The sequence below is a fragment of the Amycolatopsis sp. NBRC 101858 genome (assembly GCF_030269325.1).
Lineage (GTDB): Bacteria > Actinomycetota > Actinomycetes > Mycobacteriales > Pseudonocardiaceae > Amycolatopsis > Amycolatopsis ponsaeliensis.
Genome location: NZ_BSTD01000002.1, coordinates 114,350 through 229,318 on the forward strand (window position 1 = coordinate 114,350; position 114,969 = coordinate 229,318).

100 protein-coding genes (2 of these 100 only partly in view) are annotated in these 114,969 nt (G+C 72.1%); 55 read left to right on the forward strand and 45 right to left on the reverse strand.

All coding sequences use genetic code 11. From position 1 onward, the window contains the following. Positions 1 to 538: the 3' portion of an SDR family NAD(P)-dependent oxidoreductase gene (locus QSK39_RS13770; protein ID WP_285478115.1), read on the forward strand. It extends 263 nt beyond the left edge of the window; 538 of the gene's 801 nt are visible here — the last part of the coding sequence; its start codon lies beyond the left edge, outside the window; the stop codon is at positions 536 to 538. A 4-nt stretch (positions 539 to 542) separates the two neighbouring features. Here the strand turns inward: QSK39_RS13770 and QSK39_RS13775 are convergent, their stop codons facing one another. The 7 genes from QSK39_RS13775 to QSK39_RS13805 are packed head-to-tail and all read right to left on the reverse strand — an operon-like array spanning position 543 to position 7,137. Further along, the gene (locus tag QSK39_RS13775) at positions 543 to 1,235 is read right to left on the reverse strand and encodes an ABC transporter ATP-binding protein (protein WP_285478116.1); all 693 of its coding nucleotides are present in this window, start codon (positions 1,233 to 1,235) and stop codon (positions 543 to 545) included. After that, positions 1,232 to 2,932, reverse strand: coding sequence for a branched-chain amino acid ABC transporter ATP-binding protein/permease (locus QSK39_RS13780; protein ID WP_285478117.1), 1,701 nt, complete (start codon positions 2,930 to 2,932; stop codon positions 1,232 to 1,234). The genes QSK39_RS13775 and QSK39_RS13780 overlap by 4 nt, the downstream gene beginning before the upstream one ends. Next, positions 2,919 to 3,779 (reverse strand): branched-chain amino acid ABC transporter permease, encoded by an 861-nt coding sequence (locus tag QSK39_RS13785; protein WP_285478118.1) that lies wholly within the window; start codon positions 3,777 to 3,779, stop codon positions 2,919 to 2,921. The genes QSK39_RS13780 and QSK39_RS13785 overlap by 14 nt, the downstream gene beginning before the upstream one ends. Before the next feature lie 10 nt (positions 3,780 to 3,789). After that, complete coding sequence (locus tag QSK39_RS13790) at positions 3,790 to 4,959, reverse strand: ABC transporter substrate-binding protein (RefSeq protein ID WP_285478119.1); 1,170 nt, start codon at positions 4,957 to 4,959, stop codon at positions 3,790 to 3,792. After that, positions 4,956 to 5,351, reverse strand: coding sequence for a nuclear transport factor 2 family protein (locus QSK39_RS13795; protein ID WP_285478120.1), 396 nt, complete (start codon positions 5,349 to 5,351; stop codon positions 4,956 to 4,958). Before QSK39_RS13795 ends, QSK39_RS13790 begins: the two co-directional genes overlap by 4 nt. A gap of 10 nt (positions 5,352 to 5,361) precedes the next feature. Beyond that, a complete protein-coding gene (locus QSK39_RS13800; protein ID WP_285478121.1) occupies positions 5,362 to 6,123 on the reverse strand; it encodes a MoaF C-terminal domain-containing protein in 762 nt (253 codons plus the stop codon). 57 nt (positions 6,124 to 6,180) lie between these two features. Further along, positions 6,181 to 7,137, reverse strand: coding sequence for an AraC-like ligand-binding domain-containing protein (locus tag QSK39_RS13805; protein WP_502873274.1), 957 nt, complete (start codon positions 7,135 to 7,137; stop codon positions 6,181 to 6,183). Positions 7,138 to 7,507: 370 nt separating this feature from the next. On the opposite strand from QSK39_RS13805, the gene QSK39_RS13810 reads away from it, so the two are divergent. Further along, positions 7,508 to 9,721: an ATP-binding protein gene (locus QSK39_RS13810; protein ID WP_285478123.1), complete on the forward strand. Its 2,214-nt coding sequence runs from the start codon at positions 7,508 to 7,510 to the stop codon at positions 9,719 to 9,721. A gap of 319 nt (positions 9,722 to 10,040) precedes the next feature. Here QSK39_RS13810 and QSK39_RS13815 read toward each other — a convergent pair whose 3' ends face one another. The 3 genes from QSK39_RS13815 to QSK39_RS13825 are packed head-to-tail and all read right to left on the reverse strand — an operon-like array spanning position 10,041 to position 12,939. Continuing rightward, positions 10,041 to 10,757 carry a glycosyltransferase family 2 protein gene (locus tag QSK39_RS13815; RefSeq protein WP_285478124.1) on the reverse strand — a complete coding sequence of 239 codons (717 nt, stop codon included), beginning with the start codon at positions 10,755 to 10,757 and terminating at the stop codon, positions 10,041 to 10,043. Then, positions 10,754 to 11,995 (reverse strand): PIG-L family deacetylase, encoded by a 1,242-nt coding sequence (locus tag QSK39_RS13820; RefSeq protein ID WP_285478125.1) that lies wholly within the window; start codon positions 11,993 to 11,995, stop codon positions 10,754 to 10,756. Before QSK39_RS13820 ends, QSK39_RS13815 begins: the two co-directional genes overlap by 4 nt. Beyond that, a complete protein-coding gene (locus QSK39_RS13825) occupies positions 11,992 to 12,939 on the reverse strand; it encodes an acyl-CoA dehydrogenase family protein (protein ID WP_285478126.1) in 948 nt (315 codons plus the stop codon). The genes QSK39_RS13820 and QSK39_RS13825 overlap by 4 nt, the downstream gene beginning before the upstream one ends. Positions 12,940 to 13,368: 429 nt before the next feature. On the opposite strand from QSK39_RS13825, the gene QSK39_RS13830 reads away from it, so the two are divergent. Next, positions 13,369 to 17,916 (forward strand): hybrid sensor histidine kinase/response regulator, encoded by a 4,548-nt coding sequence (locus tag QSK39_RS13830; protein ID WP_285478127.1) that lies wholly within the window; start codon positions 13,369 to 13,371, stop codon positions 17,914 to 17,916. Next, positions 17,913 to 20,297: a SpoIIE family protein phosphatase gene (locus QSK39_RS13835; protein ID WP_285478128.1), complete on the forward strand. Its 2,385-nt coding sequence runs from the start codon at positions 17,913 to 17,915 to the stop codon at positions 20,295 to 20,297. Before QSK39_RS13830 ends, QSK39_RS13835 begins: the two co-directional genes overlap by 4 nt. Here the strand turns inward: QSK39_RS13835 and QSK39_RS13840 are convergent. After that, positions 20,281 to 21,183 (reverse strand): cobalamin-binding protein, encoded by a 903-nt coding sequence (locus QSK39_RS13840; protein ID WP_285478129.1) that lies wholly within the window; start codon positions 21,181 to 21,183, stop codon positions 20,281 to 20,283. The two genes, QSK39_RS13835 and QSK39_RS13840, sit on opposite strands and share 17 nt — an antisense overlap. A 51-nt stretch (positions 21,184 to 21,234) precedes the next feature. Here QSK39_RS13840 and QSK39_RS13845 point away from each other — a divergent pair, with 51 nt between their 5' ends. After that, positions 21,235 to 21,633 (forward strand): VOC family protein, encoded by a 399-nt coding sequence (locus QSK39_RS13845; RefSeq protein ID WP_285478130.1) that lies wholly within the window; start codon positions 21,235 to 21,237, stop codon positions 21,631 to 21,633. On the opposite strand, the gene QSK39_RS13850 is transcribed toward QSK39_RS13845, so the two are convergent. Both QSK39_RS13850 and QSK39_RS13855 read right to left on the reverse strand, forming a co-directional pair. Then, on the reverse strand, positions 21,623 to 22,720 hold the full coding sequence (locus QSK39_RS13850) for a calcium:cation antiporter (protein ID WP_285478131.1): 1,098 nt from the start codon (positions 22,718 to 22,720) through the stop codon (positions 21,623 to 21,625). The genes QSK39_RS13845 and QSK39_RS13850 overlap by 11 nt on opposite strands. 51 nt (positions 22,721 to 22,771) lie before the next feature. After that, positions 22,772 to 23,665 carry a LysR family transcriptional regulator gene (locus tag QSK39_RS13855; RefSeq protein ID WP_285478132.1) on the reverse strand — a complete coding sequence of 298 codons (894 nt, stop codon included), beginning with the start codon at positions 23,663 to 23,665 and terminating at the stop codon, positions 22,772 to 22,774. Between the two features lie 70 nt (positions 23,666 to 23,735). Between QSK39_RS13855 and QSK39_RS13860 the strand changes: the two genes are divergently transcribed. Continuing rightward, entirely contained in the window at positions 23,736 to 25,469 is a 1,734-nt protein-coding gene (locus QSK39_RS13860) for a pyruvate dehydrogenase (RefSeq protein ID WP_285478133.1), read from the forward strand. Between the two features lie 157 nt (positions 25,470 to 25,626). On the opposite strand, the gene mftB is transcribed toward QSK39_RS13860, so the two are convergent. The 3 genes from mftB to QSK39_RS13875 all read right to left on the reverse strand — a co-directional run bounded on the left by mftB (position 25,627) and on the right by QSK39_RS13875 (position 28,722). Then, entirely contained in the window at positions 25,627 to 25,890 is a 264-nt protein-coding gene (gene mftB / locus QSK39_RS13865) for a mycofactocin biosynthesis chaperone MftB (protein ID WP_285478134.1), read from the reverse strand. A gap of 21 nt (positions 25,891 to 25,911) precedes the next feature. Next, positions 25,912 to 27,024, reverse strand: coding sequence for an NDMA-dependent alcohol dehydrogenase (locus QSK39_RS13870; protein ID WP_285478135.1), 1,113 nt, complete (start codon positions 27,022 to 27,024; stop codon positions 25,912 to 25,914). A 93-nt stretch (positions 27,025 to 27,117) separates the two neighbouring features. Then, positions 27,118 to 28,722, reverse strand: coding sequence for a sigma-54-dependent Fis family transcriptional regulator (locus QSK39_RS13875; RefSeq protein ID WP_285478136.1), 1,605 nt, complete (start codon positions 28,720 to 28,722; stop codon positions 27,118 to 27,120). A gap of 215 nt (positions 28,723 to 28,937) precedes the next feature. Between QSK39_RS13875 and mdo the strand changes: the two genes are divergently transcribed. From mdo to mftM, 4 genes are read left to right on the forward strand one after another with little or no spacing between them, the layout of a single operon-like run. Continuing rightward, entirely contained in the window at positions 28,938 to 30,230 is a 1,293-nt protein-coding gene (mdo, locus tag QSK39_RS13880; protein WP_285478137.1) for an NDMA-dependent methanol dehydrogenase, read from the forward strand. 54 nt (positions 30,231 to 30,284) lie between these two features. Further along, positions 30,285 to 31,391: an AAA family ATPase gene (locus QSK39_RS13885; RefSeq protein ID WP_285478138.1), complete on the forward strand. Its 1,107-nt coding sequence runs from the start codon at positions 30,285 to 30,287 to the stop codon at positions 31,389 to 31,391. Next, on the forward strand, positions 31,391 to 32,872 hold the full coding sequence (locus QSK39_RS13890) for a VWA domain-containing protein (protein WP_285478139.1): 1,482 nt from the start codon (positions 31,391 to 31,393) through the stop codon (positions 32,870 to 32,872). The genes QSK39_RS13885 and QSK39_RS13890 overlap by 1 nt, the downstream gene beginning before the upstream one ends. Continuing rightward, positions 32,869 to 33,741, forward strand: a complete 873-nt coding sequence (gene mftM / locus QSK39_RS13895) for a mycofactocin oligosaccharide methyltransferase MftM (protein WP_285478140.1) — start codon at positions 32,869 to 32,871, stop codon at positions 33,739 to 33,741. The genes QSK39_RS13890 and mftM overlap by 4 nt, the downstream gene beginning before the upstream one ends. Positions 33,742 to 33,744: 3 nt before the next feature. Here mftM and QSK39_RS13900 read toward each other — a convergent pair whose 3' ends face one another. The 5 genes from QSK39_RS13900 to QSK39_RS13920 are packed head-to-tail and all read right to left on the reverse strand — an operon-like array spanning position 33,745 to position 38,308. After that, on the reverse strand, positions 33,745 to 34,227 hold the full coding sequence (locus QSK39_RS13900; RefSeq protein ID WP_285478141.1) for an NUDIX domain-containing protein: 483 nt from the start codon (positions 34,225 to 34,227) through the stop codon (positions 33,745 to 33,747). 14 nt (positions 34,228 to 34,241) lie between these two features. Beyond that, entirely contained in the window at positions 34,242 to 34,886 is a 645-nt protein-coding gene (locus QSK39_RS13905; RefSeq protein ID WP_285478142.1) for a MadR family response regulator transcription factor, read from the reverse strand. Beyond that, a complete protein-coding gene (locus QSK39_RS13910) occupies positions 34,879 to 36,132 on the reverse strand; it encodes a sensor histidine kinase (RefSeq protein WP_285478143.1) in 1,254 nt (417 codons plus the stop codon). The genes QSK39_RS13905 and QSK39_RS13910 overlap by 8 nt, the downstream gene beginning before the upstream one ends. Beyond that, positions 36,129 to 37,403, reverse strand: a complete 1,275-nt coding sequence (locus tag QSK39_RS13915) for an iron-containing alcohol dehydrogenase (protein ID WP_353051056.1) — start codon at positions 37,401 to 37,403, stop codon at positions 36,129 to 36,131. The genes QSK39_RS13910 and QSK39_RS13915 overlap by 4 nt, the downstream gene beginning before the upstream one ends. Positions 37,404 to 37,444: 41 nt before the next feature. Next, complete coding sequence (locus QSK39_RS13920; protein WP_285478144.1) at positions 37,445 to 38,308, reverse strand: urea carboxylase-associated family protein; 864 nt, start codon at positions 38,306 to 38,308, stop codon at positions 37,445 to 37,447. Positions 38,309 to 38,449: 141 nt separating this feature from the next. Here QSK39_RS13920 and QSK39_RS13925 point away from each other — a divergent pair, with 141 nt between their 5' ends. Beyond that, positions 38,450 to 39,841: a hypothetical protein gene (locus tag QSK39_RS13925; protein WP_285478145.1), complete on the forward strand. Its 1,392-nt coding sequence runs from the start codon at positions 38,450 to 38,452 to the stop codon at positions 39,839 to 39,841. An 82-nt stretch (positions 39,842 to 39,923) separates the two neighbouring features. Continuing rightward, complete coding sequence (locus QSK39_RS13930; RefSeq protein WP_285478146.1) at positions 39,924 to 40,592, forward strand: HNH endonuclease family protein; 669 nt, start codon at positions 39,924 to 39,926, stop codon at positions 40,590 to 40,592. On the opposite strand, the gene QSK39_RS13935 is transcribed toward QSK39_RS13930, so the two are convergent. Next, entirely contained in the window at positions 40,589 to 41,413 is an 825-nt protein-coding gene (locus tag QSK39_RS13935; protein ID WP_285478147.1) for a fructosamine kinase family protein, read from the reverse strand. The two genes, QSK39_RS13930 and QSK39_RS13935, sit on opposite strands and share 4 nt — an antisense overlap. Here QSK39_RS13935 and QSK39_RS13940 point away from each other — a divergent pair. Further along, entirely contained in the window at positions 41,412 to 41,792 is a 381-nt protein-coding gene (locus QSK39_RS13940; RefSeq protein ID WP_285478148.1) for an MmcQ/YjbR family DNA-binding protein, read from the forward strand. The two genes, QSK39_RS13935 and QSK39_RS13940, sit on opposite strands and share 2 nt — an antisense overlap. Here QSK39_RS13940 and QSK39_RS13945 read toward each other — a convergent pair. The 6 genes from QSK39_RS13945 to QSK39_RS13970 form a co-directional block, all read right to left on the reverse strand. Continuing rightward, positions 41,717 to 42,574, reverse strand: coding sequence for a GNAT family N-acetyltransferase (locus QSK39_RS13945; protein ID WP_285478149.1), 858 nt, complete (start codon positions 42,572 to 42,574; stop codon positions 41,717 to 41,719). The genes QSK39_RS13940 and QSK39_RS13945 overlap by 76 nt on opposite strands. 44 nt (positions 42,575 to 42,618) lie before the next feature. Beyond that, positions 42,619 to 44,691, reverse strand: coding sequence for a putative Ig domain-containing protein (locus QSK39_RS13950; protein WP_285479902.1), 2,073 nt, complete (start codon positions 44,689 to 44,691; stop codon positions 42,619 to 42,621). 108 nt (positions 44,692 to 44,799) lie between these two features. Next, positions 44,800 to 45,021 (reverse strand): hypothetical protein, encoded by a 222-nt coding sequence (locus tag QSK39_RS13955; RefSeq protein ID WP_285478150.1) that lies wholly within the window; start codon positions 45,019 to 45,021, stop codon positions 44,800 to 44,802. Positions 45,022 to 45,221: 200 nt separating this feature from the next. Beyond that, a complete protein-coding gene (locus tag QSK39_RS13960) occupies positions 45,222 to 46,793 on the reverse strand; it encodes an acyl-CoA synthetase (RefSeq protein ID WP_285478151.1) in 1,572 nt (523 codons plus the stop codon). Between the two features lie 38 nt (positions 46,794 to 46,831). Then, positions 46,832 to 47,335 (reverse strand): HAD domain-containing protein, encoded by a 504-nt coding sequence (locus QSK39_RS13965; RefSeq protein ID WP_285478152.1) that lies wholly within the window; start codon positions 47,333 to 47,335, stop codon positions 46,832 to 46,834. A 43-nt stretch (positions 47,336 to 47,378) separates the two neighbouring features. Continuing rightward, complete coding sequence (locus QSK39_RS13970) at positions 47,379 to 47,969, reverse strand: hypothetical protein (protein WP_285478153.1); 591 nt, start codon at positions 47,967 to 47,969, stop codon at positions 47,379 to 47,381. A 53-nt stretch (positions 47,970 to 48,022) separates the two neighbouring features. On the opposite strand from QSK39_RS13970, the gene QSK39_RS13975 reads away from it, so the two are divergent. Then, the gene (locus tag QSK39_RS13975; protein ID WP_285478154.1) at positions 48,023 to 48,388 is read left to right on the forward strand and encodes a DUF488 domain-containing protein; all 366 of its coding nucleotides are present in this window, start codon (positions 48,023 to 48,025) and stop codon (positions 48,386 to 48,388) included. A 182-nt stretch (positions 48,389 to 48,570) separates the two neighbouring features. On the opposite strand, the gene QSK39_RS13980 is transcribed toward QSK39_RS13975, so the two are convergent. Both QSK39_RS13980 and QSK39_RS13985 read right to left on the reverse strand, forming a co-directional pair. Then, positions 48,571 to 50,964: a glycoside hydrolase family 2 protein gene (locus tag QSK39_RS13980; protein WP_285478155.1), complete on the reverse strand. Its 2,394-nt coding sequence runs from the start codon at positions 50,962 to 50,964 to the stop codon at positions 48,571 to 48,573. A gap of 81 nt (positions 50,965 to 51,045) precedes the next feature. Further along, positions 51,046 to 52,080, reverse strand: coding sequence for a LacI family DNA-binding transcriptional regulator (locus QSK39_RS13985; RefSeq protein ID WP_285478156.1), 1,035 nt, complete (start codon positions 52,078 to 52,080; stop codon positions 51,046 to 51,048). A 150-nt stretch (positions 52,081 to 52,230) separates the two neighbouring features. Here QSK39_RS13985 and QSK39_RS13990 point away from each other — a divergent pair, with 150 nt between their 5' ends. The 10 genes from QSK39_RS13990 to QSK39_RS14035 all read left to right on the forward strand — a co-directional run bounded on the left by QSK39_RS13990 (position 52,231) and on the right by QSK39_RS14035 (position 64,240). Continuing rightward, the gene (locus QSK39_RS13990) at positions 52,231 to 53,748 is read left to right on the forward strand and encodes a sugar ABC transporter ATP-binding protein (protein ID WP_285478157.1); all 1,518 of its coding nucleotides are present in this window, start codon (positions 52,231 to 52,233) and stop codon (positions 53,746 to 53,748) included. After that, positions 53,745 to 54,785: an ABC transporter permease gene (locus tag QSK39_RS13995; RefSeq protein ID WP_285478158.1), complete on the forward strand. Its 1,041-nt coding sequence runs from the start codon at positions 53,745 to 53,747 to the stop codon at positions 54,783 to 54,785. Before QSK39_RS13990 ends, QSK39_RS13995 begins: the two co-directional genes overlap by 4 nt. Further along, positions 54,778 to 55,785 (forward strand): ABC transporter permease, encoded by a 1,008-nt coding sequence (locus QSK39_RS14000; RefSeq protein ID WP_285478159.1) that lies wholly within the window; start codon positions 54,778 to 54,780, stop codon positions 55,783 to 55,785. Before QSK39_RS13995 ends, QSK39_RS14000 begins: the two co-directional genes overlap by 8 nt. 5 nt (positions 55,786 to 55,790) lie before the next feature. After that, positions 55,791 to 56,852 carry a rhamnose ABC transporter substrate-binding protein gene (gene rhaS / locus QSK39_RS14005; protein WP_285478160.1) on the forward strand — a complete coding sequence of 354 codons (1,062 nt, stop codon included), beginning with the start codon at positions 55,791 to 55,793 and terminating at the stop codon, positions 56,850 to 56,852. A gap of 65 nt (positions 56,853 to 56,917) precedes the next feature. Beyond that, positions 56,918 to 57,262 carry an L-rhamnose mutarotase gene (locus QSK39_RS14010; protein WP_285478161.1) on the forward strand — a complete coding sequence of 115 codons (345 nt, stop codon included), beginning with the start codon at positions 56,918 to 56,920 and terminating at the stop codon, positions 57,260 to 57,262. Beyond that, complete coding sequence (gene rhaI, locus QSK39_RS14015) at positions 57,259 to 58,434, forward strand: L-rhamnose isomerase (RefSeq protein ID WP_285478162.1); 1,176 nt, start codon at positions 57,259 to 57,261, stop codon at positions 58,432 to 58,434. Before QSK39_RS14010 ends, rhaI begins: the two co-directional genes overlap by 4 nt. A 2-nt stretch (positions 58,435 to 58,436) precedes the next feature. Beyond that, positions 58,437 to 60,455, forward strand: a complete 2,019-nt coding sequence (locus tag QSK39_RS14020) for a bifunctional aldolase/short-chain dehydrogenase (protein WP_285478163.1) — start codon at positions 58,437 to 58,439, stop codon at positions 60,453 to 60,455. An 18-nt stretch (positions 60,456 to 60,473) separates the two neighbouring features. Continuing rightward, a complete protein-coding gene (locus QSK39_RS14025; protein WP_285478164.1) occupies positions 60,474 to 61,895 on the forward strand; it encodes an L-fucose/L-arabinose isomerase family protein in 1,422 nt (473 codons plus the stop codon). A 5-nt stretch (positions 61,896 to 61,900) separates the two neighbouring features. Then, positions 61,901 to 63,298 (forward strand): rhamnulokinase, encoded by a 1,398-nt coding sequence (locus QSK39_RS14030; RefSeq protein WP_285479903.1) that lies wholly within the window; start codon positions 61,901 to 61,903, stop codon positions 63,296 to 63,298. A gap of 183 nt (positions 63,299 to 63,481) precedes the next feature. Further along, positions 63,482 to 64,240 carry an NPP1 family protein gene (locus QSK39_RS14035; RefSeq protein ID WP_285478165.1) on the forward strand — a complete coding sequence of 253 codons (759 nt, stop codon included), beginning with the start codon at positions 63,482 to 63,484 and terminating at the stop codon, positions 64,238 to 64,240. 173 nt (positions 64,241 to 64,413) lie between these two features. On the opposite strand, the gene QSK39_RS14040 is transcribed toward QSK39_RS14035, so the two are convergent. From QSK39_RS14040 to QSK39_RS14050, 3 genes are read right to left on the reverse strand one after another with little or no spacing between them, the layout of a single operon-like run. After that, on the reverse strand, positions 64,414 to 65,022 hold the full coding sequence (locus QSK39_RS14040) for a response regulator transcription factor (RefSeq protein ID WP_285478166.1): 609 nt from the start codon (positions 65,020 to 65,022) through the stop codon (positions 64,414 to 64,416). Further along, positions 65,019 to 66,092 (reverse strand): sensor histidine kinase, encoded by a 1,074-nt coding sequence (locus QSK39_RS14045; RefSeq protein ID WP_285478167.1) that lies wholly within the window; start codon positions 66,090 to 66,092, stop codon positions 65,019 to 65,021. Before QSK39_RS14045 ends, QSK39_RS14040 begins: the two co-directional genes overlap by 4 nt. Before the next feature lie 10 nt (positions 66,093 to 66,102). Further along, the gene (locus tag QSK39_RS14050; protein ID WP_285478168.1) at positions 66,103 to 66,495 is read right to left on the reverse strand and encodes a hypothetical protein; all 393 of its coding nucleotides are present in this window, start codon (positions 66,493 to 66,495) and stop codon (positions 66,103 to 66,105) included. A 131-nt stretch (positions 66,496 to 66,626) separates the two neighbouring features. Between QSK39_RS14050 and QSK39_RS14055 the strand changes: the two genes are divergently transcribed. From QSK39_RS14055 to QSK39_RS14065, 3 genes are all read left to right on the forward strand, one after another. After that, complete coding sequence (locus tag QSK39_RS14055; RefSeq protein WP_285478169.1) at positions 66,627 to 67,670, forward strand: LacI family DNA-binding transcriptional regulator; 1,044 nt, start codon at positions 66,627 to 66,629, stop codon at positions 67,668 to 67,670. Between the two features lie 57 nt (positions 67,671 to 67,727). After that, positions 67,728 to 68,144 (forward strand): mycothiol transferase, encoded by a 417-nt coding sequence (locus QSK39_RS14060; RefSeq protein ID WP_285478170.1) that lies wholly within the window; start codon positions 67,728 to 67,730, stop codon positions 68,142 to 68,144. A gap of 128 nt (positions 68,145 to 68,272) precedes the next feature. Further along, on the forward strand, positions 68,273 to 71,485 hold the full coding sequence (locus QSK39_RS14065) for a TIM-barrel domain-containing protein (RefSeq protein ID WP_285478171.1): 3,213 nt from the start codon (positions 68,273 to 68,275) through the stop codon (positions 71,483 to 71,485). Between the two features lie 219 nt (positions 71,486 to 71,704). On the opposite strand, the gene QSK39_RS14070 is transcribed toward QSK39_RS14065, so the two are convergent. After that, positions 71,705 to 72,250: a DUF305 domain-containing protein gene (locus QSK39_RS14070; protein WP_285478172.1), complete on the reverse strand. Its 546-nt coding sequence runs from the start codon at positions 72,248 to 72,250 to the stop codon at positions 71,705 to 71,707. Then, complete coding sequence (locus tag QSK39_RS14075) at positions 72,247 to 73,179, reverse strand: DUF1996 domain-containing protein (protein WP_285478173.1); 933 nt, start codon at positions 73,177 to 73,179, stop codon at positions 72,247 to 72,249. The genes QSK39_RS14070 and QSK39_RS14075 overlap by 4 nt, the downstream gene beginning before the upstream one ends. Before the next feature lie 213 nt (positions 73,180 to 73,392). Here QSK39_RS14075 and QSK39_RS14080 point away from each other — a divergent pair, with 213 nt between their 5' ends. After that, positions 73,393 to 75,528, forward strand: coding sequence for a discoidin domain-containing protein (locus QSK39_RS14080; protein WP_285478174.1), 2,136 nt, complete (start codon positions 73,393 to 73,395; stop codon positions 75,526 to 75,528). 1 nt (position 75,529) lies between these two features. Here QSK39_RS14080 and QSK39_RS14085 read toward each other — a convergent pair whose 3' ends face one another. Further along, positions 75,530 to 75,868: a VOC family protein gene (locus QSK39_RS14085; protein WP_285478175.1), complete on the reverse strand. Its 339-nt coding sequence runs from the start codon at positions 75,866 to 75,868 to the stop codon at positions 75,530 to 75,532. Positions 75,869 to 75,941: 73 nt separating this feature from the next. On the opposite strand from QSK39_RS14085, the gene QSK39_RS14090 reads away from it, so the two are divergent. The 5 genes from QSK39_RS14090 to QSK39_RS14110 all read left to right on the forward strand — a co-directional run bounded on the left by QSK39_RS14090 (position 75,942) and on the right by QSK39_RS14110 (position 80,459). Then, on the forward strand, positions 75,942 to 76,784 hold the full coding sequence (locus tag QSK39_RS14090) for a helix-turn-helix domain-containing protein (RefSeq protein WP_285479904.1): 843 nt from the start codon (positions 75,942 to 75,944) through the stop codon (positions 76,782 to 76,784). Positions 76,785 to 77,051: 267 nt separating this feature from the next. Beyond that, positions 77,052 to 78,104, forward strand: a complete 1,053-nt coding sequence (locus QSK39_RS14095; RefSeq protein ID WP_285478176.1) for a hypothetical protein — start codon at positions 77,052 to 77,054, stop codon at positions 78,102 to 78,104. A 215-nt stretch (positions 78,105 to 78,319) separates the two neighbouring features. Further along, a complete protein-coding gene (locus tag QSK39_RS14100; protein WP_284749814.1) occupies positions 78,320 to 78,754 on the forward strand; it encodes an XRE family transcriptional regulator in 435 nt (144 codons plus the stop codon). A gap of 19 nt (positions 78,755 to 78,773) precedes the next feature. Beyond that, a complete protein-coding gene (locus QSK39_RS14105) occupies positions 78,774 to 79,361 on the forward strand; it encodes a hypothetical protein (protein ID WP_285478177.1) in 588 nt (195 codons plus the stop codon). Between the two features lie 9 nt (positions 79,362 to 79,370). Beyond that, on the forward strand, positions 79,371 to 80,459 hold the full coding sequence (locus tag QSK39_RS14110; protein WP_285478178.1) for a hypothetical protein: 1,089 nt from the start codon (positions 79,371 to 79,373) through the stop codon (positions 80,457 to 80,459). 243 nt (positions 80,460 to 80,702) lie between these two features. On the opposite strand, the gene QSK39_RS14115 is transcribed toward QSK39_RS14110, so the two are convergent. Both QSK39_RS14115 and QSK39_RS14120 read right to left on the reverse strand, forming a co-directional pair. Next, positions 80,703 to 81,215 (reverse strand): 2'-5' RNA ligase family protein, encoded by a 513-nt coding sequence (locus QSK39_RS14115; RefSeq protein WP_285478179.1) that lies wholly within the window; start codon positions 81,213 to 81,215, stop codon positions 80,703 to 80,705. A gap of 50 nt (positions 81,216 to 81,265) precedes the next feature. Next, entirely contained in the window at positions 81,266 to 81,685 is a 420-nt protein-coding gene (locus QSK39_RS14120; RefSeq protein WP_285478180.1) for a hypothetical protein, read from the reverse strand. Positions 81,686 to 81,840: 155 nt separating this feature from the next. On the opposite strand from QSK39_RS14120, the gene dinB reads away from it, so the two are divergent. Then, positions 81,841 to 83,031, forward strand: a complete 1,191-nt coding sequence (gene dinB, locus QSK39_RS14125) for a DNA polymerase IV (RefSeq protein WP_285478181.1) — start codon at positions 81,841 to 81,843, stop codon at positions 83,029 to 83,031. Between the two features lie 13 nt (positions 83,032 to 83,044). Here the strand turns inward: dinB and QSK39_RS14130 are convergent, their stop codons facing one another. After that, on the reverse strand, positions 83,045 to 83,944 hold the full coding sequence (locus QSK39_RS14130) for a class I SAM-dependent methyltransferase (protein ID WP_285478182.1): 900 nt from the start codon (positions 83,942 to 83,944) through the stop codon (positions 83,045 to 83,047). A 218-nt stretch (positions 83,945 to 84,162) separates the two neighbouring features. Here QSK39_RS14130 and QSK39_RS14135 point away from each other — a divergent pair, with 218 nt between their 5' ends. From QSK39_RS14135 to fdhD, 3 genes are all read left to right on the forward strand, one after another. Then, positions 84,163 to 84,573, forward strand: coding sequence for a histone-like nucleoid-structuring protein Lsr2 (locus QSK39_RS14135; protein WP_285478183.1), 411 nt, complete (start codon positions 84,163 to 84,165; stop codon positions 84,571 to 84,573). A 520-nt stretch (positions 84,574 to 85,093) separates the two neighbouring features. Continuing rightward, on the forward strand, positions 85,094 to 86,404 hold the full coding sequence (locus QSK39_RS14140; protein ID WP_285478184.1) for an MFS transporter: 1,311 nt from the start codon (positions 85,094 to 85,096) through the stop codon (positions 86,402 to 86,404). A 1-nt stretch (position 86,405) separates the two neighbouring features. Then, on the forward strand, positions 86,406 to 87,239 hold the full coding sequence (fdhD, locus tag QSK39_RS14145; RefSeq protein WP_285478185.1) for a formate dehydrogenase accessory sulfurtransferase FdhD: 834 nt from the start codon (positions 86,406 to 86,408) through the stop codon (positions 87,237 to 87,239). Here the strand turns inward: fdhD and QSK39_RS14150 are convergent. Genes QSK39_RS14150 through sucC form a run of 4 tightly spaced genes read right to left on the reverse strand, consistent with a single transcriptional unit; the run spans position 87,227 to position 90,509 of the window. Then, positions 87,227 to 88,054 (reverse strand): LysR family transcriptional regulator, encoded by an 828-nt coding sequence (locus QSK39_RS14150; protein ID WP_285478186.1) that lies wholly within the window; start codon positions 88,052 to 88,054, stop codon positions 87,227 to 87,229. The genes fdhD and QSK39_RS14150 overlap by 13 nt on opposite strands. Then, positions 88,054 to 88,479, reverse strand: coding sequence for a beta-class carbonic anhydrase (locus QSK39_RS14155; RefSeq protein WP_285478187.1), 426 nt, complete (start codon positions 88,477 to 88,479; stop codon positions 88,054 to 88,056). Before QSK39_RS14155 ends, QSK39_RS14150 begins: the two co-directional genes overlap by 1 nt. Further along, entirely contained in the window at positions 88,479 to 89,360 is an 882-nt protein-coding gene (sucD, locus tag QSK39_RS14160; RefSeq protein ID WP_285478188.1) for a succinate--CoA ligase subunit alpha, read from the reverse strand. The genes QSK39_RS14155 and sucD overlap by 1 nt, the downstream gene beginning before the upstream one ends. Before the next feature lie 3 nt (positions 89,361 to 89,363). After that, positions 89,364 to 90,509, reverse strand: coding sequence for an ADP-forming succinate--CoA ligase subunit beta (gene sucC / locus QSK39_RS14165; RefSeq protein WP_285478189.1), 1,146 nt, complete (start codon positions 90,507 to 90,509; stop codon positions 89,364 to 89,366). A 285-nt stretch (positions 90,510 to 90,794) separates the two neighbouring features. Here sucC and QSK39_RS14170 point away from each other — a divergent pair, with 285 nt between their 5' ends. The 4 genes from QSK39_RS14170 (at position 90,795) to QSK39_RS14185 (ending at position 97,395) form a co-directional block, all read left to right on the forward strand. After that, entirely contained in the window at positions 90,795 to 92,531 is a 1,737-nt protein-coding gene (locus tag QSK39_RS14170) for a thiamine pyrophosphate-binding protein (RefSeq protein WP_285478190.1), read from the forward strand. A gap of 11 nt (positions 92,532 to 92,542) precedes the next feature. Then, positions 92,543 to 93,772, forward strand: a complete 1,230-nt coding sequence (gene frc / locus QSK39_RS14175) for a formyl-CoA transferase (protein WP_285478191.1) — start codon at positions 92,543 to 92,545, stop codon at positions 93,770 to 93,772. Next, positions 93,773 to 95,899, forward strand: coding sequence for an acetate--CoA ligase family protein (locus tag QSK39_RS14180; protein WP_285478192.1), 2,127 nt, complete (start codon positions 93,773 to 93,775; stop codon positions 95,897 to 95,899). It begins immediately after the preceding gene. Between the two features lie 116 nt (positions 95,900 to 96,015). After that, positions 96,016 to 97,395 (forward strand): OFA family MFS transporter, encoded by a 1,380-nt coding sequence (locus QSK39_RS14185; RefSeq protein ID WP_353051057.1) that lies wholly within the window; start codon positions 96,016 to 96,018, stop codon positions 97,393 to 97,395. A 31-nt stretch (positions 97,396 to 97,426) separates the two neighbouring features. Here QSK39_RS14185 and QSK39_RS14190 read toward each other — a convergent pair whose 3' ends face one another. Further along, a complete protein-coding gene (locus QSK39_RS14190) occupies positions 97,427 to 98,164 on the reverse strand; it encodes a GntR family transcriptional regulator (protein WP_285478194.1) in 738 nt (245 codons plus the stop codon). Between the two features lie 184 nt (positions 98,165 to 98,348). Here QSK39_RS14190 and QSK39_RS14195 point away from each other — a divergent pair, with 184 nt between their 5' ends. Genes QSK39_RS14195 through QSK39_RS14210 form a run of 4 tightly spaced genes read left to right on the forward strand, consistent with a single transcriptional unit; the run spans position 98,349 to position 103,875 of the window. Beyond that, positions 98,349 to 99,344 carry a 2-dehydropantoate 2-reductase gene (locus QSK39_RS14195; protein WP_285478195.1) on the forward strand — a complete coding sequence of 332 codons (996 nt, stop codon included), beginning with the start codon at positions 98,349 to 98,351 and terminating at the stop codon, positions 99,342 to 99,344. Positions 99,345 to 99,357: 13 nt separating this feature from the next. Continuing rightward, a complete protein-coding gene (locus QSK39_RS14200; RefSeq protein ID WP_285478196.1) occupies positions 99,358 to 101,277 on the forward strand; it encodes a molybdopterin oxidoreductase family protein in 1,920 nt (639 codons plus the stop codon). Position 101,278: 1 nt separating this feature from the next. Continuing rightward, the gene (locus QSK39_RS14205; protein WP_285478197.1) at positions 101,279 to 103,021 is read left to right on the forward strand and encodes an NAD(P)H-dependent oxidoreductase subunit E; all 1,743 of its coding nucleotides are present in this window, start codon (positions 101,279 to 101,281) and stop codon (positions 103,019 to 103,021) included. Then, positions 103,018 to 103,875 (forward strand): 2Fe-2S iron-sulfur cluster-binding protein, encoded by an 858-nt coding sequence (locus tag QSK39_RS14210; RefSeq protein WP_285478198.1) that lies wholly within the window; start codon positions 103,018 to 103,020, stop codon positions 103,873 to 103,875. Before QSK39_RS14205 ends, QSK39_RS14210 begins: the two co-directional genes overlap by 4 nt. Here QSK39_RS14210 and QSK39_RS14215 read toward each other — a convergent pair. Further along, positions 103,872 to 104,480 (reverse strand): hypothetical protein, encoded by a 609-nt coding sequence (locus tag QSK39_RS14215; protein WP_285478199.1) that lies wholly within the window; start codon positions 104,478 to 104,480, stop codon positions 103,872 to 103,874. The genes QSK39_RS14210 and QSK39_RS14215 overlap by 4 nt on opposite strands. 140 nt (positions 104,481 to 104,620) lie before the next feature. Between QSK39_RS14215 and QSK39_RS14220 the strand changes: the two genes are divergently transcribed. The 10 genes from QSK39_RS14220 to QSK39_RS14265 all read left to right on the forward strand — a co-directional run. Beyond that, entirely contained in the window at positions 104,621 to 105,433 is an 813-nt protein-coding gene (locus QSK39_RS14220; RefSeq protein ID WP_285479905.1) for a hydroxypyruvate isomerase family protein, read from the forward strand. After that, complete coding sequence (locus tag QSK39_RS14225; protein WP_285478200.1) at positions 105,430 to 106,317, forward strand: 2-hydroxy-3-oxopropionate reductase; 888 nt, start codon at positions 105,430 to 105,432, stop codon at positions 106,315 to 106,317. Before QSK39_RS14220 ends, QSK39_RS14225 begins: the two co-directional genes overlap by 4 nt. Before the next feature lies 1 nt (position 106,318). Further along, positions 106,319 to 108,007 carry a glyoxylate carboligase gene (gene gcl / locus QSK39_RS14230; RefSeq protein WP_285478201.1) on the forward strand — a complete coding sequence of 563 codons (1,689 nt, stop codon included), beginning with the start codon at positions 106,319 to 106,321 and terminating at the stop codon, positions 108,005 to 108,007. Positions 108,008 to 108,202: 195 nt separating this feature from the next. After that, positions 108,203 to 109,072: an FAD binding domain-containing protein gene (locus QSK39_RS14235; protein ID WP_285478202.1), complete on the forward strand. Its 870-nt coding sequence runs from the start codon at positions 108,203 to 108,205 to the stop codon at positions 109,070 to 109,072. Beyond that, positions 109,063 to 109,533: a (2Fe-2S)-binding protein gene (locus tag QSK39_RS14240; RefSeq protein WP_285478203.1), complete on the forward strand. Its 471-nt coding sequence runs from the start codon at positions 109,063 to 109,065 to the stop codon at positions 109,531 to 109,533. Before QSK39_RS14235 ends, QSK39_RS14240 begins: the two co-directional genes overlap by 10 nt. Further along, positions 109,530 to 111,821 carry a xanthine dehydrogenase subunit D gene (gene pucD, locus QSK39_RS14245; protein WP_285478204.1) on the forward strand — a complete coding sequence of 764 codons (2,292 nt, stop codon included), beginning with the start codon at positions 109,530 to 109,532 and terminating at the stop codon, positions 111,819 to 111,821. Before QSK39_RS14240 ends, pucD begins: the two co-directional genes overlap by 4 nt. 1 nt (position 111,822) lies before the next feature. After that, a complete protein-coding gene (locus QSK39_RS14250; RefSeq protein WP_285478205.1) occupies positions 111,823 to 112,305 on the forward strand; it encodes a nucleoside deaminase in 483 nt (160 codons plus the stop codon). 108 nt (positions 112,306 to 112,413) lie between these two features. Further along, positions 112,414 to 113,859 carry an NCS2 family permease gene (locus tag QSK39_RS14255; RefSeq protein WP_285478206.1) on the forward strand — a complete coding sequence of 482 codons (1,446 nt, stop codon included), beginning with the start codon at positions 112,414 to 112,416 and terminating at the stop codon, positions 113,857 to 113,859. 8 nt (positions 113,860 to 113,867) lie between these two features. Continuing rightward, the gene (locus QSK39_RS14260) at positions 113,868 to 114,245 is read left to right on the forward strand and encodes an allophanate hydrolase-related protein (protein WP_285478207.1); all 378 of its coding nucleotides are present in this window, start codon (positions 113,868 to 113,870) and stop codon (positions 114,243 to 114,245) included. After that, on the forward strand, positions 114,242 to 114,969 hold the 5' portion of the coding sequence (locus QSK39_RS14265; RefSeq protein WP_285478208.1) for a glycerate kinase. The gene runs 379 nt beyond the window's last position; 728 of the gene's 1,107 nt are visible here — the first part of the coding sequence; its start codon is at positions 114,242 to 114,244; its stop codon lies beyond the right edge, outside the window. The genes QSK39_RS14260 and QSK39_RS14265 overlap by 4 nt, the downstream gene beginning before the upstream one ends.

Here is a 114,969-nt window from a genome sequence, read left to right on the forward strand (position 1 = left end):
CGGGTTCCAGTCGGTGGCCGACACCGGTGACGACGAGTGGGAGCTCGCGCTGCGCTCGAACCTTTCGAGCGCGTTCGTCCTGTGCCGGGCGGCGCTGCCGTCGCTGGTCGAGACGGGCGGGCAGATCGTCGTGGTGTCGTCGCTGGCCGGGCTGTTCGCCGGGCCGAACGTCGCCGGGTACACGGTGGCCAAGCACGCGCTGATCGGCCTGACCCGCTCGATCGCCCGCGACTTCGGGCCGCGCGGGGTGCGGGCGAACGCCGTCTGCCCCGGCTGGGTCCGCACGCCGATGGCGGACGGCGAGATGGACCAGTTCGCGGCGGCGGCCGGCTTCGAGGGCGGCCACGACGAGGGCTACCGCCGGGTGACGGCCGAGGTCCCGCTGCGCCGCCCGGCCGAGCCCGAGGAGATCGCCGCGGTGGTCCGGTTCCTGGGTTCGCCGGAGTCGTCCTACATCACCGGCGCGGTCCTGGTCGCCGACGGCGGCGCCCACTGCGTCGACCTCCCGACGCTGGCCTTCGAGCGCGCCGGCATGTGAGCCATCAGGCGCCCAGGTAGGCGGCGTGCAGCGTGGCGGGCGAGTCCAGCAACGTCTGCGCGTCGCCCGCGTACGTCACCCGGCCCGACGAAACCACCAGCGCCTCCTTCGCCACGCCCAGCGCCAGGTGCGTGAACTGCTCCACCAGCAGGATCGCCGCGCCCTCGGCCGCGAACCGCGTCACCACCGGCAGCAGCCGGGTGAACACCACCGGGGCCAGCCCCAGCGACATCTCGTCGATGAGCAGGAACGCCGGGCGCGCCGCGAACGCCCGGGCCAGCACGACCATCTGCTGCTCGCCCCCGGACAGCAGCGCCGCGGGGGAGTCGCGGCGCTTGTCCAGTTCGGGAAAGAGGGAAAGCACGTCGTCGAGCCGGGCCGGCGTGCGGGCGGTCAGGCGGAGGTTCTCCAGCACCGTCAACCCCGGGAACACCGCCCGGCCCTGCTCGATGTGCGCCAGCCCGAGCCGCGCCCGCGCCACCCGCGAATGCCGGGTGATGTCGACGTCGCCGACGTGGACGCGGCCCGCCGACGGGGCCACGACCCCCGACACGGCTTCCAGGAGGCTCGTCTTGCCGGCGCCGTTCGGCCCGACCAGTGCCGTGATCCGGCCGGGCTCGAGGGTGAACCCGACGTCCCGGATCACCGGGCCCGCGCCGCGCTTCACCGTCAGCCCGTCGACACGCAACGCCGTCACAGCAACTCCGTTTCACCCATGTACGCCTTGAGGACCGCCGGGTCGGCCAGCACGTCCGCCTGCGGGCCGCTCGCCAGCACCTCGCCGAAGTCGAGCACCGTCAGCCGGTCGCACACCGACCGCACCAGGTCGAGGTCGTGCTCGATGAGCAGCACCGACACCCCGAACCGCGCCGGTACCTGCCGCAGCCGCCGCCCGAACGCCACGTGCTCCTCGTGCGGCAGCCCGGCCGCCGGTTCGTCGAGCAGGAGCACCCGCGGCCGGGCCAGCAGGTGGCCGACGACCTCGACGAGCCGGCGCGCGCCGGCGTCCACCCGGGACAGCGGGGTCCGCGCCGGCGGGCAGCCGAAGAACTCCAGCGCGCCGGCGACCTCGGTGCCCGGCAGCCGCCGGCGGGCGACGAACCGGACGTACGCGCCGACCGTCAGCCCGGGTGGGACGCGGTCCTGCTGGAACGTCCGCCGCAGCCCGCGCCGGGCCCGGCGGGTGGGCGAGCCGGTCAGCGGGCGCCCGTCCAGCGTCACGGTCCCGGTCGCCCGCGGCAGGAAGCCGCTGACGACGTCGACCAAGGTGGACTTCCCGGCGCCGTTCGGCCCGATCACGCCGAGGATGCCGTGCTCGGGCACCACGACGTCCACTTCGGACAGTGCTTTGACGTGCCCGAAGTGGACACTCAGCCCGCGCACCTCCAGCACCGGCTCGCCCGGCGGCAGCGGCTCGACGTCCGCGATGTCCGAGAGGCCGACCCCGGCCGGTCCGCGGGACCGGCGCCGGTGGAAGAGGTCCCGGACGGCCGTGCCGAGGTTGCCGCGCCCGGCCAGGGCCTGGATGCCGAGCACGCCGAAGATCACGAACCCCCAGTCCTGCGGCACGCCCCAGCGTTTCAGCAGCTCCGGCACCGCGACCCAGAGCAGCGCGCCGAACACCGCCATGTCGATGAGGTGCGCGCCGGACATGACGGCCAGCACGTACAGCGCGAGGGACTGGATCGCGGTGAAGCTCGCCGGGAAGGCGAGGCCGACCTGGCCGGTGAGCAGGCCGCCGCTGACCCCGCCGAGCGCGGCGCTGACCGCGAACGCCGTGAGCTTCGACGTCCGCACGCCGGCGCCGACCGCGGCGGTGCCGCGCTCGGAGAACGCGACGAGGTGCCAGCTGCTGCCCCAGCGGCCGCGGCGCAGGGAGTGCACGAGCAGTCCGCAGGCGACCAGGACCAGTACCGCGAAGAAGAAGTACGACCGGTCGTCGGAGAACGCCTCCGGCCGCTCGACCGGGAGACCTTCCGTGGCGCCGGGGAACTGGATCTGCACCAGCGTGAGGTCGGCCGCCGCGGCGAGCCCGAGGGTGACGACGGCGAGCGTGATCCCGCGCAGCCGCAGCGCGGGCAGCCCGACGAGCACGCCGGCCACCGCGGCGGCCAGCCCGCCCAGGACGAGCCACGCGACGAACCCGCCGGGTACGCCGGCGACGTTGCACGCCGAGACGACGAACGCGCCGACCGCCCCGAACGTGAGCTGGCACAGCGAGACCATCCCGGCGGTGCCGGTCACGACACCGAGCCCGAGCAGGGCGATCGCCGCGACGACGGCGCTGACGCCGAGGTAGACGAAGTACCCGGCCAGCCCGACGCTCAGCCCGTACCCGACCGCGACCGCGGCGGCCGCGACGGCGAACGGGAGGAACCGCTCAGCGAGCCGCATCCCACACCTCCTTGCGCTGCGTCCACAGCAGCAGCGCCACGATGACCAGGAACGGGAGGAAGTACCGCAGCACCGACAGCCGGTCCGACTGCGCGACCGCGCCCTGCGCCATACCGAGCACCAGCCCGCCGGCCACGGCCAGGTCGAGGCGCCGGAAGCCGCCGAGCAGCGCGGCCGCGGCCGCCGGGACCACCAGCATCGCCAGCGACGTCGGGTCGTTCGACTGCGACGGCGCGACGATCGAGACCGCGAGCGTGGCGATCACCCCCGTCGCCGTCCAGACGCCGACCGCCAGCGGCCGGGCCGGGATGCCCAGCAGCTCCGCCGTCGTGGGCCGCTCGGACAGCGCGCGCAGCCGGACACCGAGCGTCGTGCGGGCCAGCACCACCCGGCAGCCCAGCGCGACCAGCACCGCCAGCGCGACGGTGACCACCGTGACCTGGCTGATCACCACGCCGCCGGCGGTGAACGCCGGCCCGGCCAGCAGTGGGTGGAACGGCTGCGGCTTGTTCCCGAACAGGATGAACGCCAGCGAGATCAGCAACAGCAGCACCGCGACGGTCACCGCCGAGCGCGTCCCGGTGTCCGCCTCGGCCAGCCAGGTCGACACGATCCAGCCGAGGACCGCGCTCAGCGCGCCTCCGAGCACGATCCCGGCCACTGTGGCCAGCCACTCCGGAAGTCCTGCGTGGACCGCCAGGAACACCGCGACGTAACAGCCGAACATCCCGGTGGCGGACTGCGCGAAGTTGACGACGCGAACCAGGCGCGACATCAGCGTCAGGCACACCGCGAGCACCGCGTAGAGGCCGCCGGCGGCGAGACCGGCCAGAGCGCCCTGCAGCATGGACGTCCTCCTAGGACTTCGGGATCCGCAGCCAGTCCTGCCCGGCCAGCTCCCACTTGTTCGTTCCGGTGGCGAGCTTGATCGGCCACCCGGCGATGTTGTCGTGGTGCGCCTGGGCGGGGCCGAACACGTACGGCGTGCCGACCATCGGGTCGCTGACCGGCTTCATCCCGCGCAGCGCCTTGGTCACCGACTCCCGCGTGATGTCACCCTGGATTCCCTTGAGGACACCGAGGAAGTACTTCGCCGCCAGGTAACCGCCCTGGCTGAACGACGTCAGCGGGATCTTGTTCTTCGTCATCAGGTCACGCCAGTCCTTCGTCTGCGGGCTGCCGGCGTCGGTGAACGGGTAGAACTCGGCCGGCACGTACACACCGGCGCCGGCGTTCGAGATCGCCTTCGCGTAGTTCTCGCTGTAGACGCTGGTCAGCAGCAGCCACGTGACGTCGTTCCAGCCCTGCGCCTGCGCGGCCTTGAGCTGCCCGATCGAGTCGGGCTCCACCGGGTTGACGGTGATCGCCTTGCAGCCCGCGGCGCGTGCCTTGACGATGTAGGACGTGTAGTCCGAGCCGCCGTAGGGCACGGTCGCGTCGAGGTACTTGAGCTTCTTGCCGGTGATCTTCGTCCACTCGTCGATCGCGGCCTGGTACGCGGGGAGCGTGTTGCCCGCGATCTCCAGCAGTGCGCAGATGTCGTTCAGCTTCAGCGTTTCCGAGCCGTAGAGCAGGGTGAGCGTCATGTCGTGGAACGGCCCGACGTTGACCGGCGCGATGTTCGGGCTGGAGAAGCACGCCGGGTCGACGCCGATGCCCTGCACGGACAGGATCTTCTGCTGCTCGTAGTACTTCGCGTTGATCTCGCACTCGATCAGGCTCGACGAACCGACCAGCGCGACGGCGTCGTCACCGCCGACCACTTCGCGCGCGGCCGCCGCGGCCGCCGACGGGTCGCCCTTGTCGTCGATCGCCTTGTACTCGATCTTGCGGCCGTTGACGCCGCCGGTGGCGTTGGCCGCGTCGAACACGGCCTTGGCGGCCTGCGAAGCCTCCGGGAAGGTCGCCGCGCCGCTGAGCGCGTTCACCGAACCGACGACGATCGGGCCGTCCGCGCCGGCACCGGACCCGGCACAGCCCGCGACGAGGAGGGCGGCGGCCGCCAGGACGGGAAGGATCTTTCTCATGACTGCTCCCGGGTCGCGGCCACGACGGGCGCGGAGTCGACGATCTGCTCGAACGAGATGACTTCGCCGCCGTCGAAGCGCCACAGGTGCGCGACGCGGGCGGTGAACGACCGGCCGGTCCGGCGGTGGGTGCCGGTGTAGGTGCCGACGCCGACGACGGTGTCCCCGGCGTCGAGGAGGTCGGCGAGGGTGAAGCGGTAGCCGTCCCAGTCGCGTCCGATCGGCTCGAAGACGTGGCGCCGGACTTCGTCGGGGCCGGTGTAGGTGCCGGCGTAGGGGAAGCCCGCGGCTTCCGTCCACGTCGTCCCCGGGCCGAGCGGGGCGAGCATGCCGGGCAGGTCGCCGCGGTCGCTGGCGGCGTAGTGCGCGCGGATCACGTCCACAGTGGACACAGTGGCTCCTTCAGACGGGCTGGGCGTCGGGATAGCCGACCGAGCCCAGCGGGTAGATGTGCCCGCCGGCGCGGGAGTGCTCGGAGCGGCCGTCGCCGGTCAGGCCGAGGAAGACACCGGTGGTGCGCAGCGCGTAGCCGAGGTCGTGCAGCCACACGCTCGCCACGGCGATCCGGAACTCCCGGAAGCAGAACAGGTAGAGGCCGTCGGCGAACTTCCACACCGTCGAGAGGTCCATGTCGCCGTGGCCGCGCTGGACGCCTTCGAGGCACTGCCACGCGTAGCGCTCCGACGAGAGGTAGACGTGCTCGTAGAGGTGCTCGGGGCTGTAGCGGTAGAGATTGCGCTTGCCGATGAGGTCGCGTGACGGCCCGGGCGCGACGCCGGAGGGCGGGCCGCCGTCGGTGACCCCGGACTGGAAGCTCTGCGAGACGCGGGGAACGACGTCTTCCGCGCCGATCACCGAGCGGACGGCGAGCGCGCGGTGGGACGTCGTCGAGTACACGACGGTCAGCGCTTCGCCGTCGATGCTGGTGAGCGGCAGGTTCACGAAGAAGACGTCGTCGCGCACGGCGACGGCGTCGTACGGGTCCTCGACGCCGTTGCAGACGACGTGCTCGGCGTCTTTGAAGTGCAGGGAAAGGACTTCGCCGTCATCGAGGGTGATCGTGACGTCCCGGCCGGTGAGGTCGGCGTCCGGCAGGCGGTAGGTGGCGATCCCGGCGGCGAACTCGTCGTAGGTGCGCCAGCCGTCGGTGGGGGCTTCGGGCATGGCCTCATCGTCGGGCGGGGCGGGCGGCCCGGCGAGCGGTCACGCGCTGCGGGGCAACTACCGGTCGCTGACGGTCAACTCCCGGCGCAGCTCGCTCGGCGCCCGGCCGAACGCGCTCTTGAACACCCGGCTGAAGTGCGCGGCGTCGACGAACCCCCAGCGCGCGGCGATGGCCGCGACCGGGCGGCCGGCGTGGACGGGGTCGAGCAGGTCGCGGCGGCAGTGTTCGAGCCGGCGCGTGCGGATCCACCCGGCGACGGTGGTGCCCTGCTCCTGGAAGAGGCCGTGCAGGTGCCGCGTCGAGATGAAGTGCTCGGCGGCGATCCGCGCCGGGCCGAGGTCGGCCGAGGAGAGGTTCGCGTCGATGTGCGCGCGGATCCGGCGCATCAGCTCGTGGTGCGGGTCTTCGTTCGCGAGGTCCAGTTCGGTGGCGACGAGCGTGGAGAGGAGGTCGACGGCGCTGTGCGCGAGCCGCGCGCCGGCCGGGCCGGCCAGCTGGTCGAGGTTGCCGCCGAGCTGGGCGAGGAACGGGACGACGACGTTCCCGACGCCTTCCTTGCCCGACATGCGCACGGCGGTGAGCCGGCCGACGAGCTCGGCGGGCAGGTCGATCAGGCGCTGCGGGAACATCACGACGAGGGTGCGGAAGTCCTCTTCGAACACGAGCGAGTAGGGCCGGTGGGTGTCGTAGAGGGCGACGTCACCGGGGCGCAGGACGGCTTCGCGGCCGTCCTGCACGAGCAGACTGGTGCCGGCGAGGATGAGACTGAGCTTGTAGTACCGGCGTTCGCCGCGCCCGATGAGTTCGGGAGTCCGTTCGACGACATGCGGCGACGCGGTGACCTCGGAGACCTGCACCTCATCGGCGGCGGAGGAGCGAATCCGGCCACGGAAGCCGTCCCCGCCCGCGGTGACGTGCAGGGGGACGAACGACTGCGAGACGGCGGTACGGAACTCGGTGAAGTCACGGGCGATGAGGGTCGTGGGTGCGGGCACGGGGTCACCTCGCAGCATCGAGAGGGGAGCAGTGTCGTATACGATAAGCGATACGATCCCCGGCGACAATGCTCAGCGGCGGCTGCCGGGTTGCCGGCTCGCGTGCTGGCGGTGGTTCGGCCTCGCTCGGCGCGGTGGTGGCTGACCGGGCCGCGTTGGCAGCGCGGCCGCCCCGGCCGGCGGCGCGACCAGGCCTGGCCAGATTCCGCGCGGCCCTTCCGCACCAGTCTGTCTGGAGTCGGCAGCTCGCCCGGCCCGCTGTCCGTGGCCCGGTCTCACCGCCCACCCGAGCACCACTCACCGGGACAGCCGGCGAACCTCCCTCCCCCCGGCGCCTGGCGCCCTCCCTCCCCGGCATGTGATCCTCGTCCTGGGAGGAGAGGCGGGGATGGATTCGTTCGGCACCAGGCTGCGCCGGCTTCGGCGGGCCGCGGAGCTGACCCAGGAGGCGCTCGCCGAGAAGTCCGGGCTCAGCGGCCAGGCCATCGGCGCGCTCGAACGCGGGGATCGGCGCTACCCGCACCGGGACACCCTCGATCGGCTCGCCGACGCCCTCGGCCTCGCCGGCGACGACCGCGAGGAGTTCGCCGCCGCGGCCGCGCGGCCCGGGAGCCCGGCGGGCGCCAAGGTCGTCCCGCGCGAACTGCCCGGGGGGATCGCCGTGTTCACCGGCCGCGAAGCCGAGCTGGACCGCATCCTGGGCCTGCTCGGCGAACCCCGGCAGGGCGGCGTCGTCGCCATCGCCGGGATGGCGGGCGCCGGGAAGACCGCGCTCGCCCTCGAAGCCGGCCACCGCCTCGCCCGGCGCTTCCCCGACGGCTCGCTCCACCTCGACCTGCGCGGCCACGCCGCCGACCCGCCGGATCCCCTCGACCTGCTCGACCGGCTCATCCGCGACCTCGGGGGCGAGCCGCCGACACCCCTGTCGCTCGACTCCGCGTCGGCTCGCTTCCGGACGCTGCTCGCCCCGAAGCGCGTCCTGCTCCTGCTCGACAACGCCCGCGACGCCACCCACGTCGCGCCGCTGCTGCCCGGCGCCGGCGGCTCGGCGGCGATCGTCACCAGCCGCGTCGCGCTGACCGATCTCCCGCAGGCGCACCAGGTACTGCTCGACGTCCTGCCCGAGGCCGACGCGCTGCGCCTGCTCGCGGCCGAAATCGGGGCCGAGCGCGTCGCGGCCGAGCCTGCCGCCGCCCGGACCGTGGCCCGCCTGTGCGGATACCTGCCGCTGGCGCTGCACCTGGTCGGCGCGCGCCTGGCGACCCGGCCGCGCTGGCCCGTCGCCCACCTCGCGCACCGGCTCGACGACGAGCGCCGCCGCCTCGACGAGACGGGCGTCCGGACCAGCTTCGCCCTCGCCGTCGGCGCACTGGACGACGCCGCGGCCCGCGCGTACCCGCTCCTGTCGCTGCTCGACGTCCCGGAGCTGTCGGTGCCGGTCGCGAGCCGGTTGCTCGACGCGCCGGAGCGGGCGACCGAGGAGCTGCTGGAACGGCTCACCGACGAGCACCTCCTGACCACGCCCGCGCCGGGCTGGTACCGGCTGCACGACCTGCTCCGGCTCTTCGCGCGGGAGCACGCGGCGCGGTTGCCGGCGGGCGAGCGGGCCGCGGCGATCACCCGCGTCGTCGAGCTCTGCGCGGCGATGGCGTGGCAGAGCATGGCGCTCGTCTCGGCGGCTTCGCACCGCCACGACTGGGCGGCCGGGCGGTGGGCGGCCGCGGGACCGGCGTCCGCGGACGAGGTGTTCGCCTGGCTCGACCGGCACCAGGGGCACCTGGTCACGGTCGTGCGGCAGGCCGCCGCCACCCCCGGGGTGCCGCCCGAGGCGATCGCCGCCGTCGGGCTCGGCCTGTACGAATACCACCGTGCGCGGGCCCGCTGGCGGGACGCCATCCAGGTCGACGAAGTGGCACTGGAGCTGGTCGACGGCGTCGACCCGGTCGCGGCCGCGACGCTGCGCAACGACCTCGGGGTCGCCGAGGCCGAGCTCGCGCACGGCGGCGAAGCGGCGGGCTTCCGGCGGTCGCACGCGTTCCTCCGCCGGAGCCTCGCGGACTGGGAGGCGATCGGCGACGAGCGCCAGCTGGCGGGCACCCTCAACAACCTCTGCTTCGTCTACGGCCTCGGCGAAGACGTCGACGCGGCCATCGGCTTCGGCGAGCGGAGCCTGGCGCTCAACCGGTCGCTCGGGCTGCGGTACGTCGAGACGCTCAACCTGGTCAACCTCGCGGTGTTGTACGGACGCCAGGGCGACCGCGCGCGTGAGCTGGCGTACGCGACCGAAGCGGTGGCCGTCGCCGAGGAAACCGCCGACGTCCGCGGGATGGCGTACGGCCGGATGCGGATCGGGATCGTGCACCGGGAGCTGGGCCGGTTCGACGTCGCGGTCGAGGAGCTGAGCCGGAGCGCGGACCTCTGGCGCGAGGCGGGCGTCCGGCTGTACGAGGCGATGACGCTGGCCGAGCTGGGCCGCGCGCACCTGGGCCGGGAGGACCGCGACCGGGCGCGCGAGGTGCTCACGGACGCGCTGGAGCTGATGCGGGAGTACGGCGGTGCGGAGCGCGCGGCCGAGGTCCGAGCGGAGCTGGACCGGTTGTGACCACGGCCGTCAGGTAGGGCCGGGCACGGTGCACCGGGACGCAGGCGACCTTGCCGTCGTGGGTCCCGCAGACGAGGGTGACGGTGTCGCGGACCCGTTCGACGACCACGACGTGCGTCGGTTCTCCCGCCGCGGTGGCGGGCACCCCGGCGAAGAAGGACGCCGCGGCGAGCGCGGCGAGAAGCGTGGTCCAGGCGGCTCTCACCGGTGCCCTTCTCGTCGGGAGCTGGCGGCAAGGCCGATCTTGGTGGCCCGCGGGCCGGCGCGACAGCGACAACCTCTACGAAGGACCTCTACAAAGTGACGGCGAGCAAGCCGGTCAGGCGACCGTGTCGTCGGCCAAGGTGCTGAGCAGGGCCGCGAGGCCGCCCGGGGCCCGGCCCCGCAGCCTCGCACTCGTCACCACCGGGGCCCCGGACTCGTAGCACCGGCGGAAGCCCGCCTGGCCGAGCCGGCGCCACAGGTCGTGGTCCTCGCCCGTCGCCCGGGGGCCGAAGCCGCCCACGACGTCGAACGCGTCCGCTCGCACGCCCAGGTTCGCGCCGTACACCGACCCGTGTCCCTCGGACGTGCGCGCTCGGTCGAGGACGTCGTCGTACCGCGAAAGCGCCCGCGCCGACGCGCTGAACGGCGCCGACAGCTCCGCCGTCCCCGCGATCGCGTGGTAGCCCTGGCACGCCCGGGTCAGGTGCGCCCGCGCCCACCCGGGCGTCGCGCGCGAGTCGGCGTCCGTGCTCAGCAGCAGGGTCCGCGCCGCCGGTGTGCCCAGCAGCGCGCGGACCCGGGCGACCCCGAGGTCGCGCACCTCGCCGATCGTCCGCGCCGACCGGGAGACCACGACCACACCCGGCACGTCACCGAACGCCGCGCGGGCCACCGCCGCCGTCGCGTCGTCGCAGCGGTCGGCGACGACGCAGACCGCTGCGCCGACTCCGGCGGGCAGCCGCCGCAACGCTAGGTCCACCGCGCGTACGCACGCACCGACCAGCGATGCCTCGTCCCGCGCGGGCACCACGACGCCGACCGCCGTGATCACCGGCGCCTCAGCACGTGCAGCAGGAACTGTTCGTCGGTGTGCTCGACCAAGGGCTCGAACGCGGGGTGCGCGAGCAGCCGCGCGTGCGCGTCCCGGGCGTCCCGCGGTGCTTCGGGCGCCCACGGGAGCCAGTGCACGGCGAGCAGGTGCCCACCGGGGCGCAGGGTCGCCGCCGACGCCTCGATCGTCGCGTCGAGCGCGTCATCGTCCAGGTAGTACAAAAGCTCGCTGTACACCAGCAGGTCGACCGGCCCGGCCGGCAGCTCGTCCGGCACCGATCCCTTGTGGACGTCCACCTGGGACAGGTCGGCGACGGCCGCGCGGGTGCGCTCCACCGCCGCGGGCACCGGGTCGAACGCGAGCACCCGGTCGGCGCGCGCCGCGAGATCGCGGGTCAGCACGCCCACGCCGCACGCGGGTTCGACGACCGTGCCGTAGTGCTCGTCGGGCAGGCAGGCGAGCACCATCGCCCGCTTCCGCCGCTCGTACCACTTCGTCCCCACCGACCACGGGTCCTCCTGGGCGGCGTACAGCGAAGCGAACCGGCTCACCGGCGCCGACGTCCGCGGCGGCTGCCGGAAGAACACCTCGGTTTCGCCGGTGAAGTGGGCCAGCACCTCCCGCGGCAGGATCGGGTCCTCGCCCCGCGGGCCGGGCTCGAGCTGGGAGGTGAACGTCGCGATCGCCGCCGCCTTGGCGGTCCGTTCCGCGCCGGTGAGCCGCAGCGACCGCGCCCGGGGCCACGGGATGGCCGGGTCGTCCGGCCGCAGCCGGTGCCAGAGCCAGATCGGGTACGACCAGCACTGCGCGTCGACCGGCGCCGCGGCGAGCGCGGCCCGGGCGGCCGCCCGGTGGTCGGGGTGCGGGTCGTCCGGCCACGGCAGCAGGCACAGATCGTGGCCGGCCGCGTGCGCACGCAGCGCCGCGGTCAGCTCGTCCTCGTGCGCGGCCAGCCCGGAGTCCGGCAGCCCGGCCCACACCGGCTCGACGGCCGAAAGCCCTTGCGCCCGCAGGGAGTCCGCCAGTTCGCGCCGGCGGGTCCGGGCCAGCTCACGACGTTCCGCGGTACCGGAAGCGGGAAAGGCGGCTTCGCCGTCGGTCGCCACGACGAGCGTCACCGCGGTGCCGGCGGCGTGCAGGCGCTGCAGGAGGCCGCTCGCGCCGAGCGTCTCGTCGTCGGGGTGCGCGGCGACGACGAGAGCGCGCTCGACCGGCTCGGCCGGCCAGTCCGCGATCACGCCGGGTCCAGCACGAGGCGGCCGAGGGCGGCGAGATCGCGCTCGGCGTGGTGCTGCCGGACGTAGACCGGCAGGTCGGCGACCCGCTGGGCGAAGCGCCGGTCACGGCACGCCGGCGTCGGCCCGGTCACCTTGAGCGCTCGTTCCAGGACTTCGGCGGCGGTGCGTTCCGCCGCGGCCCGGCAGGTGGCCGCGACCTGGGCGTCCACGGCGCCGTCGGCCGCGCGGGCCAGCACGGCCTCCGCGCAGCTCAGCGCGGTGTGCATCGCGCCGACGTGGGCGAGCTGGTGCTCGTCGGCGCTGCCGCGCTCGCGCAGGTAGGCGAGGACGCCGTCGAGGAGGCCCGCGGCTCCGCCGAGCCAGACGGCCGCGACGCCGGCCCCGCCGAGCGCGAACCCGGGCCGGTGCACGTACCAGCCCGGCGGCCCGACGAGCGTGCCCGGAACACCGTCGAACACCACGTCGCCGCTGTCGGAGGCGTCCATCCCGACGGCCTGCCACGCGTCCGGGTGCCGCCGGACGCCGGGGTCGGCGAGGTCCACTTCGACGAGCCGGTCGCCCGCGGCCACCAGCGCGCGTTCCAGCAGGGACAGCCCGGAGCAGAACCGGACCGTCCCGGTGAGCGCGCCGCCGTCCCACACCGCGCCGGTGCCGCCGGACTTCGCCGCCCACACGCCGTGGAGCGCGCCCGCGGCGGGGGAGTGGCCGGCCTCGGCGAGGATCGCGACGGCGTCGGCGTGTCCTTCGGCGAGCCGGGCCAGCGTCAGGTCGCGGCGGCCGAACGCGGCCAGTGCCGCCCAGCGGGCCGCGGTCCGCGCACCACCGGGCAGTGGCAGGTCGAGCTCGCCCGCCGCGTAAAGGGAGCGCAGTTCGGCGCCGACCACCGCGGTGGTGCGCGGCGACGGCAGGGGTTTCGGCGGGGTCTCCGCCAGCAACGTGGTCACAAGATCGGCGCTTACCCGCTTTTCGGCGGGTTACGCGGCATGTGAAGGCACTCACGGCCGGGCATTCCCGGGGTGCGGGCGAGAACCCGCCTGCCGCCCGGCACGGCGCGCGCGTTGCTCCACAAAGGAGTGTCCACTGTGGACCTTATGTGGGCATGGTGAAGCCCCGGCGTCGCCGTGGGGCTCGCGTCACCGGTCTCCGTCACGGCGTTCAGCCGAACGGGTCAATGCGGCCGGATGGCCTGGGAGGAAAGGAAAGGCTGGGGGAGCACCGCCAGGAGAGCGCGCACGGACACGGGTGCGGCTGGTTGCTCAACCGTTGCCGCTCAGCATAGTGCAGCTGCACTATGCTGGACCATCCCGGTGGGCACACCGGGACGGCGCCGGGGTGCCGACAAGCGAAGAAACGGGTGGCGGATGGGTGGGGCAATGGTCGAGGGGACGCGCCCGGGTGCCAAAGGCACAGTCGCAGGCGTGGGCGAGGCGGGGGAGCAGGAGCTGCGTCGGCTGCTGTCCGGCCTGACCGCCGTCCGCGACGGCGACTTCGGCATCCGGCTGCCCGGCGGGGCCGACGGCCTGCTCGGCGAGATCGCCACCGTGTTCAACGGCATGGCCGACCAGCTGTCGCTGTTCACCTCCGAGGTCACCCGCGTCGCGCGGGAGGTCGGCAGTGAGGGGCAGCTCGGCGGCCAGGCGAAGGTCCCGGGCGTGTCCGGCACCTGGAAGGACCTCACCGACTCGGTCAACGCCATGGCCGGCAACCTCACCACCCAGGTCCGCGACATCGCGCAGGTGGCGACGGCGGTCGCGAAGGGCGACCTGTCGCAGAAGATCGACGTCGACGCGCGCGGCGAGATCCTGGAGCTCAAGGACACCGTCAACACGATGGTGGACCAGCTGTCGTCGTTCGCGGACGAGGTCACCCGGGTGGCGCGCGAGGTCGGCAGCGAGGGCCGCCTCGGCGGCCAGGCCCAGGTGCCCGGCGTCGGCGGCGTGTGGCGCGACCTCACCGACTCGGTGAACTTCATGGCCGGGAACCTGACCGACCAGGTCCGCAACGTCGCGCAGGTGACCACGGCGGTCGCGAAGGGTGACCTTTCGCAGAAGATCACGGTCGACGCCCGCGGGGAGATCCTCGAGCTGAAGAGCACGATCAACACGATGGTGGACCAGCTGTCGTCGTTCGCCGACGAGGTCACCCGCGTCGCCCGCGAAGTGGGCACCGAGGGACGGCTGGGCGGTCAGGCCGACGTCAAGGGCGTCTCCGGCACCTGGCGCGACCTCACCGACTCGGTGAACTTCATGGCCGGCAACCTGACCGACCAGGTCCGCAACATCGCCCAGGTCGCCACCGCGGTGGCGAAGGGCGACCTGTCGCAGAAGATCAACGTGACCGCCCGCGGCGAGGTCCTGGAGCTCAAGGACACGCTGAACACGATGGTGGATCAGCTGTCCGCGTTCGCGGACGAGGTCACCCGGGTGGCGCGCGAGGTGGGCACCGAGGGACGGCTGGGCGGCCAGGCCGACGTCAAGGGCGTATCCGGGACGTGGAAGGACCTCACCGAGTCGGTCAACGTCATGGCCGACAACCTCACCGCGCAGGTCCGCTCGATCGCCCAGGTCACCACCGCCGTCGCGCGCGGTGATCTCTCGCAGAAGATCCGCGTCGACGCGCGCGGCGAGATCCTCGAGCTGAAGGACACCATCAACACGATGGTCGACCAGCTTTCCGCGTTCGCGGACGAGGTCACCCGCGTGGCGCGCGAGGTCGGCACCGAGGGCAACCTGGGTGGCCAGGCGACCGTCCGCGGCGTGTCCGGGACCTGGAAGAACCTCACCGACAACGTCAACGTGATGGCGTCCAACCTGACCGGCCAGGTCCGCTCGATCGCCCAGGTCGCCACGGCCGTCGCGCGCGGCGACCTGTCCGGCAAGATCACCGTCGAGGCCAAGGGCGAGGTCGCGGCGCTGGCCGACGTCATCAACACGATGGTCGACACGCTGTCGGCGTTCGCGGACGAGGTCACCCGCGTGGCGCGCGAGGTCGGCACCGAGGGCATGCTCGGCGGCCAGGCCCGCGTGCCGAACGTCGCCGGCACGTGGAAGGACCTCACCGACAACGTCAACTCGATGGCGAACAACCTCACCGGGCAGGTCCGCAACATCGCCCAGGTGACCACCGCCGTCGCGCAGGGCGACCTGACCCGCAAGATCGACGTCGACGCACGCGGCGAGATCCTCGAGCTCAAGACCACGATCAACACGATGGTCGACCAGCTCTCGGCGTTCGCCGCGGAGGTCACGCGCGTGGCGCGCGAGGTCGGCAGCGAAGGCCGCCTCGGCGGGCAGGCCGAGGTCGAGGGCGTGTCCGGCACCTGGAAGCGGCTCACCGAGAACGTCAACGAGCTGGCCGGGAACCTCACCCGGCAGGTCCGCGCGATCGCCGAGGTCACCAGCGCGGTCGCCGAGGGCGACCTGACCCGCTCGATCACCGTCGACGCCTCCGGCGAGGTCGCCGAGCTGAAGGACAACATCAACTCGATGGTCGAGTCGCTGCGCGAGACGACGCGGGCGAACCAGGAGCAGGACTGGCTCAAGTCGAACCTGGCCACGATCACCGGGCTGATGCAGGGCCGGCGCGACCTCGCCGTCGTCGCGGCCGCGGTGATGGACGAGCTCGTCCCGCTGGTCAACGCCCAGTTCGGCGCGTTCTACCTGGCCGACGACACCGCCGAGGTCCCCGAGCTGCGGCTGGTCGGCGCGTACGGCCACCCGGACGGCGAAGGCCCGGTGGCGCGGTTCCGGATCGGCCAGTCCCTCGTCGGGCAGGCCGCGCGCAGCCGCCGTCCGATCGCGGTCGACGAAGTGCCGCCCGGCTACGCGACGATCTCCTCCGGGCTCGGCAGCACCGTGCCGGCCAGCCTGATCGTGCTGCCGATCGTCGTCGAGGACCAGGTCCTCGGCGTGCTCGAACTGGCGTCGGTGCACGGCTTCACCGCGGTGCACCGGGCCTTCCTCGAGCTGCTGATGGAGCAGATCGGCGTCAACGTCAACAGCATCGTCGCCAACGCCCGCACCGACGAGCTGCTCGGCGAGTCGCAGCGGCTGACCGCCGAGCTGCAGACCCGGTCCGAGGAGCTGCAGGCGCGCCAGGAAGAGCTCCAGTCGTCCAACGCCGAGCTGGAGGAGAAGGCGGCGCTGCTCGTCACGCAGAACCGCGACATCGAGACGAAGAACCTCGAGATCGAGCAGGCGCGCCAGGAGCTGGAGGCGCGTGCCCAGCAGCTGACGATCGCGTCGAAGTACAAGTCGGAGTTCCTGGCCAACATGAGCCACGAGCTGCGCACCCCGCTCAACAGCCTGCTGATCCTCGCCCAGCTGCTCGCGCAGAACCCGACCCGCAACCTCACCGCGAAGCAGGTCGAGTACGCGGGCATCATCCACTCCGCGGGCTCGGACCTGCTGCAGCTGATCAACGACATCCTCGACCTGTCGAAGGTCGAGGCCGGGAAGATGGACGTCACCCCGGAGCAGGTGTCGCTGCGCGGCCTGCTGGACTACGTCGAGGCGACGTTCCGGCCGATGACGTCGCAGCGCACCCTCGACTTCCGGATCACCGTCGCCCCCGGTTCGCCCGCCGAGCTGCTCACCGACGACTCCCGGCTGCGGCAGGTGCTGCGCAACCTGCTGTCCAACGCGGTCAAGTTCACCGAGGTCGGCGGGATCGAGCTGCACATCGAGCCGGTCGACCCGGAAAGCCTGCCCCGGCCGCTGCGCGCGCACGGGCCCGCGGTCGCGTTCCGGGTGACCGACACCGGCATCGGCATCGCCGAGCACCAGCTGGAGTCGATCTTCGGCGCGTTCCAGCAGGCCGACGGCACCACCAGCCGCAAGTACGGCGGCACCGGGCTCGGCCTGTCGATCAGCCGCGAGATCGCCCAGCTGCTCGGCGGGTTCATCACCGCCGAGAGCACCCCCGGCGAGGGCAGCTCGTTCACGTTCTCCCTGCCGGTCGCGCGGCCGGACTTCGCGACGCTGCCCGCGGGCGAGCACCCCGGCACGGCCGTCGCGGTCGGGGACGCCGGGACCGCCGTCACGACCTCGGTGCCGCGCACCCACCGGCGGCTGCTGGTCGTGGAAGAGCGCCAGCACGGTCTGCTGACGCTCGTCGCCGAGAGCGCCGCCGCGGACCTGGCCGAGGGCCGCGACATCGGGATCTCGCCGGCCGAGGTCGAAGTCGTGACGGCCGTCGGCACGCAGGAGGCCGCGGCCGCGCTCGCCACCGACGCCTACCACTGCGTCGTGCTGGACCTGGACCTGCCGGACCGCACGGCGTTCGGCTTCCTGGACGCGATGCAGGGCGACAGCGCGCTGCGGATGGTGCCGGTGCTCGCGCACAACAGCCGCCGCCTCGACAGCGAGCTGGAACAGCTGGTGCAGTCCCGCGCCGACGTGCAGTCGCTGGAGGTGCTGTCCGGTCTCGACGAGCTGCGCGAGCGGATCGCGCTGCACCTGTCGGCGGAGGAACCCGGGGCGGTGCTGCCGCTGGTCCGCCCGGACGAGCCGGCCGCGCCGGTGCGGGCGGCCGACGTCGACACGACCCTGGCCGGGCGCACGGTGCTGATCGTCGACGACGACCCGCGCAACGTCTTCGCGCTGACCGGGATCCTGGAGCTGCACGGGATGCAGGTGCTGCACGCCGAGGACGGCCGCAAGGGCGTCGAGACCGTCGCCGCGCACCCGGGCATCGACCTGATCCTGATGGACGTGATGATGCCGGAGATGGACGGCTACACCGCGACGGCGAAGATCCGCGCGATGCCCGAGCACGCCGGCATCCCGATCGTCGCGGTCACGGCGAAGGCGATGCCCGGCGACCGCGAGAAGAGCCTCGCGTCGGGAGCCACCGACTACGTGACCAAGCCGGTGGACGCGGACGATCTCATCGCCCGCATCAAGCGGCACGTGACGGCGTGATCGGCGACGAGAGCTTGACCGCCGAAGAGCAGATCGTCCCGGTACCGGCGGCGCAGGTGTCGGCCAACCTCGCGCGGCTCGCCGACACCGTCGCCCGCCTGCGCGGGGAGGTCGACCACGCCCACGCCGTCGCCGACGGCCGCGCGCTGATCGAGCTGGCCAAGGGCGTCCTGATGGAACGCCTGCACTGCACGCCCGCCGACGCCGCCCGGCAGCTGGAGACGCTGGCGAAGCGCTCGGGGCTGACGCCGCTGGAGTTCGCCGCGGACGTCGTCGGCGAAGCGGCCGAGGACCGGATCACCGAGGTGACGCAGGAGTTCCTGGCCCGCGCCGAGGGCGAGGAGTCCGTCGCGGTGCGGCTGCGCACCGCCGAAAGCGGCGTGCTCGCGGCGGGGGACACCCAGCGCGTCGCGGAGTCCATTTTGGAGCACGCGCTGCGGCCGCTCGGCGCGACGGCGGTCGCGGTGTGGCTCGCCGGGCCCGACGGGTCGCTGACGCTCGCCGGGTCGGCCGGGTTCTCGGCCGAGGAAGCGGCCCGCTGGCGCTACGTCCCGCCCGGCGTCGCGACCCCCGCCCGCAGCGCGCTGCTCGAGCGCGACACGGTCTGGTACCCGACCCTGGCCGGCGGCGGGCTGCCGTCGATCGGGCAGCACACGCTCGCCGAAGGCGGCCGCGTCGCGGTGCCCACCGGGACCGGCGGCCGGATCATCGGCGTCGTCGAGATGTGCTGGCCCGACCCGCTGCCCGCCGAGCCCGGGCGCCAGCGCCGGCAGCTGGAGGCGCTGGCCGAGCTGTGCGCGCACACGCTCGACACCTGGGACGGCGTCGTCGCCCCGGTGGCCGCCGGTGGCGCGGGGGACTTCCTCGGCGAGCTGGTGGACTTCGTCGACGGGCTGCACGACCCGGCCGTGCTGCTCTCGCCGTGCCTCGACGGCGGCCGGCTGACCGACTTCCGCATCCACCACGCCAACGTCCGGTTCGCCGACCCCGGCGGGCGTCCCCGCAGCCGGATCGTCGGCACCCGGCTGCTGGAGACGTACCCGCTCGCGGCCGAGGAGAGCGGCCTGCTCGACATGATCCAGCGGGTCTACGCCACCGGCGAGCCGTTCCGCGCCGAGAGCATGGCGGTCACCACCCTCGTCGACCAGGTGCCGCTGACCGTCCTCACCGACATCAGCGTCACGCGGTTCGCCGGCAACGTGCTGCTGATCCTGCGCATCCAGGACGACGCGGCCAAGCTCGCCGTGCTGCTGCAGCACGCCCAGCGGCTCGGCCGCATCGGCGGCTTCGAGGAGAACGTGGTGACCGGGGCGATCACCTGGAACACCGAGCTGTTCTCGCTGTACGGGCTGCCGCCGACCGCGACGCCGCTGTCGCTGAACGAACTGGCGGCGCACGCGCACGCGGACGACGGGCAGGGCATCGGCCGGTTCCTGCGCGCGCTGCTGCACCACCGGCGTCCGTCGTCGACGGCGTTCCGGCTGCAACGGTCCGACGGCGTCGCCCGGCACATCCGGGTGGTCGCCGAGCCGGTCGTGGACGGCCGCGGCGAGCTCGTCGCGGTCCGCGGGGCCTACCAGGACGTTTCGGCGCAGCACTGGACCGAGGTGGCGCTGGCCGCGACGCGGGACAGGCTGGCCGAGACCGAGCAGGAGGCGATCGAGCGCAACCGGCTCGCCCTGCAGCTGCAGCACGCGATCATGCCGCCGGCCAAGGGCCCGATCGACATGCCGGGCCTGCGCGCGGCGGTCCGCTACCGGCCGGCGGAGAAGGAGCACCTGGTCGGCGGCGACTGGTACGACGCGGTCGCGCTGCCGACCGGCGAGGTGCTGCTGTGCGTCGGCGACGTCGCCGGGCACGGCATCGACGCGGCGACGGGGATGGTGAGCCTGCGCAACGCCCTGCGCGGCCTGGCGGCGACCGGCGCCGGGCCGGCGCAGCTGCTGACGTGGCTGAACCTGGTGGCCTACCACCTGACCGACCACGTGACGGCGACGGCGGTGGCGGCGGTGTACGACCCGGCGACCCGCAAGCTCCGCTGGGCGCGCGCGGGACACCTGCCCCCGATCGTCCGCCACCGCGACGGCGGCGCGACGACGTTGCCGCTGCTGCGCGGGTCCCTGCTGGGCGCGGTCCGCGACGTGACGTACCAGGAGGAGGAGCTCCAGCTCGACGAGGGCGACATCCTGCTGATCTACACCGACGGCCTGATCGAGCGCCGCGACCGGCCGGTCCAGGAGACGGTCTCGCGCCTGGTGAGCTTGGTGAAGGGCCACGACGGCGGGCTGGAGCACCAGCTGGACACGCTGCTGACGTACAGCACGGCGGACACCGACGACGACACGTGCGTGGTCGGCATCGAGGTCACGCGGGGAAAGTGACCGCGGGTGTCAGCCGCCGTGCGTCTTCGGGCCGTGGAGTCTTGCCGGCGAGGATGGTGGCCAGGATCTCCGCGCCGTCGACCACCCGCGGGCCCGGCCGGTTGAAGTGCGCCGGGCCGTCCAGCACCCACACCTCACCCGCGCGGACCGCCGGCAGGTCCGCCCAGCCGGGCAGGTTCGCCAGCGCCGGAGCCTCCGCGAGGGTGCGCTCCGGCGCGAACCCGCACGGCATCAGCAGCAGCACGTCCGGGCGGGCCTCGACCACCGCTTCCCACGGCACCGGCCGCGTGTGCTCGCCCGCCCCGGCCAGCAGGGGTTCACCGCCGGCGAGGGCGATCTGCTCGGGCACCCAGTGGCCGGCGGGCCAGATCGGGTCCAGCCACTCCAGGGCGACGACCCGCCGCCCGGGCCGCGGCGCACCGAGCGCGTCCAGCCGTTGTCGCAGGGCGGCGATCTCGGCGGTGGCTCGTGAAGGCACGCCGAGGACGGCACCGACCTGGCGGAGGCAGTCGAGGACGCCGTCCAGCGTGGCCGGTTCGAGGCTCACCACCAGCGGGCCGACCTCCAGCGTGCGCACCGCTTCGGACACCTGCCGGTACGACACCGCGCAGACCTCGCACAGGTCCTGCGTGAGCACCACGTCCGGGGCGAGCCGGGCCAGCAGCGCGCTGTCGAGCGTGTAAAGCCCGGACCCCCGGTGGGTGGCCTCGGAGATCTCCCGGCTCGTCAACGCGTCCGGGTCGAACTCCGCCCGCGTCACGACCGGGACGTGCTCGACGAGCCCCGGCGGCCAGTCGCACTCGTGCGTGCGGCCGACGAGGCCGGGCAGCCGGCCCAGCACCGCGACGAGATCCGTCGCGGCGGGCAGCAGCGAGACGATCCGCATCGGTCCACGGTAACCGTGGCCCCGGCGATCCCGCTGTGCTGTGCTGGGGGCATGGCTTCGGTGAGTGTCCGGTACATCGTCGACGACGTCGGCGCCGCCATCGCGTTCTACTGCGGGCAGCTCGGGTTCACCGAGCGGATGTACCCCGCGCCCGGCTTCGCGATGCTGACCCGCGGCGACCTCCGGCTGCTGCTGTCCGCGCCCGGGGCCGGGCCGGGTGGCGGCGCGGCCGTCGCCGGGGTGACGCCCGCGCCGGGCGGGTGGAACCGCTTCGCCCTGGAGGTCGACGACCTGGCCGCCGAAGTCGACCGGCTGCGGACCGCCGGCGTGCGGCTGCGCGGCGAGGTCGTCCACGGCGTCGGCGGTGACCAGGTGCTCGTCGACGACCCGTCGGGCAACCCGGTCGAGCTGTTCCAGCCCACCCGCGACGAGGCGCGCCTCAAGGGTTGACGGCCAGCACCAGGAAGCCGGCCAGCAGTACCAGGTGCACGCCGCCCTGCAGGCGCGTGGCCCGGCCGGGCACCACCGTCAGGACGCTCACCACGACCGTCAGGGCCAGCAGCACGATCTGCGTCGAGCCGAGGCCGAGCAGCAGTTCGCTCGGCAGCCACACCGACGCCAGCGCGATCGCCGGGATCGTCAGGCCGATGCTCGCGATCGCCGACCCGTAGGCGAGGTTGAGGCTGATCTGCATCCGGTCGCGCTGCGCCGCGCGCGTGGCCGCCAGCGTCTCGGGCAGCAGCACCAGCAACGCGATCACCACGCCCACGAACGACTGCGGGAACCCGGCCGCGCGCACGCCCGCCTCGATCGCCGGTGACTCGACCTTGGCCAGCCCGACCACCGCGACCAGCGCCACGAGCAGGAGCGCGAGGCTGCCCAGCGCCGCCCGGTTCGTCGGCGGTTCGGCGTGGTCGTCCTCCTTGACCTCGCCGTCCGCCGCCACCGGGAGGAAGAAGTCGCGGTGGCGGTAGGTCTGCGTCAGGACGAACGTCGCGTACAGCGCCAGGGACGCGATGGCGGCGAAGGTCAGCTGGGCCGACGAGAACGCCGGGCCGGGGGTGCTGGAGGTGAACGTCGGCAGCACCAGGCTCAGCGTGGCCAGGGTCGCGACCGTGGCGAGGGCGGCGCCGCTGCCTTCGGAGTTGAACAGCGTGACGCCGTAGCGGCGCGCGCCGACGAGCAGCGAGATGCCGACGATGCCGTTGGTCGTGATCATCACCGCGGCGAACACGGTGTCCCGCGCGAGCGACCCGGCCTCCGGGCCACCCGAAACCATCATCGTGACGATCAGCGCGACCTCGATGACGGTGACCGCGACCGCGAGCACGAGCGACCCGAACGGTTCGCCGACGCGGTGCGCGACGACCTCCGCGTGGTGGACCGCCGCGAGCACCGTCGCGCCGAGCGCGATCGCGACGACGGCGACGAACACGGCGCCGAGGTCGCGGCCCCAGGCGAGCGCCAGCACGACCAAGCCGAGTACCGGGGTGACGGAGGTCCAGGACGTCAGGAAGGATCTCAGCGTGGCGGCCATGTCACCACCCTGTCACACCAGCAGTCACTTTGCGTGGTCGTACGGCCATTCTCACATCGTCCCTTGTGGACGGTCGAGGCCGGCGGCGAGGACGTACCGCCGGAAGGTTTCGCTCAGCGGCGGGAGAGTCCGCCCGGCCGCCCACGCCAGGCCGATGTCGCGCGCGGCGTCCACATCGGTCAATTCCAGGTGCGGCGCCGGGGATTCCGCCGCGTGCGGCAGCGGCAGCACGGCCACGCCGAGCCCGGCGGCGACGAGCCCGCGCAGCGTCTCGACCTCGTCGCCCTCGAAACCGATCCGCGGCGCGAACCCCGCTTCGACGCACAGCCACTCGGTCGTTTCGCGCAGCGCGTAACCCGGCCGCAGGAGGATGAACGTCTCGTCCGCGAGGTCGGCGAGGCGGACGCGGCGGCGCCCGGCGAGGCGGTGGCGCGGCGGGACCGCGAGCCGCAGCGGCTCGACGAGCAGGCGTTCCCAGTGCAGCTGCGGGTGCCCGGGGTCGCCGCTGGTGATGACGAGGTCCGCGGTGCCGTCGAGGAGCTCCGCCTCGAGCCCGGCCTCGCCGTGCTGCCGCAGTTCGAACCGGGCACCGGGGTGCTCGCTCAGGAAGCCCCGCAGGATCGAGGGCACCAGCCAGGTGCCGAACGTGTGCAGGAAGGCCAGCGGGACGACCCCGGTGCCCGGTGCGACGAGCTCGCCGACCTCGCGCAGGCCCTGGTCGAGCTGGTCGAGCACGACGTCGACGTGCCGCTTGAACGCGTGCCCGGCCGGGGTCAGCCGCAGCACCCGCCCGGACCGGCGGAACAGCTCGGCTCCCGCGTCGTGCTCCAGCCGCCGCAGCGCGCGGGAGAGCGCGGGCTGGGTCAGGTGCGCGCCGGCCGCGGTCTCCGTGACGGTCGCGCCGCCGGCGACCTCGCGGAAGAGCCGCAGCGTCTGGACGTCCATGCCTCCAGTGTATGGATTTTCATCCAATCAGGCATTGGACGCATCGGTCGGCACGGTCCAGGCTGGAGGTATGGCAACCGTGGCAGAACAGCTGGTCAGGACCCTGCGGGACGCGGGGGTCGAGCGCATCTACGGCATCGTCGGCGACAGCCTCAACCCGATCGTCGACGCGGTCCGCCGCACCGACGGCATCGAGTGGGTGCACGTCCGCCACGAGGAGACGGCCGCCTTCGCCGCGGCCGCCGAAGCGCAGGTCACCGGCAAGCTCGCGGTGTGCGCGGGCAGCTGCGGGCCCGGCAACCTGCACCTGGTCAACGGCCTCTTCGACGCGCACCGCTCGGGCGCGCCGGTGCTCGCGATCGCGTCGCACATCCCGTCGAACCAGATCGGCACCGGGTTCTTCCAGGAGACGCACCCGGACCGGCTCTTCGCCGAATGCAGCCACTTCAGCGAGGTCGTGGCGGACCCGGCGCAGCTGCCGCGGCTCCTGCGGATCGCCACCCAGGCCGCCGTCGGCAAGGGCGGCGTCGCGGTGCTGACCATCCCGGGCGACCTCGCCGACCGCAAGGCGACCGGCCCGCTGACCGAGCGGCTCCCGCTGGTGACGCCGTCGCCGGCCGTGCCGCCCGCCGAGGTCGTCGAGGAGCTGGCCGCCCTGCTGAACTCGGGCGAGAAGGTGATGCTCTTCGCCGGCGCGGGCGTCCGCGGCGCGCACGAGGAGGTCATGGCGCTGGCGGACAAGCTCGGCGCGCCGGTCGGGCACTCGCTCGGCGGCAAGGAGTGGATCCAGTACGACAACCCGTTCGACGTCGGCATGAGCGGCCTGCTCGGCTACGGCGCGTGCTACGACGCGATGCACGAGGCCGACCGGATCCTGTTGCTGGGCACGGACTTCCCGTACGACAAGTTCCTCCCGCAGGCTCGCACGATCCAGCTCGACCACGACGCTTCGCGCCTCGGCAGGCGGACCCCGCTGGAGCTGGCGGTGCACGGCGACGTGCGCGAAACGCTCCGGGCCTTGCTGCCGCTCCTGCGGCCCCGCACCGAGCGCGCGTTCCTCGACCGGATGCTGCGCGAGCACGTGCGGAAGCTGGAGAAGGTCGTCGGCGCGTACACGGGGAAGATCGAGCAGCGCCGCCCGATCCACCCGGAGTACGTCGCCTCGGTGCTCGACGAGGTCGCCGCGGACGACGCGGTGTTCACCGTCGACACCGGCATGGGCAACGTCTGGGCCGCCCGCTACCTGACCCCGAACGGCCGCCGCCGGGTCATCGGCTCGTTCCGGCACGGCAGCATGGCGAACGCGCTGCCGCACGCGATCGGCGCGCAGCTCGCCCAGCCGGGCCGCCAGGTCGTGTCCCTGTCGGGCGACGGCGGGCTCGCGATGCTGATGGGCGACCTGCTGACGCTGCCCGCCTACGACGTCCCGGTGAAGGTCGTGGTGTTCAACAACGCCACGCTCGGCATGGTGAAGCTGGAGATGCTCGTCGACGGCCTCCCGGACTTCGGCACCGACCACCCGCCGGTGAACTTCGCGGCGATCGCGGCCGCGTGCGGAATCTTCGCGGAACGCGTCGAGGACCCGGCCGTCGTCCGCGGCGCGCTGGAGAAGGCGTTCGCCCACCCCGGTCCGGCCGTGGTCGAGGTCGTGACCGACCCGAACGCGCTGTCGATCCCGCCGCGGATCACCGGCGAGATGGTGCGCGGGTTCGCCCTCGGCGCCACCAAGACCGTGCTCAACGGCGGCGTCGGCAAGATGGTCGACCTGGCGCGCACCAACCTGCGCAACGCGCCGCGTCCCTAGGGCCTGCCCTCAAAGCCGGATGAGCAGCGTTCCACGATGTTGCGGCGCCGGTAGGCGGCGCGGCCGTGGCGCAGCCGGTTGGCCTGCTGGTCACGGCGTTCGGAAATGGTCGCTGGGATGTGTGTTTCCCCTGTGGGGGACCCGGTCGTGACGGGCCCTAGGGGGCCACGACGATGACGCCGGAGTCGGCCAGGGCTTCCAGGTCGGCGAGGATCCGCGCCCGGCGGGTGCCGCCCAGCTCCGCGGCGTCGAGTGCGTCGCGGAGCGAGGCGTGCATCGCCAGCGCGCGGACGAACCGCACCAGCTCCGGGCAGGTCAGGTAGGACAGTTTCCGGTTGCCGGTGTGGTAGGCGAGCGCCCCGAACGGCTCGGGGCGCAACGCCACCAGCGGGTTGACCCGGTACGCGGCGTCGAGGTCCATTGTGGACTTCGCGGCACCCGGCTATGCGGAGTGGACGATGACGCCGCGGATGTTCTTGCCGTCGCGCAGGTCCTGGTAGCCCTCGTTGACCTGCTCGAGGGTGTACTTGCGGGTCACCAGCTCGTCGAGCTTGAGCTTCCCGGCGTCGTAGAGCCGCAGCAGGCGGACGATGTCGTACTGCGGGTTCGCCGAGCCGAAGAGCGTGCCCTTGATCGTCTTCTCGAACAGCGTCATCACGCCGCCGGAGACGTGCACGGTGAGCTTCTCCGGGTTGGCGAGGCCGGTGATGACGACCGTGCCGCCCTTGCCGACGACGTTGAACGCCTCGCTGACGACGTCCTCCTCGACGGTGCCGACGGTGATGAGCGCCTGGTCGGCCAGCTGGCCCCAGGTCAGTTCGTTGACCTTCTCGGCGGCCTCGGCGGCCGTCGCGAAGGCGTGGGTGGCGCCGAACTTGAGCGCGGCCTCCCGCTTGAACTCGACGGGGTCGACGGCGACGACGTACTTGGCGCCGGCGTGCGCGGCGCCCTGCACGGCGTTGATGCCGATGCCGCCGATGCCGTAGACGACGGTGGTGTCCCCGGCCCGCACGCCGCCGGCGTAGTTCGCGGTGGCCCACCCGGTCGGGACGCCGCAGCCGACGAGCACGGCGGTCTCCAGCGGCAGCCAGTCGTCGACCTTGACGACGGAGTGCTGCGAGATGGTGGCGCGCTCGGAGAACGTGCCGAGCATGCACATGGCGCCGAAGTCCTGGCCGCCGCCGTGGAAGCGGAAGGTGCCGTCGGGCATGTGGCCGTCGAGGATGGTGGCGCCCATGTCGCACAGGTTCTGGCGGCCGGTGGAGCAGTAGCGGCAGGTGCCGCAGTTGGGGATGAAGCTGCAGACGACGTGGTCACCGGGCTGCACCTTGGTGACGCCGGGGCCGACGTCTTCGATGATCCCGGCGCCTTCGTGCCCGCCGATGATGGGGAAGCGCGGCACGAGGTCGTTGTCGATGAGGTGCAGGTCCGAGTGGCACAACCCGGCGGCGGTGTACTTGATGAGCACCTCGCCCGGCCCGGGGCCGTCGAGGTCCAGCTCCATGATCTCGAACGGCTTTCCGGCATCGAACAGTACGGCTGCCTTGGTCTTCACGGCCATCTCCTCCACGTGCGGCGGTGCACCCTTCGTGCCTCGATTGTGTGGAGGCGGGGCGCCGGTGGAGTGTCCAAATCCCGGACACCGGAGTCAGCGGACCCGCAGTGCCCGCATCCGGTTGTAGAGCGTCGACCGGCTGATGCCCAGCTGCTTCGCCGCTCGCACCTTGTTCCCGTCGCAAGCCCGCAGCGTCCGGACGATCACGTCGTACTCCGCCTGCTCCCAGCCGCTCAGCGCCGCTCCCGGGGCCGTGTCCGAGCAGCCCGGGGCGATGTCCGCCGCCGTCAGGTCGCCTGCCGAACGGCGGTCGGCCGCGCCCGCCAGCACGCCCTCCAGCTCGCGCAGGTTGCCCGGCCACTGCTGGGAGCTCAGCAGCTCCAGGGCGCCCGGGGTCAAGCGGAGCGAGCCGCGCAGCAACGCTCGGGCGATCGCCGGGATTTCGTCGCGGCGCTCGCGCAGCGGCGGGAGCTCGATCCGCCGGTGCATGCGCGCCGCCAGGGTCGCCTGCTCGCCGCGCAGCTCCGGCAACGGCCCGCTGAGCAGCGCGAACCACGCCGTCGTCGTGTCCAGGAGCCGGGCCAGGCGGACCGCCGCCAGCGGGGGCAGCAGCTGGATGCCGTCGACCACCAGCAGCCCGCGCTCCGAAGCCGCCGCCTCGACCCGCGCACACCAGGAAGCCTCTCCGGCCACGACGTCGGACGCGTCGAACTCGTGCACCGGCTCGTCCCCGGCGACCACGTGCGCCGCCGTCGTCCGGCCGGCGCCCGGTTCGCCCGAGATCAGCACGCGCCGCCGGGCGCGCCCCGCGCTGCGGAGCCGCTCGTCGACCTGGGCGGGGAACAGGCCGCGCGAACCCTGCGGCCGTGACACGACCGGGCTCGACGTCCGCACCGGCGCCAGCTCGAACAGCAGCCCGGCACTCGCCGACACCGCTTCGACGCGCACCTCGACCGGTGTGCCCGACGTCAGCCGGAGCCGGCCCAAGCCACGCTGCGTCCGGCCCAGCTCGCGCAGCAGCCGGTGGTCGGCGGTGTCGACCAGCTCGGTCGCCGCGGTGTTCGCGAGCACCACGTCCTGGCCGAGCGCCAGCACCGCGCACGCCCGGTGCTGCACCGACTGGAACGCGGCCAGCAGCTGCTGCTCGGCGAGCTTCGCACCGTCGAGCAGCCGCCGTTCGATGTCGGCGACCGCGCGCCGCAGGAACGGCCCGAGCAGCGGGTTCGCGTCACCCGCGGGGCCGGTGATGTCGAGGACGCCGGCCAGCCGCCGCGTCGTCGGGTGCACCACCGGGTGGCCGTAGCAGGTGAACTGCTTCATCGCCTCGAGGAAGTGCTCGTCGCCGTCGACGGAGACGCCGCGGCGGGTCTCGAACGGCGTCGCGAGGGCGTTCGTCCCGGTCTGCTCCTCCAGGAACTGGCAGCCGGGGACCGCGCTGATGTTCTCCAGCGCCAGCTCGACCGACCGCTCGGAGAACCGCCGGGCCACGATCCGGCAGTCGTCGTCGGCGAGCACGACGCAGAACCGCGTGCCGGCCAGCTGCCGGGCCAGCTCGTCGAGCACCGGCGACGCGGCCCGCAAGAGCCGGCTGCGGCTGTCGACGTCGGCGACTTCCAGCCGCTCGACCGACGACGCCGGCGAGAGCCCGGACAGCTCCGCCCGCCGCCACGACTGCGCGATCTCGGTCCGCAGGTCCACTCGCACTCCTCGCCGAGCCGATCGGTGTCCCCGGACTTCCATCATCACACGGGGCGCAAGCGCGGTGGACCTGTCCGATCGGGCAGGTGCCCGCCCGCTCCGGCCGGACGGTTCTCCCGCCTCGCCCGGACGGTTTCCGGGGTGAGCTGTTTCGCAAGCACCGCAACGCAAATAGCGTCGGCCCGCATCGAGCCCGTTCGTGGAAGGGATGCCCCATGCAGGTCGACGAACTGATCAAGCCGTTCCCGCTCAAGGAGTTCCACCCGATGCCGCGGGCGCTGCTCGGCCCGGGCGCGCACGAGATGATCGGTCCGGAGGCCCTGAAGATGGGCATGAAGCGGCCGCTCGTGATGACCTCGGGCCTGCGCGGCACCGGCATCGTGCACAAGCTCTTCGAGTCGCTGAAGTACCACGGCCTCGACCCGGTGCTCTACGACCAGGTCGAGTCCAACCCCAAGGACTACAACGTGATGGACTCCGTCGCGCTGTACCAGGAGCACAGCTGCGACGGCTTCGTCTCCATCGGCGGCGGCTCCTCGCACGACGCCTGCAAGGGCGCGCGCGTCTCGGTCGCGCACGACGGGCGCAACATCAACGAGTTCGAGGGCTTCAACAAGAGCGAGAACACCAAGAACCCGCCGCACATCGCCGTCTCCACGACGGCGGGCACCGGCTCCGAGACGTCGTGGGCCTACGTCATCACCGACACCACGACGGACCCGGACAACCCGCACAAGTACGTCGCCTTCGACGACGCGTCCGTCGTCACCCTCGCGGTCGACGACCCGGTGCTCTACTACGACTGCCCGTCGCACTTCACCGCGCAGTGCGGCTTCGACGTCCTCGCCCACGCGTCGGAACCGTACGTCTCCCGGCTGAACTTCATCCCGTCGCTCGGCAACGCGCTGTACTCGGCCGAGCTCGTCGGGCAGCACCTGCGGGCCGCCACCTGGCACGGCGACAACCTCGAAGCCCGCGAAGGGATGATGTACGCCCAGTACACCGCCGGGCAGGCGTTCAACTCCGGCGGCCTCGGCGTGATCCACTCGGTTTCGCACGCGGTCAGCGCGTTCTACGACACCCACCACGGCCTGAACAACGCCATCGCGCTGCCGCGGGTGTGGGCGTGGAACCTCCCGGTCGCGTACAAGCGCTACGCGAAGCTGGCCGGCGCGCTGGGCGTCGACACCACCGGCATGACCGACGTCAAGGCCGCCGACGCCGCGGTCGCCGCCGCCATCCGGCTGCTGCGCGACGTCGGCATCCCGGAGAAGTTCACCGACGTCAGCCAGGACACCCACCCGAAGAACCGGCTCGGCACCGGCCCGACGAAGTTCTACGAGCAGGCGACCGTCATCAAGGGCGACGACAACGACGTCGACCGCGTGTCGAACCACATCCTCGGGGACTCCTGCACGCCGGGGAACCCGAAGGAGACGACGTTCGAGACCGTCCGCCCGGTGGTCGACCACTGCTTCAACGGCGACCTGGACGACTTCCTCTCCTGATCCGGCCCGCGGGGTGCCGGGGCTGCCGGCACCCCGCTTCCAGAAGGGACGCCCGTGACGAGTTTCGCTTCGGTCGACGACGTCGCCGCGCGGCTGGCCGAGGTCGGCTACCTCGCCGACCGCCGGCTGGCCACCACCGTGTTCCTGCAGGCCGAGCTGGGCAAGCCGGTGCTGCTCGAAGGCCCGGCCGGGGTCGGCAAGACCGAGCTGGCCAAGTCGCTGGCCGCCGCGACCGGGCGGCGGCTGCTGCGGCTGCAGTGCTACGAGGGCCAGGACGAGACGAAGGCCCTCTACGACTGGGACTACGGCAAGCAGATGCTCTACACGCAGCTGCTGCGGGAGAAGATCGGCCAGATCGTCGACGACGCGGCCGACCTGCGCGAGGCCGTCGACCGGATTGCCGCGCAGGACAGCGTCTTCTTCTCCGAGCGGTTCCTCGCCGCCCGGCCGCTGCTGGAGGCCGTGCGGTCGCCGGAGCCGGTGGTCCTGCTGGTCGACGAGGTCGACCGCGCGGACGAAGCACTCGAAGCCGTGCTGCTGGAGATGCTCGCCGAGCAGCAGGTGTCGGTCCCCGAGCTGGGCACGTTCGTCGCCGAGCACCCGCCGTACGTCGTGCTGACCTCCAACAACACGCGTGACCTCTCGGCGGCGCTGAAACGGCGTTGCCTGCACCTGTTCCTCGACTACCCGTCGGCCGCCCGCGAGCTGGACATCATCCGGTCGAAGAAGACCGGGCTGGCCGACGCGCTCGCCGAGCACCTCGTCGACGTCGTCCGCGGGCTGCGGACGCTCGGCCTGCGCAAGCCGCCGAGCATTTCCGAGACGATCGACTGGGCCCGCACGCTGGCCGTCCTCGGCGCGACCGAGCTGGAGCCCGGCCTGCTGGCGGACACGATCTCGGTGGTCGCGAAGTACGACAAGGACGTCGAACGCGCGGCCGCCGCCCTCCCGAAGCTCGTCGCGGGGGAGCAGGTCGAGGCCGAGAACGAGGGCTCGGCGCTGCGCGGCGAGCGGGACCGCCCCGGCCGGCACGGCCCCGGCTACTACGGCGAGAAGCAGCAACCGGCACCCGGGGACGAAGAGGGCCGCGTGCGGCAGGTCAGCACCAGCCAGGGGGCGCGGTCGTTCACCGCGAACCTCGGCCGGCACCGGCGGGCGTGATGGAGGCGACAGTCCACCACTTCGCGCGGCTGCTGCGCGCGGACGGCGTCCGGGTCTCGGTGTCGGAGATGCTCGACGCGCTCGCCGGGGCCGCCGCGCCCGGGATCCTCGCCGACCGCGGCCTCTTCCGCGAGGTGCTGCGGACGTCGCTGGTGAAGGACCACCGCGACGACGACCGGTTCGACGAGCTCTTCGACGCGTTCTTCGCGCTGGTCCGGTTCTCCGGCGAGCCGTCACGGCGGCGGGCGCGCGACCTCGGCGAGTTCACGATCGCCGACGAGCTGGGCCAGCGGCCGCCGCGCGCGGACATGGAGAGCCCGGACGCCGAAGTCGGCGACCGGTTCGACCGCTCGAAGCTGGTCGAGCGCTACAGCCCGCACCCGGAGCTGAACCCGATCGTCCTCGACAGCGACACCACCGACGAAGTCGTTTTCTCCCAGCAGGAAGTGGGTGCGCTGGAGGACTCGAACTCCGTCCGGCTCGACGTCGACCGGACGCACGGCGCCGATCCGGGCTCGCTGAGCGCGGCGCCGGGGACGAAGCTGGACACCGAGCTGAGCCTGACCGAGCAGGACGCGCTGCTCGGCTGGCTCGACGACGCCGCCGACCCGGGCGGCGACGAGGACGACGCGGCGGCGGTCCGGGCCCGGCTCGCGGGGGTGCTCGCCGGCCTGCCGGAAGCGCTGAAGCGGCACCTCGAGTACCTGATGTCCGTGCAGCACACGGTGGAGGGCCGCCGTGTCGCGCCGGTGGGGGAGCTGGGCGGCCGCGAACAGGACCAGCTCGAAGTCGCCGTCCGGCGCCTGGTGCAGAGCCTGCGCGGCGCCCCGACGCACCGCAAGCGCGAGGCCGCGCGCGGGCGCGTCGACTCGGCCCGGACGATGCGGCGGAACCTGCGGTACGACGGCGTCCCGTTCCGGCCGGTGACGGTCGCGAAGGCCGAGGACAAGCCGCGGCTGGTCGTGCTCGCCGACGTCAGCCTGTCGGTGCGGGCGACCGCCCGGTTCACGCTGCACCTGGTGCACCGCCTGCAGGGGATGTTCGGGCAGGTGCGGACCTTCGCGTTCGTCGCGGAGCTGGCCGAGATCACCGGGCTCTTCCGGCGTTACCACGTCGAGGAGGTCCTGGGCCTGGTGTTCGGCGGCGACGTCCTGGACATCGACGCGAACTCCGACTACGGCCGGGTGTTCGGGACGTTCCTCGGGGAGTACGGCTCGTCGGTGACGCGCCGCACGACGGTGCTGATCCTCGGCGACGGCCGCGGCAACGGCACCGACCCGAACCTGCCCGCGTTCGAGGAGCTGACCCGCCGCGCGCGCGAGACGATCTGGCTGACGCAGGAGCCGCGCTACTCGTGGGGGCTCGGGCCGTGCGACCTGCCGGCGTACGCGGAGTTCTGCGACCGCGTCCGCGTGGTGCGCGACCTGTCCGGTTTGGACAGTGCGGCCGCGGACCTGGCATCGGCGAGGACCGGCCGGTGACCGCGGTCCTGGACCCGCTCGCGCCGGGTCATCGCGGCTGGTGGGAGTGTGGCGAAGTGCTGGTCTGCCACGAGGACGGCGTCGCGGTCCCGAACGCGCTGACCGCGCGGCTGGTGCCGTCGCACGTGACTGCGCATTTCCGGGTGTATGCGCTGGGGCGCCGGACGTTGGTGTCGCACCGGTATCGCGGCGACGAGCTCGACGATGACCTGGCCGGCCACCTCGCTGTCGAGTTGGATTTCCTCGCCGGGCACTTCGAGGAGCTGTTCACCGGCGTCGTCCGCACGACGGTGCACGACCCGCTGCTGGCGTGGACGGTGTTCTACGCGAACACGTTGGCGGCGTTGCGTCGGCCGGGTCCGGCGGGCGCGATCGCGTCGTTCGCCCCCGTGCACGCGCGGGCCTTGGAGCTGGTGCGGGGCCGGACGGTGCTGGATCTGGGCTCGTGCTTCGGGTTCCTGCCGCTGCAGATGGTTTCCCGCGGGCTCCGGCCGATCGCGTCGGACGTCTCGGCGGGGACGATGGGGCTGCTGTCCCGGGTGTCGTCGTGGTTCGGGACGCCGCTCCCGGTGCTGGCGTGCGACGCGGCGGCGGTGCCGTTGGCGTCCCGAAGCGTCGACACGGTGACGGCGATCCACCTGCTGGAGCACGTATCGCCTTCCCATGGGGCGGCAGTGCTGCGAGAGATGCTGCGCGTGGCCCGCCGCCGGGTGGTGGTGGCGGTCCCGTTCGAGGCGACGCCGAACCCGGCATTCGGGCACGTGCGGTGTTTCGACTTCGAGGTCTTGCAGGCGTGGGGGCGGGCATCGGGGGTGCCGTTCACGGTGTTCGAGCACCACGGCGGCTGGCTGGTCCTCGACGTGGCGTGACGCTCAGCGGACCGGGTGGCCGTCTTCGCAGAGGAGCAGCTCGCCGGACCGGGCGGCACCCAGCGCCGCGGCGACCCGGCGGGCCAGGACCGGTTCCAGCTCGGGTTCCGCGTCGGCGAGCGGCAGCAGCCGGGCCGACACGATTTCGGGGTCGGTGAACGTCAGCCGTGCGACGTCGTCCTCGGTCAGCAGGCCGCCGTCGAAGACGAAGTTGAGGCCCTCCGGCAGTTTCGCCGCGCTCTGGTGGTCGATGACGAGCAACCGCCCCGGCGCCCGGTCGAGCCCCAGCTCTTCGGCCACCTCACGGCGCGCTGTGCGCCACGGGGGTTCGCCCGCCTCGCCGGCGCCGCCCGGGATCTCCCAGAACGGCTTGTAGGACGGCCGGGCGAACAGCACGCGGTCGCCGGCGTCCCGGAAGAGCACCCCTGCGGCGGTGCGCTTGCGGTCGAGCGAGCGGACGTAGTCATCGAACGGCAGCAGCTCCACGCCGCCGACCCTACCTAGATCAACGCCCGCTTCGAGGCCGCGTACACCGCCTCCGCGCGGCTACCGACCTCGAGCTTGCGCATGATGTTCCCGACGTGGAACTTCGCCGTCGTGGGCGAAATGAACAGCTCCGCCCCGATCGCCTGGTTCGACAGCCCCTGGGCCAGCAGCTTCAGCACCGTCAGCTCGCGGTCCGTCAGCCGTTGCGCGTCCGGCTGGGTGCGGCCCGACAACGTCCGGACCACCGAGCCGACGCTGCGTGAGTCGAACGCGTTCTCGCCGCGGGACACCGCCTTGATCGCGTTCGCCAGCGCCGTCGTGTCGACGTCCTTGACCACGTACCCCCGCGCGCCCGCCTGGACCGCCTCCATCACCAGGTGGTCCTCCAGGAACGTCGTCAGCACCAGCACCGCCAGCGACGGATACGCGGCCGTCAGCGAACGGCACAGCACCAGCCCCTCGGAATCCGACGACGTCGACAGCTTCAGGTCCAGCAGCACCACTGCCGGCCGGTGCGCGGCGATCACCGCCTGCGCCTCGGCCGCCGTCGACGCCTCGCCGACGATGCGGAACAGCGGGTCGCGCTCCAGGACCGACCGCAGGCCCTGGCGCAGGATCGCGTGGTCGTCGACCAGGACGATCGTGATCGGCTCAGTCAAGGGGCACCCCCACCACGATCTTGACGCCGCCGATGCGCGACCGGCGCACCGAGAACGTCCCGCCCAGCTCGCGGGCGCGGGCGTCCATGTTGGCCAGGCCGCGGTGGGCGCCGTCGAGGTCCTGGCCGCCCGCCACCCGCAGCACGCGGCGCAGCACCTCGGGCTCGCCGCAGCCGTCGTCGGACACCGCCAGCACCACCTCGTCGGCCCGGTAGCTCAGCCGGATCAGCGCGCGGCGCGCGTGGCCGTGCACCGCGCTGTTGAACAGGGCCTCGCCGCAGATGCGGAACAGCGAATGCTCGGCCTCGGCGGGCAGGTCGACCGGCTTGCCGCCGATCCGCAGCTCCACCGCCAGCTCCGTCGGCAGGTGCACGCTGGTCAGCCGCTCCAGCAGCTCGGGCAGGCCGGCGTGCGGGCGCTCGCGGTCGTGGCTGAGCGCGTGGATCACCGACCGCAGCTGGTCGACCGCCCCGCGGGTCAGGTCCTTGGCCACGGCCAGCCGTTCCGCCGTCTCGCCGGTCGCCTCGGCCCGGCACAGCTCGACCTGCATGCCCGCCGACAGCACGGACTGAGTGACGCTGTCGTGCAGCTCGCGCGCGATCCGGTGCCGCTCCGAGTCGATCACCTCGCGCTGGCGGGCGGCGAGCAGCTCCTGCTGCGCGCGTTCGCTGCGCCGGTGCAGCGACGAATTGTGCAGCGCCACCACGCTCTGGCTCGCCAGGATCCGCAGCACGGCCTCGTCGGTCGCGACGATCTCGCGCCCGTGCGGCATCCACAGCAGCAGCCCGCCGACCACCTCGCACTCCAGCGTCACCGGCACCCGGACGTGGCGGCCCGGCTGGTCGCCCGGCTCGGCGAAGTCGAGGGCCCCGGCGAGCATCCGGGTCAGGCACGCGCGCACGTACCCCGGCATCGGGTCCACAGTGGACAGCTGACGCCCGCCGGGCCCGATGATCGTGCAGCGCGGCTCGGCCTCGGGCAGGACCGAGTCGGCGACGGCGAACAGCGCGTACTCCGCGTCGACGTGCTCCGCCGCCGTCCGGACGGTCGCGCGCAGCAGGCTGTCCTGCTGCTCGACGGTCCGCACGAGCGTGCGGGAAATCCGGTCCAGCGCGTGGATCACACCCTCGAGCCGCTCGATCGACGACACGTACGCCGGGTAGAACGACCGCTTGCCGGAACGCACGCCGGTCAGCTCGGCCAGGTACCCGGGCCGGTCGTGGTCGCCGAGCGGCGCGCGCGTCACAGGGCCGCCCGGAACAGCGCTTCGATCTCCGCAACGTCGGCCGCGCGCGGATTGGTGGCCAGGCAGGCGTCGTGCAGGGTGTTGCGGGCCAGCACCGGAAGGTGGGCCGCGGTGACGCCGAGTTCGCCCAGCCCCTTCGGCACGCCGACGTCGTCCGCGAGCGCCCGCACCTGGTCGGCGACGGCGAGGCCGGCCTCCTCCGGCGGCGTCCCCTCCGAAGCGAGTCCGAGGGCGCGGGCGATCGGCACGTACCGCCCGGGGTGCGCGCGGGCGTTGAACCGGACGACGTGGGGGAGCAGCACGCCGTTGATCACGCCGTGCGGCAGGTCGAGCAGCCCGCCGACCTGGTGGCTCATCGCGTGCGCCGCGCCGAGGATCGCGTTGGTGAACGCCAGCCCGGCCTCCAGGCTGGCCTGGGCCATCAGCATCCGGGACGAGCGTTCGCCGGGCTCGTCGATGCTCCGCACGAGGTTCCCGTGCACCAGGGCGATCGAGTTGAGCGCGTGGTGGTCGGTGAGCGGGTTGTGCGCCTTCGACACGAACGCCTCGATGCCGTGCGTCAGTGCGTCGAGCCCGGTCGCCGCGGCCAGCCAGTCCGGCATCGTGGTGAGCAGCCGCGGGTCGGTCACCGAAACGTCCGGCACCAGCGTGCGGCCGATGATGGTGATCTTGGTGTTGTGCGTGGTGTCGGTGACGATGCAGAACTGCGAGACGTCGGCGCCGGTCCCGGCGGTCGACGGGATCATCACCATCGGCGGGATCGGCTGGCGGCTGCGGTCGACGCCCTCGAAGTCGAGGATGTCGCCGCCGTTCGCGGCCAGCAGCGCGACGCCCTTGCCCGCGTCGATCACCGAGCCGCCGCCGAGGCCCATGATGACGTCGCAGCCGGCTTCGCGGTAGCGCTCGTGCCCGGCGGCGATCTCGTGGTCCTTCGGGTTCGGCGTCGGGTCCGCCCAGACGGTCGGCGTCAGCCCGGCGGCACGCAGGTGCCCGATCAGCTCGTCGACCCACGGTGTCCCGAGCAGCCCGGCGTCGGTGACGAGCATCGGGCGCCGCGCGCCCAGCCGGGCGGCGACGTGCCCGGCTTCGCTGAGCGCGCCTTCGCCGAACATGATCTCGGGGGCGTGGAACTTGGCGATGGTCAGGCCTTCGGGCCCGGGCGGCGGGGTCGCGGCGCCGTACAGGCCGGCCGGCTGGGTGAGACCCGTGCCCGGCCAGGCGCCGCCGTCGTCGGCCACCCGGGAGGGCGCGGGCCGGCGAGTGAGGACCACGGGCACTCCCGATGACACGTCGGCGTTGACTTCCGGCCAGGCTACCTCTCCGTCGCGGTCGTCCGGCCCGTCCGATCGGGTAGGTCGGCCCACTCCGGCAACCGGACGCCGTGCAGGCCCCGATAGGCCGCGCGCTCCGGCTCGCGCCAGTGTTCCAGCAGGTCAGCACGAGGTTTGAAGACCTCGACGCCGATCGGGTGGCAGACGTCGATCGGGTCGCGCGCGTCCGGTCCCCAGAGCGGGATGGACAGGTCGCCGCCCGGGCAGGTGGACAACGCGCACAGCAGGTCGATCTCGGCGAAGAACTCGAAGTGGTCGCCCGGGCGGGCCGGGCAGTCCTTCATGAAGTAGCGGTCCTCGGCGTCGAGCCCGGTGCACTGGAAGACGTTCAGGACGTCGTGCACGTCGAATTCGGTGAGCCCGAACGGCGCGACCGCGCGCACGAGGTTCGAGTGGCAGTGGAAGTCGAAGTCCTCGCCGGTGAGCAGCCGGTTGACGTAGGGGTCGCAGCGGGTGCCGAGCAGGTCGTGCACGCGGCCGCCGTCCGCGTCTTCGCCGTGGTTTTCGAGGGTGTCGGCGGTGATCGTCGCGAGCGGGCGGAGGAAGGGCAGCGTCGACCAGAGCCGGTCGAAGGTGCTGACGTGGGCGCGCTGCAGCTGCCGGGTGCGCGCGGCCCAGAAGCGTTCGCGGGGGTCGTCGGCGTTCCACAGGTTGAGGTCGCCGACCTGCGGGCCGTCGACGGTGCTGAGGCGGCAGAGGTGGCCCTTCGGGACGCGCCAGGCGCGGCCCGCGCGGATCGGGATCTCGAAGGCGTCGACGAGCTCGCGGGTGTCGTCCTCGGCGAGCCGCCGGTAGAACGGCCGGTCGACGTCGAGCGCGCGGCCTTGGTAGGCGGGTGCAGGCATCGGGTCTCCCTCGTGCTGGATGGGGCTCCAGGATGCCCCGGCTACGCACGGTGGCGTTCGACCACTCGTTCGGCTGCTGGGTGGCGGCCCTTCCGGCTCCTACCGTCGAGGGAGCTCTACTCGTGGGAGGAGTGACCGGCGGTGCTCGTGGCATTCCAGCGCACCGGCGAGGAGCGGCGCCTGCCCGCAGCGGCGGCGCACCTCGTGGGGTTGCTGCGTTCCTGGGGTCCGGGACCGGACCACCTGACGGGGCTGGCACTGACCGGCATCACGCTCGGCCCCCGGTTCGTGGACGCATTGGTGTTCACCCGGTCGGGGGTGGTGGTGATCGCGGCGCACTCACCGGGCATTTCGCCGGGCTCGGCCGAGCGGGCGGGCGCGGGAGTGGCGGCGGCCAAGGGGGCATTGGCCGCGCACGACGGCGGGCGGTACGTGACGGGGCTGGTCGCGGTGGTGCCCGGGGGCGTGCAGGAGGCGGTGGCGGAGGAGCGGGACCGGCTGGCGGAGCCGGGCGAGCACGACTCGGCGGGTCTGCCGCTGTCCGAGGCGGTGACGGTGCCGGAGCCGCGCGAACCGGTGGCGGAGTCGCGTGCGCACACGGAGGAACCAGGCGGGCTCGAGCCGGATTCCGCCTGGGGTGAGCCGGATTCCGGCGACCTCGTGCCGGAGCAGGCGTGGGGTGAGCCGGCGGACCGGCACGGGCCGGAAGAGCGCTGGGGTGAGCCGGATGGGCCGCGGCCGGACCAAGCCAGGAGCGAACCGGACCCACTCGACCGCGATCCGGACTCTGTTTGGCGTCGACCGGATCCGGGCGAACTCGGGCCGGACCAAGTCTGGAGTGGGCCGGATCCGACCGGCCGTGAGCCGGACTCTTCTCTGCGTCGATCGGACCCGGGCGAACTCGGGCCGGATTCGGGTGGACCTGCGCCGGACCAAGCCTGGAGCGGGCCGGGCTCGACCGGCCGTGACTCGGACTCTGCTCGGCGTCGACCGGATCCAGGAGGACTCGGGCCGGGCCCGACCGTCCGCGAGCCGAACCCGGCAAGGCGTGATTCCGCGCCGGAGCAAACCTGGGGCCACCCCGACCTGCCCTGGCTGGACACCGACTCCTTCCCCGGCGTAGCCGTCGTGCTCGCCGACCCTCGAGGGCTGCGGCGGATCATCGGGCAGCACAACCGGTGGCGGACCGTCTGGTCGGCCGACGACGTCCTCGACGCCTGCTACGCCCTCTCCCTCGCCCACCTCGCTCCGCCGCGGGCCGCGCTGCTCGCCGATGGGTTCCCCGCGCGCCTACCGACCATGAAGCCACTTCCCGCGCTCCCCGCCGTCCTGCCGCTGCCGGCCGATCCGCCGCCGGACGCCGCCGTCGATGAGCCTGGTCCGCGGATTCCTCGGCCGCGGGGACAGTCCGTCTTCCCGAAGCAACGGCCGATCCGCCTGGTTCCGTGGGCACTGGTCTTCGTGCTGACCCTGCTCGTCACCGTGGGCGTGATCGCCGCCGTTTTCGTGGCGCAGGTCTTCCACGGCTCGTGAGTTTCGCGCCAACTACGCCATCTGCACCGTTTCCCGCACGCGTCTGCTGGGCACCTCCCGGTAGATGTGAAAGGGGTTCACGATGCCGCGCACCCGAGCGCTCGTTCTGCTGGCCGTCCTCGCGGGCGCGTCCCTCACCGGCTGCAAGGTGCCCGACGGACTCGCGTCCGGCTCACCGAGCGGGCCGCAGTCCACCGGGACCGCCGCCGCGCCGCCGATCGCGCCCGGCGAGGCCAAGGCGCAGCTGGCGCAGCTCAAGGTCGCCGTGCGCGGCACCATGGACGGCTACAGCCGCGAGAAGTTCCCGCACTGGGACAAGGTCGACGGCGCCTGCGACACCCGCGAGCAGGTCCTCAAGCGCGACGGCAAGGACGTCACCACCAACTCCGACTGCGCCCCGAAGTCGGGCACCTGGGTCAGCGCCTACGACGGCGAGACCTGGACGAAGGCGTCCGATGTGGACATCGACCACATGGTGCCCCTCGGCCAGGCCTGGGTCAGCGGCGCCAAGTCGTGGACGCAGGAGCGCCGCGAGCAGTTCGCGAACGACCTGATCCGCCCGCAGCTGCACGCGGTCACCGACAACCTCAACGAGCAGAAGAGCGACAAGGCGCCGGACCAGTGGAAGCCGCCGCTCGTCTCCTACTGGTGCACCTACGCCACCGACTGGATCGTGGTCAAGAGCAACTACGGCCTCACGATCACCGTCCCCGAGAAGACGGCGCTGGAAACCATGCTGCAGCACTGCTAGAACGAGCGCGCCGCGGCGATCGCCTGCCCGGCGTAGGACCGTCCGAACAGGACGGTGTGCACCAGCAGCGGGAACAGCTGGTGCAGCCCGATCCGCCCGGCCCAGCCCTCGGCCAGGGGTGCGACCTCCTCGTACGCGCCCAGCACGGTGCCGAGGTGCGGGCAGCCGAACAGGTGCAGCATCGCCAGGTCCGTCTCGCGGTGCCCGCCGTGGGCGGCCGGGTCGATCAGCCACGCCTCGCGGCCGTCCCACAGGACGTTGCCCGTCCACAGGTCGCCGTGCAGGCGCGCCGGCGGCTCGGCCGACGCCGGGATCCGGTCGCACGCGCGCTCGAACACCGCCGCGTCGGCCGCGTCGAACGTCCCCGCGTCGACTGCCCGCCGGACGTAGGGCAGCACGCGGTCCGAGGCGTACCAGGACGCCCAGTCGTCCGCGGGGACGCAGCCCATCGGCGCCAGGCCGATCCACGCCTCGGCGGGCCCGCCCGGGGGAGCGGCGCCGAACGCCGGCGCCCCCGCCGCGTGCAGGCGCGCCAGCCCGCGCCCGAGCCGCTCGGCCGCGGCCGCCGAAGACCGCCCCGAAAGCACGCGGTCGACCACCAGCCAGTGGTCGTCGTGGCCGGCCACGGACGGCACCGGCACCGCCTCCGCGGCGGCCAGCCAGCGCAGGCCCGCCGCCTCGGCCGCGGTCGCGCCCGGCTCGTGCCCGCGCTTGACGACGACCACCCGGCCGTCGTCGAGGACGGCTTCGCGGAGGTATCCCGGCATCGGGCGCCACTCGGTGACGGTGTGCCCGGTGAGCCGGGCCACGGGCTCGGTCATGTCCCGCACGGTACCGGCGCGCTACCGTGGGCCGGTGCAGGATTTCGAACGGGTGCTCGGCGAGCTGGCGGACGTCGAACGGTCCGAGGCCCGCGACTACTCGTCGTTCAGCGTGCGCGGCAAGCGGTTCGGGTACTACTGGCCGCGGACGCGGACGCTCGGCCTGAAGCAGACGATCTCCGAACAGCTCGCGCTGGTCTCCGAACGCCCCGACGTCTTCGAAGTGCAGTTCACCGCGGGCGGCTTCGGCTGGGTGGTCGTGTACCTCGACGGCGTCGAGCCCGACGAGGTCGCCGAGCTGATCTACGAAGCCTGGCGGCTGTCCGCGCCGGAGGAGCTCGTCGCCGAAGTCCCCTTCACCAGGATCGCCCGGGCGTAGAGCAGGTCGAAGCCCTGCCGCTGGACGTTCTGGTGCGACTTCGACCCCGGCTGCGTGGTGACGACGGCGACGTCGCACCCGGCCGCGGCGGCCGCTGTGAGCCGCGCTCGCAGCAGCGCCGTCTGCACGCCGCGACGGCGGTGGGCCGGCACGGTCGCCGCGCCGGTGAACTGCGCGATCCCGTCGGTGACGCGGAAACTCGCGCCGCCCGCGAACTCGCCGCCGCGCCACGCCGCGTACCGCGTCACCCCGGCCATGTCCGCCATCGCGTCGATGACGGTCTGCCGCGGGAAGTCTTCGTGGGACGGCAGGCCTTCGGTGTCGGCGACGGCGACCGCGTCGGCGACCTCGGAGAGCCACCGCTCCAGCTCGTCGTCCCGGATGGGCCGGACGTCTTCGGGAAAGCCGGCGCCGGTGACCCGCCGGCCGAGCACGTTCTCGAACGACTCCAGGCGGTACCCGCGCTCGGTGAAGAACACGCCCAGCGCGGGGTCGGCGAGCTGGCACAGCTCGACCTGCACCGGCGCGCCCAGCTCGGCGAACGCGGCTTCGACCTCGTCGAGCGCGTCCGGCAGGCCGTCGAAGCCCAGCCCGGCGATCTTGTTGAACGGCGAGTCCGCCTCGGCGAAGCTCGCGACGCCGCCGGCGAGCGGTCGCGCGAACCCGATCGTGTCCCCGCGCCGCATCCGCGCGGCGTCGCTGCTTTCGGCGATCAGCCGTGCTTCGGCGCGTTCGATCCGTTCGGCCAGCGCCGTGTCGCAGAAGAGCCGTTCCCCGTCCATGTCCTCACCGTGCCGGACACGGACGGGGAACGAAACCCGATTTATCAGCCTTCGACGCGATGTGACGCCCAGAACGACGTCAAGTCGGTCGACCCGGCCGCCGCCTGCGCCGCGGCCTTGAACTCGGCCGTCGTGGACACGCCGTACCAGTGCGACTGCGCGTACGACTTCAGCAGGTTCGCCATCGCCGTGTCGCCGATGGTCCGCCGCAGGTCGTGCAGCGTGCACTTGCCGTAGTTGTAGACCACCGTCGAGTACCGGGACGAATGCGCGTCCCAGTAGGCCATCGAGTTGGTCAGCTTCTCCGCGCTCGACTGCCACGTGATGCCGCAGCCGCTGCCGGTGACCCCGCGGTAGAGGTCGGTGGCGTAGTCGGTGAAGCTCTCGTCCAGCCACGGGGAGTTGTACTCGTCGTCGCCGACGATCCCGTAGAACCACTGGTGCGCCAGCTCGTGGGGGAGCGCCGTGGTCGACACCAGGTCGAGCACGAAGCCCGGGTACTCCATGCCGCCGAACCAGAAGTTGTTGTCCAGCACGACGTCCACCTCGCCGTACGGGTAGTCGCCGAAGCGGCCCGAGTGGACGTCGATCGAGTCGGCGGCCAGCGTCAGCATCTGGTTCGCGCTGCTCGTGGAGATCCCGCTGACCGAGTAGACGTTCACCCGCACGCCCTTGCCGGACGTCGTGGTGATCTTCGCGAACGGCCCGGCGGCCCACGCGAAGTCGCGCACCTTGGCCGCGGTCGCGTGCGTGGTGGTCGTGCTGCCGCTGGTCGTCTCGGTCGACGTGCCGGTGGCCGGCGTCAGCAACGACGTCGGGTGCACGAGGGTGACGTCGAAGTCGCCGATCACGGTGTAGAACGACTCGCCGTTGTTGGTGTACGGGTCGAGGTGCCAGCCCGCGCCGTCACGAACCGCGAGCACCGGCAGCGCGTTGCCGATCATGTTGTACGCGCCGTCGTGGCCGAACCGGTCGGCGCCGCTGGGCACGACGATGCTCAGGTCGAACCCGATGGTCGCCGACTGGCCCTGGGCCAGCGGGCTCGGGAGCGTGATCTTCAAGGCCGTGCAGTTGACGCTCAGCGCGGACGCCGTGCCGCCGGTGACGTTCGTGACCGTGATCGGCGTCGTCGGGCAGCTGCCGTGGTAGTTGTCCCAAAGCCGCAGGTAGACCTCGGGCAGCGCGGTCGCCGAGCCGTTGGTGAAGCTCACGCTCTGGTGCCCGGTCCAGGTGGTGCCTGCCGTGTTCGAGGTCAGGTTGACCGTGTACGCCGGGTTGATCGGCGTGCGCGTGGAGTCCGCGGGCGCGGCCGTGATCGTCCAGGCGAAGGTGGCGCTGCCGCTGTTGCCGGCCGGGTCCTTGGCCGTGACGGTGACCGAGGACGTCCCGGCGGTGGTCGGGGTGCCGGTGATCTTGCCGGTGCTCGCCCCGATCGCCAGCCCGGCGGGCAGGCCGGTCGCGGTGTAGGTGAGCGCGTCGTTCTGCGGGTCGGTGGCCTGGACCTGCAAGGACACGGCCTGGCCGACGGCGCTGGACTGGGCGCCCGGCGAGGTGACGACCGGCGACTGCGGGTTGGACGTCCCGGTCGTGGTCAGCGAGAAGTCGTCGAGGAGGAAGTTGGTCGCGAGGCTCGAGTCCTCGGTGCCGGTGATCTTGAGCGTCACGGTCTGGCCCAGGTAGCGCGACACGTCGACGGTGCGCTGGACGTACCCGGTGTTCTTGTCGAGGTTCGAGTAGCTCGCGAGGGTGTCGGTACCCGCCTGCACCACCAGCTTGTCGTAGGCGGTGCTGGTCGTCGTCTCCTTGGTGTCGACGTGCGCCCACCACGAGAGCGACGCCGAAGCGCAGCCGGCGGGGAGCGTCAGCGCCTGGGACAGGGTGTCGGTGTGCGTGCTGCCGTACCCGTCCAGCCAGGCGTCCATCGTCCCGCCGTGCGCGGGCTCCGCCGAGGTGGCGGCGGAGATCACGCCACTGGACTGGGTCCACGGGGCGGTACCGCTCTCGAACCCGCCGTTGCCGACGACCTGGTCACCGCAGACCGCGGCGGCCTCGGCCGGCGCGGCGACGACGACTGTGCCCAGCAGGCCCACGGCCGCACTGAGCGCAGCAGAAAGCACCCTCGATCTCATGGGGGGAGTCCTTTCCCGGCCCCGTCCGTCGGGGCCAGGAGAAAGCGTGCGCTGCCGCCGGGGCGGCAACAACCCGCCATGAGTCGGGTTCCGCGATCAGGCCTGCTGGAGCACGTTGAGCAGGATGAAGAGCAGCACGAGGGCACCGACCACCGCGACCAGAGCCGACACCGCGGACCGGATCATCTCCCCGAACCCCTTGGCGGTGCGGGCCCGGTAGGCGGAGTAGTTGGAGCGTGCCTCGCGGGCGCTGTGGACGCGGCTGCCGACGAGCAGCCCCGCGGCCAGGGCGAGCAGAACGGCGAGGAAAACGGACACGAGAGATCCTTTCGGGGTTCGGGAACGAGGAACGGCCTCATTACTAGACCCGACGGACGTCGCGCGCCATGGCTTTTGGCAATCTCGTTTCCGGGCCGGTCGGCCCTGGTGGGACGCACGTCCCGCGTTCCTCGGAAGGCGGCGGTGGCGAGCCGACGGTATCCGTCGTCTTCCCTGTCACGCAAGGAGTTTTCGGTGGCTCAGCCCTCGGTCGCGAGTCCTTTGTGTCGTTCCCGCAATTCGCGCTTGACGATCTTTCCGCTCGGATTCTTGGGAAGCCGGTCCGCGAACACGACGTACTTGGGACATTTGTAACCGGCGAGATGTGCCTTTGCGTGGTCGACCACTTGCGCAGCGTCGAGAATGACGCCTTCGCGCGGCACGACGACCGCGGTCACCGCTTCGATCCAGTGTGGATGGCCGATCCCGAAGACGGCGACTTCGGCGACGCCGTCGAGCAGGTACAGCGCCTCTTCGACTTCGCGGCTCGCGACGTTCTCGCCGCCGGTCTTGATCATGTCCTTCTTGCGGTCCACGACGGACAGGTAGCCGTCCTCGTCGACGACGCCGAGGTCGCCGGAGTGGAACCAGCCGGCTCGGAAGGCTTCGGCGGTCTTGGCTTCGTCGCGGTAGTAGCCGAGGGTGGCGTGCGGGCTGCGGTGCACGATCTCGCCGATTTCGCCCGGGGCCACGGGGTTGTCCTCGTCGTCGACGATGCGGGTTTCGACGTTGAGCGAGGGCCGCCCGGCCGAGCCGGCGCGGTCGAGCTGTTCGTGCGGGCGCAGGATCGTGGCCAGCGGCGCCATCTCGGTCTGGCCGTAGAAGTTCCACAGCTCGACCTCGGGCAGCCGGCGGCGCAGTTCGCGCAGCACCTCGACCGGCATCGCCGACGCGCCGTAGTACCCCTTCCGCAGGCTGGAGAGGTCGGTCCGGTCGAAGTTTTCGTGGCGCAGCAAGGAGATCCAGACGGTCGGCGGCGCGAAGAGCTTCGTCGCGCGCTCCCGTTCGACGGCGGCGAGCAGCGCGGCGGGGTCCGGGCCGGGCAGGATCACGCTGGTGGCGCCGAGGTAGACGTCGACGGAGAAGAAGCAGTCCAGCTGGGCGCAGTGGTACAGCGGCAGCGAGTGCACCTCGACGTCGTCGGCGCTCATGCCGCCGTCGATGACGCACGAAACGTACTGCGCGAGCAGCGACCGGCTCGACAGCAGCACGCCCTTGGGGCGCGACTCGGTGCCGGAGGTGTACATGATCCGCAGCGGGTCGTCGTCGGCGACCAGGACGTCGGGTGCGGTGGTGTCCCCTTCGGACAGCCAGATGCCGATGTCCTCCCAAGCGCCACCGCCGCTCTTGGGGATGCGGCCTTTGACGACGTCGGGTCGCTCGGCCAGTTCGAGGGCTCGGGCGGCGGTCGGTTCGAGGGCGTCCTCGACGACGAACGCTTCGACTTCGGCGTGGCGGAGGATGTAGGCGATCTCGTCGGCACCGAGCATGAAGTTGACGGGCACGAGCAGCACACCGAGCTTGGCGGTGGCGAAGGCGAGGGCGCCGTACTCCCAGCAGTTGTGGCTCAGCAGCGCGAGCCGGTCACCCTTGCGCAGGCCTCGAGCGGTCAGGGCATGGGCGCAGCGATTGGCGGCGGCTTCGAACTCGGCGAAGGTGAGCTTGCGGTCCCCGTCGACGACGGCGAGCTTGTCCGGCAGCCGCAGCGCGGTGCGGCGGAGCAGGTCGCCGAGAGAGTGCTGCCGGGCCCGGTCGACGAGGTACTGATCCATCCCGGCAGTCTCGGCCGGGGCGCGGAAACTCGCAAGCGTCAGGCCCGCCGAAGCCATTCGGCGAGGGCGAGGTAGTCGGCGTCGGTGAGCCCGCGGCGGGGGTCGACCCGGTGAAGCAGGGCTTGTCCACGGTGGTGGGCCGCCACCCAGACGCGGTCCGTGCCGGTGATCTCGTCGTCGACCCAGGCGAACGGGCGCCCTCCGGCCCAGGCGACCAGGGTGCGGGTCTTCCAGTGCAGCCCGCGGCGTTCGTCTTGCTCGTCGCCATCGGACGGCTCGGGCCAGTCCACGAAGGCGAGCGGCGGCAGGCCGATGCGGGGTGCGATCGACTCGTTCGCGTCCGCCGTCCACGTCGTCGCCCAGACCAGTTCGCAGGGGAGCGCGGCGAGCCGAGGCCCGTGGGCCGGGTCGAGCCGGTTCAGGAGCGGGTGCGCGTCGGGCGTGAGGTCGTCCCCGTAGGACGGATAGCTTCCTGCGCCGAAGGGGAGGAGCGGCCCGTCGACGTCGAGGAAGAGCAGGGGCAGCTGGTCTGCGCTGGACACCGTCGCACCGTAGCTGTCAGCCGGGCAGCTTCTCTTCGTGAGTTCAGCGGGCGCTGTCGTCGATCTGCACGGGGTAGCCGGCGCGCAGGACGGCGATCGTGGCCGGTGGGGTCAGGACCGGGACGGTTCCTGCCCTGGGCAGCTGCTGCTTGCGGCCGTAGCCCGTGGTCGTCCAGGTGGTGAGGTGCCCGTCGAGCTTCAGTTCCGGGTCGGGGCCGCGGAGCACGAAGACGCCGTCCGGGAGGTCGGCCCAGCTCAGCTCGTGGAGCCGGCGCGTGTGGGTGCCGCGGACCAGGCGTTCGGTGTGCAGCCGACGGTTCATCGCGGTGGCCGAGGGCGGGCCGGGCCAGGCGTCGCGGTAGGCGGTGTACGCGGGGCGGCGGCATTCCCCGCAGGGCCGGTGCCCGGCGGCGAACGAGACGGCTTCGTCGTGGAAGTAGAGGTGCGTGTAGCGGTTCGGCAGCCACTGCTCGCGCCAGCGGTCGTTGAAGCTGAGCGCGCAGGTGATCCACAGGTCGCCGCCGTGGAAGCGGACGATCTCGTGGCCCCGGTGCAGGACGCCGCGGTTGCCGGTCCAGGCGCCGCGCAGCGGGATGTCGACGATGTCCCCGGCGGGGGTCACACGGTTGCGCATGGGGAGAGCTTGCCGGAGTGGCGGGGCGGGCGGGCGCACCGCAGAATGCGCGCATGCAGCCGACGCTCGTCCGGGTGGCGCGCCTGGCCGACCCGGCCGGACCCGCCGACGGCGTCCGCGTGCTCGTGGAACGGCTCTGGCCCCGCGGGCACGCTCGCACGGCGGTGGTCCTGGACGGCTGGTACCGCGGCCTGGCCCCGTCCGACGAGCTGCGCACCTGGTACGGCCACGACCCCGAGCGGTTCGCGGAGTTCGCCGAGAGGTACCGAGCGGAACTGCGGGAGCCGGAGCGAGCGGCGGCACTGGAGCGGCTGAGGGGGCTGGCGGCGGGCGGACCGGTGACACTGCTGACGGCGAGCGGTTCGCCCCCGATCAGCCAGGCGGCGGTGCTGGCGGAGATACTGACCGGCGAGGAGTGACGGGCGCGATCCGCGGGCTGCCGTGGTCGGCGCGAGCTGCGGCCGTGGCCCGCGCGCTGGTCGGCGGGGGTTGGCGGCGTGTGGTGGCCGGTGAAGTCGCCGTAGTGAGCCACCGGCCGCCCACCGCACGCGATGATCGCCGGCGATGTCCGGGACCACCGTTCCGCCGCGGCCCCAGCCGGTTATGTCCGCGGCCCGCCGTCCGACCCACTGGCCGTCGTGGTCACCGTTGCGGTCGCCGTCCCCAGCGTGTCGTGGCGGGCGGTCAGCGTCAGCGTCCCCGGGGGGCCCGCGAACGGCCGCAGCCACACCGCCGCCGCGCCGCCCGTCGCGCCCAGGTCCATCGTCGGGTCGCCGACCAGCTCGCCCGGGCCCGTCAGCGCCAGCGTCACCGTGCCGGTCGCGCCCGCTCGCAACGTCCCGAACCGGTCCAAAGCCGACACCACCACCCGGGTCGCGTCGCTGCCGTCCGCGCTCAGCTGCGGGTCGTCCGGGACGCACGCCAGCACGTCGCGGCTCCGGTCGCCGCTGAAGCGCCGGGACAGCACCAGCCGGTCGCCCACATACCCGTCGATGCGCAGCTGGGGACGCTGGCCGCGCGGCATCGTCAGATCGGCGGCGAACGGCGGGTGCCGCAGGTGCGGGAACTCCGCCCGCCGGCTGCGCGCCGCACCGAACGGCCGGTCGTCCAGGAACAGCTCGAGCCGGTCGCAGTTGGACCAGATCGTCGCGGCGCGGCCGGGTCCGGTCGGGGACGCCGTGAAGTCCCACGCGAACCCGGGCTCCACGACCGCGCGCGCCCGCGGGTCGCCCTGGGAGGCGTAGAACGCGGCCGCGGGCTTCGGGATCCGGAAGAAGTCCGACACGCCGCAGAACTTCGACCCGCCCATCGAGCGCTGCCAGCCCGACGGGTAGTCGAACGCGCACCACGCGAGCAGCCCGCAGTAGCGGTCGTCGGCCGCGGCCAGGTCGTGGGCCTTCGCGTGCAGCTCGGCCTGCAGCTGCTGGGTCGCGGCGGGATCCGTCCGGCGGTACGCGCGGGCGCCGGCCAGCGTGCCGATCGTCTCCGTGACCAGGTACGGGACCCCTGCGCGCGGCGGCGGCCGCAGCTGGAAGGGCGCGCCGCGGCGGGCCGTGTAGTCGTTGTAGGCCAGGACCTCGACGTCGCTGCCGGCGAACCGCGCGCCCGTCGAGCTGGCCAGCGCGCCGCTCGTCGGGCGGGACGGGTCGAGCTTGCGCGCGAGCCGCCCGGTCCGGCCGTACATCGCCGTCGTGCCGTTCGCCTCGTTCACGCGGGTGCCCCACACGACGATGCTGGGGTGGTTGCGGTCCCGGGTGATCATCCCCGAGACGTCCCGGAAGTTCTGCTGCTGCCAGGCGGCGTCCCCGATCCGGCCCCAGCCCGGGATCTCCTCCCACACCAGCAGGCCCAGCTCGTCACACGCGTCGAGGAACGCGCTCGACTGCGGGTAGTGCGAGCAGCGGACCATCGTGCAGTTCAGCTCGCGCCGCAGGATCTCGGCGTCGCGCCGCTGGACGCGGTCCGGCATCGCCCCGCCCGCGAACGGGTACCACTGGTGCCGGTTGAGGCCGACCAGCTTGAGCCGCCGCCCGTTGAGGAAGAAACCGTCCGGCGTGAACGCGGCTTCGCGGAACCCGACCCGCACGACCTGCTGGTTGAGGGCCCGCGGCCCGGACCGGACGCTCACCACGACATCGCAGAGCGCCGGGTCCTCGACGTCCCACAGCCGGACCGCGCCCAGCCCGCGGACGTCGAACTCGACGGTCCTCGTGCCGACCGGCATCGGCGCCACGTCGGTACTGCCGCGTGCGATCTCCCGCCCGGCCTGCCGCACGGACGCGGTCACCTGCACCGGCTCCGCGATCGCGACCGTCGTGTCCAGTTCGCACGTCAGGTGCAGCGACCGGGCGGGCCCCAGGACGTCGACCGGGCGGGCGAAGACGTCGGCCAGCCGGGTCCGCGGCACGGTGCCGATCGAGGCCGGCCGGTAGATCCCGGCCGGCTGGTAGAAGTCGATCGCCGACGGGCCGGACCCCGGCAGGTTGGGCGGGACGTCGAGCTGCCAGCGCCCGTCGACGACCACGGCGAGGACGTTGTCGCCCACGGTGACCTGCGGCAACTCGACTTCGAAGGGCAGGTAACCGCCTTCGTGGGTCGCGACGAGCATGCTGTTGAGGTAGACCTCCGCGTTCGTCATGACGCCGTCGAAGCGGGCCCGGACGCGGTCGGCGGTCATCGTCGCCGTGACGGTGAAGTGCTTGCGGTAGATCCACCGGTCCTGCCACGACGACGGCTGCCAGCCGGTCCACGAAAGCGGCGTCACGCAGTGGGGGAGCTGCACCGGAGAGAGGTCGATCTCGTCGAATCCGAGGTCCGCGCACCCGTCCTCATAACGCCCGAACAGCCAGAAATCACCCAGCCGCACGGCATCCGGGTCCGGCTCGCCGAGCCCGGCCGACCCGGCGACGGTCGCGACGGCGGCCACCCCGAGCAGCGCGGCCCCGCTCGCGGCGAGGAACCCGCGCCGCGAGACGCGTGCCTTCTCCTCGCCCATCGACGACCTCCGTGCTCGGTGCCCCACCCGGGGAATCGCGTCCGACGGCTAAGACGTCACAAGCGAGCGAAGGGTTGGCTCTCAGCGCAGAGTAGAGGCCCGGACCACCAGTTCGGGGGTGAAGACGACCTGCCGGTGCTCGTGACCCGGCTCGGTCTCGGCCAGCAGCAGCTCCGCCGCCGTGCGGCCCAGGCGCCGCCGGGGCTGGCGGACCGAGGTCAGGGGGACCGCGGCGGCCGCCGCGAACTCGATGTCGTCGTAGCCCACGATCGCCATGTCGTCCGGGACTCGCATGCGCAGGTTCGCGCAGGTCTGCAGCAGCCCGAGGGCCACCAGGTCGTTGGCGCAGAACGCCGCGGTCGGGCGGATCGAGGCCGGCAGCCCGGCCAGCCGCTCGCCCGCGCCGCGGCCGTCGGCCACGGTCAGCGCCGTCGTCGTCAGGTCGACCAGGTGGTCGGGCCCGAGCCCGGCCGCGCGGAGGGCCTGCACCGCGCCCAGCCGCCGGTCGCGGACCTGGCCGACCGTCGTGTGGTTGCCGATGAACGCGATCCGGTCGTGGCCCTGCTCGATCAGGTGCCGCACGGCGACCTCGCCGCCGTAGACGTCGTCGACCGCGACCGAGCAGTGCGCGGTGCCGCCGGGCGTGCGGTCGACGACCACCACCGGCGTCCCGCGGTGCGCGATCTCGCCCAGCAGCGGGGCGTCCGGGTCGACCGGCGTGATGAGGATGCCCTGCACCCGCTGCTGTTCGAGGCGGCCGAGGTAGGCCGCTTCGCGCGCGGGCTGGTGGGCGCTGTTGCAGAGGAACAGCGAGAGGTCACCGGCGTCGGCGGCGTCTTCCATCCCGGCCGCGACGTCGGTGAAGAACGGGTTGCTGCCGTCGAGCATCACGTACGCCAGCACGCGGCTGCGCCCGGCCCGCAGCTGCCGAGCGGACTCGTTGCGCACGAACCGGAGCTCGGCCATCGCGGTCTCGACCTTCGCGCGCGTGGCCGGGCTGACGCGGTCGGGCCGGTTGAGCACGTTGGAGACCGTGCCGAGGGAGACGCCGGCGGCCGCGGCGACGTCCTTCATGCCGGCCGCTTTCGGCTCGGCACCGGACTCCTGGACCGTCATGGAACCCCCTCATTGAAACGTAACATCGCCACGAACAGTCCGGCCTTGAAGACGTTCGGCCACGGTTCGGTGGATTCATTGACTTGCTCTTCGCTCGCATAGTAGCGTCACCGCACCAGATTTGTGAAACCTTTCAATCCGGAGGTCGCGATGACGCGGCAGGACTCGGACCGGCCGCCTCTGCTGGAGGTGCGGGGCGTGACGAAGTCGTTCGGCGCCGTCGCGGCGGTCGCCGGGGTGAGCTTCGGCCTGTACCCCGGCGAGGCCCACGCGCTCGTCGGCGAGAACGGCGCCGGCAAGTCCACGATCGTGAAGATGCTGGCCGGAGTGCACAAGCCCGACGACGGCACGCTGCTGCTGGACGGGCACCCGGTGGAGTTCGGGTCGCCTGCCGACGCCAAGGCCGCCGGGATCGCGGTGATCTACCAGGAACCCACGCTGTTCCCCGACCTGTCGGTCGCCGAGAACATCGTGATGGGCCGCCACCCGCGCAAGAGCATGGGCCGCATCGACCGGGCCGCGATCCGCGCCGAGGCCGAGCGGCTCTTCACCCGGCTCGGCGTCCGGATCGACCCGGGCCGCCCGGCGCGCGGGCTGTCCATCGCCGACCAGCAGATCGTCGAGATCGCCAAGGCGCTCAGCGCCGACGCCCGCGTGCTGGTGATGGACGAGCCGACCGCCGCGCTGAGCCGCGTCGAGGTCGAGCGGCTCTTCACCGTCGCGCGGACGCTGCGCCAGGAAGGCGCGGCGATCATGTTCATCTCGCACCGCTTCGAGGAGATCACCGAGCTCTGCCAGCGCGTCACCATCATGCGCGACGGCAAGCACGTCTCCACCGACCTGCTCGAAGACGTCACGGTCGACGACATGGTCAAGCGGATGGTCGGCCGCGACCTCGACGCGCTGTTCCCCAAGCAGGACGTCGAGCCCGGCGCCGTCGTCCTCGAGGTCGAAGGCCTGGCCCGCGAAGGCGTCTTCCGCGACATCTCCTTCTCGGTGCGCGCGGGGGAGATCGTCGCGTTCGCCGGGCTCGTCGGGTCCGGGCGCTCGGAAGTCGTCCAGGCCGTCTTCGGCGTCGACGAACGCGACGCCGGGGTCGTGAAGATCGGCGGCAAGAAGCTCAAGGCGCACTCGTCGCGGGCCGCGATGGCCGCCGGGATGGCGCTGGTCCCCGAAGACCGGCGCCAGCAGGGCCTGATCATGGACCTCTCCATCGAGCGGAACGTGACGCTGCCGCGGTCGCGCGCCCTGGCGAAGCTCGGCTTCCTGACCGGCGGGAGCGAGCGGCAGGAGGCCCGGCACTGGACCGAGCGCCTGCGCACCAAGTACCGCCGCCTCGGCGACCCCGTCGGCACGCTCTCGGGCGGCAACCAGCAGAAGGTCGTGCTCGCCAAGTGGCTCGCGATGGCGCCGAAGGTGCTCATCGTGGACGAGCCGACGCGCGGGATCGACGTCGGCACGAAGGCCGAGGTGCACCGGCTGATGTCGGCGCTCGCGGCCGAAGGCGTCGCGATCGTCATGGTGTCGTCGGAACTGCCGGAGGTGCTCGGCATGGCCGACCGCGTCCTCGTCATGCGGGAGGGCAGGCTCGTCGCCGAGCTCTCGCGCGCCGACGCGACCGAAGACGCCGTCATGTTCGCCGCGATGGGCCAGGGGGCCGCCGCATGACCGTCACCAAGGAGGCACCCGTGGCCGGCGAGCCGACCGTCCACACGCGACGCTCGTGGACCGCGAACGTGTTCAAGGCCCGCGAATCCGGCATCGTCCTCGCCCTGATCGTCCTGGTCGCCTTCACCGCGACGCAGAACTCCCGGTTCCTGTCCGGCCAGAGCGTCCGCGACATCCTGCTGGGGACCGCGATCCTGGCGGTGCTCGCCGTCGGGCAGGCGATCGTGATGATCACCCGCAACATCGACCTGTCCGTCGGCTCGGTGCTCGGCCTCGCCGCCTTCGCCGTCGGCTCGCTGATGCGCGACAACCCCGGCCTGCCGGTGATCGTCGCGCTGCTCGCCGGCCTCGGCGTCGGCGCGGTCTGCGGGCTCGTGAACGGCGCGCTGGTCCGGTTCGGCCAGGTACCCGCGCTGGTCGTCACGCTCGGCACGCTCTACGCCTACCGCGGGGTCAGCTACTTCTGGGCCGGTGGCCAGCAGATCAACGCCGACAAGCTGCCCGCGTCCTTCCTCGACTTCGGCACCGCGTCGGTGCTCGGCGTGCCGTGGCTGGTGCTCATCGCCCTGGTGGTCCTGGTCGTCGCCGGGATCGTGCTGCGCAGCTACCCGGCCGGGCGCGAGCTGTACGCGATGGGGTCGAGCCCGCAGGCAGCCCAGCTGGCCGGCATCCGGGTCGGCCGCAACACCACCGCGGCGTTCCTGGTCAGCGGTGCGCTCGCCGGCCTGGCCGGGGTGCTGTTCGCGGCGCGCTTCGGCACCGTGGACGCGGCCGCCGGCACCGGCTACGAGCTGAACGTCGTCGCCGCGGCCGTGGTCGGCGGGGTCGCCGTGTTCGGCGGCAGCGGCTCGGTCTGGGGCGCGGGCCTCGGCGCGTTGCTGCTGACCGTGATCGGCAGCGCGCTGGCCGTGCTCGACATCAACCAGTTCTGGCAGCAGGCGATCGTCGGCGCGCTGATCCTGCTGGCCATCGGCGCCGACCGGCTGGTCGCCGTGCGGGTCGCCAAGGCACTGAAGAAGAGGGACTCCCATGTCTGACCAGGGGAACCGGCTCGGCCGGCTGCTGAGCTGGGACGCCGCCGTCGTCCTGGTGACGGTCATCGTGCTGATCATCGCCTCCGGTGCCGTCGAGAACTTCGGCACCAGCCGCAACTTCACGTTCCTGCTGCTCGACCTGCTGCCGATCGCCCTGGTCGCGCTGCCGATGACGTTCATCATCGTGACCGGCGAGATCGACCTGTCGGTGGCGAGCACGCTCGGGCTGACGTCGGCGGTGATGGGTTCGCTGTGGGACGCGGGCCTCTCGATCGAGACGATCATCCCGCTCTGCATCGTGCTCGGCGGGATCCTCGGCGCGCTGAACGGCTTCTTCGTCACCGTGCTGAAGCTGCCGTCGCTGGCCGTCACGATCGGCACGCTGGCGCTCTACCGCGGGCTCGCGTTCGTCGTCCTCGGCGACGGCGCGGTGGCCGACTTCCCGCGGGCCTACACCAGCTGGGTCACCGGGACCCTCGGCGACGGCCCGATCCCGAACGTGCTCGTCCCGCTGATCGTGGCGGCGCTGATCTTCGGCGTCGTGCTGCACGCGACCCCGATCGGCCGCGGCGTCTTCGCGGCCGGCGCGGGTGAGCAGGCGGCCCGGTTCGCCGGCATCCGCACCGGGCGGCTCAAGTTCTGGCTGTACGTCGTGAGCGGCGCGGTCGCCGGGATCGCGGGGGTCCTGTGGACCCTGCGCTACTCCAGTGCCCGCGCCGACAACGGCTACGGCCTCGAGCTCGCCGTCGTGGCCGCCGTGCTGCTCGGCGGCGTGTCCATCTTCGGCGGCAAGGGCACGCTGCCCGGCGTGCTCGCCGGAGTGGTCCTGCTGGCGTCCCTGCAGAACGCGCTGCGCCTGCAGGACGTCTCGAACGAGGCCCTCAACATCGTGACCGGCGTGCTCCTCATCGTGTCGGTCCTGCTGCCCAACATCGTCTCCTCGGCTCGGACGGCCTTGCGCCGCCGGAGTCGAGCGACTGCTCCGGTATCCCCAGAAAGGTGACGAAGATGTCCCGACGGTTCCTCACCGGCGCAGTGTCGGCCGGGCTGGTGCTCGTGCTGGCCGCCTGCGGCGGCACCACCAAGGACGACAGCAGCGGCTCCGGCGCGCAGCAGTCGACGGCCACGGCGAACCCGAACGCCGCGGCCAAGGAAGGCGTCAAGATGGCCTTCCTGCCCAAGCAGCTCAACAACCCCTACAGCGACATCGAGGTCAGCGGCGGCAAGGAGGCGCTGGGCGAGCTGAAGGGCGAGTACAAGCTGGTCGGGCCGAACGACGCCAGCGCGTCGTCCCAGGTCAGCTACATCAACACGCTGATCCAGCAGCAGCAGGACGTCATCGGCATCGCCGCGAACGACCCGAACGCCGTCTGCCCGTCGCTCAACCAGGCCCGCAGCGCCGGCATCAAGGTCGTCGCGTTCGACTCCGACGCCGCCAAGGACTGCCGCGACGTCTTCATCAACCAGGCCACCACGCAGGGCATCGGCGAGGCGCTGGCCAAGCAGGCCAAGGACCTCTCCGGCGGGTCCGGCGAGATCGCGGTCCTGTCCGCGACGCCGAACGCCACCAACCAGAACGCCTGGATCGAGGTCCTCAAGAAGGAGCTGGCCAAGCCGGAGTACGCGAACATCAAGCTGGACAAGGTCGCCTACGGCAACGACGACGACCAGAAGTCGTTCCAGGAGGCCCAGGGCCTGCTGCAGTCGTTCCCGAACCTCAAGGTGATCGTCTCGCCGACCACCGTGGGCATCGCGGCCGCCGCGCGCTACGTCAGCACGTCCAGCTACAAGGGCAAGGTCGCGGTGACCGGGCTCGGCACGCCGAACCAGATGCGTGCCTTCGTCAAGGACGGCACCGTGAAGCAGTTCGCGCTGTGGAACCCGGCCGACATCGGCTACCTCGCCGCCTACGCGGGCGTCGCGCTCAAGTCCGGCCAGATCAGCGGCAAGGAGGGTGAAACGTTCAAGGCGGGCAAGCTCGGCGACTACAAGATCGGCGCGAGCGGCGAGATCGTCCTCGGCCCGCCGACGACGTTCGACGCGAACAACATCGACAAGTTCAACTTCTGATCAGCCTCCGCGGCCGGGCCGGATCGCCGCCCCGGCCCGGCCGCGGGTTCCACAAAGGATGGACAGTGCCCCGATACTGCTTCTGCCTGCAGGTGAAGCCGGACCGGAAGGCCGAATACGCGCAGCGGCACCGCGCGGTGTGGCCCGAGATGCGGCAGGCCCTGCTCGACACCGGCTGGCGCAACTACTCGCTGTTCCTGCGCGAGGACGGCCTCCTGATCGGCTACGTCGAAGCCGACGACCTCGAAGCCGCGCAGGCCGCGATGGCCGGGACCGAGGTCAACGCCCGCTGGCAGGCGGAGATGGCGGAGTTCTTCACCGGCCTCGACGGCGGCCCGCCCGACGAAGGCTTTCAGCTCCTGGACGAGGTCTTCCACCTCGAAACCCCCACCGTCGCGGAAGGACAGTGATCGCCGTGGGCGACTTGACGGCCGTGAAACAGGCCCTGCGGGCCCAGCGCATCGAGACGCCGTCGTGGGCGTACGCGAACTCGGGCACCCGGTTCAAGGTGTTCCCGCAACCCGGTGTCCCGCGGACACCCGAAGAGAAGATCGCCGACGCCGCGACCGTGCACCGGTTCACCGGGGTCGCTCCGAGCGTCGCGCTGCACATCCCGTGGGACCGCGTCGACGACTACGGCGCCCTGACGGCCTACGCGCGTGACGCGGGCGTGGAGATCGGCGCGATCAACACCAACGTCTTCCAGGACGAGGACTACAAGCTCGGCTCGGTCACCAACCCCGACGCCGGCATCCGCCGCAAGGCCACCGACCACCTCCTGGAAGCCATCTCCATCATGGACGCGACGGGCTCGCGCGACCTGAAGCTGTGGTTCTCCGACGGCATCAACTACCCGGGCCAGGACGACATCCGCGACCGCCAGGACCGGCTGGCCGAGGCCCTGCGCGAAACCTACGACCGGCTCGGCGACGACCAGCGCATGCTGCTGGAGTACAAGCTCTTCGAGCCCGCCTTCTACGCCACCGACGTCCCGGACTGGGGCACGTCCTACGCGCACTGCATCGAGCTGGGGGAGAAGGCGACGGTGTGCATCGACACCGGTCACCACGCCCCCGGCACGAACATCGAGTTCATCGTCGCGTTCCTGCTGCGGGCCGGGAAGCTCGGCGCGTTCGACTTCAACTCGCGCTTCTACGCCGACGACGACCTGATGGTCGGGGCGGCGGACCCGTTCCAGCTGTTCCGGATCATGTACGAGATCGTCCGCGGCGAAGCCCTCGACCCGGCCTACGGCATCGCGTTCATGCTCGACCAGTGCCACAACATCGAGGCCAAGATCCCGGCGATCATCCGCTCGGTGATGAACGTCCAGGAGGCCACGGCCAAGGCGCTGCTCGTCGACCGTCCCGCGTTGCGCGTGGCCCAGCAGGCCGGGGACGTCCTGGCCGCGAACGCCGTGCTGATGGACGCCTACAACACCGACGTCCGGCCGCTGCTGGCCGAGCTGCGCGAGGACTCCGGGCTCGACCCGGACCCCGTCGCCGCCTACCACCGCAGCGGGTACCAGGAGAAGATCGTGGCCGAGCGCGCCGGCGGCACGCAGGCCGGATGGGGAGCATGACGATGACCGTGCCGGAGCAGCTCATCGCGCGCAGCAACGCGCTCGGAGCCGACCCGCGCAACACCAACTACGCCGGCGGCAACACCTCCGCCAAGGGTGACGTCACCGACCCGGTGACCGGCGCGCCGACGGAGGTGCTGTGGGTCAAGGGCTCCGGCGGTGACCTCGGCACGCTCAAGGAGTCGGGGCTCGCGGTGCTGCGGCTCGACCGGCTGCGGTCCTTGGTGGACGTCTACCCGGGCGTCGAGCGCGAGGACGAGATGGTCGCCGCGTTCGACTACTGCCTGCACGGCCGGGGCGGCGCGGCGCCGTCGATCGACACCGCCATGCACGGCCTGGTCGAGGCCCCGCACGTCGACCACCTGCACCCGGACTCCGGCATCGCCCTGGCCACGGCGGCCGACGGCGCCGCGCTGACGAAGGAGTGCTTCGGCGACCGCGTGGCGTGGGTGGACTGGCGGCGGCCCGGGTTCCAGCTGGGCCTGGACATCGCCGCCGTGAAGGAAGCCAACCCGCAGGCCATCGGCGTGATCCTCGGCGGCCACGGCATCACCGCGTGGGGCGCGACCTCGGAAGAGTGCGAGCGGAACTCCCTCGACATCATCCGCACGGCCGAGGCGTTCCTCGCCTCGCGCGGGGCCGCCGAGCCGTTCGGCCCGGTCGTCCCGGGCTTCGAAGCGCTCCCGGAAGCCGAGCGGCACGCCCGCGCGGCCGCCTTGGCGCCGGTGGTCCGCGGGCTCGCGTCGACCGACCAGCGGCAGGTCGGGCACTACACCGACAGCGACGTCGTGCTGGAGTTCCTGGCGCGCGAGAAGCTCGCGGCCCTGGCCGCCCTCGGCACGTCGTGCCCGGACCACTTCCTGCGCACCAAGGTCCGGCCGCTGGTGGTGGACCTGCCGGCGACCGCGTCGCTCGAGGACGTCGTCGCGCGGCTTAAGGAACTGCACGCCGAGTACCGCGACGAGTACCGCGCCTACTACGAGCGGCACGCGACCCCGGACTCGCCGGCCATGCGCGGCGCGGACCCGGCGATCGTGCTCGTCCCCGGCGTCGGGATGTTCTCCTTCGGCAAGGACAAGCAGACCGCGCGCGTGGCGGGCGAGTTCTACGTCAACGCGATCAACGTCATGCGTGGCGCGGAGGCGGTTTCTTCCTACGCGCCGATCCCGGAGAGCGAGAAGTTCCGGATCGAGTACTGGGCCCTGGAAGAAGCGAAGCTGCAGCGCATGCCGAAGCCGAAGCCCCTGGCCGGGCGGATCGCGCTCGTGACCGGCGCGGGCTCGGGCATCGGCAAGGCCATCGCCCTGCGGCTCGCCGCCGAGGGAGCCTGCGTCGCGATCGCCGACCTGAACGCCGCCGCGGCCTCCGAAGTGGCCGCGGAGACCGGCGGCATCGCGGTGACCGCCGACGTCACCGACGCCGCCGCCGTGCAGGCCGCGGTGGACGCGACCGTGCTGGCCTTCGGCGGGATCGACCTGGTCGTCAACAACGCCGGGCTGTCCATCTCGAAGCCGCTGCTGGAGACGACCGAACGCGACTGGGACCTGCAGCACGACGTCATGGCGAAGGGCTCGTTCCTGGTCGCCCGCGCGGCGGCGAAGGCGATGATCGACCAGGGCATCGGCGGCGACATCGTCTACATCTCGTCGAAGAACGCGGTGTTCGCGGGCCCCAACAACGTCGCGTACGGCGCGGCCAAGGCCGACCAGGCGCACCAGGTCCGGCTGCTCGCGGCCGAGCTGGGCGGGCACGGCATCCGCGTCAACGGCGTCAACCCGGACGGCGTCGTCCAGGGCTCCGGCATCTTCGCCGGCGGCTGGGGCGCCCAGCGTGCCGCCGTCTACGGCGTCGAGGAGGCGAAGCTCGGCGAGTTCTACGCCCAGCGGACCATCCTCAAGCGCGAGGTGCTGCCCGAGCACGTCGCGGCCGCCGTCTTCGCCCTCACCGGCGGCGACCTCACCCACACCACCGGCCTGCACGTCCCCGTGGACGCCGGGGTGGCCGCCGCGTTCCTGCGCTGACTTCCCTGGAGGAGACCGATGACCCTCGACCGCATCACGCCGCGCAAGACCCGCGTCGGGCTCGTCGCGGGCGGGCTCGGCGCGTACTGGCCGCAGTTCCCCGCGCTGTTGCCGCAGCTGGAGGCCTCGGCGCGGCGCGTCGCCGAACGACTGTCCGGAATGGACTGCGAAGTCGTCGACGCCGGGTTCGTCTCCGACGCCCAGGAGGGCGCGGCCGCGGCGGAGAAGCTGCGGGTGGCCGGGTGCGACCTGATCGTCGGGTTCCTCACGACGTACCTGACGTCCAGCATGCTGGCGCCGATCGCGCAGCGTTCGGGCGCGCCGGTGCTGCTGCTGAACCTGCAGCCGACCGAGGCGATGGACCACGACTCCTTCGACACCGGCGCGTGGCTGGCCTACTGCGGCGCCTGCCCGCTGCCGGAGATGGCGAACACGTTCCGCCGCGTCGGCGTCGAGTTCCGCTCGGTGTCCGGCTACCTCGAGGACGCGCGGGCGTGGACGCGGATCGAGCGCTGGATCAAGGCGGCCGGCGTCCGGGCGGCACTGCGGCACGGGCGGCACGGCCTGCTCGGGCACCTCTACCCGGGCATGATGGACGTCTCGACCGACCCGACCCTGGTGTCCGGTCAGCTCGGCGGCCACGTCGAGATCCTCGAGGTCGACGACCTGCGGGTGCGCGTCGAGAAGGTCACCGACGACGAGACCGCAGCGCGGGTCGCCCTGGCGTGTGACGTGTTCACGGTGGACGAGTCGGTAGTGGACGAAGACTTCGCTTGGGGCGCACGGGTTTCCGTGGCCCTGGACCGGCTCGTCGAAGACTTCTCCCTCGACTCGCTGGCCTACTACCACCGCGGCCTCGACGGCGAGACCCACGAGCGCGTCGGCGCCGGGTTCATCCTCGGCGCGTCCCTGCTCACCGCGCGCGGCATCCCGGCGGTCGGCGAGTACGAGCTGCGGACATCCCTGGCGATGCTCGTCATGGACCGGCTCGGCGCGGGCGGGTCGTTCACCGAGCTGCAGGCGCTGAACTTCCGCGACGGCGTCGTCGAGATGGGCCACGACGGCCCGGCGCACCTCGGCATCAGCGCGCGCAAGCCGCTGCTGCGCGGCCTCGGCGTCTACCACGGCAAGCGCGGCTGGGGCGTGTCGGTGGAGTTCGACGTCAAGCACGGGCCGGTGACGCTGTGCGGGCTCGGCCAGCGGCGCGACGGGACGTTCTCGCTCATCGCGTCCGAAGGCACGGTCGTGCCCGGGCCGCTGCTGCGGATCGGCAACACGACCTCGCGCGTCGACTTCGGGTGCGACCCGGGGGAGTGGACCGACGCGTGGTCGGCCAGCGGCATCGCGCACCACTGGGCGCTCGGCACCGGCCACCGGGTCGCCGAGCTGACGGCCGTCGCGGACCTGCTCGGGCTGGAGCTGACCGTGGTGAACCCGTGACGCGGGTGGCGGCCGTCGACCTCGGCGCGTCCAGCGGGCGGGTCATGGCGGGGACCGTCGGCAGCTCGACGTTGAGCGTCGAGGAGGTGCGGCGGTTCCCGAACGGCGGGGTCCGGGCGGGGCCGGTGCTGTACTGGGACGTCCTGGGCCTCTACCGCGAATCCCTCGCCGGGATCCGGGAAGCCGGCGAGGTGGCCGGGGTCGGGATCGACTCGTGGGCCGTCGACTACGGGCTCCTGGACGAGCGGGGAGCGCTGCTCGGCAACCCCGTCCACTACCGGGACCCGCGGACCGACGGGGTGCCGGCCGCGGTGGCCGCTTCGGTCTCCGCCCGGAAGCTGTACGACGTCACGGGGGTGCAGCAGCTGCCGTTCAACACGCTGTACCAGCTGGTGGCCGAGGGCGCCCGGCTCGACGCGGCCCGGACGATGCTGCTGATCCCGGACCTGCTGAACTACTGGCTCACGGGCTCGGTGGGGGCGGAGCGGACGAACGCGTCGACCACGCAGCTCTACGACGTCCGCGCGCGGACGTGGGCCACTTCGCTCGCCTCCCAGGTCGGCATCCCGCCGCGGTTGCTGCCGCCGTTGCGCGACCCGGGCACGGTGGTGGGCACGGCACCGGAGCTGTCCGGGCTGCCGGTGGTGGCGGTCGGCTCGCACGACACGGCGTCCGCGGTGGTCGCGGTGCCGGCTTCGCCGGGGACGAACTTCGCGTACATCTCGTCGGGCACGTGGTCGCTGGCCGGGCTGGAGCTGCCCGCGCCGGAGCTGAGCGACGCGGCCCTGGCGGCGAACTTCACCAACGAGGGCGGTGTCGACGGCACGATCCGCTTCCTGCGCAACGTGATGGGCCTGTGGGTGCTGTCGGAGACGCTGCGGACGTGGTCCACTTCGGACCTGCCCGGTCTGCTGAGCGCGGCAGCCGCTTCGCCCGGGCCGGCGGCGGTCGTGGACATCGACGCGCCGGAGTTCCTGCCGCCGGGCGACATGCCGGCCCGGCTTGCGGCGGCGTGCACGGCAACCGGCCAGCGGCTGCCTCCGGAGCGGGGCGCGGTGGTCCGGTGCATTGTGGACAGCCTGGCGCTGGCGTACCGCCGCACCCTCCGCGCGGCGGCCTCGATCACGGGCCGCCCGATCGACGTGGTCCACATCGTCGGCGGCGGAGCGCGGAACGAGCTGCTGTGCCAGCTGACGGCGGACGCGTGTGGCGTGCCGGTCCTGGCGGGCCCGGTGGAGGCCGCGGCGCTGGGGAACGTCCTGGTCCAGGCGAGGGCACTGGGGGAGGATTTGCCGGACCTGGCGGCGATGCGGGCTCTGGTGCGGGAGACCCAAGAAGTCCGCCGCTACGAGCCATCGGGTACCGGTGACTGGGATGCGGCGGAGGCCCGGCTGGCCCGCTGAGCCGGCGCGCCGGACCGGCCTGCGCGCTTCGGCACCGGGCCGTGCCGCTCACCGGACCGAACTGCGCGATCTTCCCCTCAGCCCTGTCCCGCCCGGGCACACTCCCCGAAGCACGGTTGCGAGCCCGGGCGCCCCGCGGCGAGCCTGAGCACGGATCCGGCCCAGACTCGAGGGAGCACCGCGATGGCGTACCGAACCCGCACCCTGACCGCCGTGGCCGCCGCCTGCGCGCTGGCCCTGACGTTCCCGGGCACCGCCGCCGCCGATCCGCCGAACGCTATCCCCGGCAACGCCTCCGACTTCGAGAAGACCTTCCAGCCCGCCTTCGACTACGACAAGGACGGCTGCTACCCGACCCCGGCCATCGGCCCGGACGGCACCATCGCCCCCGGCCTCTCCCTGGGCGGCGACACCAACGGCCACTGCCGCGACTCCTGGGACCTCGACAACACGAACTCCTACTCGCGCCAGAAGTGCAACAACGGCTGGTGCGCCGTGATGTTCACCCTCTACTTCGAGAAGGACCAGGCCTCCCTCGGCCCCGGCAGCGCCGGGCACCGCCACGACTGGGAGCACGTCGTCGTCTGGGTCAAGGACAACCAGGTCGAGTACGTCGCGACGTCGCAGCACGGCGGCTTCGCCATCCACGACCGCGCGAGCATGCGCTTCGAGGGCACGCACGCGAAGGTCGTCTACCACAAGGACGGCGGTTCGACGCACTGCTTCCGCGCCGCCAACGGCAACGACGACCCGCCGGAGAACCACAAGGGCACCTGGCAGTACCCGACGCTCGTCGGCTGGGACGGCTACCCCGCCGGCATCCGCGACAAGCTCGTGGCCGCGAACTTCGGCAGCGCCACCTTCGGCATCAAGGACGACCAGTTCGCCGGCAACCTCGGCAAGGCGAAGCCGGCCGGGATCCCGTTCGACCAGAACGCCTAGGTCGTCACCGGGGCGCCGCGGCCGCGTTTCAGCTCGAAGAACCCCGGCTTCCTCGCCGCGGGACCGGGCGGCCAACGGGGTCGAACCAGAGATCAACGGTCTTCACCCGGCTCACGCCAAGCGGCGGACCGGCCCGGCAGAAGATCCGGTTCCGGCCTGCCGGACCGGGCCGATCAGAGCCAGCCGCGCTCGTCCGCGATGCGCACGGCGTCGACGCGGTTGCGCGCGCCGGTCTTGGTGATCGCCGCGGAGACGTAGTTGCGGACCGTGCCTTCGGACAGGTAGAGCCGCGACGCGATCTCGGCGACCGTGGCGCCGCTGCGGGCGGTGATCAGCACGTCCCGTTCCCGCGCGGTGAGCGGCGACTCGCCCGCGGCCAGCGTCGCCACGGCCAGCGCCGGATCCACCACCCGCTCGCCCTTGCGCACGCGGCGGATCGCGTCGGCCAGGACGTCGGCGGGGGCGTCCTTCACGACGAACCCGGCCGCGCCCGCGTCCATCGCGCGGCGCAGGTAGCCGGCGCGCCCGAACGTCGTGAGCATGACGACCCGGCAGTCCGGCACCTGCTCGGCGAGCACCGCCGCGGCCGCGAGCCCGTCCAGACCCGGCATCTCGATGTCCAGCAGCGCGACGTCGGGCCGGTGGTCCCGCGCCGCCGCGACGACCTCGTCGCCGCGGCCGACGGACGCGACCACCTCGAAGTCGTCCTCCAGCGCGAGCAGCGCGCACAGCGCCTGGCGGACCAGTTCCTGGTCGTCGGCGAGCAGCAGCCGGATCGTCACAGCGTCACCCGCACGTGCCAGCCACGCGGCCGGACCGGACCGGCCCGGAACTGCCCGCCGGCGGCCTTGACGCGTTCGCGGAGCCCGGCCAGCCCGGAGCCCTCCTCGGGGGAACCGCCCACGCCGTCATCGACCACCTCCACAGTGGACTCGGTCACCGTCACCGCGCACCGGGTCGCGCGCGCGTGCCGGGCCACGTTGGTCAGCCCTTCGCGCACGACCCACCCGAACAGCTCTTGCCGCGCCGGGTCGACGACGTCGGTCGCGGTCGGCAGGTCGGCAGTGACGCCGCATGCGCGCAGCAGCTCGCGGCCGCGGGCGAGCTCGCCGGCGAGCGTGACCTCCCGGTAGCCCGACACGGCCGCGCGCACGTCGGTCAGCGCCTGCCGGGCCAGGGTCTCGACCTCGGTCATCTCTTCGCCCGCGCGGGCGTCGCCGGTGTCCAGCAGCCGCCGGGCCAAGGTGCTCTTGACGGTGATCGCGGTCAGCGAGTGGCCGAGCAGGTCGTGCAGATCGCGGGCGATCCGGGTCCGTTCGGCCTCGGACGCGAGCCGCGCGACCTCGGCCCGGGCTTCGACCAGCGCGGCGTTGGCCCGGACCGCCTCGGCGAAGGCGTAGACGACCAAGACGGTGAACACGAGCGCGACCGCCTGCGTCCACCCCGCCGTGCCCCACAGCATCCACGGGACCACCAGCGCCGCGAGCGCGGCGACGACCACGAGCGCGCCGGAGTACCGCGGCAGCCGGGGCACCGCCAGGGACACGACGACCGTGGCGAGGAAGAACGTTTCGGCGTGGGCGAAGGGGAGCGCGGCGACGAAGAGGACGGCCAGCACGCCCAGGAGCGGCCAGAACCGGCGCGCGTGCCGCGCCGCGGCCCGCGTCGCGAGGACGTAGCAGCCGACGAAGACGCCGACGATCACGCAGCCCGCCACCGCGGCGCGGCCCGACGAGTGCTGGAACACGCCGGGCACGGTCACCGCCGGGTAGACGAGCATGCCCGCGTCGAGCAGCACCAGCCGCCAGCCGCGCACCCAGCGCTGCACGTCGGCCGGTTCCGTCCTGTCCATCACCGGCACGCTACCGGGCCCGCGCCCGCCGGCCGTTGACGAGCACCGTGACACCGAGCAGGAGCAGCCCGCAGACGGCCTGTTCGATCCGCAGCCACAGCGGGAACAGCCCGGGCAGGGCGACGATGACGACGATCGCCACGAGCATGACCGCGGAAACGATCCGCAGTCTCAGCAGGCCCTTCTTCGACCCGCGGGCCGCGCTGCGGGCGAAGGCGAACGTCAGCAGCGAACTGGCGACGACGAGCGTGGCGCGCACCCAGACCGCGTCGGTCACCATCGCGTGGTCGTTGCGGAAGAGGACGATCGCGATGAGGGTGAGCACGGAAAGCGTGGCGTAGCCGCCGGTGAGCAGCAGCACGGGCCGGAAGCCGGCGGGTTCGGTTCGAGTCGTGGTGGTCATGGCGGAAATGGTCGTCGTGCGGGTGCCCGGGCGGCAGTGCCGTCCCTCAGCGGCCGCTGATGACATTTGTCATCGGCATGTCCTGGGCAAAGAGCTGGGAGAGCGCTCTCACAGCGTGCTACAAAGAGGGGGTGACGACGCATCCGCCCCCGGCGCCGCCGACCCTGGAGGACGTCGCGCGGGTCGCCGGCGTCTCGCGGGCCACGGTGTCCCGCGTGGTCAACAGCGTGCGCAACGTCGACCCGAAGCTGCGGGAGACCGTCGAACGCGCCATCGCCGCCACCGGGTACGTGCCGAACCGCGCGGCCCGGTCCCTGGTCACCCGCCGGACGGGCGGGATCGCGCTGGTGGTGTCCGAGCCGGAGCGGCACGTCGAAGCGTTCACCGGCGGCGTGTTCGGCGACCCGTTCTTCGGCCGGGTGGTCGAGGGCGTGGTCGCGCACCTGCGCCCCCAGGGGCTGCACCCGCTGCTGATGCTCGTCGACAGCGACGAGGAGCGGGAGAAGCTCGTGGCGAAACTGCGGCAGGAGCAGGTCAGCGGGGTGCTGCTGATCTCTTTGCACCCGGCCGAGGACCCGCTGCCGCGCATGCTGACCGACGCGGGTGTCCCCACGGCGCTGTTCGCCCGGCCCGGCCGCCCGGCGCCGGTGAGCTACGTCGACGTCGCCCACCAGGACGGCGCCCGGCTCGCGGCCGACCGGCTCGTTTCCCGCGGCTGCCACCGGGTCGCGACCATCGCGGGCCCGGCGGGGACCCCGGCGGGCCAGGACCGGCTGGCCGGGTTCCGCGACGCGATGGCCCGCCACGGCCACGCGTACGTCGCGGTGGCCGAGGGCGACTTCACCGAGCACGGCGGCGAGCGGGCGATGGAGCGGCTCCTGGCCGAGGAACCCGGGCTGGACGGGCTGTTCGTGGCCAACGACCTGATGGCGTACGGCGCGTTGACGGTGCTGCGCGAGGCAGGCCGCCGGGTCCCCGGCGACGTCGCGGTGATCGGCTTCGACGACAGCCGGGTGGCGCTGAGCTGCCGCCCCCGCCTCACGACGGTCCGCCAGCCGGTGGAGGAGATGGGCGCGGCGATGGCCCGGATGGTCCTGGACCGCATGGCCGACCCGGCCGGTCGCGCGGAGTCGGTGATCTTCGACCCGGAGCTGGTGATCCGCGACTCCGCCTGAGCGATAGGTTCGGCGCCATGGCCGAGACCCAGCGCAAACCCGTCCCGCGCGACGACGGTGGCGAGCTCGACACCGCGACGGCTGCGCCGGGTCCTGGTCGGCTCCGGCACGTCGCTGCTCGGGCTGGTCCACCACCTGACGGGTGCGGAGCGGGTCTGGTTCGGCCACCACGTCGCGGGCGGCGAGGACACCGGCGACCTGGGAATGGAGGTCCCCGGGGAGCTGACCGCGGAAGCCGTGCTGGCGGGCTACCGCGCGGCGATCGCGGAAAGCGACGCGGCGATCCGTGTGGCGGGGGATCCCGAGCGGCCGATCGCCGTCGCGGTCGACGGCACCTTCCACACCCTGCGGTGGGTGCCGGCGCACATGACGAGCGAGACCGCCCGCCACGCCGACATCCTGCGGGAGCAGATCGACGGCGTCACCGGCCGCTGCAGGCCCGATACTCCGTGCGCGTGGCCTGCCGGGCAATGAGCCCGGCCTGTCCGGACAGTTCCGCGTCGTGGTCTGGACATCTGCCCGATCACTGTGCTCAGATCTGTTCGGCCTTTTCCAACGTTGTAAAACTGGCTGGGTCCCCCTGACCGGAACGGAGTTCCGCCGTGCGGACGAGAGCACCGAAAATCCTCCACCTAGCGACCGTGCTGGCCTTCACCGCGGCCGTCATCACCGTCGGGACCCCGGCCGAAGCCGGGCACGCGGCGCGGCAGACCGTCACCGCCGGAAACGCCCGGTTCCAAGTCCTTTCCCCGACGCTGATCCGCACGGAGTACGCGGGCGACGGCCGCTTCACCGACGCCGCCACCTTCAACGCCGTCGGCCGTGGGTCCTTCACACCCCCGCCGTTCACGTCCACGACGGCGAACGGCGTGCTGACGATCCGCACCAGCGCGACGACCCTGACCTACAAGCTGGACTCCGGGCCGTTCGACTCCGGAAACCTCCAGATCCGCGCGAACGCCGGGTCCGCGCCCGTGACGGCGGCGCCGTGGCACCACCTGACCTGCGCGACCGGCGCGCTGTGCGAGGCCGAAGACCTGACCGCCGACGGGCTGGGCATCGCGACCGACCACTCCGGCTACACCGGCGAGGGCTTCCTCGCCGGGTTCGAGAGCGCCGGCAACTCGGCCACGGCCGACGTCCTCGCCGCCACGGCCGGGACCTACAACGTCACCGCCCGGTTCGCCAACGGCCAGGGCGGCGACGGCCAGCACGTCACGCGCACGCTGAGCGTGTCCGTCGACGGCGGCTCGGCGCAGAAGCTCACCCTGCCCACGACGGCCGACTGGAACAGCTGGGCAACGGCGTCGGTAGCCGTCTCCCTGAGCGCCGGCCGCCACAACCTCCGGCTCGAGCGCACCGCGGGCGACTCCGGCAACGTCAACGTCGACGCCCTCGCGGTGCTGACGCCCGGCGCGGCCTTCCCGCCCGCGTCGGCGCGCGCGTTCACCGGCTGCGCCCTCGATGTCAGCTGCGAAGCCGAGTCCGGCCTGCGCACGGGCTCGGCCGTGGTCGCGACCGACCACGCCGGGTACGCCGGCCGCGGGTTCGTCGCCGAGCTCAACCGCGGCTCGTCGCTGACCCACCGGGTCGTGGCGGTTCCCGCCGCCGGGACATACCAGCTGTCCGTCCGCTACGCCAACGGCACCGGCGGCGACGGCCTGCACCAGACGCGGACCGCGACCGTCGCAGCGTCCGGCGTGACCCGCACGCTGTCGATGCCGGCCACCGCGAACTGGGACACCTGGGGGAGCGCGTCGGTCCCGGTCGACCTCAAGGCCGGCACGAACGACGTCGTCCTCGGCTGCCCCGACGACTCGAGCTGCCACGTCAACGTCGACACGGTCGCGGTCACCCGCACCGGGGCGGCCGTCCCGCAGCCGCACCTCACGCTCGGCGGCTACCGGCGCGGCCTCGACGGCGTCAACGGCGACAACGGCACGCCGTCGCTCACCGAAGGGCTCCTTCACCAGGACGGCTGGTACCTGCTCGACGACACACCTTCGGCCCTGTACGACACGGCGGCCGGCAAGGTGACGCAGCGGCCGTCGCACGCCGGGAACCCGTACCAGGACGGCTACGTCTTCACCTTCGGGCACGACTACAAGGCGGGCCTGCGGGACCTGGCGACCCTGACCGGGCCGTCGGAGCTGCTGCCGCGCTGGGCCTACGGCGTCTGGTACTCGGAGTACTTCGACCGCACCGCGGCCGACTACCGCGACACGATCCTGCCGCGCTTCCGCAGCGAGGGCGTGCCGCTGGACGTCCTGGTGACCGACACCGACTTCAAGGCGCCGGACACGTGGAACGGCTGGCAGTTCGACCGGACCAAGTTCCCCGACCCGGCCGGGTTCTTCGCCTGGTCGCACTCGCAGGGCCTGCACAACACCCTCAACACCCACCCGAGCATCATGGGTTCGGACCCGCAGTTCGCCCGCGCGCAGGCGACGGCGAAGGGCAAGCTCGCGAAGTCCGGGTGCGGCACCGACTGCTACGTCTTCGACTGGGGCGACCCCGACCAGCTCAAGGCCTACCTCGACCTGCACGGCGACATGATGAAGCAGGGCAACGACTTCTGGTGGCTCGACTGGTGCTGCGACGCGTCGAAGTCGAGCCTGCAGGGGGTCACGCCCGACTCGTGGATCAACCAGAAGTACGCCGAGCTGGCCGCGCCGGCGGTCGAGCGGGGCTTCGTGACGTCGCGGGCGTACGGCTCGCTGCAGGCCGGCGGCTACGGCGGCCCGGTCGGGCTGTCGACGGGGCCGTGGGCCGACAAGCGCAGCACCCTCCACTTCACCGGCGACACGTCGTCGACGTGGGGCACGCTGCGGATGGAGGTCGGGATCACCCCGGCGGAGTCGGCCGCGACCGGCCTGTCGCCGATCAGCCACGACATCGGCGGCCACAATGACACGACCGGCCTGCGCGGCAGCGAGACCTACACCTCGGGCGGGCAGCAGCACCAGACGTTCAAGCTGCCCGACGACCTGTACGCGCGCTGGGTCCAGCTCGGCGCGTTCCAGCCGATCGACCGGCTGCACAGCAACCACAGCGACCGGCTGCCGTGGCAGTACGGCGACGCGGCGAAGGCGTCGGCGACGAAGTTCCTGAACCTGCGCGAGAACCTGGTGCCCTACACCTACACGCTGGCGCAGCAGGCGGCGACGACGGGCGTGCCGGTGGTCCGCCCGACGTACGTGGAGTACCCGGACGATCCGGCGGCCTACACCGCGGCGCAGAGCGAGTACTTCTACGGGCCGGACATGCTGGTGGCGCCGGTGACGTCGCCGGGGACCTCGGCGACGACGTCGGTCTGGTTCCCGCCGGGGCAGTGGACGGACTACTTCTCGGGCAAGTCCTACGCCGGCGGCACGACGCAGCAGGTGACGTCGGACCTCGGGACGATGCCGGTGTTCGTCCGGGCGGGCGGCATCACGGTGACGCGGACGGCGGACGTCCCCAACGACGTCCAGAGCCCGCTGAACCGGGCGACGGTGACGGTGGCGCCGGGCGCGCCGGGGTCGTTCTCGCTGTACGAGGACAACGGGACTTCGGCCAAGCACAGCTCGACGACCCGGATCACCTACACCGAGCGGCGCGGCGCGCACACGGTGACGGTGGCGCCGGCGCAGGGCCGGTCCCAGGTCGCTTCGCGGGAGTGGACGGTCAAGTTCCTGGGCGTGCCGTCCGCGCCTTCGCGGGTGCACGTCGGCGACGGCTGGGCGCCGTCGCGGGCTTGGCAGTGGGACGCGGCCACGCAGACGTTGACGGTGACGGCCCAGGGAGGGCGAGGACCGGTGACGGTGTCGTACTGAGACTGCCGGCGGGCGGAGCCGGTATGGCCGTCGAGGCCACCACGTGGGGTGGTGGCCTCGACGGCGCCCGGCTCGGCCACCATGTGGGGTGATGGCCCTCCACGGCCCGGTCCGAGGTCACGTCGACCTCGGACCGGGCCGTTGCTCGTGAGACCGCGCGACTCCGTGGATGGCCCGTCTTGCACCAGGCCATCCACGGAATGTGCGGCACTCGGCCGGTCAGGCCGCGTTCGCCAGCGCCTTCTCCTGCTGTGCCCCCTCCGCGCCGACCTCGACGGCGAGCCGCTTCGTCTCCGCGTCGGCCCCGGAGGTCTGCTCACCCTTGGCCAGCACCACGAGCTGCGCCGTGTGCGCGCGCAGCAGCGCGATCAGCCGCCGGTCGAACTCCGCGCCGCCGCCGGTGCGCAACGCCACCAGGTCCGCCGCGGTGACCATCCCCGGCATCCGGTGTCCACTGTGGACGTCAGCGGCCGGCAGCCCCGCTCGGTCGCGGGCCGCTTTCAAGCGCACCAGCAACTTCTCCTCCGGCGCCGCGACCGATTCCGCGGCCGCCCGGACCGCCGGGCTCGCGGCACGTGAAGGAGCCAGGCGGGCCGCCGTCAGCGCGTTCTCCGTCATCGGCACCACCAGCTGCAGCCACGCGACGTCCGTCGGGTTGAAGGCCGAGGACGGCGACGCGGGGCCGGTGGTGGGGGCGGGGCCGGTGGTGGCGCACCCGCCCATGGTCGCCACCACCGCCGCCCCCACCAGGAGCAGCCGTCTCACGGACGGCCGGGCAGCCGGTAGTTCGGCCCGAGCACGGTGCCCCGGTCCGGCTTGTAGAGGTCGAACCCGCGCGGGTCGCACTGGAGACCACCGTTGATGCAGTGCGTGACCAGCGCGGCGAGGGTCGGCGGGTCCCACGCGTTGAAGAAGTCGTAGTGCCACGAGTACCCGCGCCCGCTGGCCAGGTGCACCCCGGACATGTCGCCGCTGACCGGGAACGCGATCTTGAACTCCAGCATCGGCACCGCCACCGGGTGGTCGGCCGGGCACGTCAGCGTCGCCCGGTCCGGGTACGCCATGTGGCTCTTGTGGTCGGCCGAATCCAGGTGGACGCCGTCCCAGCAGCTCGGTGCCTGGTAGCGGATGTTGAGCTGGCTGCCCGGCGTGCACTGCACCGGGATGTCCCAGTTGTGGAAGCTGTCCCCGCACTCCCAGCCCTCGATGGCGCCGGGGGCGTGCTGGAACTCGTCCTGGGTCGCCGTCACGGTCCCGGCGACGTACCGCAGGCCGGGCGGGAACGGGACGACCTTGGTGTAGTCGAGGATGCCGGACTTGTAGTACACGACCTGGGCGAAGTTCGGCAGGATCACCTGGTTCCCGTTGTAGACCGTCGGGAACCAGTACGCGGACAGGTCGTCCGGCGCCAGGCACGTCGTGTTGCCCACGCCCGCGGCCTGCAGCGACTGGGTCGTCGTGGCCGCGTTGGTGGTCTTGTTGCCGATGAACGTGTGGTCGTGGGACGCGCCGGGCAGCCCGGGGAAGACGATCGGGTCGTCCGGCTGGTGGTGGCTGGGGGAGCAGTTGACCTGGAACTCGTGATGGGTCACCAGGTCGTCGGCTCCGGCGGGCGACCAGGTGGCCGCGGTCAGGAAGGCGCCTGCCAGCACGGTGGCGGCGGTGCAGGCGAGGAGCGCGGCTTTCGTTGCCAAGGGTCCTCCACGGTGAGGTGCCAAGGATGGGAGAGCGCTCTCCCACAGCATGCGCAGCGAGCCGCCGCCGTGTCAAGGAGCACCCGGATCCGCCGCAAGACAGGCATTGTCCGATTCCCGGCCGAATCTTGACAACGCGGGGGCCGGTGCCGTTCCATCGGACAGCCGGAGAGCGCTCTCCAATCTCCGTCCCCTTTTCGCGCGGGAGTCATCGTGGACCGACCGTTGCCCCTTCGTGCCGTCCCGGCACTCGTGGTCCTGCTGGTACTGGGCCTGTTAGCCGGCCCAGTACCAGCGGCACACGCCGCGACCCTGCTCTCGCAGGGCAGACCGGTGACCGCCTCCAGCAGTGAGGGGGCCTCGACCCCGGCTTCCGCGGCCGTCGACGGCGACGCCGGCACCCGCTGGGCGAGCGCCTGGAGCGACCCGCAGTGGCTGCAGGTCGACCTCGGCGCGTCCGCGGACATCAGCCAGGTCACGCTGAACTGGGAAGCCGCCTACGCGACCGCGTACGAAATCCAGGTCTCGGACAACGCCGCGTCTTGGCAGACTGTATACAGTACGACGACCGCGACCGGGGGCGTGCAGAACCTCGCCGTCACCGGCCACGGCCGTTACGTGCGCTTCTACGGCACCCACCGCGTCGGCGGCTACGGCTACTCGTTGTGGGAGTTCCAGGTCAGCGGCACCCCGGGCACGTCGACGCCGGGCGGCCCCGGCGTCACGAAGGTGACCGGCAGCCAGGGGAACTGGCAGCTGAGCGTCGACGGCCAGCCGTGGACCGTCAAGGGCCTCACCTGGGGCCCGCCGGTCGGCGAAGCGGCCACGCGGATGCCCGAGCTGCACGCGATCGGCGTCAACACCGTCCGCACCTGGGGCACCGACGGCAGCAGCCAGCCCCTGTTCGACGCCGCCGCGGCCAACGGCATCAAGGTCGTCGCCGGCTTCTGGCTGCAGCCCGGCGGCGGGCCCGGCAGCGGCGGGTGCATCGACTACACGACGGACACGAGCTACAAGAACACGATGCTCGCCGAGATCCAGAAATGGGTCACCGCATACAAAGCGAACGCCGGCGTGCTGATGTGGAACGTCGGCAACGAGTCGATCCTCGGCATGCAGAACTGCTACTCCGGCACGCTGCTGGAGCAGAACCGGATCGCCTACACCCGCTTCGTCGACCAGGCCGCGCAGGCGATCCACGCCATCGACGCGAACCACCCCGTCACCTCGACGGACGCCTGGACCGGCGCGTGGCCGTACTACAAGGCGTATGCGCCGAACCTCGACCTCTACTCCGTGAACTCGTACGCCCAGGTCTGCCAGGTGAAGCAGGACTGGCTCGCGGGTGGCTACACGAAGCCGTACATCATCACCGAGACCGGCCCGGCCGGCGAGTGGGAGGTGCCGAACGACGCGAACGGCGTGCCCTCCGAGCCGACGGACCTGCAGAAGCGCGACGGGTACGTCAACGCCTGGAACTGCGTCCTGGCCCACCCCGGCGTGGCCCTGGGCGCGACGCTCTTCCACTACGGCACCGAGGGCGACTTCGGCGGCGTCTGGTTCAACATCACCACGGGCAACGAGAAGCGGCTGTCCTGGTACGCCGTCCGCAGGATCTACAGTGGACAGACGAGCGGGAACACGCCGCCGGTGATCTCGTCGATGAACCTCAGCCGCACCACCGACGTCCCGGCGGGCGGCACGTTCACCCTGACGGCCGCGGTGTCCGATCCGGACGGTGACCCGATCACCTACACCATGGGCTACAACAGCAAGTACATCAACAACGCGGCCGGGCTGATCCCGGCGCAGTTCACCGGGACCGGGACGTTCACGGTCACCGCGCCGCAGCAGCTGGGCGTCTGGAAGATCTACCTCTACGCCCGGGACGGCCACGGCAACGTCGGCATCGAGACGCGTTCGCTGCGCGTGGTCGCCCCGCCGGTGCCGGGCACGAACCTGGCCCGCGGCGCGGCGACCACGGCATCGACCTACCAGGCCGACGGCCCGGGTGCGCCGTACCCGCCGCAGGCCGCGACGGACGGCAACACCGCCACGCGCTGGGCGAGCGCGTGGGCCGACCCGCAGTGGCTGCAGGTGGACCTGGGCAGCCGGCAGGCGTTCGACCACGTCCAGCTGGTCTGGGAGTCGGCCTTCGGGAAGGCGTACGAGATCCAGGTCAGCGACGACGCGGCGAACTGGCGGTCGGTGTACTCGACGACGTCGGGCGACGGCGGCGCCGACGACCTCGCCATCTCGGCCACCGCCCGGTACGTGCGGATGTCCGCGACCCAGCGCGGCACCGCGTACGGCTATTCGCTGTACGAGTTCGGCGTCTACCGCCGGTGACTCAGCCCGGGATCAGGCAGAAGAGGTGACCTTCGGGGTCGGCGAGCACGACCCAGTCGGCGCCACCGGGCTGGAACTCCGGCTTGGTGGCGCCGAGCGCCTCGAACTCCGTGACAGCGCTTTCGAGGTCGCCGACGCGAAGGTCGAGGTGGGCGTGCTTGGCGTCGTCCGGCCAGGCCGGGCCCCGGTAGCCGGCGACGCGCTGGAAACCGAGGATCCCGAGCTGGACGGTGTCGTCGTCCTGATAGGTCACTTCCAGGCCGAGTCCCTTGGCGTAGAAGGCGGCGAGCGCGGCCGGGTCGGCGCAGTCGAGGACGATCGTGGTGAGTTCCGCGGGCATTTCCCGACTCCTTTCGTTCTTCCGGCAGCCTGCCTTCCGCGTCGGCCCGGGGTCTTGAAGATCCTTGCGGAAACTGTCGTACCCCCGGCGTAGCGTCCGGGCCGTGCTGGAGACAGTCGAAGTCGCGGCCCGCCCGGGGTACGCGGTGAGCGTGGTGCGGTGCGCGGAGGACCACCCGGGCTGGTCCCCGCCCGAGGTGGCGGCCGGCCACCGGATGGTGCTCGTCCGCCGTGGCCGGTTCCGCCGCCGCGCCCGGGGGAGGGTCGAGGACGCGGACTCGACGGTCGCGTACCTCGCTTCGCCGGGCGAGGAGGAGAGTTTCGCGCACCCGGCGGGCGGCGACGTGTGCACATCGGTGACGTTCGGCGAGGGACGCTGGCGTCAGCTCGCGGGCGAGGGATCGGTACCTCCGGCGGTGTACGTCGACGGGCGCTTGGACCTCGCCCACCGCCGCGCGGTCGCGTCGGTCGCCGACCCGGACTACGCGCTGGCGGAAGAACTGCTGGCGCTCGTGGGCGCGGCGATCACCCAGGCGGCAACGTCCCCGACGCCCGCATCCGGCGGCCGCGCGGACGATCGAGCGGTGGTGTCACGCGCTCGCGAGGCGATCTTGGCGGAGGACCCGGGTGGGCTCTTCCCGCTGGCGGACCTGCTGGGGGTTTCGCCGTACCGGCTGAGCCGGGCTTTCCCGCGCGAGCTGGGGGTTTCGCTGACGCGGTACCGCAACCGCGTCCGGGTGGGCCGGGCCCTGGACCGCATGGAGGCGGGGGAGCGAGGCCTGGCGAGACTGGCGGCGGACCTGGGATTCGCGGACCAGGCCCACCTGACCCGGACGGTCCGCGAACACGCGGGAACAACCCCGGCAGCCCTGCGCAAGTTGCTGGCAGTCGAGCGAAGCCAAACCCCACGACGGTGATGCCCGCCCAGTCACACGAGATGCCTCTCGAATCACACGTGTTACCCGGCCAATCACACGTGATGCCCACCCAATCACACGCGATGCCTCCCCAAGCACGCAAGACACCCCGCTAGTCACGCACAATGCCCGCGCGATCACGCGAGATGACTTCCCAACCGCGCGCGGCGCCCCCCGGCGCGCTGAGCACTCGACCGCCCGAGAACCGTTGCCAGGACGGTACTTTTGCCGCACCGCACCCACCCCCGGCGCCCTACGCTCCCACCCATGGCGGAAACCCCGGAGCGCGTGGTCCCGCTCTCGCGCGCCCGCCGGTGGACCTGGGTTCTCGTCGCGGTCGCTGCCGCCTTCGCCGCGTGGCACCTCTACGGCATCTTCGTCGCGCCGGAGCGGCCCTTCTTCTGGATCGGCCTGGCCTTCGACGTCCTCGTCGCCGTCGTCGGCTGGCTGCTCGGCCGCGCCTGGCCGCCCGTCGCTCGCTTCGGTCCCGACGGCATCCGCCTGGACGGATCCGTCGTCCCGTACGCCACGATCACCGAAGTCCGGCGGGGAGAAGCGTCGGCCAAGCCGTTCTGGCTCGCCTTCTGGCTGCCGACCTCCCTGCTGATCGGGCTGATCGTCGCGCTCCGGCCGTCCGGGGACTTCGACCGCGAAGTCGTCGAACTGCACACCGACGGCGGCCGGGTCCGCGCCCGCTGGCGTGACCACCGCGCCGCGGAAGCCTTCCTCGCCGCGCTGCGCGAGCACCGTCCGGACCTCGAAGTCCGCTACGGCGTCGACTCCGGCACCTTCGCACGGGACCACTCGCCCCGGCTGGGCGTCGGCGGCGGGTTCCTCGCCTTCGGGCTCGGGCTGTGGCTGTTCCTCGGCGGCTGGTTCGGGCTGCAGCTGCTCGACCAGTCCCTCGAGCGCGGCCCCTTCCCGTCCGGGCCGACGTCGGCCGCGATCACCCGGCTGACGTCCGGCCTCGACGGCTTCGCGCCGCTGCCCGGCGTCGCCCGCGATTTCACCGAGTGGCCGTGCGACCGCACGAATGACCTCATCCTCGGCCCGGACCCCGGCGCCGCCGACCTGCACCTGAAGCTGGAAGGCCGGACACCGCAGGCGGGCGCCGTCGAAGCGCGGCTGCGGCAGGCGGCCGGGATGGACGCCGACCAGTACCTCGAGCGGCTCGGCCCGGACGACCTCGACTTCGAGCTCGACATCCCCGAGGACGACGACCTCTACATCGAGTTCTCCACCGGCTGCGTCACCGGCGACGCGGTACCGGGCCTGCGCGCCGACTTCACCAAGCTGGCCGCGGCCCTGGGAGTGCGCTGAGGTGGGGCGGCGCGGCGGGAACGCGGGCTGGGCGCGTGGCCACCCCCAGCGGCCACGTGACTTCGCCCGGCGGCCGCTGCGCCACCCCGGGGTCCGATGTCCTGTTTTCGAAACATCGAACGGGAGTATCGTAGTCTTTCCGGGACAGGCTGTGTCAAGTTTTCGGAACAGCTACGCTGACGGTTGTCACGTTTCCTGGCTGAAGGTGGTGTGTGGTGAGCGATGAGCGCAGTTTCGCCGAACGACTGGCGCACTTGATCGCGACCGTGCACCCGCCGGATCGCAAGCCGTACTCCTACCGGGAGATCGCCCACGGCGTCGCCGAGCAGACCGGCGTGACGATGTCGGCGACCCACGTCCAGCAGCTCGCCGTCGGCGCGCGCAAGGACCCCAAGCGCTCGCACATCCAGGCCCTCGCCCAGTTCTTCGGCGTGCCGGTGACGTACTTCTTCGACGACGAGGTCGCCGGACAGGTCGATCGCCAGGTCGAGGACGTCGTCGCGTGGCGCGACACCGAGGCGCGGAACCTGGCGCAGCGGGCCATGCAGCTCTCCCCGCGCGACCGTGAAACCGTGACGGCGCTGCTCGACCAGCTGGCCGGCTACGACGAAACCCGGCGTCGCGACGGCCGGCGGCGGAAGCCGGAGTGATCGCGGGAAGTCGGCTACGATGACCTCGTCCGTGATCGCGCCCCGGTGCACCCGGCTGGCGCCCGGCCGGGGAGGACCCATCGACGAGCGCGGCCTGACGGACCTCCGAGCCGGCGCCCGGCAGCGGGTGCGGACCGTGCTCGCCGCCGTCCCGGTGCCCCGGCCGTGGTCGATGAACGCCTGGGTCGACCGTCTCGAAGCCTGGCGCGGACGCGAGATCGACCTCGTGCCGGTCGAATACCGGCCCGGCCGGCCGTCAGGTGCGTGGCAGGCCCGCCCGGACTACGACCTGATCGCCTACGTCGAGCACACGTCGGCGCTGCACCAGGACCACATCATCGCCCACGAGCTCGCCCACATGCTGTGCGCGCACACCGGGACCTGCCAGATGTCGGAGTCCGAAGCCGCGCAGCTCGCGCCGGACCTGGCGCCGCAGGCGCTGTCGCACCTGCTGACCCGCGTGACGACCGGCTCCGACGAGTACGAGGCCGAGCTGATCGCGGTGCTCCTGATGAGCGCGGCGACGAGCGAGCCGCCCGCCGTTCAGCCGGGTGCGTCCGGCCGGGCGGCGGATCAGGCTAGGCGGCTGGCCGCACTCCTGGGATAGTCGCGTCTCGTGATCGACATTCTGTTCGTCGGGGTCGGGCTTTTCGCGTTGGCCATCGGGATCTGGCGGGCGGTCCGCGCCCGGCGCACCGGCGCGGGCGCCGGCCTGGCCGTCTCGCTCATCGCGCTCGGCGCGGCGTTCTGCTTCCTGTCCAACCGCGCGCAGCAGTTCGAGAGCGAGCTCTACCCGAGTCTCGGCCGGTTGCTGTCGAACCTCGCGACGATGGTCGCGGCCTACGGGATCGGGCTGACGGTCGCGGAGATCAGCGGCACCCGCGACCGCGGCCGCCGCACGCGGCTCGTCGCGCTGGGGGTCGCGCTGACGCTGTTGACGGTGATGTTCTTCAGCACGCAGGGGCTGCCGCGCGGCGTCGGCGTGTTCGACGAGCTGTACGGCACGCACCCGACGCTGGTCGTCTACGTGTTCGTGTACACGGTCTACCTCGGGTTGGCGGTACTCGACATCGGCGTGGTGGCGGCGGTGACGATCCGCGCGAGCGGCGGCGCGCTGCGTGCGGGGCTGGCGCTGTTGCTGCTGGCGTCGGCGTTCGCGCTCGCGTACCTCGGGGGCAAGATCGTCGCGACGATCAAGGCGCTGCAGGACGACCACCCGGCGAAGGCGCTGTGCCGCGGGCCGTTCTCGACGTTGCCGTGCACGCTCGACGTCGGGTTCCCGGCGGTCTCGGTGCTGCTGATCGTGGTGGGGCTGACGATCCCGTCGATCCCGGGGCTGGTGGCCGGTCGCCGTGACGCGAAGACGCTGCGCTTGCTGCGCCCGCTGCGCGCGCACCTGACGCGGCGGTTTCCGGAGATCGTGCGCATCGACCCGGGCGGACCGTCCCGCCGCGAGCGCCTGCTGACGGCGATGAGCGAGACGAACGACGGACTGATCCTGGCGGGGGTGACGCCGGAGCTGTCGGCCCCGGCGGCGGCTCGGCTGGTGCGGGACTTGCCGGACGAGCCGGGGGAGGAGGAGCCGCCGCCGGTCGCGCAGGCGGGGCCGTTCGCCGCGGACGTCGTGCGGTTGCGGGCGATCGCGCTCGCGTACCGGAAGGTGGGCGGCGAGACGGCGGGCGAGGTGGCCAGCCCGGTGCGGTGACTTCAAAGTCGCACCGACTGCAAAGGTGTAGTGACTACAGCGATGCACTCACTTCGCGACCGTACTGGGAGCAAAGGTGTACTGACTACGGCAGTGAACTCACTTCGCGACGGCAGCGGCCAGTTGAGGCGGGTTACTGTAGTGAGTGCATAACTGTAGTCACTACATGAACGCAGTGGCTGCATGAGTGGGGTGGCTACGTGGGCGCAGTGATTGCATGAATGCAGCGATTACGTGGCCGGTTCACCCGGTGAACGGCGCGTCCAACCGCAGCTCCCAGCCGCGTTCGGTGAGCGCCACCAGGTGCAACGCCGTCGCGCGATCGGTCAGCGGCAACAAAGGCCGCACTTCGTCGCCCACCCGGGAAAGCGTCTCCTCATCGCCACCCATGGCGACAGTCACGTGCGCAGGCGGACGTGGCCCGAACCGCCCACCGTAGGGCGCAGCCTCCGGCCAACGATCGCACACCGCATCAGTGATCGGCTGAAGCGAAGGAGCCGGCAGCGCAGCAAAACCAGGCGTGGAAAGAAACTCGTCAAGCCGCACCTCGGTCGGCGCAACGGTCGAGGCGAGCGACCGGACAGCATCCAACACCGAAGAACTCACCGAGCCATCCGGCAAGAACGGGTACAAAGCCGTCACGTGCGCGGCCAAACCGGGGCGGACCAGAGCCGGATCGATCCGGCGGGCCGCGGCCAATGCGGGTTCGGCGGCGGGCAGCAGGATCACCAGCGCCGTGGTTCCGGGTGAAGGCACCCCCGCATCATGGCAGCCCGGCGATCATGACGGTCAAGCGATCATGGCAGTCAGGCGACAGCCGTCTCCGGGAAGCGTCCCGAGCGGGCCAGTGCGAGGCTGCGCCGGCACAGCTCCACTAGCTCCAGGTTCGCGCGGCTCCGCGGGCTCCGGCCGCACAGGCCGCACTCGATCGCCACCTCGCCGGTCAGCTCGTCCACCGCGACCAGTGCCTGGTGGTCGCACCGGCGGCACCAGCGGTACCCGATCGCCGGGTTCGTGTGGACCGGGGACGAAACGCAGTCGTGCAGCCAGCGGCGGTGGGTGCGGCACGTGACGCGGTCGGTCGGGTCCAGCCGGCCGTCGTCCTCGGATCTGTCTTCGCCGGCCAGTGTCGAAGCCAGCAACGGCTGGCGCGCCGCGGCCGGCCGGTCCTGCGGGTTGGGACTGGCCCACGCGTGGTGGTCGCCGCATCGGCACTTCTCGGACATGTCGCCCCCAGTGGTCGGGTGGTTCGATCCGTCGAGTGTGACGGCGGCAACAGAGGGTGGACAACCGGGAAAACGCTCAGTTTCGACCAGCGGCAGGGGTTCCGCGGCGGACGGAGAAGCGGACTTCGGCGCCCGTGTATGCGAACATATGTTCTATGACCGCCGAGGGGCCCATCCTGCACGCCGACCTCGATTCGTTCTACGCGTCGGTGGAACAGCGGGACGATCCGGCGCTGAAAGGGCGCCCCGTGATCGTCGGCGGCGGGGTCGTCCTGGCCGCGAGTTACGAGGCCAAGGCCTATGGCGTGCGCACGGCGATGGGCGGCGCGCAGGCCCGGCGGCTGTGCCCGCACGCCGTCGTCGTGCCGCCGCGGATGTCCGCGTACTCGGCCGCGAGCAAGGTGGTCTTCGAGGTCTTCCACGACACCACTCCGTGGGTGGAGGGCCTCTCGATCGACGAAGCCTTCCTGGACGTCGGAGGGTTGACCAGGATCGGCGGACGGCCCAGCGACATCGCCGAACGGCTGCGTGTCGCCGTCGCCGAGCGCGCCGGGCTGCCGATCACGGTAGGGGTTGCGCGGACGAAGTTCCTCGCGAAGGTGGCCAGCCGCGTCGCGAAGCCGGACGGCCTGCTGGTCGTCCCGCACGACGCGGAGCTGGAATTCCTGCACCCGCTGCCGGTCGGCGCGCTCTGGGGCGTCGGCAAGGTCACCGCCGAGAAGCTGCGCGCGCGGGGGATCACGACGGTCGGCCAGCTCGCCGCGTCCGAGCCGGTGGACCTGGTGAGCATGCTCGGCCGGGCGGCCGGCGGGCACCTGCACGCCCTGGCGCACAACCGGGACCCGCGCCGCGTCGAGGTCGGGGTACGACGCCGGTCGATCGGCGCCCAGCGGGCCCTCGGCCGCGGCCGGCGGACCCCGGCCGAGCTCGACGTGGTGCTCGTGGCGCTGATCGACCGGATCGCCCGCCGGCTGCGCGCCGCCCGCCGCGTCTGCCGGACGGTGACGATCCGGCTGCGCTTCGCCGACTTCACCCGGGTCACGCGCTCGCACACGCTGAACGAACCGACCGCGAGCACGGGCGTCCTGCTCGCCGCGGCGCGGGAGCTGCTCGTGGCCGCGCTGCCGATGATCGCCGACCGCGGCATCACCCTGCTCGGCGGGGCACTGTCCAACCTGGCCGACGAAGATCCGTTCCAGCTCGCGCTGCCATTCGAGCGGCAGCGGGCGACCCAGCTCGACACGGCGCTGGACGCGGTGCGGGACCGGTTCGGCAAGGCGGCGGTCACCCGGGCGGTCCTGCTCGGCCGCCCGGACGACCTCGAAGTGCCCCTGCTGCCGGATTGACGGCGAAACGGCTTCAGTTTGCGCCGCCTGCCATTCCGGGCCGATCGGGAATGCGGGCGTGGACCAGTGCGGAAAGCGCAGCGGGCCGCAGCGCGTCCGTGCGGTTCCACAGTCGCGGGTCGACGCTCTCGCGCTGGCCCGCCTGTTCGACGACTTCGAACCCGGCGTCGCGCAGGAGGCCGCTCACGGCCGTGGGGGAGAGGAACGTGAGCCACGGCTCGCCCTGTTCCGCGGCGACCGGTGCGACGGCTTCGGCGTAGCCGTTTCCGGCCGCGTCGCGCAGTTCCGCGGGAAGCAGGTGATCGGTGACGATTTCCGATCCGGGTGCGAAACGGCCGAGATCCGTCAATGTGGCGAGAATCGCCTTCCGCGTCAGGTACATGGTGACACCGAGCCAGCTGACGAACACGGGGCGAAACGGGTCCAGTCCACTCTGGACGAGCCGTTCCCGGAGCGGGTCGGCTTCGAAGTCGACCGGGACGAAGGTGACCGAAGCGGGCACGGCGACGCCGGCGCCCTCGAGCAGTTCCCGTTTCGCCGCCTGGGTCGAGGGCCGGTCGACCTCGAACACCCGGAATCGCGCGGACGCGTCCCGATACGCGAACGAATCGAGTCCGGCGCCGAGAATCACATACTGGTATATACCGGAATGGGGGCGAAGGAGCCGGTCTTCGGTGAACCGGCTGCGGCACGCCGCCTGGGCGCGAGCGCCGGCCAGGACCGGATGGGTACCGTGGAGATGATGGTAGGCCAGGAGTTCCTCGGCGTGCTCGCCGAGGAGGGCCGCGGCGAGAGTGTCGGAGAAGACGAACGGCTCGGCATCGACGAGCAAATGTGCCGCCCGCGCGGCGGCAGCGGTGAACGCCGTGCGGCTGATGCGGGGAGCAATACCGGAAAAGTCGGCGGTGGTCATGTGGACACGGTACCGATTCGATTTCGAGTATATCACAAAAACAAATATTCGACAAGACGGCGCGCATTTCGGCTCGGTTGCGGTCATCCTGGACGGGGGTGGCGCGGTCGCCCGCGTGGCCATTGTGGACGCTTCGCGGGTGTCGAGCGCGCCGGGCGGGATTCGACAGGTTAGGGTCTGTCCGACCGTGTTCTGGAGAAGATGAGGAACGACGAACCATGGCACAACGGGTGCACGTCGAGATGGTGGACGACCTCGACGGGAGCGAGGCTTCGCAGACCGTCCCCTTCAGCCTCGACGGGGTGACGTACGAGATCGACCTGTCCGAGGACAACGCGTCCGCACTCCGGGACGAGCTCGCCCGCTACGTCGCGGTCGCGCGGCGGACCGGCGGCCGCAAGGTGCGCCTCGCGACCGGCCAGTCGCTGTCGGGCTCCTCGAGCTCGGGCACCGACCGCGAGCGCAACCGCCAGATCCGCGAATGGGCGCAGGCCAACGGGTACGAGGTCGCGGAGCGGGGCCGGCTGTCGAGCGAGATCATCGCGGGCTTCGAAGCCGACCAGGTCGCGGCCGCCGAGCCGGCCGAAGCCAAGCCGGCGCGCAAGCGGGCCGCGCGCAAGAAGGCCTGACGCCGGATCGGTTGCCGGACAACGAACTTCGCGCCGCTGCGCTGGGGAGCACGACGGTGGCGGAGTTCGGTGGCGGTGTTTCGCGCGCCCGGGGTCGGGGAGATCCCGGCGCGCGAAAGCGCGCGTGCGGGCGTGCTTGGGTAGTCGCTTCCGCCGCGCGTTTGTTTGTTTCCCACTGTGTTCTCTGGAGTCGGCGGACCGGATCCGCTGGTCGCTCTCCGTCGCGTGTGGATCTTCCGCCGGCGGCAAGCGGACATTTTCCCGGCCGGTAAAGCTTGTCGGAGGGTGGCTCCGATGGCCAGACTGTCAGTGCTCCACGCGGCCGGTACCGCGCCGGAGCACGGCCCGGTGGCCGCCTCCTCCCTCGATGGCCACCGGGCCGCCTTCCTCTGAAACGCCCTCCCGTCTCGCGTGCGGCCGATCGGGCATCGCTGTAGACAATCGGGCGCTACAGGCGCACACTCAGACTACTCCATACTGCATACAATCTTCAGTTGAGAGTTCTGAGGAGGCGGTCACGATGACCGAGATCCGCGAGCTCCGGGACGTCTACGGACGGCGGTACCGCGTCGGCGAGTCCGATCGCGAGCTGCTCGGCCGGCCGCGGACGTGGATCACCTGGCTGGCCGCGGCGGCGATGCTCGCCGCCGGGGTGCAGCAGTACGGCTTCGGCGCGATCGTCCCCGCGCTGAGCCGGGCACACGGCTGGACCTTCGGCGGGATCGTCCTCTCACTCGCCGTCTGGGCGATCTGCCGGGCCGGTACGGCGTTCCCGGCGGCGTGGCTGCGCGAACGCGGCCTGTTCCCGGCGCCCGCGGCGATGGCCGCCGGTGCGGTGCTGTGCGCCGCGGGCCTGGTGACGCTCGGGCACGCGACCAGCCCGCTCACCGTCTTCCTCGGCTACTCGGTGCTCGGCGGGCTCGGCACCGGCCTCGTCTACGCCACCTGCGTCGGCGCGGTGCTGGCCTGGTTCCCGGACCGGACCGCGGCGAGCGCGGGCATCGTCAGCGGCGCGTTCGCCTACGGCAGCGTGCCCTTCGTCGTCCTCGCCGCCGCGCTGCCGGCCGCGCGACCGCTGCTTCTGGACGTCACCGCCGCGGTCGTGCTCGCCGTGATCGCCGGGTGCGGCGCGCTGCTGCGGTACCCGCCGCGGAACTGGTGGCCGGCGACGCCCGAGCCGCGCACCTGGGCCCTCGACCGGGCGCACAACCGGCGCCCGGCCGTCCGGCACTACCGGCCGGCGGAGCTGTTCCGGTGCAGGACGACGCTCGCGCTGTACCTCGTCGTCGTGCTCGCGGCCGCCGTGCTGCTGTTCGACCTCGCCTACCTGGCGACCTTCGTAGCCGAGCGCACCGGGCCCGGGCTCGCCGCGGCCGCGCTGGCGCTGCTCGCGGCGGCGACCGGCAGCGGGCGGGTCCTCATCGGCAGGCTCGCCGACCGGCTCGGCCGGCACCGGATCCTGCGGTTCGCGCTGTTCGCGGGTGGCGTTGCCCAGTTCGTCCTCTTCTACTCGGGCGAGCACCGGCACGCCGTCGGCCTGCTGCTGGGCGCCGCGCTCGCCGGCCTCGGCAACGGCTGCTGCTACACGCTGCTGGTCGGCCTCGTGCGCGAGTACTTCGGCGAGGAATCGGCGGCGCAGAACTTCGGGATCCTGTACTCCGCCAAGGCGGTCGGTGCGGTGGTCGGGATCGGGCTCGCCGCGCTCGTCGTGACTTCGCACGGGTTCGCCGGCGCGTTCGCCGCGGCCGGGGTGCTGAGCCTGGCCGGCGCGGTGCTGTCCGGGCGGCTGACCCAGCCGGGCCGGCCCAAGTCGCTGCTGCCGGTGGCGTGACGTGGGGCGGATGACGAGCCGGCGGCGGGTGCTGCGCGTCCGCGACGGCGTGCCGGCCGCGCGCCCGGACACGCTGACCGTCGAGGAACCCCTCGAAATCCGGGTGGCCGGGAAAGCGCTGTCCATCACGATGCGGACGCCGGGGGACGACTTCGACCTCGCCGCCGGGTTCCTGGTCGGCGAGGGTGTGGTGCGGAGGGCCTCGGACGTCCGCTCGATCCGCTACTGCGCCGGGGCCACGGCCGACGGCGGCAACACGTACAACGTGCTCGACGTCGTGCTCGCACCGGGCGTCGCGCCGCCGGACGCTTCGGTGGAGCGGAACTTCTACACGACGTCCTCGTGCGGGCTGTGCGGCAAGGCGAGCCTGGACGCCGTCCGGACGACGGTGCCGTGGCCGATCGAGGACGACCCGTTCGGCACCGACCCGGCGACGCTCGCCGGGCTGCCCGACGAGCTCCGCGCGGCGCAACGGGTCTTCGACCGCACGGGCGGCCTGCACGCGGCCGGGCTCTTCGACGCCGACGGGAAGCTGCTGTGCCTGCGCGAGGACGTCGGCCGGCACAACGCCGTGGACAAGGTGGTCGGCTGGGCGACCCGCGACGGCCGGCTGCCCCTGTCCGGGACGGCGCTGATGGTGAGCGGGCGGGCGTCGTTCGAGCTGGTGCAGAAGGCGGCGATGGCCGGGATCCCGTTGCTGGCTGCGGTTTCCGCGCCGTCGTCGCTGGCGGTGGACCTGGCCGGGGAGCTGGGGCTGACGCTGGTGGGGTTCCTGCGCGGCACGTCGATGAACGTCTACACGCGACCCGACCGGCTGGGACTTCAGCCGAGCTGAGCGAGCAGGGCAGCGACGGCGGGCGAGGGATCGCCCCGGTGCACGGCGGCGAGCTGCCACGGTGGTGGCCGGTCGAACCGCCGGACGGTGAGATCGGCGAACCGCGAGGCGGCCGACGCGGGCAGGACGCAGGCGGCCAGCCCGGCCCGCACGAGCCCGGCGGCAACGGCGAGATCATCGACCTCGAGCGAGCGCCGGCGGCAGGGAAACGCCCGGTCGGCGGCTGCGCGGATGGCCCAGCCCGGCGGGAAGTCCACGAGGGACAGTTCGGAGAGATCGGCCGGTGCGAAGGGCGAACCGCCGGGCGCGGTGGCGAGGACGAGTTCTTCACGGGGGAGCGGGGTGGTGACCAGCTCGGCCGAAGGAACCGCGGCCCGATCGGCGCCACCCGCGACCTCCGTCAGCACCACGTCCACAGTGGACTCGGCCGGAGCCGCGTCACCCGCCCGGACCTGCCGCACCTCCACCACCAACCCCGGATGCACCCCCCGCAGGGCGGCGAGGGCCCGGTGCCAGTCCGCCAGCAGCCCCGGGCACACCCCGAGCCGGACCCGGCCGCACACCGGCGACACCGCCGCGCGCGCCCGGGCCACCGCCTCCAGGGCCGCCCGCGCGGCGGGCATGAACGCCTCGCCGGCGGGCGTCAGGACCACCCGGTGCGTCGTGCGGTGGAACAGCGGCGTCCCGAGGTCGCGCTCCAGCGCACGGACCACCGTGGACACCGTCGACTGGACCGTCCGCAGCCGCTGGGCGGCCGCGGTGAAACCGCCCTCCTCCGCGACCGCCACCACCACCGCCAGCTGACGCAGCTCCATCACGGCACCTCGTCGAGCGCGCCGGTCCGCTCGTCCAGGACGTAACCGCGGACGACGTCCGTGTGGGGCAGGAACGGCGACGCCCGCAGCCGCGCGATGCACTGGCGGACGTCCTGGACCGGGTCGGTGAACGTCTCCGCCGCCCAGCCCGGCCGCATGCCCGTCGACGACTCCAGCCGCCGCGCGAGCTCGGTGTCCGTGAACGTGCGCATCCCGCAGTCCCGGTGGTGGATCAGCACGATCTCGCGCGTGCCCAGCAGGTGCTGGCTGACGGTCAGCGAGCGGATGGCGTCGTCGGTCACCGCGCCGCCCGCGTTGCGGATCACGTGCGCGTCGCCCTCGCCGAGGCCGAGCAGCCGGTGGACGCTGAACCGCGCGTCCATGCACGCGAGCACCGCCAGCTTCAGCCGCGGCTTCGCGGGCATCACCCCAGCACCTCGCGGACCAGCGCCGCCGTCTCGCTCGGCGTCCGCCCGACGCGGATTCCCGCCTCCTCCAGCGCTTCCTTCTTCGCCGCCGCCGTTCCGGCCGAACCGGAGACGATCGCGCCCGCGTGGCCCATCGTCTTGCCCTCCGGTGCGGTGAACCCGGCGACGTACCCGACGACCGGCTTCGCAACCCGGGTCCGCACGAACTCCGCGGCGCGTTCCTCGGCGTCGCCGCCGATTTCGCCGATCAGCACGATCAGGTCCGTCTCGGGGTCCTTTTCGAACGCTTCGACGGCGTCGATGTGCGTCGTCCCGATGATCGGGTCGCCGCCGATGCCGACACACGTGGAAAACCCGATGTCCCGCAGCTCGTGCATGAGCTGGTAGGTCAGCGTGCCGGACTTCGACACCAGCCCGATCCGTCCCGGGCCGGTGATGTCGGCCGGGATGATCCCGGCGTTCGACTTCCCGGGCGAGATGATGCCCGGGCAGTTCGGCCCGATGATCCGCGTCCGCCCGCCCGCCGCGACCGCGTGGGCCCACAGCCGGGCCGTGTCGTGCACCGGGACGCCCTCGGTGATCACCACCGCGAGCCCGATCCCCGCGTCGACGGCTTCGACGACGGCGTCCTCGACGAACGGCGGCGGCACGAACAGCACGCAGACATCGGCCGCGGCCGACGCGATCGACTCCGCGACGCTGCCGAACACCGGCAGCGAACGACCGGAGATCTCCACCTGCTGCCCGGCTTTGCGCGGGTTCACCCCGCCGACGACGTTCGTGCCGGCGGCCAGCATCCGCCGGGTGTGCTTGGCGCCTTCGGAGCCGGTGATGCCGGAGACGACGATCCGGCTGGTCTCGTCCAGGAAGATGGCCACGGGTCAGACCTCCGCGATCGCGAGCTTCGCCGCCTCGCGGGCGGCATCGTCCATGGTGGCCACCACGGTGACCAGGGGGTGGGCGGCTTCGGCGAGGATCCGCCTGCCTTCGGTGACGTTGTTCCCGTCGAGCCGGACGACCAGGGGCTTGGTGGCGCGGGAGCCCAGGATCTCCAGCGAGCGCACGATCCCGGTCGCGACGGCGTCGCACGCGGTGATCCCGCCGAAGACGTTGACGAACACACTGCGCACCTGCGGGTCGCCCAGGATGACGGTCAGCCCGTTCACCATCACCTCGGCCGACGCGCCGCCGCCGATGTCGAGGAAGTTCGCCGGCCCGCGCGCGCCCGCCTCCGCGGCGGCCGCGGCGACGACGTCCAAAGTGGACATCACCAGGCCGGCGCCGTTGCCGATCACGCCGATGTCGCCGTCGAGCTTGACGTAGTTGAGGCCCTTGGCCCGCGCTTCGCGTTCGAGGGGGTCGCCGTCCAGCGGGTCGTCGAAAGCGGCGGACCGGCGGAACGACGCGTTGTCGTCCAGGGTGATCTTGCCGTCGAGCGCGACGATCCCGGTCGACGTGCTCGCCAGGGGATTGACCTCGACGAGCGTGCAGTCTTCCGCGACGAACACGTCCCACAGCTTCTCGATGACGCCGGCGACCTCGCCGCGGACGTCGGCGGGGAACGCCGCGGCCACCGCGGCCGAGTCGACGCCGGCGAGCGGGTTCACCGGAACCCGCACCAGGGCGTCCGGCCGGGACGCCGCGACCTCCTCGATCTCCATCCCGCCCTCGGTCGAGGCCATGGCGAGGAACGTCCGCCCGGCGCGGTCGAGCAGGAAGGACACGTAGTACTCGTCGGCGATCTCACTGGCCTCGGTCACCAGGACGCGGTGCACGGTGTGGCCCTTGATGTCCATCCCGAGGATGTCGTCGGCGGCCTGTTCGGCGTCGTCGGCTGTGTGCACCACGCGGACGCCGCCCGCCTTGCCTCGTCCTCCCGTCTTCACTTGGGCCTTCACGACGACCGGGCCGCCGAGCTCCGCGGCCGCGGACCGGGCCGCGGCGGGATCGGCGGCGACCCGGCCGCGGGGGACGGGCACGCCGTGCTTCTCGAAGAGATCTCGGGCTTCGTGTTCGAAGAGGTCCATGCGGGGGCGTCCTTTCCGCGGCGGTGCAGGGCAAGGAGGTCCGCCGTGTCCGGGGCGTGCGGTGACGGTCCGCCGGGGCCGGATCGAGGCCCGGGAAAAACCCTGCGGATGGCCCTGGACACGGGCTGCTTGAAGAGTGACTATATGCCTACCCCATACGGTATGCAATCTACAGTCTGCCGCGAAGAGGCCGCTGACCTCGACGGACAGGGGGCGGCGGCGAGCGGACCGGAGTACGGAGCGCCGGACAAGAGAGATCCGGCGGCGGACCAGAGGAGTTGAGCAATGGCGCTGACCACGACCGGCACCACCGCGGGGGAGAGTGCCCGACCGACGAACGGCGCCGAGCCCGCGCCCGCCGAGATCTCCGGCGGCCACCTGGTGGCGAAAGCGCTGAAGGCCGAAGGCGTCGACACGATCTTCACGCTCTGCGGCGGTCACATCATCGACATCTACGACGGCTGCGTCGACGAAGGCATCGAGGTCATCGACGTCCGGCACGAGCAGGTCGCGGCGCACGCGGCCGACGGCTACGCGCGGATCACCGGCAAGCCCGGCTGCGCGGTGGTCACCGCCGGCCCCGGCACGACCGACGCCGTCACCGGCGTCGCGAACGCCCTGCGCGCGGAGAGCCCGATGCTGCTCATCGGCGGCCAGGGCGCGCTGACCCAGCACAAGATGGGGTCCCTGCAGGACCTCCCGCACGTGGACATGATGACGCCGATCACGAAGTTCGCCGCCACCGTCCCGCACACCGCGCGCGTGGCCGACCTCGTCTCGATGGCGTTCCGCGAGGCCTACGCCGGCGCGCCCGGACCGTCGTTCCTCGAGATCCCGCGTGACGTCCTCGACGCGCGCGTTCCCCTGGAGCAGGCCCGGATCCCGGAAGCCGGCCGCTACCGCGCGTCGACGAGGAACGCCGGCGACCCCGCCGACGTCGAGAAGCTCGCCGACCTGCTGGTGCACGCGAAGAAGCCGGCCATCCTGCTCGGCAGCCAGGTCTGGACGACCCGAGCCACCGAGCCGGCCGTCGACCTGGTGCGCACGCTGAACATCCCGGCCTACATGAACGGCGCCGGCCGCGGCACCCTGCCGCCCGGCGACCCGCACCACTTCCAGCTTTCCCGCCGGTACGCCTTCGACAACGCCGACGTGATCATCATCGTCGGCACCCCGTTCGACTTCCGGATGGGCTACGGCAAGCGGCTGTCGAAGGACGCCACCGTCGTCCAGATCGACCTCGACTACCGCACGGTCGGGAAGAACCGCGACGTCGACCTCGGCATCGTCGGCGACGCCGGCCAGGTGCTGGCCGCGGTGGCCGAGGCCGCGTCCGGACGCGCCGACAACGGTGCCGTCGGCCGCAAGGCCTGGCTCGAAGAGCTCCAGGCCGTCGAGGAGAAGGCGAAGCAGAAGCGGTTGCCGCTGCAGCACTCCGACGCGAGCCCGATCCACCCGTACCGCTTGGTCCACGAGATCAACGAGTTCCTCACCGAGGACTCGATCTACATCGGCGACGGCGGCGACATCGTCACCTTCTCCGGCCAGGTCGTGCAGCCCAAGTCGCCCGGGCACTGGATGGACCCCGGTCCACTCGGGACACTCGGCGTCGGGATCCCGTTCGTGCTGGCCGCCAAGCACGCGCGCCCCGACAAGGAGGTCGTCGCGCTCTTCGGCGACGGCGCCTTCAGCCTCACAGGCTGGGACTTCGAGACGCTGGTGCGGTTCGACCTGCCGTTCGTCGGGATCGTCGGCAACAACTCGTCGATGAACCAGATCCGCTACGGCCAGGCCGCGAAGTACGGCCTGCCGCGCGAGCGCGTCGGCAACACCCTCGGCGACGTCCGCTACGACGAGTTCGCGCGGATGCTCGGCGGGTACGGCGAAGAGGTCCGCGACCCGGCCGACATCGCGCCGGCGCTGCAGCGGGCCCGCGAGTCCGGCAAGCCGTCGCTGATCAACGTCTGGGTCGACCCCGACGTGTACGCCCCCGGAACCATGAACCAGACCATGTACAAGTGAGCGGAGGCCCCATGGGTAAGGCACTGGAGGGCGTGCGCGTCCTCGACATGACGCACGTGCAGTCCGGACCGTCGTCGACGCAGCTGCTGGCCTGGCTCGGCGCGGACGTGATCAAGCTCGAGACCCCCGGCCGGGGTGACATCACGCGCGGCCAGCTGCGCGACCTGCCCGGCGTCGACAGCCTCTACTTCACGATGCTGAACTCCAACAAGCGCAGCATCACGCTCAACATGAAGAGCGCCGAGGGCAAGGAAGTCTTCGAGAAGCTCGTGTCCGGAGTGGACGTCCTGGTCGAGAACTTCGGCCCCGGCGTCGTCGACCGGTTCGGCTACCCCTGGGACAAGCTCTCCGCGCTCAACCCGCGGCTGATCTACGCCTCCATCAAGGGGTTCGGCCCCGGCCGCTACGCCGACTTCAAAGCTTACGAGGTCATCGCGCAGGCCATGGGCGGCGCGATGAGCACGACCGGGTTCGAGGAGGGCCCGCCGACCGCGACCGGCGCGCAGATCGGCGACTCCGGCACCGGCATCCACCTGGTGGCCGCCATCCTCGCCGCGCTGTTCCAGCGGACCTCCACCGGCCGCGGCCAGCGCGTCCAGGTCGCCATGCAGGACGCCGTGCTCAACCTGTGCCGGGTGAAGCTGCGCGACCAGCAGCGCCTCACGCACGGACCGCTCGGCGAGTACCCGAACGACCAGTTCGGCGACGAGGTCCCGCGCTCGGGCAATGCCTCCGGCGGCGGCCAGCCCGGCTGGGCGGTCAAGTGCGCGCCCGGCGGGCCGAACGACTACATCTACGTGATCGTCCAGCCACCCGGGTGGGCTCCGCTCGCCCGGCTGATCGGCAAGGAAGAGCTGGCCGAGGACCCGGCCTGGGCCACGCCCGAAGTCCGGCTGTCCAAACTGGACAAGATGTTCGCGCTCGTCGAGGAGTGGACCGAGAAGCACACCAAGTGGGAAGTGATGGAAAAGCTCAACGCCCACAACATCCCGTGCGGCCCGATCCTGTCCACGAAGGAACTGATCGAAGACGACACCCTGGCCGAGCTGGGCTCGGTCGTCGAGGTGGCGCACCCGGAGCGCGGCAGCTTCAAGACCGTCGGCTGCCCGCTCAAGCTGTCCGACTCGCCGGTCGAGATCGAACGCTCACCGCTGCTCGGCGAGCACAACGACGAGGTACTGGCCGAGCTCGGCTACGGCGAGGCGGAGCTCGAGAAGTTCCGCGCGGCGGGGGTGATCTGAGTGGTGGATCGCGCGGCGGTCGAGAAGATCCTCGACCAGGCGGCGGCCGAGGGCCGGTCGTCGCTGACCGCGCCCGAGGGGCGTGCGGTCTGCGAGGCGTACGGCATCCCGACCCCGGCCGAGCGGCTGGCGGCCACCGCCGAGGAGGCGGTCGCCCACGCCGAAGAGATCGGCCTGCCGGTGGTGCTCAAGATCGTCTCGCCGGACATCCTGCACAAGACCGAGGCCGGTGGCGTGCTCGTCGGACTGCGAGACGCCGAAGCGGTGAAGGCGGGCTTCACGAAGATCGTCGACAACGCGGAGGCGTACCACGCCGGCGCGCGGATCCTCGGCGTCCAGGTGCAGCAGATGCTCACCGAGGGCCAGGAGGTGATCATCGGCTCGGTCACCGACCCGACGTTCGGCAAGATCGTCGCGTTCGGCCTCGGCGGTGTCCTGGTGGAGGTGCTCAAGGACGTCACCTTCCGGCTGGCGCCGACCAGCACCGACGAAGCGCTGTCGATGATCGACGGCATCCAGGCGGCGGAGATCCTCCGGGGCGTGCGCGGTGCCGACCCGGTCGACCGGGATGCCCTGGCGGCGGTGATCACCGGGCTCGGGCAGCTGGTCGCCGACTTCCCGCAGCTGTCCGAAGTGGACCTCAACCCGGTCCTCGCGACGGCGAGCGGGGCCACCGCGGTCGACGTCCGGATCCTGGTCGACCCGGACGCGGCGAAGGAGCCGTTCCGGTTCACCCAGGAGGAGATCCTCGCTTCGATGAACCGGATCATGAAGCCGGCGTCGATCGCCGTGATCGGCGCGTCCGCCGAGGCGGGCAAGATCGGCAACTCGGTGATGAAGAACCTGGTCAACGGCGGGTACGCGGGGGAGATCCACCCGATCAACCCCAAGGCCACCGAGATCCTCGACCGCAAGGCTTACGCCAGCATCACCGACGTCCCCGGTGACGTCGACGTCGCGGTGTTCGCCATCCCGGCGAAGTTCGTGCCCGCGGCACTGGAAGAGGTCGGCAAGAAGGGTGCGGCCGGCGCGATCCTCATCCCGTCCGGCTTCGGCGAGACCGGCAACATCGAGCTGCAGGACGAGGTCGTCGCGATCGCGCGCAAGCACGGCGTCCGCATCCTCGGGCCGAACATCTACGGCTACTACTACACGCCGGAGAACCTGTCGGCGACGTTCTGCACACCGTACGACGTCAAAGGCGGCGTCGCCCTGTCCTCGCAGAGCGGCGGCATCGGGATGGCGATCCTCGGCTTCAGCCGCTCGGCGAAGATGGGCGTGTCCTCGATCGTCGGCGTGGGCAACAAGGCCGACATCGACGAGGACGACCTGCTCACCTTCTTCGAGCAGGACGACAACACCCAGCTCGTCGCGATGCACCTCGAAGACCTCAAGGACGGCCGGTCGTTCGCCGAGACGGCGAAGCGCGTCTCGAAGCACAAGCCGGTCGTGGTGCTCAAGGCCGGGCGGACGTCGCAGGGCGCGAAGGCGGCGAGCTCCCACACCGGCGCGCTCGCCGGTGACGACAAGGTGTACGACGACATCCTCCGCCAGAGCGGCGTGATCCGGGCGCCCGGGCTGAACGACATGCTCGAGTACGCCCGCGGCATCCCGCTGCTGCCCACGCCGCAGGGCGAGAACGTCGTCATCATCACCGGCGCCGGCGGCTCGGGCGTGCTGCTTTCGGACGCCTGCGTCGACAACGGGCTGGACCTGATGGCGATCCCGCCGGACCTCGACACGGCGTTCCGGAAGTTCATCCCGCCCTTCGGCGCGGCCGGCAACCCGGTGGACATCACCGGCGGCGAGCCGCCCTCGACCTACCGCAACACGATCGCGCTGGGCCTCGAGGACGACCGCATCCACGCCCTGATCCTGGGCTACTGGCACACCATCGTCACCCCGCCGATGGTGTTCGCGGAGCTGGTCTCCGAGGTGGTCGGGGAGTACCGGGCGAAGGGGATCCACAAGCCCGTCGTCGCCTCGCTGTCGGGCGACGTCGAGGTCGAGGAGGCGAGCACCTACCTCTACGACCACGGTGTCGTCGCTTATCCCTACACGACCGAGAAGCCCGTCGCGGTGCTCGGCGCGAAGTACCGCTGGGCGCGGGCCGCGGGCCTGCTCTGAGCGTCCTCCACAGTGTCATTTCAAAAGGGGCTGTTCCACCGAGAGCGAAAGGACGAAGATCCACCGCACGACGGCAACAGAGGGACACGAGTCAACGGTGACGAAAGAGAACTCTCATGACCGCAGCTACGTACCAGGAGATCACTGACGAGAACGGACGGGTTTACCGAGTAGGCGAGAGTCCCCAGGACATCATGGGGCGCTCGCGAAGCTGGATGGTGTGGCTGCCCTGGATCGCCATGATGGCGGTCAGTGTCTTCGAATACGGCTGGGGCGCCGTCGAAGGCACGCTGGAGGACAAGTACGGCTGGTCGCTCAGCGACGCCTTCTGGCTGGCCAGCATCTGGGCCGTCTTCCAGGCCGGGGTGGCGTTCCCGGCCGGGCGGTTGCGGGAGAAGAACATCGTGTCGGCCAAGACGGCCATGCTGGCCGGCGCGGTGTGCAGCGGCATCGGCTACTTCACGATCTCGCACAGCGGCAACCTGGCGGTGGCGTTCGTCGGGTACTCGGTGCTCGGCGGCACCGGCGCCGGACTGGTCTACGCCACCTGCATCAACATGGTCGGGAAGTGGTACCCCGAGAAACGGGGTGCGAGGACGGGCTTCGTCAACGGCGGGTTCGCCTACGGCGCCGTCCCCTTCATCTACGTCTTCGCCGCGTTCCTGACCCCGACCAATTATTCGGTGATCCTCGACGTCATCGGCGTCTACATGCTGCTGGTCGTCGGGGTGTGCGGGTTCCTGTTCAAGGACCCGCCGAAGAGCTGGTGGCCGAAGGAGGTCGACCCGAAGAGCTGGGCGGCCGGCCGGAGGTCCAGCACCGGCGGGCTGGCCAAGAACCCGCCCGCGGTGAAGCAGTTCTCCCCGATGGAGGCGATCCGGACCGGCATGCTCCCGCTGATGTGGGTGTGCCTGGTGATCATCGGCGGGGTTTCGCTGTTCGGCATCAACTTCCAGGTGCCCTTCGCCAAGGAAAGCGGTTTCGGGGCGTTCGTCGCGGCGTCGTCGGCCGGTGTGCTGTCGATCGTCAACGGCACCGGGCGCGCGGTCGTCGGCTGGGTTTCGGACCGGATCGGCCGGCGGCAGACGCTCACCGTCGTCCTGGTGATCGCCGGTGGCGCGCAGTTCGGCGTGATGTACGCCGGGAACACGCACAACCTGTTCCTGTTCATGGTGTTCGCGTTCCTGACCGGGTTCGGCGGCGGCGCCTTCTACCCGCTGTTCGCCGCGCTGGTGCCGGACTACTTCGGCGAGAACAACAACGCGTCGAACTACGGCCTGGTCTACAGCGCGAAACTGATCGGTGGCGTCGGCGGCGGCGGGCTCGCCGCGGGGGTCATCAGCGCGTGGGGCTACACCGGCGCGTACGTGCTCGCCGGGTGCATCGCGCTCCTGTCCGCGGTGCTGACGCTGTTCCTGCGCCAGCCCGGCCGGACACGCCACCAGCTCGCCGAAACCGAGCTGGTGGCGCGGCCTTCCGCCACGGCGGGCGGCTAGTCCGGTTGCCTGCTCCCCGGTCCTGCAGCCATCAGGACCGGGGAGCTTCCGGACGTTCGTGGTAGGCCTGGCGGGTCCGTTCGGTGTGCTTGGCCATGATCTGCTCGGCGGCACCGGTGTCGCCGTCGGAGATCGCGTGGATCAGCTCGTCGTGCTCGTTCCACGCGTCCTTCCCGCGCGGGCGGGCGATCGGCGTGTAGTACCAGCGGACCCGCCGGTCGACGAGACCGATCAGCTCCGCCAGCACGGCGTTCCCCGACAGCTGGGTGATGAACGCGTGCAGGGCGGCGTTGGCCGCGACCAGGCCCTCGGTGTCCTCCGCGCGCAGCGCGTCGACGCCCACCTGCTGCAGCTCCCACAGGCGCCGGACGTCGTCGGCCGTCGCGTTGCCGGCGGCGAGCTTCGCGGAGTGCGTCTCCAGCACGCTGCGGACGCTCAGCAGCTGGTCGGCCTCCTCGTCGGTCGGCAGGTGCACGAACGCGCCCTGGGCCGGCCGGAGGTCGACCCAGCCTTCGCTCTGCAGGCGCTGCAGGGCTTCGCGGACGGGCTGCCGGCTGACGCCGAGGTACTCGGCCAGATCGGCTTCGACCAGGTGCTGCCCGGGTTCGAGCGTGCGGTTGATGATCAGCTCGGCGAGGGCCTCGTAGACGACCTGGCGCAGCGGCGCGGGCCGTTCGACGCGCTTGGCGGCGGTCGAGCTGAGCGAGCCCTTGGCCGTGCGGCGGCCGGACGGGCCGCGGTCTTGGAGCGGGGAAGCGGGCTGGCTCACGGGACACCTCGGGAGGGAGAGGAACGCGATGATCTCCGACCAGGATACAGGTTTTGGTATGCAAAATCCCAGAACTCACCCTGTCGGGAGTTTCACGCGGTCTCCGGCCGGCAAACTCTGGCCTCGATCGAGGATCCAGGATACTGTATGCAATCACGTGCTGGACCGAAGTGGGAGGCACATCATGAAGGTGGCTGTTCTCGGGGCCGGGGCGATCGGCGCCTACGTCGGAGCCGCACTGCACCGCGGCGGGACCGAAGTGCACCTGATCGCCCGGCGGGCCCACCTCGCCGCGATGCGCGAGCACGGCGTCCGCGTGCTCAGCCCGCGCGGCGACTTCACCGCGCACCCGCACGTCACGGACGACCCGGCCGAAGTGGGCCCGGTCGACTTCGTCTTCCTGGGCCTCAAGGCCAACTCCTACGCCTCGTGCGCGCCGCTCCTCGCCCCGTTGCTGGGCCCGGACACCGCGATCGTGGCCGCGCAGAACGGCATCCCGTGGTGGTACTTCCACGGCCTGGCCGGACATCCGCTCGAAGGGCACCGCGTCGAGACCGTCGACCCGGGCGGCTCGGTGACCGCCGTGCTCGAGCTGCGACGCGCGATCGGCTGCGTCGTCTACTGCTCCACGGTCATCGAAGAACCGGGCGTGATCCGGCACCTCGAAGGCACCCGGTTCTCCCTCGGCGAGCCGGACGGCGAGATCTCCGCGCGGTGCAAGGTGCTCAGCGCGGCGATGATCGCCGGCGGGCTCAAGGCGCCGGTCGAACCCGACCTGCGCAACGACATCTGGGTCAAGCTGATGGGCAACGTCGCCTTCAACCCGCTCTCGGCGCTGACCCGGGCGACCATGGCGCAGATGTGCGAGCACGACGACACGCGCGCGCTCGTGGCCACGATGATGACCGAAGCCCTCACGATCGCCCGCGCGGCCGGCAGCGACCCGGGCGTCTCGGTCGAGAAGCGGATCGACGGCGCCTGGCGCGTCGGCCACCACAAGACGTCGATGCTGCAGGACCTCGAAGCGGGCAAGCCCCTCGAGATCGACGCGATCATCGGCGCGGTCGTGGAGCTGGCCGGCCTCACCGGCGTGCCCGCCCCGGCGCTGCGGCACGTCCACGCCGCCATCTCGCTGCTCGACCACACCAGCAACCCGCCCGTCCCGGTCGGGGCGCACTGAACCGGAGGTGCCCGTGAAGCGCAGGAAGACCGAGCCGTACGTCCGGCTCACCCAGCCGCTGGTGCGCGACTCCGGCGTGCTGCGGCCGGCGACCTGGGACGAAGCCCTCGACCGGGCCGCCGCCGGGATCCGCCGGACCCTCGACAGCAAGGGCCCCGAGGCGTTCGGGATGTTCTCGTGCGCCCGGGCGACCAACGAGATGAACTTCGTCGCGCAGAAGTTCACCCGCGCGGTGATCGGCACGAACAACGTCGACTCGTGCAACCGCACCTGTCACGCGCCGAGCGTCGCCGGGCTGGCGCGGGTCTTCGACAGCGGCGGCGGGACGTCGTCCTACCAGGAGATCGAGGACGCCGACGTCATCGTGATCTGGGGCGGCAACCCGCGTGAGGCGCACCCGATCTTCTTCCACCACGTGCTCAAGGCCGTCCACCGGGGAGCGAAGCTCTTCGTCGTCGACCCGCGCCGGACCAGTACCGGGAGCTGGGCGCACCGGCAGCTGCAGCTCGAGGTCGGCACCGACATCCCGCTGGCCCACGCCATCGCGCGCGAGATCATCCACTCCGGACTGGCGAACACCACGTTCATCGAGCGCGCCACCGAGGGGTTCGCCGAGTTCGCCGCGTCGGTCGAGCCGTGGACCCTGGAGGTGGCGGAGAAGACCACCGGCGTCCCGGCCGAGCTGATCAAGGAGCTCGCGCACACCTACGCCCGCGCCGACCGCGGGCAGCTGTCGTGGACCCTCGGCATCACCGAGCACCACAACGGCACCGACAACGTCCTCTCGCTGATCAACCTCGCGCTGCTGGCCGGTCAGGTCGGCCGCTACGGCGCCGGGCTGAACCCGCTGCGCGGGCAGAACAACGTCCAGGGCGGGGGCGACATGGGCGCCATCCCGGACCGCATGCCGGGCTTCCAGGACGTCCTCGATGCCGACGTGCGGGCGAAGTTCGACACCGCGTGGGGCTCGTCGATCCCGCCGCACAAGGGCCTCAACCTCACCCAGATGCTCGACGCGATGGAACGCGGCGACCTGACCTGCGTGTACATCATCGGCGAGAACCCGATCCAGTCCGAAGCGGACTGCGAGCACACGATCAAGCGGCTTTCCACCGTGGACCACCTGATCGTGCAGGACATCTTCCTCACCAAGACCGCGCAGCTGGCCGACGTCGTGCTGCCGGCGTCGGCGGCCTGGTGCGAGAGCGACGGCACCTTCACCAACTCCGAACGCCGGGTCCAGCGCGTCCGCAAGGCCCTCGAACCGCCGGTGGGCGCACGCGACGACATCGAGCTGCTGTCCGAGCTGGCCCGCCGGCTCGGCCACGACTGGCGCTACACCGGCGGCGAGGAGGTCTGGGACGAGCTGCGCTCGCTGTCGCCGATGCACGCCGGGATGTCCTACGCGCGCTTGGAAGAGCTCGGCGGCATCCAGTGGCCGTGCTACTCCGAAGACACCCTCGAACCGACGTTCCTGCACGGCCGGCTGTGGGCCGACGACCCCGCCGAGCGCGGCCGCCCGGCGCCGTTCACCGTGCTCGAGCACAGCCCGCCGGTCGACCTGCTGACCGAGGAGTTCCCGATCCGGCTCACCACCGGGCGGCGGCTGGATTCCTACAACACGGGCGTCCAGTCGGGCGGGTTCTCGTCGCCGATGCGGCAGGGCGAGACCCTCGACCTCTGCCCGGAGGACGCGCGTTCGCTGGGCGTCGAACCCGACGAGCTGGTCCGGATCTCGTCGCGGCGCGGGGAGATCGTCGCGCCGGTCCGGCTCGACACCGGGCTGAAGCCGGGGCTGGCGTTCATGACCTTCCACTTCCCGGACGAGGTGGACGTCAACATCATCACCATCGAGGCGACCTGCCCGATCGCCGGGACCGCCGAGTACAAGGCCGCGGCCATCCGCGTCGAGAAGCTGCCGGTGGAGGTCTGAGGTGGACCTCAAGCTCCTCGACGCCGTCGCGACCCGCGAAGAACGGGACGCCGTCGCCGGGTTCGCCGGTGGCGGCCGCGACCGGCTGCTGCCCGCCCTGCACGCGGTCAACGACCGGGTCGGCTGGATCAGCCAGGGCGCGCTCAACCTCATCTGCGAGACGCTGCACGTGCCGCCCGCGGACGCGTACGGCGTGGCGAGCTTCTACTCGCTGTTCGCGCTGGAGGAGCGGCCGGAGCGGGTGGTGCACGTGTGCACCGACCTGGCCTGCCGGCTCAAGGGCGCGGACACCGTGTGCGACGTCCTCACCGAGCACGTCGGCGCCGCGGGGAAGGCGCGCGCCGGGGTCACGTGGCTGCGCAGCCCGTGCCTCGGCGTCTGCGAACGAGCCCCCGCGGCGCTGACGTTCCAAGCCGGCGACCCGGCCACCACCGAGCTGCTCGCCCCGGCGACCGGCGCTTCGGCCGTGCTGGCCGCGCAGCGGGAGCCCGCGGGCGAGGGCTCGCCGCCGGTGATCCACCAGCGGGACGGCCTGCGGCTGCTGCGCCGGGTCGGCGTGGTCGATCCGTCCAGTTTGGACGACTACCGGGCGGCCGGCGGCTATGCGGCGCTGCGCAACGCGCTGCGGATGGGCGAGGCCGCGGTGATCCGCGAGGTCACCGACTCGGGGCTGCTCGGCCGCGGCGGGGCGGCGTTCCCGACCGGGCGAAAGTGGGCCGCGACGGCCGCCCAGCCCACCGGGCCGCACTACCTCGTGTGCAACGCCGACGAGAGCGAGCCCGGCACGTTCAAGGACCGGGTGCTGCTCGAAGGCGACCCGTTCGCACTGGTGGAGTCGATGACGATCGCCGCGTTCGCGATCGGTGCCCGGCAGGGGTACGTCTACCTGCGGGGCGAGTACCCGCGGGCGCTGCGGTTGCTGCGCAACGCCCTGGAGGTCTGCCGGGAACGCGGGTTCCTCGGCGTGGACATCATGGGACACGAGGGATTCTCGTTCGACATCGAGATCCGCCGCGGCGCGGGCGCCTACATCTGTGGCGAGGAGACCGCGATCTTCAACTCGATCGAGGGCTTCCGCGGCGAACCCCGCACGAAACCGCCGTTCCCGGTCGAACAGGGATTGTTCGGCAAGCCGACCGTGGTCAACAACGTCGAGACGCTGGTGAACGTGCCGCTGATCCTGACCGAGGGCGCGGCCGCGTACCGTTCCCTCGGCACGGAGGCCTCGGCCGGGCCGAAGCTGTTTTGCCTGTCCGGGAACGTCGAACGTCCCGGCGTCTACGAGGTGCCCTTCGGCACGACGCTGCGATCGCTGCTCACCCTGGCCGGGGGAGTGCCCGAGGGCCGGTCGCTGCGCGCGATCCTGCTCGGTGGCGCGGCGGGTGGGTTCGTCCGGCCGGACGAGCTGGACCTGCCGCTCACGTTCGAGGACGCGCGGGCGGCGAAGACGACGCTGGGGTCCGGTGTCGTGCTGGTGCTCGACGACCTGGCCGACCTCGGCGGGTTCCTGCTGCGGATCGCGGAGTTCTTCCGCGACGAGTCGTGCGGCCAGTGCGTCCCGTGCCGGATCGGGACCGTGCGGCAGGAGGAAGCGATCAAGCGCGTGCTCGCGGCCGGGGCGGACGAGCGGCCGCTGCTGCGCGAAGTCGGGCAGGTGATGCGGGACTCGTCGATCTGCGGGCTCGGCCAGACCGCGTGGAACGCCATCGAGTCCGCCATCGACCGGCTGGGAGCACTGCAATGACCATTGTGGACATCGGGATCCCGCGGCGGCTGGTCGAGTTCACCGTGGACGGTGAAAGCGTCCGCGTACCGGAAGGCTCGACGATCCTCGACGCGTGCACGGCGGCGGGCAAGGAGATCCCGACGTTGTGCTACGGCGACACCCTGGAGCCGGCGAACGCCTGCCGCGTCTGCATGGTGGAGGTCGAGGGCTCGCGGACGCTGGTGCCGTCGTGCTCGCGCAAGGCCGAGCCGGGCATGGTGGTGCACACGGACTCGGCGCGGACGCGGACCAGCCGCAAGGTGGTCCTGGAGCTGCTGGCGTCGGCGACGGACCTGTCGACGACCCCGGACGTCGGCCGCTGGATGGCCGAAGCCGGCGCGGATCCGGACCGCTTCGGCCCGGACGCGGCGACGGTGGCACAACCGGCCTTGGTGGACAACGAACTCTACGTCCGGGACTACGCGAAGTGCATCCTCTGCTACAAGTGCGTCGACGCGTGCGGCGACCAGTGGCAGAACTCGTTCGCGATCAGCGTGGCGGGCCGCGGGTTCGACGCGCGGATCTCGACGGAGTTCTCGAACCCCTTGCCCGACAGCGCCTGCGTGTACTGCGGCAACTGCGTCGAGGTCTGCCCGACCGGGGCGCTCAGCTTCAAGCGCGAGTACGACAAGCGCGAGGACGGCACCTGGGACGAGTCCCGCCAGACGGCGACGACGACCGTGTGCACGTTCTGCGGGGTGGGCTGCAACTTGACACTGCACGTCCAGGACAACGAGATCGTCAAGGTGACCTCACCGCACGAAAGCTCGGTGACGCACGGGAACCTCTGCATCAAGGGCCGCTTCGGCTGGCAGCACGTCCAGAACCGCTAGGTCCACGCCGGGAGCACGCGGCGGAGGGGTCGGGTCGTCTTTGATGGCCTCTCGCCGGCGCAGGGCAGCGGCAGTCTGCGTTCGTCCCGCCGCTCGGCGGTCTGCACGCCTTGGCGGCGGACGGCCGGGTCGGTGCCGGCGAGCAGCTGTTCGAGGAGCGCGCGCGTCGCCGTTCGCCGTACCGAGGTGGTAGGCGGCAATGCCGCGAGTTCGCGGCTCGGCGGGGCCACCCCGTAAATGCGGAGCCTGGTCGACCGGGTCGGCCGCGGCAGCAGCGAAGGCGCGGGTGGCCGCCGGGCTGATTTCGCGCAGCAGCGTGACCGATCGGGCCGCCGAGGCGACGGGTCTTCGGCGAGGATCGCGAGCAGGGTGCCTTCGCCGCCGGGCAGCTTCTCGCCGAAGTCCACCACGTCGCACCCGGCGAGCAGCTCGGCGAGCCAGCGCTCGTACCAAGCGAGAAAGTCCTTGTCCTCCAGCACGTATGGGGCGGGGAAGCCGTCGAGGTCGACGTTCACCAGCCGGCCCCGTCCGGGGCCGGACACGACGAGGTGCGTGAAGGCGGTGCAGCCGTGATGGACGACGGCGAGGATGCCGTGTCCGGCCATGTCGGTGCTCCCTGTCGTCCTCGACCAGGTTGGCGACGGCGGCCGGTCGCTGTCGCGGGTGACCGTTGACCGCGGCGCAGGTCAGCAGCTATTCTCGATATGCGAAAGAAAAATTCCGGATAGTGAAATTCGAGGTCGCGATGCCAGACGAGGGGCACTCCCTGCCGTACGCCGCCAACCTGTCGATCCTGTTCAAGGAGGTGCCGCTGCTCGAGCGCGCGGCCGCCGCGCGGGAGGCCGGGTTCACCGACGTCGAGTACTGGTGGCCGTTCGACTCCGCCGTCCCCGCGCGCGACGAGGTGGATGCCTTCGTGCGGAGCCTGGACGGCGTCCGGCTGCGCGGGCTGAACTTCTTCGCCGGCGACATGGCGGCGGGGGAGCGGGGTCTCGTGTCGTGGATCGGCCGCGAGGCCGAGTTCGCCGACAGCCTCGGCGTCGCGCTCGGGATCGCCGAACGCACCGGCTGCCGCAGCTTCAACGCGCTCTACGGCAACCGGCTCGACGGCGAAGAACCGGCCAAGCAGGACGACCTGGCGCTGGTCCACCTCGCGACGGCCGCCGAGGCCGCTGCGAAGATCGGCGCGCAGCTGGTCCTCGAACCGCTCTCCGGCGCGGACCGCTATCCGCTCAAGACCGCCGCGGACGCCGTGGCCGTGCTCGACGACCTCGGGCGCGGCAACGTGCGGCTGCTGGCCGACCTGTACCACCTGGCAGTCAACGGCGACGACCTGGACGCACTGGCGACGACCCACCTCGCCCGGATCGGGCACGTGCAGATCGCCGACGCACCCGGGCGCCACCAGCCCGGCACCGGCTCGCTGGACCTCGGCGGGCGCCTCGCGAAGCTGCAGGACGCGGGTTACGACGGGTTCGTCGGGATCGAGTACGTCCCGGAGCCCGACACCGTCACGTCGCTGGCCTGGCTGCCGAAAACCCGAAGGGGACGAGCATGAAACTGGGATTCATCGGACTCGGCGTGATGGGTGCCCCGATGGCTGCGCACCTGGTCGCGGCTGGGCGCAACGTCAGCGGCTACGACGTCAACGCCGCGGCCGGCGAGAAGCTGGCGGCCGCCGGCGGGCGGGCCGCGACGAGCGTCGCGGACGCCGTGGCCGGGGCCGACGTCGTGGTCACGATGCTGCCGAACCACCCGCAGGTCGAGGAGGTCGTGCTGGCCTCGGGTGGGGTGCTGGACGCCGCGGAGCCGGGCACGCTGCTGATCGACATGAGCACCATCCGCCCCGAGACGTCGATCGCGGTCGCGGAAGCCGCGCGGGACAAGAAGATCCGCGTCCTCGACGCTCCCGTGTCCGGTGGGCAGGCCGGTGCCGAGCAGGCGTCGCTGTCGATCATGGTCGGCGGCGCCGAGGAGGACTTCGAGGCCGGGAAGCCGGTGCTGGAAGCGCTCGGCAAGACCATCGTGCACGTCGGCCCGCACGGCGCGGGCCAGGTCGTGAAGGCGGCCAACCAGCTCGTCGTGGGCGGCATCTACGGCCTGGTCGCCGAGGCGATCGTACTGCTCGAAGCGTCCGGTGTGGACGCCGCCACCGGCCTCGACGTGCTCGCCGGGGGACTGGCCGGCAGCCGGATCCTCGAGCTCAAGCGCAAGTCCATGGTGGACCGCCAGTTCGCGCCCGGGTTCCGGATCGACCTGCACCACAAGGACATGGGGATCGCGCTGGCCGCCGCCCGGCAGGCCGACGTCGCGCTCCCGCTCACCGGGCTGGTCGCCCAGCTCGTCGCCGCCGGCCGCGCCATGGGCCACGGCTCCCTGGACCACTCGGCCTTGCTGAAGGTCGTCGAACAGTTGTCGGGCCGCGTCCCGGCGGAGGTGTGACATGCCCAGAATCCCCGCCATGCAAGCGGTCGTCGACGTCCTGGAGAGCGAAGGCGTCGACACCGTCTTCGGCTGCCCCGGCGCGGCCATCCTCCCGCTGTATAACGCCCTGCAAGGCCGGGCGATCGAGCACCTGATCGTCCGCCACGAAGAGGGCGCGACGCACATGGCCGACGGCTGGGCCCGGACGAACGGGAACGTCGGCGTCGCGATCGGCACATCCGGCCCGGCCGGGACGAACATGATCACCGGGCTCTACACCGCGCACGCGGACTCGATCCCGATGATCTGCATCACCGGCCAGGCCGCGACGACGAAGCTGCACCAGGAGGCCTTCCAGGCGGTCGACATCGTCGAGATCGCCAAGCCCGTGACGAAGTGGGCGGTGCAGGTCAAGGAGGCCGCGCAGCTGCCGTGGATCTTCCGCGAGGCGTTCCGGGTCGCCCGGTCCGGCCGCCCCGGCCCGGTGCTCATCGACCTGCCGATCGACGTCCAGAAGCAGGACATCGAGTGGGACTCCTCGATCGACTCGCCGCTGCCGGTCACGGCGGTGAAGCCTGCGTCGGCGCGGGTCGAGCGGGCCCTCGAGATGCTCCTCCAGGCCGAGCGCCCGCTGATCCTGGCCGGTGGCGGGGTCGTCCTCGGTGAGGCGAGCGAGCAACTGCGAGCGGCGGCCGAGCGCCTCGACGTCCCGGTGCAGGTGACGCTGATGGGCAAGGGCAGCTTCCCGGAGGACAACGAGCTGTTCGCCGGGATGGCCGGCATCCAGACGTCGCAGCGCTGGGCGAACGCCGCCTTCCTGGAGGCCGACCTGGTGCTGGCACTGGGCGCGCGGTTCGGCGACCGGCACACCGGCGAGCTGTCGGTGTACCGGGGTGACCGGAAGTTCATCCACGTCGACATCGAGCCGACCCAGCTGGGCAAGGTGTTCGGGCCGGACCTCGGGATCGTCTCGGACACGCGGGAGTTCCTCGACGCGCTGCTGGCCGCGTTGGAGAAGCGCGAAGTCTCCCAGCGGCGCGAATGGGTGGGCCGGATCGCGGAGCTCAAGGAAGCGCTTCCCCGGCGCGACGACTTCGACAGCCTGCCGATCAAGGCGCCGCGGGTCTTCAAGGAGATCAACGAAACCTTCGGTGAGGACACCTACTTCGTCACCGCGATCGGGCTCTACCAGATCTGGTCGGGCCAGTTCCAGAAGGCGCACAAGCCGCGCCACTACCAGGTCTGCGGCCAGGCCGGCCCGCTCGGCTGGGAGATCCCCGCCGCGATCGGCGTCAAGAAGGCGCGGCCGGAGGCCGAAGTCGTCGGCGTGGTCGGCGACTACTCGTTCCAGTTCCTCGTCGAGGAGCTGGCGGTGGCCGCCCAGTACGACGTCGGGTTCGTGCTGATCATGCTCAACAACGAGTACCTCGGCCTGATCCGCCAGGCCGAGACCGGCTACGACATGAACTTCGAAGTCGACATCCACTACGACTCGAACGGCACGGACAACGTCAAGATCATGGAGGCCTACGGCTGCTCGGGCACCCGCGTGCACGAGCCGGCCGAGATCCGGACGTCCCTGGAATGGGCCCGCAAGGAGGCCGAGCGCACCAGCCGGCCGGTCCTGGTGGAGATCATGATCGAACGTGAGGGCAACGCCGCCATGGGTGCCGCCCTCGACGCCGTGAAGGAGTTCGAACCCGCGTAACACCCCGCGTGACCCAGGCCGCCGTACGAGACCCTGACCTCGTACGGCGGCCTTTCCGCGCTCGCGATCAAGGGGTTGTCGGAAAGTACAAACCGGGGCCGTAAATTCACCCGTCTTTCAGGGGTTTTGCCGTGGTCGCGACCACACCCCAGCGTGTGTACTTCTTCACGAAGCAGCCCCGAAAGGACGTCCACAGTGGAATTCCTCCGACCCGCCACGCTGGCCGACGCGCTCGCCGCGAAGGCCGCGAGCCCCGGTGCGGTCCCGATCGCCGGCGGCACGGACGTGATGGTCGAGCTCAACTTCGACCACCGTCGGCCCGGCGCCCTGCTCGACCTCGGCCGCGTCGCCGAGCTCCACGAGCACGGCACCGATGGCGGCCGGATCCGGCTCGGCGCGGCCGTGCCCTACACCCGGATCATCACCGAACTGGGCGCGAAGCTGCCCGGCCTCGCGATGGCGTCGCGGACCGTCGGGTCCCCGCAGATCCGCAACCGCGGTTCGGTGGGCGGCAATCTGGGCGCAGCTTCGCCTGCGGGCGATTCGCACCCGGCGCTGCTGGCCGCCGACGCCGAGGTCGAAATCGCCTCGGTGCGCGGCACCCGGATCGTCGCCGCGAAGGACTTCTACGTCGGGGTCAAGCGGAACGTCCTGGAGCCGGACGAGCTCATCACGTCCGTGCTGCTGGCGCCGGCCACCGGGCCCCAGCAGTTCAGCAAGATCGGCACCCGCAACGCGATGGTGATCGCGGTCGCGGCGTTCGGGCTGGCGCTGCACCCGGAGCAACGGCGCGTCGGCACCGGGGTCGGCTCGGCCGCGCCGACCCCGCGCCGGGCCTTCGACGCCGAGGAGTTCCTGGCCGGCGAGCTGGACTGGGACGCCCCGAAGGCGCTCAACGACTCCGTGAAGCGCCGCTTCGGCGACCTGGTCGCCGGAGCCGCCTCGCCGATCGACGACGTCCGGGGGAGTGCCGCCTACCGCCGCCACGCCCTCGGCGTGATGGCGCGGCGCACGCTGACCTGGGCCTGGACCGAATACTGCGGAGGGAGCGCGAAGTGCGCGTGAACGTCACCGTCAACGGCGAATCCCGCCGGGCGGACAACGTCTGGGAAGGCGAGAGCCTCCTGTACATGCTGCGCGAGCGGCTGGGCCTCCCCGGCTCGAAGAACGCCTGCGAACAGGGCGAATGCGGCTCGTGCACGGTCTACGTCGACGGCGTCCCGGCCTGCGCGTGCCTGGTCGCGGCCGGGCAGGCCGAGGGCCGCGACGTCGTCACGGTTGAAGGGCTCGCTTCCGGAGACGAGCTCGACCCGGTGCAGGAGTCGTTCGTCGAGCAGGGCGCGGTCCAGTGCGGGTTCTGCACGCCGGGCCTGCTGGTCGCCGCGCACGACCTCATCGAGCGCGTCCCCGACCCCAGCGACGTCGAGATCCGCGAAGCCCTCGCCGGGAACCTCTGCCGCTGCACCGGGTACGAGAAGATCCTCGACGCCGTCCGCGACGCCGCCGCGAAGAAGGCCGTGCGATGAGCGCCCCGGCCCGGTCCCCGCAGGAAATGCAGGACACGATCGCCGGCGGCATCGGCGAGAGCCCGCTGCGCCCGGACGGCACGCTCAAGGTCCGCGGCGAGTTCGCCTACTCCTCCGACCTCTGGCACGAGGACATGCTGTGGGGCGCCACGCTGCGCAGCCCGCACCCGCACGCCCGGATCGTCCGCCTCGACGTCTCGCGCGCGCTGGCCCAGCCAGGCGTGCACGCCGTGCTCACGCACGAGGACGTCCCCGGCGAGAACGTCTACGGCCTCAAGTACCAGGACACCCCGGCGCTGGCCGCCGACCTGGTCCGGTTCCAGGGCGAGCCGGTCGCGATCCTCGCCGCCGACCACCCGGAGATCGCGCGGCAGGCGCTCAAGGAGATCGTCGTCGAGTACGACGTCCTCGAGCCGATCACCGACCCCGAGCGGGCGGCGCACGACGACACCCTCCCGAAGCTGCACCCGGACGGGAACCTCGTCCGCCACCAGCGGATCGTCAAGGGCGACCCGACGGCGACCGCGGACGTCGTCGTGTCCGGCGTCTACGAGATCGGCATGCAGGACCAGGCGTTCCTCGGCCCGGAGTCGGGCCTCGCGGTGCCGGCCGAGGACGGCGGCGTCGACCTCTACCTGGCCACCCAGTGGCTGCACGTCGACCAGCGCCAGACGGCCAAGGCCCTCGGGCTCCCCTTGGAAAAGGTCCGGCTGACGCTGTCCGGCGTCGGCGGCGCGTTCGGCGGCCGCGAAGACCTGTCCATGCAGATCCACTCGTGCATGCTCGCGCTGCGCACCGGGCGCCCGGTGAAGATGAGCTACAACCGCCTCGAGTCGTTCTTCGGGCACGTCCACCGCCACCCGGCGAAGATGTACTACGAGCACGGCGCGACCCGCGACGGCAAGCTCGTGTACGTCCGCGCGAAGATGTACTTCGACGGCGGCGCGTACGCGTCCAAGACCCCGGTCGTGGTCGGCAACGGCACCACGCTGAGCGTCGGCCCCTACGACGTGCCGAACGCGCACATCGAGGGCTGGGGCGTCTACACCAACAACCCGACCTGCGGTGCCATGCGCGGTCTGGGCGCGGTCCAGCCGACCTACGCCTACGAGTCCCAAATGGACAAGCTCGCGGCCGTCTTGGGCATGGACCCGGCCGAACTGCGGATCCGCAACGCCCTGAGCGAAGGGTCCACTGTGGTCACCGGTCAGGTGGTCGACTTCCCGGCGCCGGTCGCCGAGCTGGTCCAGCGCCTGCGTGACCTGCCGCTGCCGCCCGAGCCCGCCGGCGAGCGCGACATCCGCGAGCTGCCCGGCGGCGCGTCCAACACCACCCACGGCGAAGGCGTCGTCCGCGGTGTCGGCTACGGCGTCACCATCAAGAACATCTCCTACGCCGAAGGCCTCGACGACTATTCGACCGCCCGCGTCCGGCTGGAGGTGCTCGGCGGCGAGGCGGTGGCGATGGTGCACACCGCCGCGGCCGAGGTCGGCCAGGGGCTCGTCACGCTGCAGCAGCAGATCGCCCGCACCGAGCTGGGCCTGACGCGGGTGAGCGTGCACCCGGCCGACACGAGCGTCGGCGACGCGGGCTCCAGTTCCGCGTCGCGCCAGACGTACGTCACCGGTGGCGCGGTCCGCAACGCCTGCCGCGCGGTCGCCGAAGGCGTTTACGCCCGGCTCGGCTTGCCGTCCGAAGGCATGTCCCTGACCGGCGGGAAGGTCGTCGCGGCCGACGGCGAGGTCGTCGCCGACCTGGCCGAGCTGCTGGGGGAGACCGCGATCGAGGAGACCCGCGAGTTCCACCACCGCAAGACCTACCCGCTCGACCCGGAGACCGGCCAGGGCGACGCCCACGTCCAGTACGGCTTCTCGGCGCACCGCGCGGTGGTCGACGTCGACGTGGACCTCGGCCTCGTCAAGGTCGTGCAGCTCGACTGCGCCCAGGACGTCGGCAAGGCGATGAACCCCGACGCCGTCATCGCCCAGATCCAGGGCGGCTCGGCCCAGGGCCTCGGTCTCGCCGTGATGGAGGAGATCCTGGTCAAGGACGGCAAGGTGCGGAACCCGTCGTTCACCGACTACCTCATCCCGACCATCCTGGACATGCCGCCGATGCGCATCGACGTCCTCGAGCGGCCCGACCCGCACGCGCCCTACGGCGTCCGCGGCGTCGGCGAGCCACCCACGATCTCCGCCACCCCGGCGATCGCCAACGCCATCCGCGCGGCGACCGGCCTCGAGCTGCCGCGCGTCCCCATCCGCCCCGAACACATCACTGGAGTCTGAGATGACCACGTCGATTTCCGCCGAACAGGAATGGCTCGACGAAGCCGTCCGCATCGCGGAGACGAACGTCGCGAACGGCGGCGGGCCCTTCGGCGCGCTGATCGTGCAGGACGGTGAGATCGTCTCCACCGGCGTCAACCGCGTCACCGCGAACCTCGACCCGACCGCGCACGCCGAAGTCGTCGCCATCCGCGCGGCCTGCCAGGCGCTCGGCACGTTCAAGCTCGACGGCTGCGTGCTCGTCTCCAGCTGTGAGCCGTGCCCGATGTGCCTGTCCTCGGCGCTGTGGGCGCGCGTCGACAAGGTCCTCTTCGCCGCCGACCGCGACGACGCGGCCAAGGCCGGCTTCGACGACCGCGCCTTCTACGAGCTCTTCGACCGTCCGCGCGACACCTGGACGGTCCCCGTCACGCGACTGTCCGCAAAGGACGGATTCGCGCCCTTCGCGGCCTGGCTCGACAAGAGCGACCGCACCGACTACTGACCCACAAGGCCAGCTGACCGGAGCAAACCGAATCGAACGTCCCGCTCGCCCAGGCACGGCGCTGTGCCTTGGCCTGGCCGAGCACACCCACCGGCAAGGGCAGGACGCATGACCCAGACCGAAGTCCCCACCCCCGTAGTCGACGAAGTACCCGCGCCACGGCGCTCTTTGCTCGATCGGCTGTTCGAGCTGCGCGCCCGGCAATCCACGGTGGGCCGCGAAGTCCGCGGCGGCGTCACGACGTTCGTCGCGATGGCCTACATCGTGCTGTTGAACCCGCTCATCCTCGGCGCTTCCGCCGACATCACCGGCGCCCGGCTGTCGGCCGCGCAGGTGACCACCGCGACGGCGCTGGCCGCCGCGGTGATGACGATTCTCATGGGCGTCGTCGGCAACGCGCCCCTCGCACTGGCCGCCGGCCTCGGCATCAACGGCATCGTCGCGTTCCAGATGGCCCCGACAATGACCTGGGCGCAGGCCTTCGGGCTGGTGGTGCTGGAAGGCGTCTGCATCGTGCTGATGGCCGTCAGCGGCGTCCGCGAGCGGATCATGAACGCCATCCCCCGGCCGCTCAAAATGGCGATCACCGTCGGGATCGGGCTCTACATCGCCCTGGTCGGGCTGGTCAGCGCCGGGTTCGTGACCCGGATGCCGGACGCCGCGCAGACCACGGTCCCGGTGCGCCTCGGGGCGAGCGGGCACCTGCACGGCTGGCCGATCGTGGTGTTCTGCTTCGGGCTGCTGCTGATGATCGTGCTGATGGCCCGCAAGGTGCCCGGTGCGGTGCTGATCAGCATCGGCGTGGCGACGGTGTTCGCGGTCGTGCTGCACGAGGGGTTCGGCGTCGGCGGCTGGGGCCTCACCGCCCCGGCCCTGCCCGACCACGTCGTCGCGGCGCCCGACTTCGGGCTCTTCGGCCACATCGACCTCTTCGGCGGGTTCGCCTCGGCGGGGGCGCTCGCGGCCACGGTGTTCCTGTTCACCCTGGTGCTGTCCGGGTTCTTCGACGCGATGGGCACGATCACCAGCGTCTCCGACGAGGCCGGGCTGTCGAAGAACGGCAAGGTCCCGCGGATGGGCCGAATCCTGCTGGTCGACGGCGCGGGCGCGATCGCCGGCGGGGTCACCGGCTCGTCGCCGAACACGGTGTTCCTCGAGTCCGCGGCGGGCGTCGGCGAGGGTGCCCGGACGGGCCTCGCGAGCGTCGTCACCGGGCTGCTGTTCGCCGGGACGCTGCTGTTCACGCCGCTCGCCGGGGTGGTCCCGGCCCAGGCGGCCGCACCCGCGCTGGTGGTCATCGGCGGCATGATGGTCGCCCAGTGCCGCACCATCCCCTGGAACGACCCGGACTACACGATCCCGGTGTTCCTGACCGCCGCCCTGATCCCGTTCACCTATTCGATCACCAACGGCGTCGGCGCCGGCCTGATCGCGTTCGTGCTGATCAAGATCGGCCGCGGCAAGTGGCGCGAGGCCGGCTGGCTGCTTTCCCTGCTGGCGCTGGTGTTCGCGGTCTACTTCGCCGTCGACGGCGTCGAAGCCCTCTTCCGTTAGGAGTTCCGGTGGCCCTGATGTTCTTCAACGGTGGCGCCATGCGTGGCGAGCCCCTGCACCACCTGCTGGCCGGCGCGCCGTTCGTGACCAGCGCGAAAACCGCCCCGAAGTACCGGTTCTACGCCGTCGGGGAGCAGTGCCCGGCGCTGTACCCGGTGTCGCACGGCGGCGCGGCGGTGACCGGCGAGGTGTACGACGTCTCGCTGGACGACCTGCGGGACAAGGTGCTCCCGTCCGAGCCGCACGAGCTGGAGCTGGGTGTGGTGGAGCTGGCCGACGGCAGCTCGGCGTTCGCGATGCTGCTGCGGCGGCCCTACACCTCGCACGTCGCGCTGCGGGACATCACCGAGGTCGGCGACTGGCGGGCGTACAAGGCGAGCGCGTGAGCGTCCTCGTCGCACCGGACAAGTTCAAGGGGTCGCTGACCGCGGCCGAGGTGGCGTCGGCGGTGGCTGCGGGCCTCGCCGACGTCCACCCCGCGCTCGCGGTGCGGACCCTTCCCGTGGCCGACGGCGGCGACGGCACGGTGGACGCCGCCGTCGCCGCCGGGTTCCGGCGGGTGCGGGTCCCGGCGCGCGGGCCGACGGGCGCGCCGGTGACGGCGTCCTACGCGGTCCGCGGGGACACCGCCGTCGTCGAGCTGGCGGAGGCGTCCGGGCTGCACCGGCTGCCCGGGGCCCTGGCGCCGCTCACGGCGACCAGCGCGGGTACCGGCGACGTGCTCGCCGCGGCGGTGCTGGCCGGGTGCCGCCGGATCGTGCTCGGCGTCGGCGGCAGTGCCTGCACCGACGGTGGCGCGGGCATGCTGGCCGCACTGGGTGCCCGGCTCCTGGACGCCGCCGGGCGGGACCTCCCGCCCGGCGGCGCGGCGCTGTCCCGGCTCGCTTCGCTGAATCTGTCCGAAGTGGACTTGTCCGGAGTGGACATCGAGCTGGCGAGCGATGTGGACAATCCGCTCCACGGCCCGCGCGGGGCTGCTTCTGTTTACGGCCCACAGAAGGGCGCGACCCCCGACGACGTCGCGACACTGGACGCGGCGTTGCGGAACTGGGCGTCGGTCGCCGGACCGGAGTTCGCCGAGCGGCCGGGTGCCGGTGCGGCCGGGGGAGT

What these genes read in the sequence shown, in the direction of transcription:
- QSK39_RS13780 (WP_285478117.1), bottom strand. Translation starts at nt 2,932, where the DNA reads ATGCGGCTCGCTGAGCGGTTCCTCCCGTTCGCCGTCGCGGCCGCCGCG.
- QSK39_RS13785 (WP_285478118.1), bottom strand. Translation starts at nt 3,779, where the DNA reads ATGCTGCAGGGCGCTCTGGCCGGTCTCGCCGCCGGCGGCCTCTACGCG.
- QSK39_RS13790 (WP_285478119.1), bottom strand. Translation starts at nt 4,959, where the DNA reads ATGAGAAAGATCCTTCCCGTCCTGGCGGCCGCCGCCCTCCTCGTCGCG.
- QSK39_RS13800 (WP_285478121.1), bottom strand. Translation starts at nt 6,123, where the DNA reads ATGCCCGAAGCCCCCACCGACGGCTGGCGCACCTACGACGAGTTCGCC.
- QSK39_RS13805 (WP_502873274.1), bottom strand. Translation starts at nt 7,137, where the DNA reads ATGCTGCGAGGTGACCCCGTGCCCGCACCCACGACCCTCATCGCCCGT.
- QSK39_RS13810 (WP_285478123.1), top strand. Translation starts at nt 7,508, where the DNA reads ATGGATTCGTTCGGCACCAGGCTGCGCCGGCTTCGGCGGGCCGCGGAG.
- QSK39_RS13830 (WP_285478127.1), top strand. Translation starts at nt 13,369, where the DNA reads ATGGTCGAGGGGACGCGCCCGGGTGCCAAAGGCACAGTCGCAGGCGTG.
- QSK39_RS13840 (WP_285478129.1), bottom strand. Translation starts at nt 21,183, where the DNA reads ATGCGGATCGTCTCGCTGCTGCCCGCCGCGACGGATCTCGTCGCGGTG.
- QSK39_RS13845 (WP_285478130.1), top strand. Translation starts at nt 21,235, where the DNA reads ATGGCTTCGGTGAGTGTCCGGTACATCGTCGACGACGTCGGCGCCGCC.
- QSK39_RS13850 (WP_285478131.1), bottom strand. Translation starts at nt 22,720, where the DNA reads ATGGCCGCCACGCTGAGATCCTTCCTGACGTCCTGGACCTCCGTCACC.
- QSK39_RS13855 (WP_285478132.1), bottom strand. Translation starts at nt 23,665, where the DNA reads ATGGACGTCCAGACGCTGCGGCTCTTCCGCGAGGTCGCCGGCGGCGCG.
- QSK39_RS13860 (WP_285478133.1), top strand. Translation starts at nt 23,736, where the DNA reads ATGGCAACCGTGGCAGAACAGCTGGTCAGGACCCTGCGGGACGCGGGG.
- mftB (WP_285478134.1), bottom strand. Translation starts at nt 25,890, where the DNA reads ATGGACCTCGACGCCGCGTACCGGGTCAACCCGCTGGTGGCGTTGCGC.
- mdo (WP_285478137.1), top strand. Translation starts at nt 28,938, where the DNA reads ATGCAGGTCGACGAACTGATCAAGCCGTTCCCGCTCAAGGAGTTCCAC.
- QSK39_RS13890 (WP_285478139.1), top strand. Translation starts at nt 31,391, where the DNA reads ATGGAGGCGACAGTCCACCACTTCGCGCGGCTGCTGCGCGCGGACGGC.
- QSK39_RS13920 (WP_285478144.1), bottom strand. Translation starts at nt 38,308, where the DNA reads ATGCCTGCACCCGCCTACCAAGGCCGCGCGCTCGACGTCGACCGGCCG.
- QSK39_RS13930 (WP_285478146.1), top strand. Translation starts at nt 39,924, where the DNA reads ATGCCGCGCACCCGAGCGCTCGTTCTGCTGGCCGTCCTCGCGGGCGCG.
- QSK39_RS13940 (WP_285478148.1), top strand. Translation starts at nt 41,412, where the DNA reads ATGTCCCGCACGGTACCGGCGCGCTACCGTGGGCCGGTGCAGGATTTC.
- QSK39_RS13935 (WP_285478147.1), bottom strand. Translation starts at nt 41,413, where the DNA reads ATGACCGAGCCCGTGGCCCGGCTCACCGGGCACACCGTCACCGAGTGG.
- QSK39_RS13945 (WP_285478149.1), bottom strand. Translation starts at nt 42,574, where the DNA reads ATGGACGGGGAACGGCTCTTCTGCGACACGGCGCTGGCCGAACGGATC.
- QSK39_RS13960 (WP_285478151.1), bottom strand. Translation starts at nt 46,793, where the DNA reads ATGGATCAGTACCTCGTCGACCGGGCCCGGCAGCACTCTCTCGGCGAC.
- QSK39_RS13970 (WP_285478153.1), bottom strand. Translation starts at nt 47,969, where the DNA reads ATGCGCAACCGTGTGACCCCCGCCGGGGACATCGTCGACATCCCGCTG.
- QSK39_RS13975 (WP_285478154.1), top strand. Translation starts at nt 48,023, where the DNA reads ATGCAGCCGACGCTCGTCCGGGTGGCGCGCCTGGCCGACCCGGCCGGA.
- QSK39_RS13980 (WP_285478155.1), bottom strand. Translation starts at nt 50,964, where the DNA reads ATGGGCGAGGAGAAGGCACGCGTCTCGCGGCGCGGGTTCCTCGCCGCG.
- QSK39_RS13985 (WP_285478156.1), bottom strand. Translation starts at nt 52,080, where the DNA reads ATGACGGTCCAGGAGTCCGGTGCCGAGCCGAAAGCGGCCGGCATGAAG.
- QSK39_RS13990 (WP_285478157.1), top strand. Translation starts at nt 52,231, where the DNA reads ATGACGCGGCAGGACTCGGACCGGCCGCCTCTGCTGGAGGTGCGGGGC.
- QSK39_RS13995 (WP_285478158.1), top strand. Translation starts at nt 53,745, where the DNA reads ATGACCGTCACCAAGGAGGCACCCGTGGCCGGCGAGCCGACCGTCCAC.
- QSK39_RS14000 (WP_285478159.1), top strand. Translation starts at nt 54,778, where the DNA reads ATGTCTGACCAGGGGAACCGGCTCGGCCGGCTGCTGAGCTGGGACGCC.
- rhaS (WP_285478160.1), top strand. Translation starts at nt 55,791, where the DNA reads ATGTCCCGACGGTTCCTCACCGGCGCAGTGTCGGCCGGGCTGGTGCTC.
- QSK39_RS14020 (WP_285478163.1), top strand. Translation starts at nt 58,437, where the DNA reads ATGACCGTGCCGGAGCAGCTCATCGCGCGCAGCAACGCGCTCGGAGCC.
- QSK39_RS14025 (WP_285478164.1), top strand. Translation starts at nt 60,474, where the DNA reads ATGACCCTCGACCGCATCACGCCGCGCAAGACCCGCGTCGGGCTCGTC.
- QSK39_RS14035 (WP_285478165.1), top strand. Translation starts at nt 63,482, where the DNA reads ATGGCGTACCGAACCCGCACCCTGACCGCCGTGGCCGCCGCCTGCGCG.
- QSK39_RS14045 (WP_285478167.1), bottom strand. Translation starts at nt 66,092, where the DNA reads ATGGACAGGACGGAACCGGCCGACGTGCAGCGCTGGGTGCGCGGCTGG.
- QSK39_RS14050 (WP_285478168.1), bottom strand. Translation starts at nt 66,495, where the DNA reads ATGACCACCACGACTCGAACCGAACCCGCCGGCTTCCGGCCCGTGCTG.
- QSK39_RS14085 (WP_285478175.1), bottom strand. Translation starts at nt 75,868, where the DNA reads ATGCCCGCGGAACTCACCACGATCGTCCTCGACTGCGCCGACCCGGCC.
- QSK39_RS14095 (WP_285478176.1), top strand. Translation starts at nt 77,052, where the DNA reads ATGGCGGAAACCCCGGAGCGCGTGGTCCCGCTCTCGCGCGCCCGCCGG.
- QSK39_RS14105 (WP_285478177.1), top strand. Translation starts at nt 78,774, where the DNA reads ATGACCTCGTCCGTGATCGCGCCCCGGTGCACCCGGCTGGCGCCCGGC.
- QSK39_RS14120 (WP_285478180.1), bottom strand. Translation starts at nt 81,685, where the DNA reads ATGTCCGAGAAGTGCCGATGCGGCGACCACCACGCGTGGGCCAGTCCC.
- dinB (WP_285478181.1), top strand. Translation starts at nt 81,841, where the DNA reads ATGACCGCCGAGGGGCCCATCCTGCACGCCGACCTCGATTCGTTCTAC.
- QSK39_RS14130 (WP_285478182.1), bottom strand. Translation starts at nt 83,944, where the DNA reads ATGACCACCGCCGACTTTTCCGGTATTGCTCCCCGCATCAGCCGCACG.
- QSK39_RS14135 (WP_285478183.1), top strand. Translation starts at nt 84,163, where the DNA reads ATGGCACAACGGGTGCACGTCGAGATGGTGGACGACCTCGACGGGAGC.
- QSK39_RS14140 (WP_285478184.1), top strand. Translation starts at nt 85,094, where the DNA reads ATGACCGAGATCCGCGAGCTCCGGGACGTCTACGGACGGCGGTACCGC.
- QSK39_RS14150 (WP_285478186.1), bottom strand. Translation starts at nt 88,054, where the DNA reads ATGGAGCTGCGTCAGCTGGCGGTGGTGGTGGCGGTCGCGGAGGAGGGC.
- QSK39_RS14155 (WP_285478187.1), bottom strand. Translation starts at nt 88,479, where the DNA reads ATGCCCGCGAAGCCGCGGCTGAAGCTGGCGGTGCTCGCGTGCATGGAC.
- sucC (WP_285478189.1), bottom strand. Translation starts at nt 90,509, where the DNA reads ATGGACCTCTTCGAACACGAAGCCCGAGATCTCTTCGAGAAGCACGGC.
- QSK39_RS14170 (WP_285478190.1), top strand. Translation starts at nt 90,795, where the DNA reads ATGGCGCTGACCACGACCGGCACCACCGCGGGGGAGAGTGCCCGACCG.
- frc (WP_285478191.1), top strand. Translation starts at nt 92,543, where the DNA reads ATGGGTAAGGCACTGGAGGGCGTGCGCGTCCTCGACATGACGCACGTG.
- QSK39_RS14185 (WP_353051057.1), top strand. Translation starts at nt 96,016, where the DNA reads ATGACCGCAGCTACGTACCAGGAGATCACTGACGAGAACGGACGGGTT.
- QSK39_RS14195 (WP_285478195.1), top strand. Translation starts at nt 98,349, where the DNA reads ATGAAGGTGGCTGTTCTCGGGGCCGGGGCGATCGGCGCCTACGTCGGA.
- QSK39_RS14210 (WP_285478198.1), top strand. Translation starts at nt 103,018, where the DNA reads ATGACCATTGTGGACATCGGGATCCCGCGGCGGCTGGTCGAGTTCACC.
- QSK39_RS14215 (WP_285478199.1), bottom strand. Translation starts at nt 104,480, where the DNA reads ATGGCCGGACACGGCATCCTCGCCGTCGTCCATCACGGCTGCACCGCC.
- QSK39_RS14220 (WP_285479905.1), top strand. Translation starts at nt 104,621, where the DNA reads ATGCCAGACGAGGGGCACTCCCTGCCGTACGCCGCCAACCTGTCGATC.
- QSK39_RS14225 (WP_285478200.1), top strand. Translation starts at nt 105,430, where the DNA reads ATGAAACTGGGATTCATCGGACTCGGCGTGATGGGTGCCCCGATGGCT.
- gcl (WP_285478201.1), top strand. Translation starts at nt 106,319, where the DNA reads ATGCCCAGAATCCCCGCCATGCAAGCGGTCGTCGACGTCCTGGAGAGC.
- pucD (WP_285478204.1), top strand. Translation starts at nt 109,530, where the DNA reads ATGAGCGCCCCGGCCCGGTCCCCGCAGGAAATGCAGGACACGATCGCC.
- QSK39_RS14250 (WP_285478205.1), top strand. Translation starts at nt 111,823, where the DNA reads ATGACCACGTCGATTTCCGCCGAACAGGAATGGCTCGACGAAGCCGTC.
- QSK39_RS14255 (WP_285478206.1), top strand. Translation starts at nt 112,414, where the DNA reads ATGACCCAGACCGAAGTCCCCACCCCCGTAGTCGACGAAGTACCCGCG.